The sequence below is a fragment of the Xenorhabdus siamensis genome (assembly GCF_037996745.1).
In the GTDB taxonomy this organism is placed as follows: Bacteria; Pseudomonadota; Gammaproteobacteria; order Enterobacterales; family Enterobacteriaceae; genus Xenorhabdus; species Xenorhabdus indica.
Window position 1 is genome coordinate 230686 of sequence record NZ_JBBMXE010000007.1, and the last position, 114466, is coordinate 345151.

General features: G+C 42.8%; 78 protein-coding genes, 2 tRNA genes and 7 pseudogenes (1 of these 87 cut by a window edge). 58 read left to right on the plus strand and 29 right to left on the minus strand.

The genetic code is table 11. The features are described from left to right. From AAC852_RS07825 to AAC852_RS19950, 6 genes and pseudogenes are all read left to right on the plus strand, one after another. Positions 1–4112: the 3' portion of an amino acid adenylation domain-containing protein gene (locus tag AAC852_RS07825; protein WP_340620553.1), read on the plus strand. It extends 2074 nt beyond the left edge of the window; only the last 4112 of its 6186 coding nucleotides appear in the window; its start codon lies beyond the left edge, outside the window; it ends in the stop codon at positions 4110–4112. After that, entirely contained in the window at positions 4109–15949 is an 11841-nt protein-coding gene (locus AAC852_RS07830; RefSeq protein ID WP_340620554.1) for a non-ribosomal peptide synthetase/type I polyketide synthase, read from the plus strand. Before AAC852_RS07825 ends, AAC852_RS07830 begins: the two co-directional genes overlap by 4 nt. After that, entirely contained in the window at positions 15946–17055 is a 1110-nt protein-coding gene (locus tag AAC852_RS07835; RefSeq protein ID WP_340620555.1) for a Gfo/Idh/MocA family oxidoreductase, read from the plus strand. The genes AAC852_RS07830 and AAC852_RS07835 overlap by 4 nt, the downstream gene beginning before the upstream one ends. Before the next feature lie 39 nt (positions 17056–17094). Next, complete coding sequence (locus tag AAC852_RS07840) at positions 17095–17871, plus strand: thioesterase II family protein (RefSeq protein ID WP_422824271.1); 777 nt, start codon at positions 17095–17097, stop codon at positions 17869–17871. Between the two features lie 35 nt (positions 17872–17906). Continuing rightward, positions 17907–19478, plus strand: a pseudogene (locus tag AAC852_RS19945) ((2,3-dihydroxybenzoyl)adenylate synthase); the annotation flags it as partial. Positions 19479–19577: 99 nt separating this feature from the next. After that, positions 19578–20852 (plus strand): annotated as a pseudogene (locus tag AAC852_RS19950) (salicylate synthase); the annotation flags it as partial. A 132-nt stretch (positions 20853–20984) separates the two neighbouring features. Here AAC852_RS19950 and AAC852_RS19955 read toward each other — a convergent pair. The 5 genes and pseudogenes from AAC852_RS19955 to anmK form a co-directional block, all read right to left on the minus strand. After that, a pseudogene (locus AAC852_RS19955) lies at positions 20985–21113 on the minus strand (IS5/IS1182 family transposase); the annotation flags it as partial. 14 nt (positions 21114–21127) lie between these two features. Beyond that, the gene (pdxY, locus tag AAC852_RS07850; RefSeq protein WP_340620557.1) at positions 21128–22006 is read right to left on the minus strand and encodes a pyridoxal kinase PdxY; all 879 of its coding nucleotides are present in this window, start codon (positions 22004–22006) and stop codon (positions 21128–21130) included. A gap of 125 nt (positions 22007–22131) precedes the next feature. Further along, positions 22132–23403, minus strand: coding sequence for a tyrosine--tRNA ligase (gene tyrS / locus AAC852_RS07855; protein ID WP_340620558.1), 1272 nt, complete (start codon positions 23401–23403; stop codon positions 22132–22134). 90 nt (positions 23404–23493) lie between these two features. After that, complete coding sequence (gene pdxH, locus AAC852_RS07860; protein ID WP_340620559.1) at positions 23494–24147, minus strand: pyridoxamine 5'-phosphate oxidase; 654 nt, start codon at positions 24145–24147, stop codon at positions 23494–23496. Positions 24148–24188: 41 nt separating this feature from the next. Next, positions 24189–25301 (minus strand): anhydro-N-acetylmuramic acid kinase, encoded by a 1113-nt coding sequence (anmK, locus tag AAC852_RS07865; protein WP_340620560.1) that lies wholly within the window; start codon positions 25299–25301, stop codon positions 24189–24191. 334 nt (positions 25302–25635) lie between these two features. Between anmK and AAC852_RS07870 the strand changes: the two genes are divergently transcribed. Further along, positions 25636–26109, plus strand: a complete 474-nt coding sequence (locus tag AAC852_RS07870; RefSeq protein ID WP_340620561.1) for an outer membrane lipoprotein — start codon at positions 25636–25638, stop codon at positions 26107–26109. A gap of 79 nt (positions 26110–26188) precedes the next feature. Here the strand turns inward: AAC852_RS07870 and slyA are convergent, their stop codons facing one another. Together slyA and AAC852_RS07880 are read right to left on the minus strand one after the other, a co-directional pair. Then, positions 26189–26626 carry a transcriptional regulator SlyA gene (slyA, locus tag AAC852_RS07875; RefSeq protein WP_038265702.1) on the minus strand — a complete coding sequence of 146 codons (438 nt, stop codon included), beginning with the start codon at positions 26624–26626 and terminating at the stop codon, positions 26189–26191. Between the two features lie 698 nt (positions 26627–27324). Next, positions 27325–27564, minus strand: a complete 240-nt coding sequence (locus AAC852_RS07880; RefSeq protein WP_340620562.1) for a DUF1289 domain-containing protein — start codon at positions 27562–27564, stop codon at positions 27325–27327. A 257-nt stretch (positions 27565–27821) separates the two neighbouring features. Between AAC852_RS07880 and gloA the strand changes: the two genes are divergently transcribed. Together gloA and rnt are read left to right on the plus strand one after the other, a co-directional pair. Next, a complete protein-coding gene (gloA, locus tag AAC852_RS07885; protein ID WP_340620563.1) occupies positions 27822–28229 on the plus strand; it encodes a lactoylglutathione lyase in 408 nt (135 codons plus the stop codon). Positions 28230–28354: 125 nt separating this feature from the next. Then, a complete protein-coding gene (rnt, locus tag AAC852_RS07890; RefSeq protein WP_340620564.1) occupies positions 28355–29011 on the plus strand; it encodes a ribonuclease T in 657 nt (218 codons plus the stop codon). Positions 29012–29185: 174 nt separating this feature from the next. Here rnt and AAC852_RS07895 read toward each other — a convergent pair whose 3' ends face one another. Next, entirely contained in the window at positions 29186–29527 is a 342-nt protein-coding gene (locus AAC852_RS07895; RefSeq protein WP_340620565.1) for a Grx4 family monothiol glutaredoxin, read from the minus strand. Between the two features lie 365 nt (positions 29528–29892). Here AAC852_RS07895 and sodB point away from each other — a divergent pair, with 365 nt between their 5' ends. Continuing rightward, entirely contained in the window at positions 29893–30471 is a 579-nt protein-coding gene (gene sodB / locus AAC852_RS07900; RefSeq protein WP_340620566.1) for a superoxide dismutase [Fe], read from the plus strand. A gap of 532 nt (positions 30472–31003) precedes the next feature. Next, the gene (gene purR / locus AAC852_RS07905) at positions 31004–32029 is read left to right on the plus strand and encodes an HTH-type transcriptional repressor PurR (protein WP_340620567.1); all 1026 of its coding nucleotides are present in this window, start codon (positions 31004–31006) and stop codon (positions 32027–32029) included. 3 nt (positions 32030–32032) lie between these two features. On the opposite strand, the gene punR is transcribed toward purR, so the two are convergent. Next, positions 32033–32941: a DNA-binding transcriptional activator PunR gene (punR, locus tag AAC852_RS07910; RefSeq protein ID WP_340620568.1), complete on the minus strand. Its 909-nt coding sequence runs from the start codon at positions 32939–32941 to the stop codon at positions 32033–32035. Between the two features lie 123 nt (positions 32942–33064). Here punR and punC point away from each other — a divergent pair, with 123 nt between their 5' ends. Together punC and cfa are read left to right on the plus strand one after the other, a co-directional pair. Next, a complete protein-coding gene (punC, locus tag AAC852_RS07915; protein WP_340620569.1) occupies positions 33065–34243 on the plus strand; it encodes a purine nucleoside transporter PunC in 1179 nt (392 codons plus the stop codon). Positions 34244–34561: 318 nt separating this feature from the next. Further along, positions 34562–35713, plus strand: coding sequence for a cyclopropane fatty acyl phospholipid synthase (gene cfa / locus AAC852_RS07920; protein WP_340620570.1), 1152 nt, complete (start codon positions 34562–34564; stop codon positions 35711–35713). 99 nt (positions 35714–35812) lie between these two features. Here cfa and AAC852_RS07925 read toward each other — a convergent pair whose 3' ends face one another. Further along, a complete protein-coding gene (locus AAC852_RS07925) occupies positions 35813–36454 on the minus strand; it encodes a riboflavin synthase subunit alpha (RefSeq protein ID WP_340620571.1) in 642 nt (213 codons plus the stop codon). Positions 36455–36694: 240 nt separating this feature from the next. Here AAC852_RS07925 and AAC852_RS07930 point away from each other — a divergent pair, with 240 nt between their 5' ends. The 5 genes from AAC852_RS07930 (at position 36695) to AAC852_RS07950 (ending at position 41084) form a co-directional block, all read left to right on the plus strand. Further along, on the plus strand, positions 36695–38068 hold the full coding sequence (locus AAC852_RS07930; protein WP_340620572.1) for an MATE family efflux transporter: 1374 nt from the start codon (positions 36695–36697) through the stop codon (positions 38066–38068). 160 nt (positions 38069–38228) lie between these two features. Further along, positions 38229–38305 (plus strand) — tRNA-Val (locus AAC852_RS07935). A gap of 33 nt (positions 38306–38338) precedes the next feature. Then, positions 38339–38415, plus strand: a tRNA-Val gene (locus AAC852_RS07940). A gap of 540 nt (positions 38416–38955) precedes the next feature. Beyond that, a complete protein-coding gene (pykF, locus tag AAC852_RS07945; RefSeq protein WP_340620573.1) occupies positions 38956–40365 on the plus strand; it encodes a pyruvate kinase PykF in 1410 nt (469 codons plus the stop codon). A gap of 482 nt (positions 40366–40847) precedes the next feature. Beyond that, entirely contained in the window at positions 40848–41084 is a 237-nt protein-coding gene (locus AAC852_RS07950; RefSeq protein ID WP_047680124.1) for a major outer membrane lipoprotein, read from the plus strand. Between the two features lie 73 nt (positions 41085–41157). Here AAC852_RS07950 and AAC852_RS07955 read toward each other — a convergent pair whose 3' ends face one another. The 3 genes from AAC852_RS07955 to ydiJ form a co-directional block, all read right to left on the minus strand. Further along, positions 41158–42222 carry a L,D-transpeptidase family protein gene (locus AAC852_RS07955; RefSeq protein ID WP_340620574.1) on the minus strand — a complete coding sequence of 355 codons (1065 nt, stop codon included), beginning with the start codon at positions 42220–42222 and terminating at the stop codon, positions 41158–41160. Positions 42223–42549: 327 nt separating this feature from the next. Then, positions 42550–42963 (minus strand): hotdog fold thioesterase, encoded by a 414-nt coding sequence (locus AAC852_RS07960; protein WP_340620575.1) that lies wholly within the window; start codon positions 42961–42963, stop codon positions 42550–42552. Further along, a complete protein-coding gene (gene ydiJ / locus AAC852_RS07965; protein WP_340620576.1) occupies positions 42960–46046 on the minus strand; it encodes a D-2-hydroxyglutarate dehydrogenase YdiJ in 3087 nt (1028 codons plus the stop codon). The genes AAC852_RS07960 and ydiJ overlap by 4 nt, the downstream gene beginning before the upstream one ends. Before the next feature lie 208 nt (positions 46047–46254). Here ydiJ and ydiK point away from each other — a divergent pair, with 208 nt between their 5' ends. After that, positions 46255–47361, plus strand: coding sequence for an AI-2E family transporter YdiK (gene ydiK, locus AAC852_RS07970; protein ID WP_340620577.1), 1107 nt, complete (start codon positions 46255–46257; stop codon positions 47359–47361). A gap of 469 nt (positions 47362–47830) precedes the next feature. Here ydiK and ppsA read toward each other — a convergent pair whose 3' ends face one another. After that, positions 47831–50209, minus strand: a complete 2379-nt coding sequence (gene ppsA / locus AAC852_RS07975; RefSeq protein WP_340620578.1) for a phosphoenolpyruvate synthase — start codon at positions 50207–50209, stop codon at positions 47831–47833. Between the two features lie 238 nt (positions 50210–50447). Here ppsA and ppsR point away from each other — a divergent pair, with 238 nt between their 5' ends. The 7 genes from ppsR (at position 50448) to AAC852_RS08010 (ending at position 58816) form a co-directional block, all read left to right on the plus strand. Then, positions 50448–51311, plus strand: a complete 864-nt coding sequence (gene ppsR, locus AAC852_RS07980; protein ID WP_340620579.1) for a posphoenolpyruvate synthetase regulatory kinase/phosphorylase PpsR — start codon at positions 50448–50450, stop codon at positions 51309–51311. A 162-nt stretch (positions 51312–51473) separates the two neighbouring features. Beyond that, positions 51474–52520: a 3-deoxy-7-phosphoheptulonate synthase gene (locus AAC852_RS07985; protein WP_340620580.1), complete on the plus strand. Its 1047-nt coding sequence runs from the start codon at positions 51474–51476 to the stop codon at positions 52518–52520. Positions 52521–52926: 406 nt separating this feature from the next. Further along, on the plus strand, positions 52927–55005 hold the full coding sequence (locus tag AAC852_RS07990; protein ID WP_340620581.1) for a TonB-dependent hemoglobin/transferrin/lactoferrin family receptor: 2079 nt from the start codon (positions 52927–52929) through the stop codon (positions 55003–55005). A 103-nt stretch (positions 55006–55108) separates the two neighbouring features. Beyond that, the gene (locus AAC852_RS07995; RefSeq protein WP_340620582.1) at positions 55109–56182 is read left to right on the plus strand and encodes a hemin-degrading factor; all 1074 of its coding nucleotides are present in this window, start codon (positions 55109–55111) and stop codon (positions 56180–56182) included. After that, the gene (locus AAC852_RS08000) at positions 56179–56997 is read left to right on the plus strand and encodes a heme/hemin ABC transporter substrate-binding protein (RefSeq protein ID WP_340620583.1); all 819 of its coding nucleotides are present in this window, start codon (positions 56179–56181) and stop codon (positions 56995–56997) included. The genes AAC852_RS07995 and AAC852_RS08000 overlap by 4 nt, the downstream gene beginning before the upstream one ends. Next, positions 56994–58022, plus strand: a complete 1029-nt coding sequence (locus tag AAC852_RS08005) for a FecCD family ABC transporter permease (protein WP_340620584.1) — start codon at positions 56994–56996, stop codon at positions 58020–58022. Before AAC852_RS08000 ends, AAC852_RS08005 begins: the two co-directional genes overlap by 4 nt. Before the next feature lie 8 nt (positions 58023–58030). After that, a complete protein-coding gene (locus AAC852_RS08010) occupies positions 58031–58816 on the plus strand; it encodes a heme ABC transporter ATP-binding protein (protein WP_422824272.1) in 786 nt (261 codons plus the stop codon). Positions 58817–59239: 423 nt separating this feature from the next. On the opposite strand, the gene AAC852_RS08015 is transcribed toward AAC852_RS08010, so the two are convergent. After that, positions 59240–59563, minus strand: a complete 324-nt coding sequence (locus AAC852_RS08015) for a phage holin, lambda family (RefSeq protein WP_340620586.1) — start codon at positions 59561–59563, stop codon at positions 59240–59242. 295 nt (positions 59564–59858) lie between these two features. Beyond that, on the minus strand, positions 59859–60176 hold the full coding sequence (locus AAC852_RS08020) for an EamA family transporter (RefSeq protein WP_340620587.1): 318 nt from the start codon (positions 60174–60176) through the stop codon (positions 59859–59861). A gap of 165 nt (positions 60177–60341) precedes the next feature. On the opposite strand from AAC852_RS08020, the gene AAC852_RS08025 reads away from it, so the two are divergent. Together AAC852_RS08025 and speD are read left to right on the plus strand one after the other, a co-directional pair. Then, positions 60342–60551 (plus strand): TetR/AcrR family transcriptional regulator, encoded by a 210-nt coding sequence (locus AAC852_RS08025; protein WP_340620588.1) that lies wholly within the window; start codon positions 60342–60344, stop codon positions 60549–60551. A 228-nt stretch (positions 60552–60779) separates the two neighbouring features. After that, positions 60780–62285: an adenosylmethionine decarboxylase gene (gene speD, locus AAC852_RS08030; RefSeq protein ID WP_340620589.1), complete on the plus strand. Its 1506-nt coding sequence runs from the start codon at positions 60780–60782 to the stop codon at positions 62283–62285. Between the two features lie 272 nt (positions 62286–62557). Here the strand turns inward: speD and cycA are convergent. Next, a pseudogene (gene cycA, locus AAC852_RS08035) lies at positions 62558–63942 on the minus strand (D-serine/D-alanine/glycine transporter). 488 nt (positions 63943–64430) lie between these two features. Here cycA and loiP point away from each other — a divergent pair. Beyond that, positions 64431–65183, plus strand: coding sequence for a metalloprotease LoiP (gene loiP, locus AAC852_RS08040; protein WP_340620590.1), 753 nt, complete (start codon positions 64431–64433; stop codon positions 65181–65183). A 561-nt stretch (positions 65184–65744) separates the two neighbouring features. After that, the gene (locus tag AAC852_RS08045) at positions 65745–66053 is read left to right on the plus strand and encodes a hypothetical protein (protein ID WP_340620591.1); all 309 of its coding nucleotides are present in this window, start codon (positions 65745–65747) and stop codon (positions 66051–66053) included. 237 nt (positions 66054–66290) lie between these two features. Here AAC852_RS08045 and putP read toward each other — a convergent pair whose 3' ends face one another. Beyond that, the gene (gene putP / locus AAC852_RS08050) at positions 66291–67775 is read right to left on the minus strand and encodes a sodium/proline symporter PutP (RefSeq protein ID WP_340620592.1); all 1485 of its coding nucleotides are present in this window, start codon (positions 67773–67775) and stop codon (positions 66291–66293) included. A 548-nt stretch (positions 67776–68323) separates the two neighbouring features. On the opposite strand from putP, the gene putA reads away from it, so the two are divergent. Beyond that, on the plus strand, positions 68324–72316 hold the full coding sequence (gene putA / locus AAC852_RS08055; protein ID WP_340620593.1) for a trifunctional transcriptional regulator/proline dehydrogenase/L-glutamate gamma-semialdehyde dehydrogenase: 3993 nt from the start codon (positions 68324–68326) through the stop codon (positions 72314–72316). A 93-nt stretch (positions 72317–72409) separates the two neighbouring features. Here the strand turns inward: putA and fliZ are convergent, their stop codons facing one another. The 3 genes from fliZ to AAC852_RS08070 form a co-directional block, all read right to left on the minus strand. Then, positions 72410–72925 carry a flagella biosynthesis regulatory protein FliZ gene (gene fliZ / locus AAC852_RS08060; protein ID WP_038259499.1) on the minus strand — a complete coding sequence of 172 codons (516 nt, stop codon included), beginning with the start codon at positions 72923–72925 and terminating at the stop codon, positions 72410–72412. A 51-nt stretch (positions 72926–72976) separates the two neighbouring features. Further along, the gene (locus tag AAC852_RS08065; protein ID WP_047680173.1) at positions 72977–73699 is read right to left on the minus strand and encodes an RNA polymerase sigma factor FliA; all 723 of its coding nucleotides are present in this window, start codon (positions 73697–73699) and stop codon (positions 72977–72979) included. Between the two features lie 292 nt (positions 73700–73991). Next, entirely contained in the window at positions 73992–75071 is a 1080-nt protein-coding gene (locus AAC852_RS08070; protein WP_340620594.1) for a FliC/FljB family flagellin, read from the minus strand. 276 nt (positions 75072–75347) lie between these two features. Here AAC852_RS08070 and fliD point away from each other — a divergent pair, with 276 nt between their 5' ends. The 4 genes from fliD (at position 75348) to AAC852_RS08090 (ending at position 78798) form a co-directional block, all read left to right on the plus strand. Continuing rightward, entirely contained in the window at positions 75348–76775 is a 1428-nt protein-coding gene (gene fliD / locus AAC852_RS08075) for a flagellar filament capping protein FliD (protein WP_340620595.1), read from the plus strand. A gap of 11 nt (positions 76776–76786) precedes the next feature. Next, positions 76787–77197 (plus strand): flagellar export chaperone FliS, encoded by a 411-nt coding sequence (gene fliS / locus AAC852_RS08080; protein ID WP_340620596.1) that lies wholly within the window; start codon positions 76787–76789, stop codon positions 77195–77197. Continuing rightward, positions 77197–77574, plus strand: a complete 378-nt coding sequence (fliT, locus tag AAC852_RS08085; protein WP_340620597.1) for a flagella biosynthesis regulatory protein FliT — start codon at positions 77197–77199, stop codon at positions 77572–77574. Before fliS ends, fliT begins: the two co-directional genes overlap by 1 nt. 486 nt (positions 77575–78060) lie before the next feature. After that, positions 78061–78798: a cyclase family protein gene (locus tag AAC852_RS08090; protein WP_340620630.1), complete on the plus strand. Its 738-nt coding sequence runs from the start codon at positions 78061–78063 to the stop codon at positions 78796–78798. A 155-nt stretch (positions 78799–78953) separates the two neighbouring features. On the opposite strand, the gene AAC852_RS08095 is transcribed toward AAC852_RS08090, so the two are convergent. Beyond that, the gene (locus AAC852_RS08095; protein WP_340620598.1) at positions 78954–79967 is read right to left on the minus strand and encodes a glycoside hydrolase family 113; all 1014 of its coding nucleotides are present in this window, start codon (positions 79965–79967) and stop codon (positions 78954–78956) included. Positions 79968–80221: 254 nt separating this feature from the next. Next, positions 80222–80533: a flagellar hook-basal body complex protein FliE gene (gene fliE / locus AAC852_RS08100; protein ID WP_340620599.1), complete on the minus strand. Its 312-nt coding sequence runs from the start codon at positions 80531–80533 to the stop codon at positions 80222–80224. Positions 80534–80937: 404 nt separating this feature from the next. Here fliE and fliF point away from each other — a divergent pair, with 404 nt between their 5' ends. From fliF to AAC852_RS20180, 15 genes are all read left to right on the plus strand, one after another. Beyond that, positions 80938–82644: a flagellar basal-body MS-ring/collar protein FliF gene (fliF, locus tag AAC852_RS08105; RefSeq protein WP_340620600.1), complete on the plus strand. Its 1707-nt coding sequence runs from the start codon at positions 80938–80940 to the stop codon at positions 82642–82644. Beyond that, positions 82641–83633, plus strand: coding sequence for a flagellar motor switch protein FliG (fliG, locus tag AAC852_RS08110; protein ID WP_047681188.1), 993 nt, complete (start codon positions 82641–82643; stop codon positions 83631–83633). The genes fliF and fliG overlap by 4 nt, the downstream gene beginning before the upstream one ends. Continuing rightward, a complete protein-coding gene (gene fliH, locus AAC852_RS08115; protein WP_340620601.1) occupies positions 83626–84330 on the plus strand; it encodes a flagellar assembly protein FliH in 705 nt (234 codons plus the stop codon). The genes fliG and fliH overlap by 8 nt, the downstream gene beginning before the upstream one ends. Further along, a complete protein-coding gene (gene fliI, locus AAC852_RS08120) occupies positions 84330–85694 on the plus strand; it encodes a flagellar protein export ATPase FliI (protein ID WP_340620602.1) in 1365 nt (454 codons plus the stop codon). Before fliH ends, fliI begins: the two co-directional genes overlap by 1 nt. A 16-nt stretch (positions 85695–85710) precedes the next feature. Beyond that, complete coding sequence (gene fliJ, locus AAC852_RS08125; RefSeq protein ID WP_340620603.1) at positions 85711–86157, plus strand: flagellar export protein FliJ; 447 nt, start codon at positions 85711–85713, stop codon at positions 86155–86157. After that, positions 86154–87560 (plus strand): flagellar hook-length control protein FliK, encoded by a 1407-nt coding sequence (locus tag AAC852_RS08130; RefSeq protein ID WP_340620604.1) that lies wholly within the window; start codon positions 86154–86156, stop codon positions 87558–87560. The genes fliJ and AAC852_RS08130 overlap by 4 nt, the downstream gene beginning before the upstream one ends. Before the next feature lie 215 nt (positions 87561–87775). Next, positions 87776–88258 carry a flagellar basal body-associated protein FliL gene (gene fliL / locus AAC852_RS08135; RefSeq protein ID WP_340620605.1) on the plus strand — a complete coding sequence of 161 codons (483 nt, stop codon included), beginning with the start codon at positions 87776–87778 and terminating at the stop codon, positions 88256–88258. A gap of 5 nt (positions 88259–88263) precedes the next feature. Continuing rightward, positions 88264–89274 (plus strand): flagellar motor switch protein FliM, encoded by a 1011-nt coding sequence (gene fliM, locus AAC852_RS08140; RefSeq protein ID WP_047681175.1) that lies wholly within the window; start codon positions 88264–88266, stop codon positions 89272–89274. Continuing rightward, entirely contained in the window at positions 89267–89674 is a 408-nt protein-coding gene (gene fliN / locus AAC852_RS08145; RefSeq protein WP_340620606.1) for a flagellar motor switch protein FliN, read from the plus strand. The genes fliM and fliN overlap by 8 nt, the downstream gene beginning before the upstream one ends. 116 nt (positions 89675–89790) lie before the next feature. After that, entirely contained in the window at positions 89791–90237 is a 447-nt protein-coding gene (gene fliO / locus AAC852_RS08150) for a flagellar biosynthetic protein FliO (protein ID WP_340620607.1), read from the plus strand. A gap of 109 nt (positions 90238–90346) precedes the next feature. Further along, a complete protein-coding gene (gene fliP / locus AAC852_RS08155) occupies positions 90347–91036 on the plus strand; it encodes a flagellar type III secretion system pore protein FliP (RefSeq protein ID WP_422824273.1) in 690 nt (229 codons plus the stop codon). Between the two features lie 90 nt (positions 91037–91126). After that, positions 91127–91396 (plus strand): flagellar biosynthesis protein FliQ, encoded by a 270-nt coding sequence (gene fliQ / locus AAC852_RS08160; protein WP_038262736.1) that lies wholly within the window; start codon positions 91127–91129, stop codon positions 91394–91396. Positions 91397–91398: 2 nt separating this feature from the next. Further along, complete coding sequence (gene fliR, locus AAC852_RS08165; protein WP_340620608.1) at positions 91399–92181, plus strand: flagellar biosynthetic protein FliR; 783 nt, start codon at positions 91399–91401, stop codon at positions 92179–92181. 365 nt (positions 92182–92546) lie between these two features. Then, positions 92547–98213, plus strand: coding sequence for an amino acid adenylation domain-containing protein (locus tag AAC852_RS20175; RefSeq protein WP_340620609.1), 5667 nt, complete (start codon positions 92547–92549; stop codon positions 98211–98213). Continuing rightward, positions 98201–104407: an amino acid adenylation domain-containing protein gene (locus AAC852_RS20180; RefSeq protein ID WP_479715107.1), complete on the plus strand. Its 6207-nt coding sequence runs from the start codon at positions 98201–98203 to the stop codon at positions 104405–104407. The genes AAC852_RS20175 and AAC852_RS20180 overlap by 13 nt, the downstream gene beginning before the upstream one ends. 78 nt (positions 104408–104485) lie before the next feature. On the opposite strand, the pseudogene budC reads toward AAC852_RS20180, so the two are convergent. After that, positions 104486–105243 (minus strand): annotated as a pseudogene (gene budC / locus AAC852_RS08180) (meso-2,3-butanediol dehydrogenase). 467 nt (positions 105244–105710) lie between these two features. Here budC and AAC852_RS08185 point away from each other — a divergent pair. Genes AAC852_RS08185 through AAC852_RS08195 form a run of 3 tightly spaced genes read left to right on the plus strand, consistent with a single transcriptional unit; the run spans position 105711 to position 106653 of the window. Continuing rightward, positions 105711–106220, plus strand: a complete 510-nt coding sequence (locus tag AAC852_RS08185) for a hypothetical protein (protein ID WP_340620633.1) — start codon at positions 105711–105713, stop codon at positions 106218–106220. Positions 106221–106231: 11 nt separating this feature from the next. Further along, positions 106232–106387: a hypothetical protein gene (locus tag AAC852_RS08190; RefSeq protein WP_340620610.1), complete on the plus strand. Its 156-nt coding sequence runs from the start codon at positions 106232–106234 to the stop codon at positions 106385–106387. A gap of 14 nt (positions 106388–106401) precedes the next feature. Continuing rightward, the gene (locus tag AAC852_RS08195; protein ID WP_340620611.1) at positions 106402–106653 is read left to right on the plus strand and encodes a DUF5384 family protein; all 252 of its coding nucleotides are present in this window, start codon (positions 106402–106404) and stop codon (positions 106651–106653) included. A 378-nt stretch (positions 106654–107031) separates the two neighbouring features. On the opposite strand, the gene AAC852_RS08200 is transcribed toward AAC852_RS08195, so the two are convergent. Next, on the minus strand, positions 107032–108069 hold the full coding sequence (locus tag AAC852_RS08200; RefSeq protein ID WP_340619667.1) for an IS630 family transposase: 1038 nt from the start codon (positions 108067–108069) through the stop codon (positions 107032–107034). Between the two features lie 52 nt (positions 108070–108121). Here AAC852_RS08200 and AAC852_RS08205 point away from each other — a divergent pair, with 52 nt between their 5' ends. From AAC852_RS08205 to AAC852_RS08215, 3 genes and pseudogenes are all read left to right on the plus strand, one after another. Continuing rightward, complete coding sequence (locus tag AAC852_RS08205; RefSeq protein WP_422824268.1) at positions 108122–109075, plus strand: IS481 family transposase; 954 nt, start codon at positions 108122–108124, stop codon at positions 109073–109075. A 106-nt stretch (positions 109076–109181) separates the two neighbouring features. Then, positions 109182–109697: pseudogene (locus AAC852_RS08210) on the plus strand (ISKra4 family transposase); the annotation flags it as partial. Between the two features lie 85 nt (positions 109698–109782). Then, positions 109783–110787, plus strand: a complete 1005-nt coding sequence (locus AAC852_RS08215) for an IS110 family RNA-guided transposase (RefSeq protein WP_262946804.1) — start codon at positions 109783–109785, stop codon at positions 110785–110787. 262 nt (positions 110788–111049) lie between these two features. Here the strand turns inward: AAC852_RS08215 and AAC852_RS08220 are convergent, their stop codons facing one another. Both AAC852_RS08220 and AAC852_RS08225 read right to left on the minus strand, forming a co-directional pair. After that, on the minus strand, positions 111050–111373 hold the full coding sequence (locus tag AAC852_RS08220; RefSeq protein WP_340620612.1) for a hypothetical protein: 324 nt from the start codon (positions 111371–111373) through the stop codon (positions 111050–111052). A 167-nt stretch (positions 111374–111540) separates the two neighbouring features. Then, the gene (locus AAC852_RS08225) at positions 111541–111741 is read right to left on the minus strand and encodes a hypothetical protein (protein ID WP_340620613.1); all 201 of its coding nucleotides are present in this window, start codon (positions 111739–111741) and stop codon (positions 111541–111543) included. 90 nt (positions 111742–111831) lie between these two features. On the opposite strand from AAC852_RS08225, the pseudogene AAC852_RS08230 reads away from it, so the two are divergent. Beyond that, positions 111832–111963 (plus strand): annotated as a pseudogene (locus tag AAC852_RS08230) (IS110 family transposase); the annotation flags it as partial. A 172-nt stretch (positions 111964–112135) separates the two neighbouring features. Next, positions 112136–112939 carry a hypothetical protein gene (locus AAC852_RS08240; protein ID WP_340620614.1) on the plus strand — a complete coding sequence of 268 codons (804 nt, stop codon included), beginning with the start codon at positions 112136–112138 and terminating at the stop codon, positions 112937–112939. Between the two features lie 36 nt (positions 112940–112975). Here the strand turns inward: AAC852_RS08240 and AAC852_RS08245 are convergent, their stop codons facing one another. Further along, positions 112976–113485 carry a DUF6622 family protein gene (locus AAC852_RS08245; protein ID WP_340620615.1) on the minus strand — a complete coding sequence of 170 codons (510 nt, stop codon included), beginning with the start codon at positions 113483–113485 and terminating at the stop codon, positions 112976–112978. Positions 113486–113751: 266 nt separating this feature from the next. Next, positions 113752–114466 (minus strand): IS630 family transposase (locus AAC852_RS08250; protein ID WP_340620616.1); only part of this gene is annotated, 715 nt, incomplete at its 5' end.

The following is a 114466-nucleotide window of genomic DNA, read 5'->3' on the forward strand; positions in this document are numbered from 1 at the left end:
ACTCATTATTACCATTAACTCACATGGCTAAACGTGCCGTAACTGATCCGGCCTATATCATTTATACCTCCGGTTCAACGGGTATGCCAAAAGGTGTCGTCATCAGTCATCAAAGTGCATTAAATACTTGTCTGGACATCAACCGCCGTCATCAAGTTCAAAATTGTGATCGATTGCTGGCACTCTCCGCACTGCATTTCGACCTCTCCGTTTACGATATTTTTGGCATTCTCAGTGCCGGAGGAGCTCTGGTACTCACTAATGAAGCACAACGCCGCGATCCATCAACTTGGGAGATGTTGATTGAGCAACACAATATTACGTTGTGGAATAGTGTACCGGCACTGTTTGATATGTTGCTGACCTATTGTGAAGGAATGGAAGTCGATGCACCGAAAATGCTTCGTACCGTGATGCTATCCGGAGATTGGATCGGCTTGTCACTGCCTGAACGTTACCGTGCATTCAATCCTGCTGGTGTACTTAGTGCCATGGGAGGTGCAACAGAAGCAGCTATCTGGTCAAATGAATATATCGTCAAAGAAGTTGATACACAGTGGTGTTCGATTCCTTATGGCTATCCCCTGGCTAACCAGCGTTACCGTGTCGTGGGTGAAGATGGCCGAGATTGTCCTGACTGGGTTGTCGGTGAACTTTGGATCGGTGGAGCCGGTGTCGCACTAGGCTATTTTAATGATAAAGAACGCACTACCGCTCAATTCGTCATCGATCAGGGAGAACGCTGGTATCGAACTGGTGATCTAGGTTGTTATCATCCTGAAGGCTGGCTGGAATTTATGGGACGCCGCGACAGCCAGGTCAAAATTGGGGGATATCGTATTGAGCTAGGAGAAGTTGATGCTGCACTCAATCAAGTAACCGGTATTCGTAAAGGCGTTGCTTTAACCAGTGGTGAAAAAGAAAAATCACTGGTGGCGTTCCTTGAATTGGAAGGCAATACCTTATACCAACGCATAAATCGTGCTTCACAGTTACCAACAACCTACCGTGATCTATTTCCTGCAATGCAGGCCATTATCGATAAAACAGATACAACTGATGACAACAATGAACCTCAAGTTGCAACATTTTTGCTTGAACATCTGTCTCGTTACGGTATTACGTTTACTTCTCCCAAATCTTTCGCCAATTGTCTGAAAGACTACCAGCCTCAATCAGAATATCATGACTGGTTTGCCCGCATGCTGGGGTATCTTTGCCAATGCAATCTATTGGTTGAATCTGCACATCACGTATATCAGACTAGATTATTATCCTCAAAATTCAATAACAAAGCTGAAACAGGATGTATCCCTGAGCGCTGGCATTCTACACTGCGTAGTATTCTGACCGGACAACAAACCGCAGTCACATTGCTTGATGATCCGCAGTTCTCACCGGAACAACAGCTCTTTGTATTGCCCGAAACTCAACAATGGTTGGCAGGTTTAAAACAGGTTATCGTTGCCCTTTCCCAACGGTTACAACGTCCCGTTACCGTGATGGAATTCGATGCCCGCAGTGGTCTCTGTGCCCAGTGGCTGGCAGAACAGATTACCGATCAACATCTGTCCTATATCGGCTTTGAACGTTCTCAGGCACTCATTAACCAGATGCAAACTCGGTTAAGTGCTCACACGCATGTATCAGTGAAACGCTGGCCTGAGCAAATTCCTGAGCCGTTACAGCATCAGGCGGATATTGTCTTGTTAAACAATATATTACATCGAGAAAAAGACCCGAAAAACTGTATCAAGGCGTTGATGCCTTTAGCACAACCCGGTGCATTGGTATTGGCAATAGAGTTGTACCATGCTTCATCTATCTCTCTGATTACCACTGAGTTGCTCTCACCTCACGGTATTCAGCTACGCTCTGCATCACAATGGTTATCTCTTCTGCCACTACAGACAGAAACACCAATTACCCTTGGCAACCTTAATGTGTTATTAATGCAAGCAAGTGACAACGTCTCCATACCTGATCGGGAAAAAATTAAGTCCGTATTGGCACAATATTTACCGGGATACATGATCCCACAACGCTTGCTTGTTATTCCTCATCTGCCTCTTACACCTAATGGTAAAATCGACCGTAAGGCTCTGGCACAAGGCTTACTGTCCACTACAAAAACCGAAACCGAGCCGCACCAGAATGACATGATTCTGTTGAACGCAGAGGAACAAACTGTTGCAGCCATTTGGCAACGTTTGTTGAATACTGAGCAGCCAGGTTGTAACAGCGATTTTTTCCAACTTGGCGGTGATAGCCTTTTGGGTACACGTCTGATCGGTGAACTGGCACAACAAGGCTTAAAAGGTGAACTAAGTCACCTTTTCCGTAACCCGCAATTAGCGGCATTTACCGCGACACTTTCTCCTCTACTGGCTCCTTTGTCTGACATTTCATCAGATACATATTCGATACCAAAAGAGCAAGATGAAGATAAATACCAACCTTTCCCACTGACCGAAGTTCAGCAGGCTTATCTGGTTGGTCGTCACCCTGGTTTTGCCCTGAGCGGTGTTGGCGCACATTTCTTTATCGAATACCGGATAGAACAACTAGATATTCAACGCCTGAACCGAATATTAAATCGCCTGATCCAGCGTCATCCGGTACTTAGAACAGTGGTTATTAACGGGCAACAACAAATATTGAAAGATGTTCCTTTCTTCTCAGTTAAACAGCACCAATTCACTGATATTACGGAAGCGGATTCATTACGCGAACGTTTATCACATCAGGTATTAGATGCCGGACACTGGCCAGTGTTCGATTTTCAACTTGCGCAAGACAACAGCCCTGTATCCCGATTATTTGTCAGTCTGGATAATTTGCTATTAGATGGATTAAGCATGCAGATATTGCTGGCTGAATTAGAACAGCTATATCTCAACGAACAACACGAATTGCCACCATTGAATATCACATTCCGAGATTGTGTGTTACGTCAGCAACAAACGCCAGTGCACCAAAGTTCACTGCAATATTGGCAAGAACAGGTGAAAACATTACCACCGGCGCCACAATTGCCATTGCGTATTGTACCGGAAAACGTGCAATCCCCACATTTTGTACGTTATAGCGATCGGTTATCTGCACATGAATGGAAGCAGTTGAAGCAATATGCTGCACCACATCAGATAACACCTTCTGCGCTCTTGATTGCAGCTTATGCTGCTGTTCTCTCTGCATTCAGCACCAGAGCAGCATTAACGCTTAATCTTACTCTGTTCGATCGTCCACACTGGCATGAGGACATTAATCGTATTCTGGGTGATTTTACTTCACTGTCACTTCTCGCCTGGTATCCAGAGAAAAACTGGTTATCAAGTGCACGGAGGTTACAACAACAGTTATGGCAGGATCTGGATCATCGCCATATTTCGGCGATCAGAGTGATGCGTGAGCTGGCACAAAATCGTGGCCCGGATGCAGCCACCATGCCTGTTGTTTTCACCAGTGCATTAGGAACTCATGAAGGGCAATTCCTTTCACGTTCATCATGGATGAAACCCGTTTGGGGCATCTCGCAAACGCCACAAATCTGGCTGGATCATCAGGTTTACGAATCTGACGATGAGCTTTGCCTGAACTGGGATGCGGTCGAAGCGTTATTTGAGCCACATCAGTTGCAAACCATGTTTAACAGCTATATGGCACTATTACGCACCCTCGCGGCACAACCAGAAAGCTGGCATTCAACGTTAGAACAACTGATGCCACGCCAGCAGTGCCTGATGGTTGAAGATAACGCATCCGTTGTTATTGCATCATCACGTTCAGAAGGATGCGATCCGCAGATATGCAATGAAATTCAACGCTTGTTCTTATCGGTAACCAATCACACCATCAACGTTCAACAGAACTTTTTTGATGCCGGAGCCAATTCGCTACAACTAATTCAATTGCACGGCAAGTTACAATATGCCGGTTTTCACCATCTTGCTGTTACTGATTTATTCGCTTATCCAACTCCAGAAGCGCTCAGCTTGCGTTGCCGAAAAGATACTCAAGACGGAAATCAATCGTCGATTACTCTTCGTCAGCGTCAACAACAAAAGCGTCTGCAACAACGGGAAAAACGTCATAAAGGAGCTGTACAATGACTGATTTAACGCCTCACTACGATAATTGTGATCCCATCGCAGTGATTGGCCTTGCCTGCCGCTTTCCACAAGCACCAGATAGCGATACTTTCTGGCATAACCTGCAACAAGGGATTGAGTGTACTACCATACTTTCCCGCCAAATATTATTGGATGCAGGCATTTCACCTGAAATCATTGATAGTGAAAACTTTGTCAATCAGGCAGCGATATTAGAGGATGCAGAACAATTTGACGCCACACTGTTTGGCTATTCGCGTCAGGAAGCTGAAATGCTCGATCCTCAACAACGCCTGTTTCTGCAAACAGCCTGGCATGCACTTGAACATGCTGGCTATTCACCACGTAATGTGCGCCTGAAAACAGGTGTTTTCGCCAGTAGCCGAGTCAGCACCTGGCCTTCATGGTCACAATTCACTATGACCGATATCGGCAAAGTGAAAGGGCTACAGGCACTAATGAGCAATGATAAAGATTATCTTGCGACGCGTACCGCCTATAAATTAAATCTGAAAGGCCCTGCACTGACAGTACAAACAGCCTGTTCAAGTTCACTAGTTGCCGTGCATATGGCTTGCGAAAACCTGCGTTCCGGTGAATGTGATATGGCGCTGGCCGGTGGTGTGGCGGTTTCTTTCCCACAAGAAAGCGGTTACTTGTATCAACCGGGAATGATCTTTTCACCTGATGGGCATTGCCGTCCCTTTGATAGTCAGGCAAACGGCACTTACGGCGGCAATGGTGTTGGTGTTGTTACGCTGAAACGTCTGAGTGATGCATTACGTGATAGCGATCCTATCATGGCGGTGTTACGTGGTAGTGCCATTAATAACGACGGCAATGAGAAAGTTGGTTTTACTGCCCCTTCGGTTAATGGTCAGCGCAACGTGATTGCCGAAGCTCTACAACTGGCAGATGTCAGCATTGATGATGTCGGAATGATTGAAGCACATGGCACAGGTACACCACTTGGCGATCCGATAGAAGTTGATGCATTACGCAGCATATTCTCCGAACGTAGTACGGCTGTACCGCCTTGTTACCTTGGTTCAGTGAAAAGCAACATAGGCCATCTCGATACTGCTGCGGGTATTGCCAGTTTGATTAAAACGGTTCTGTCAGTCTGGCATGGTTACATTCCGCCGACTATCAATGTACAACAACCCAATCCGGCATTGCGGTTGGAAGAAAGCCCATTTAGGCTAGCAATACAAGGGCAACATTGGACACAAGAATTACGTACTGCTGGCGTTTCTTCATTCGGTATTGGCGGCACCAACTGCCATATTGTGGTGCAATCATTGCCAGAAGAATTACAACGTCACCGTGTCAATGATTCGCAAGTTCATGCGCAAAACACACCTTTGTTGCTCTCCGCAGCTTCTGAATCTTCACTGCGTCAATTGGCACAACGTTACGCAACTGTGCTTACCTCAGAAAATCATGCTGATTTGGCCAGAACGGCCTTACAGGGACGCGATCTTTCATTCCCCTGGCGTTTAGCATTGACACTGACACCACAAAATACGGCCAAAAATGCTGTGAGCTTATCCACCTTTGCGAACCATAGTCCAACACCGGATATTCTTAGCGGGCACGCGAGGAGTGAAAATAAACAGCTGTGGCAATTCAGCGGTCAGGGATGTCAATGGCCTGGCATGGGGAAAACAATGTATGCCAGCTCTCCTGTTTTTTCCGCTATGTTAGACCGTTGTTGTGCCGCTTGTATCTCTGAGTTGGCACTGCCATTAAAAGCAGTGATGTTCGGAGAGCATGAAGCCGCATTAGCTACCACAGAATATGCACAGCCAGCAATTGTGGCACATCAGATTGCGCTGGCAGCACATTGGCGAGCACTTGGCTTAAAGCCGGATTACATATTGGGACACTCCGTTGGCGAATTCGCCGCTGTCGTTATTGCCGGGATTTTAACGCCAGAGCAAGTGATGCCGATGGTCACGGTACGGGGCAAATTGATGCAAAAATGTGCCCAAGGGGGCGCGATGTTGGCAGTTTTTGCCAACGAAGAAGATATTCTTCCTCTTACGCATTCACTGGCATTGGATTTAGCGGTTTGCAATGGCCCACAACACTGGATTTGGGCTGGCACAGAAACTGAAATTGATATACTGACACAACGTCTGGAACAACAACAGATCCGTTACCAGCGCCTTAACGTTGCCTGCGCAGCACATTCAGCCATGCTTGAACCAATTCTGGAAGAATTTTCTCAGCGTTTTTCCCTGTATGATAGCCAGCTCCAGCCAGTATCGGGCGAAATTCCATTAATTTCTACCCTGACAGCAGATATTGTAACTACCGAGCAACTAGGTTCACCAGACTACTGGTGTCACCATATGCGTCAAACGGTACGTTACCATCAAGCGATTGAGTTTGCCCGACAACAAGGTGTGGCATTATTCGTAGAATTTGGTGCTGATGCACAACTAACAGGGATAGGGCGACGTATCAGTTTGCCACATGAAACCTGGGTTGCCAGTACACATCGTCAAAGCACTCCAGAAATGGCTCAGCAAGCAGCACTTATGCAACTTTACTGTGCTGGCGCACATCTTGATTGGCCGCGTCTTTTCCCGGTTACCGGGGCAAAATGCCATGCTCCGCTCTATCCATTTGATAAACAGCATTATAGCTTCTCTGCCGCCAATGCTGGGCAATACCATCTTGTACAACATTCGGCCAATACTAATACTGGGCTTGATATCAATTTCCTGCTCGATCCTGCCATTGAGCAAAATACCGACGCAGCAATACTTCGAGCGCTGTATACCGATGCACTAATCTATCAATGTCATGGGCCCAAGACTGAACAAGGTTTCAGTGCCATTGACACGATTCGGGCTGGACGATTGCAACCTTGCTGGCGCCCTTTGCTGGAACAACTATTGAACCATTGTGTTCAGCAAGGCTATTACCAAAAAATTGTCGGGCCAACAATCAGTAAAATGTATCGCCCTCACCGTGCTCTGCCATATGCCAAACGCCGATTATTGGAGGCAAATTTACTCACAGATTTCCCTGCATTGATCTATGTTGGAGAACGTTTATTCGCATTAATGAGTGATCGGGCTGATCTACCTCGCCAATTGTCAACAACGCCAACAACGACAAAATCATGGCTTCTTACACCACAGCCATGTCCTGATACTCACTATGTTCTGCATTGGCGCACCATAACTACTGTAGATAAACCAAATACTGCGGGTAAACCAAGATTTTCAACGACGTATACACTTCGTTCTTCAACAGCGAGTGACACAATTGCTCAACATTGGCGTCAGGCAGGTATTAACTTACAGCCGAAAAGCGGAAATACACTATTACTGCTCCAGGGTGATGATGTTGTTGAATTGTGTGATCAGGTTATTAACGAATTAAGGCGTGATGAAACAACATCTTTAATCGTTGTAACTTGCTGCGCCCAACCTGAAAGCACCTTATCAAAAGAGGATATCAATCCCGCTCAATACGCTGTCTGGGCCCTGTTGCGGGTTGCGGTTGAAGAGTATCCCCATTGCCATATTCAGGCGATTGATATCGCTGATATCAATGATACCGATGCTTTGTTATTAGCACTCGGTTATCTGAATGAACAACATCGCTGGCTGAAAGTACGCGGAAATCAAATCTCTGTACCTGTTTTACAACGTCAGCCACTTGTGTTATCGCAGCAACCAATGTCAATTCCCCATCAGGGTTGGCACATCGTTACCGGCGGTATGGGTGGGATCGGGCAAATTTCTATCCGTTGGTTGCTGGCTCAAGGCGCTCGTAAGGTTGCTGTGTTTGCCCGCCGCAAACATGAGGACTGGGATGATTTTATCCAAGAGTTGTCACTGAGTGGCGAATGCGAAATACGCTGGATTAACGTTGATGTCACTGACACATCAACTTTGTTAAATACCGTGCAATCACTGGCACAAGAAGATGGTATTGCAGGCGCGATTCATGCCGCCGGTATTGCTGACCAAACTCCATTGGCAAAACTTGATCGTCAACATTTGTCGCAAATGTTATGCGTAAAAGCCCAGAGCGCGTCAACATTGCAAACGGTACTTCAGCAACAAAAGGCACAATACCTGTTGCTTCATTCTTCCGCTGCTTCAATGCTAGGTGCTCAAGGACAAAGCGCTTATGCCATTACCAACGCTTATCTGGAATCTTTAGCACTGACCGCAAACGATCCATTGATGACAAATACATTGATGGTAAAAACGTTAGTCTGGGGTGTTTGGGGGGGCATTGGCATGGCCAGCGATCGGCGATTAGTGGAAAAACTAGCGCAAGATGGCATGTTACCGTTCAATGCCAATGAGGGAATCTGGCATCTCAATCAATCCCTGCGTACCGCTTCTCCTTGCTATCTGGCAATGCGGTTAGATGAGCGTCATCCTGGCATTTTGCGGCGTTTGCAGGCTGACATCACCCATACCACTACAACGCCAATATCTGCACTCTCTACTGATAACGCACTCTATCAGGATAGTAAACAACGGCTTCATTGGCTACGTCAGCATGTTGCAACATTATTACGCTTAGAACAGCCTGAACGTCTAGAGCCACAGCAAGATCTATTACAATTTGGTTTGGATTCCTTATTGTTCCTTGAACTAAATACGATGATCCACCAGCAATTTGGTTTCAGATTAACTGCTGAATTGGCCTATCAGAATATGACGCTGAAGGGGCTTAATGCGCTTATTGGCGACGCATTGCCTGAACAAGCCTCTGTGCCCGCTCAACCTGAGATCGTTATTGACAGTGCCCAACACCATGAACCATTTCCTCTTACGCCAATTCAGCACGCTTACTGGGTTGGCCGTACTCAGGCCATTGATTTTGGTGGTGTGGCGTGTCACGTCCTGTTTGAATGGGATCTGACACTAAACAGCTTTGATATCCCACGTTTTGAAAAAGCATGGAATGCCTTAATTGAGCGTCATGGCATGTTGCGCATGATCGTTGATGAAGATGGCCAACAGAGAATTCTGTCTGAAACGCCCTGGTATGTTTTATCACAGGATGATTTGCGAACACTGAACGATACAACCTGTGAACAAGCTTTGGCTCAGCGTCGTCATACTCTTTCTTATCAAGTGCCACCTGCGGAACAGTGGCCACTGTTTGAAGTCTCTGTTTCCCTGCTGCCGAATGGGCGTTGCCGCTTACATATGAACCTGGATTTGTTGCAGTTTGATGTACAGAGTTTCCGGATCATGATGGACGATCTACAACGAGCTTATCACCAGCAACAACCACTAGCGCCACAAACATTTACTTTTCGCGACTATGTGATGGCAGAACAAGCACAACGTGAAAGTAAAGAGTGGCGCGCATCATGGGCATACTGGCAGGAACAATTGTTTTCATTGCCTCCAGCGCCAAGATTACCGTTGAACCCACAATTACCTCAGCGTAGCCAGCCACAATTCACGACTTATGAAGGTTGGCTGGCACAATCTGACTGGCAAGTACTTAAACAAAGCTGGAAAAAATGGGGAGTCACACCTTCCGCAGGTCTGCTCACACTGTTTGCCCATACGCTTGAATGGTACAGTCGTCATCCACTATTTACCCTCAACCTGACATTTTTTAACCGTCAGCCTTTCCATCCAGAGGTTCAAGAACTGATTGGTGATTTTACCTCCGTCATACTGATGGATTTTGATTTACGCAAAACTGCCTCCCTACGTGCTAGCATGGAAAAAACCCAGGCCTTGCTCTGGCAGCGACTGAGCCATAGTCATATCAATGGGGTTGAAGTACTGCGGGAATTGGGTCGGCAGCAATCTGGTGAAGCCCAAAACAGGCAGCCTCTGTCGCCGGTTGTTTTCACCAGCATGTTGGGAATGGCACAAGAAGGTGTTGCAATAAAACAATCCATCACTCAATTACTGGGTGATCCGGTCTTTGTGCTGAGCCAAACGCCACAAGTCTGGCTGGATCACCAGGTTATGGAAGTGGATGGTGATATGCTGTTTAACTGGTATTGCATGGACGATGTACTGGAAGCGGGGGTCATTGAAGCACTATTTGCTGCCTATAACGCGTTGTTAATACAAATTGTACAACTTTGCCGCCATCCTGAACGTCTGGAGCATTATGATCTTCATACACCACCTGCCGGTCATACTCGTTATGACTTCTGGTCACAACATCCTGCATTGCATCAGGCTGAACAATATCTGCGTGCTCAGCCTGAAATACGACTAGCAGAAATTCAACCGCGTCAGGACGATACCCAAGGTTACAATTTATGGCTAGTAGCAGAAGATAATTTATCATTATCGTTGCCAGAACCATTGTTTTCAGAACCATTGGTGATAAACACTGAAGTCTTACCACTGCCGACATTAGTAGAACAACAAGGATTTGAACGCTCTTGGCAACATATTGAGCAACAAGCGTTATTGGGTCTGGGCCAGACTTTACTGCGCCATAACCTGTTTACATCTTCACAACAATATCACTCTCGTGAAGAGATTGAACAACGCTTACAACTGGCACCACGGTATCAACGCTTGCTTACCCAATGGCTGGGATTATTAAGCAAGCAAGGATTTATAGAAAAAATCGCTGGTGGATACCGTTGTCTGCAACCGCTCAGCCAGATCCCTGCTCCTACCGCAAAATTGGATGATGCCGTATGGTGCCAAACCATCAGCCGTTATGTTGCAACCTGTATCGACCAACATGACACCCTGCTTGCTGGGCGTGGAAACGCATTAGAACTGCTGTTTGCCGATAAACAAACTACAGCCAGCCTTTACAGCGAAAACCCTGCGTTATGTTGCCTGAACCAGACTGCCGCTGAAATTGTCCGACAATTGAGCCAGACATCCGAACATTTCACTGTGCTGGAAGTCGGCGCAGGCACAGGTGCTACATCAAAAACAGTGCTTAAACAGAATGCTCAATCCATTGAAAGTTACCACTTTACTGACGTTTCACCGCTATTTTTGGATGATGCTCGCCAGTCACTTAATCACTATGGCGAAACCGTAAAATTTGCTCTATTCGACATTAATCAGCGTATTGATTTTAGCCAGCATCCTGAATCTGGTTATGACCTGATTATGGCAGTTAATGTCTTACATGATGCCATCCATCTAAAGAATACACTGAAGCGTCTGTCCCGATTACTAAAAGCCGGTGGGTGGCTGCTGATTATTGAATCCACTAAGCGCGAAAGTGCTATGCAACTCGCCAGTGTTGGATTTATTGAAGGTATTAATGCCTGGGCCGATGATCGCAGTGATGATCAAGGTAATAGCGCATTGCTGGAGCTTGCAGACTGGCGTAAGTGTCTGGAGAAATCCGGCTATCGGGTTTCACTGGAATGGCCAGGACAAGATGGGCCAGAACTGCATCAACAATTGATTCTGGCGCAATCCGAACAGCAGGCACGATTGAATGTTGGTGAAATCACGGTACAATTTTCTGCCTTGCCTTACTCATTGCATATTCAACAGCAAGAGCAGTTACCATTAGCAGCATTACCAACAATGACCGCGAAAGATAACATGGTACAGCCGGTCACTGTGGAAGCTGGACAACCAGAAACAGCAGATGATCAACTTCATGATATTGAACAGCACGTCATTGAGCTCTGGAATTCACTGCTTCCTCAGACAATTCAACGTTACAGCGACTTTTTCCAAAGTGGCGGCGATAGCTTGATTGCTACCCGCATGGTGGTGCAACTACGTCGCCAGGGTTACGAACAAGCCAATCTGCAACAACTGTTTGAACACCCTAAATTGAATGAATTTTGTCGTACCCTGCGGGTTATTGAGACAAATTCAACAACACTGGTTAAACCACATCAAACAGAACCAGCTTCAGAGCAAATTCTGCCACTCACCGCTCTGCAATATGCTTATTGGTTGGGAGAAAGCCAACTGTTTCAGTTTGGCAATGGTATTGCTCACTTCTATGCCGAGCTAACTATTGATGGGCTTGATCTGCCTCGTTTTACTGCCGCCTGGAACCGTGTGATAAACCATCATGGGCAATTACGCGGTTACGTAAAAGAAGGACAATATCATATTCTGCCAGAAGTGCCCTGCTATAATCCGACAGTTATTAATTATCGTGACATGACACAAGAAGAGCGCGAGACACAACTGAACAACGCCCGTAACACTTTGCGTACTCAAGGCGTTCCTAGCGACAACTGGCCGTTATTTGATTTAACGCTGTACCATACCGATGACCGAACACACTTATTACACCTGACTATTGACCTATTGGTAGCAGATGGCAAAAGTCTGACCTTAATCTTGCGTGATTTACACCATTGGTATCAGGAACCTGACTGGCAACCAGAACCATCGGCAACAACTATTACTGACTATATTCAGGCACTGGAGAATGAGAAAATCGGAGAAGCCTGGCAACAAAGCCGACAATATTGGCTTGATCGCTTACCTTCAATTCCTGATGCGCCAGTGTTACCACTGAAAGATCATCAGTCACAACAACTCGATCAACAGTGTCTGACAGGATATATCAGCGCCCAACAATGGCAGTGCTTGCAACAACGGGCGGCAGAACACCGGGTATCACCTTCACAAGTTATGCTCACGCTATTTGCCCACATTCTGTCGGTATGGAGCAACAGCGAACATTTCACTATCAATGTCCTGCATGGCAATCGCCTGTTAATGCCACAGCATTGCGATATGTTAGTCGGCAATCTATCTACCACATCACTTCTGGAAGTGGATTTACGCAATATCACAGGCTTCGGTGATGCAGTAAGCCGGATACAAAGACAATGGTTAGCTGATCTTCAACATGCGCTGTTTGACGGGCAATTGGTACTCAGGGAGAAAAATCAGCATCGCCATAACCTGAATGCCGGTATGCCAATCGTATTCAACGATACAACCAGTACTGCGGGCAAAGGGCCATCAGGATTAGGGACACTGAATCTCTTTGGTGCGCAAACACCACATGTTTATCTCGACTGCATGTTAATTTCTGGCGCAGAGGGTGGGGTCACCATACAGTGGGCAATCTTACCACAGCTGTTCCAGCCTCAAGTTGCAGAAAACATGTTTGACCATTATCAAGCCAGTATCGTTGCACTGCTCGAACCGGATTACCAATGGAGTGCCCCACTTCCTGACTGGCTTCCGGCAAGTGATCGCACTTTATGCCAGAACAGCAATGCGACAAAAAATGTTTTTCCGCCCCATACACTTTGCTCGTTGATTGAACAAGCAGTAAATTGTTATCCACAACATATAGCTGTTGTCGATGCTTGTTGTCAGTTAGACTATCGCACTTTGTGGTCACAAAGCCTGACACTGGCGGCTCATCTGCAAGCACAAGAAAATCAGACTTCACCTCTGGTTAGTGTGGTGATGGAAAAAGGTCGGGAACAGGTTATTGCAGTTATTGCAATTTTATTAGCAGGACGTGCTTATCTGCCTATTGATGCCAGCTATCCGCAACAACGAATTCATCAGCTATTAGAATTAGGAGAAGTTGATACCGTACTAACTCAACCTAAGTTAGCTCAACAATTGGACTGGCCCGACAATGTCCAGATCATCTCTCTGGATGAAACATTACTCAATAACTTGCCAACCACCAACAAACCGAGTTTATCAGTACGCCCTGAAGATCTGGCTTATGTCATCTTCACCTCAGGTTCTACTGGAACACCAAAAGGCGTAATGATTGATCATCAAAGCGTGGTCAATACTATTCTCGATATTAACCAGCGCATTGCACTCAATGAGCACGATAGCGTACTGGCAATCTCAGAATTAACCTTCGATCTCTCCGTTTATGACCTATTCGGCACATTAAGCTGTGGGGCAAAACTGGTAATGCCTGCTGCGGGTGACAATCGGCAGCCGGACAAGTTATTAACATGGTTACAACAAGAATCGGTGACTGTCTGGAACTCCGTTCCTGCATTTGTGCAATTGCTTGAGGAATATGCCCGTAGCTATCCCCATTCCCTACATAACCTGCGTTGGATATTGATGAGTGGTGACTGGATACCAACCAATTTGCCAGCCAAATTACATACGCTTCACCCTGAGTTAAACCTCCTTAGCTTAGGAGGTGCAACCGAAGCATCAATATGGTCTATTGCCTATCCTATCGTACAAGTCGAACCAAATTGGCGTAGCATTCCATATGGTAAACCTCTAGCTAATCAGACTTTTTATGTACTTAATACAGCACTTTCGCCTTGCCCTGTTTGGGTAACCGGTGAGCTATATATTGGTGGACAAGGACTAGCTCTGGGTTATTGGGCCGACACTGAAAAAACGAAACATGCCTTTATCACACATCCTCAAACAGGTGAGCAACTTTACCGTACAGGTGACTTAGGACGCTGGCTCCCAGATGGGAATATCGAATTTCTGGGGCGCAATGATCACCAGATTAAAATCCGTGGCTACCGAATTGAGTTAGGCGAAATTGAGCACCTTTTATGTGAACATCCTGCGATACAACAAGCGATAGTATTTGCTCATACAACGTCAACCGGCACATTGCAACTTGTTGCAGGCTTACGTTTAACTGACAACGCGCCGCTATCTAGCGAACTTTTACCAATATTGCCTCACTGGTTGCAACAAACCTTACCGATCTGGATGTGTCCGCAGCGATTTATCATTCTCGATACAATACCTGTATCCGACAATGGTAAAATCGACAGACGCACATTGGTCACTCTGATTGAAGAAACGCAAGAAGTTAATTCAATACCATCGGCGGTGACTCTTAACACAACAGGACAAGCGGTATTAAGCCTTTGGGAATCAGTATTAGAGCAACAAAATATCAACGTACATGAGAGTTTCTTTACTCTTGGAGGAGATTCTCTAGCAGCAGTACGGTTAATGGTGAAAATCAACCAGACATTCAATCGCCAGTATCCACTTAGCCTGCTGCAAACTTATGATACCGTGCATTCATTAGCTGAATTTATTGAACATCAACCGGAAAATACCTGCCAAGGGGTAATTTTAAACGAGGGAAGCACTGAAAAACCTGCTTTATTTATCGTCCATCCTATTGGTGGGCATCTGCTGGGATATCGTCATTTGGCAGCTAATTTCGGCGATCAGCGCCTGATTGGGTTAGCATTTGCTCCAGATAACTTGAATACCGATAGACCTGCTGTTGCAGCGTTGGCGGCTGACTATATCAACCAAATCCGTACCTTCCAGCCTCAAGGGCCTTATGCACTGGCAGGTTGGTCTTTTGGCGGATTGGTGGCCTATGAAATGGCGCATCAATTACGCGCTGCGGGTGAAAATGTTTCTCATTGCATCCTGATTGATAGTTTCGCACCAAACGTACGCCCTGATCTGATTTTGGATGATACATTTTGCCACCGTCATTTCCTGCTCGATTTGCAGGGGCAATTCCCAGATTTGGCGCTGGATAATCGCACAATTGCGGCCAATACCGAAACATTCCTGCAAACGCTGTATGAGGCCCTGCCACAATATGCACAGATTGACAGTTCGCTGACTGAGCTCTACACCGTATGGCGCCATAATCTGCGTGCATTGCTTGATTACTGTCCACCACGGACTTCACAGCCTTTCGTCCTTGTCCGGGCTGCACAGGCGTTACCTGATTTTATGGATTATCTCGATCCAACAACAATTACCTCAATGGAACTCGGCTGGCAAGTTTTCGGGCCTGTCAACGTGACACAACTTGATGGTAATCACTACAGCTTATTCCAGCACAAAAATGTCAACTCTCTGGTTATTTGTCTGAAAAACATCCTGAATTCAGCCCTAACTATTGAGCCTGTTAAGGAGAACATATGATAAAGCCACGGCGGGTTCTAATTGTCGGTGCTAAATTTGGCGAACTATACCTTAATGCATTCCTGCAACCTCGGCCAGATCTGGAGCTGGCCGGTATTCTGGCGCAAGGAAGTCCTCGCTCGCAACAACTGGCCCGTGATTTCAATGTGCCACTATTTCGTTCATTGGATGAATTGCCGGACGATATTGATATTGCCTGTGTGGTCATACGCGCAGAAGTCATTGGTGGCAAAGGTGATCAATTAACCCAAGCATTATTAGCACGGGGTATTTCTGTTATTCAGGAGCACCCCGTTGATGCAGAAGCCATTAAACGGCATCAATCAGCCGCTGAAAAACAAGGAGCTATATTTTGGGTAAATAGCTTTTACAGCCAATGCCATGCTGGCAGAAGTTGGTTACATGCGGCACATCAAATTAGCCACTTATCACAGCAACATCCGATAAATGGCTATCTGACAACCAGCCGTCAGTTACTGTTTTCCGCCCTTGACCTGTTGCTACAAGCCTGTCATTGCCCGGAACAAATCGAAATAGCTTATGTGGGACAACGGAGTAATGCATTTCATTGCTTTGAATTACGTTTGGCAGGGACAACCATCGCGTTAGACGTTCAATCCTATCTCGATCCGAAAGATCCCGATATGCACAACCTTGTCATGCACAAGATGACGCTGGTTTGGCCTGCGGGTTACCTGACGCAGGAAGCCAGTTATGGACCAGTGATCTGGTCACCAGTTCTTCATGCCCCAAACCATCTGAATAGTAATCAGAGTCTCTATCTGACTGCCAGTCAACCGGATGGTACTTATCAACACCAAACAACATCGCAAATTCTTTGTCCGGCAAGCAAAGACTGGATGACGGCATTTGAATGTGATGGTGCTGAAGGTGTGGCATTTTTACTCAATACATTAGGTTCTGTATTGAATGGTGCTCTCTGCCCTCCCGCCTTTAGTGACGACTATCAACGACGGTTGGCAAGCTTGTGGCAACAAATTCTGCGTATGATGGGAGAGCCAATTACCCAGGATTTACAACCTCCAATCTGGATTGATCCCGCTCAATTGATGCTGGCTACTGATGTTAATGATGATGTTAGTTAAGGAAGAATGCTGATGAAATGGGCACTCCCTGTACATCCAATGGTTCGCCCGTGCCTGACACCTCATGACGAACCCAAATACACTCTATTAATCTGCCCCTTTGCTGGGGGCAGCAGCAGTGCATTTCGCCAATGGTCTACGCTGGAAAATCAAGATATTGCCGTTTCGCTGGTGATTTATCCCGGACGTGACAGCCGTATGAATGAACGTGCAGTCACCAGCATCGCACCATTAGCGCAATCACTTTCTGATCTGCTCGTGTCACTCACACCTGCCCAGAGAGAAAACCTGATACTAGTCGGTCACAGCATGGGAGCTCAGGTCGCTTTTGAAACTTGCCAACGCCTTGAACGACATCATTGTTCTCCCAAGGCATTGGTACTTTCGGGGTGTCATGCCCCCCATCTTCAATCCCGCCGTCAATTGAGTGGATTACCTGATCATGAATTTATTGAGCAACTCATTGATATTGGTGGTTGCAGCCCGATGTTACGCGAAGATCCCGGATTGCTAGCGCTGTTCTTACCCATGCTACGTGCTGATTTCTGGGCTACGGAACATTATCATCAGGTTATTCCATCTGGCTCAGTGAAACTGCACACACCAACCTTGTTGCTTTATGGCAACGAAGACAAAGAGGCCTCTGCTTTGGAAGTTCAGCAGTGGCATCACTGGCTTGCCGGTGATAAGCAAAACCTTTCGTATTGCTATCAAGAGATTGTCGGCAACCATTTTTATATCACACAAAAACCTCAAAGTTTTATTCGTCACATTACACAATTTATGCAATATGTTTATCCACAGGAGTTCGTATAATGGCATCTTATTCAATCCCAGGAAGAAATTTTACTATGACGCCAGACTATCTTTGGAATGGCAAAACCATAGACCAACAGCTTACCGGATGGTCGAAAACCTGGGGGAATAAAACAGCGCTGATCTATCAAGAACAACATCTGACTTACCATGAACTCCATCAACTTGCGGAAAAGCTGGCAAGTGGATTATCTCAGCGGGGAATACGTCGTGGTGACAACGTCATGGTGCAATTGCCTAACTGCATCTCCTTTGTTGTAACCTGTTTTGCTCTGTTTAGATTAGGTGCTCATCCAGTATTATTAATGCCGACACAACGAGCCCATGATATTCATACACTTTGCCAGATTGCCCGTCCTGTGGCTTACATTATCCCTGATTGTATCCATGGTTTTGATTACCGAAAAATGGCACGGGAAGTGGCAGTGTCTTGTCCTGAGATGAAACATATTATTGTTGATGGGGAAGCAGAAGAATTTACTGCTTTATCCTCCATTGATGGTGAACCACTCGATATCTCTGTTTCTGGCCCATGTTACGGTGATATTGCCGTACTCCTACTTTCCGGAGGAACAACAGGCACACCGAAATTAATTCCACGCACTCACGATGCCTATACTTATGACTTTGTACTGTCAGCTCGCTTATGCTCAATTAATACCGAAAGTGTTTATTTAGCAGTACTGCCTGTTGCACATAATTTCACCTTAGGTAGCCCCGGTATTCTGGGCACACTTTCTCAAGGAGGATGTGTCCTCTTAAGTAATACCGCCAGTTGTGATGAAACCATGCCATTGATTAAACAACATAATGTAACACATACTGCGTTAGTTCCAGCGCTTGCCCGACTCTGGGAACAGGCTCGTGACTGGGAACAAAGCGATCTTTCCTCCCTGCGTTGTTTACAAGTCGGTGGAGGCAGACTTACACCAGAATTGGCAAAACAGTTGATGACTCGCCTTGGGCCTTTGCAACAGGTATTTGGCACCGCAGAAGGATTACTTTGCTATACCCGACTGGATGATCCTTATGAGGTCATTATTAACACCCAAGGTCGCCCACTATCAGAAGAAGATGAGATCAAAATTGTTGACGCCAATCTGCAATCTGTCCCCTCCGGTGAAGTAGGCGAATTGATTACACGAGGCCCTTACACCATTACGGGATACTACCGTGCTGAGCAACATAATGCCATCGCCTTCACCACTGACGGATTCTATCGTACCGGCGATTTAGTTCGTATGAGATCAGATGGCAACTTGATCGTTGAAGGACGTATTAAAGAGCAGATCAACCGCAGTGGCGAGAAAATTTCAACGCAAGAAATTGAAACATTACTGCTGCAACATCCAAATATTGATGACGTAGTTGTCATCGCTGTTCCTGATGAACTCTTGGGTGAACGAATTTGTGCTTGCATACTAAAGAATATTAACCAACCGGAACCTACACAGATACAGGCATTTTTACATCAGAAAGGCGTTCAGCGCCATAAGGTCCCTGATCAATGGTTGTTTGTGGCATATTGGCCATTAACCACAGTAGGGAAAATAGACAAACGTCAGTTGGTACATATGGCACAAACAGAACAAAAGAAACAAGCAGAAGGAAATAGCAACACAATGCAGCAATATCATGAACACACTATCGCTATTACCAGCACTCCATTAGATCTGGTCACTCATTTACTTGCAGATTTTACAGATAATAATACACAACCTTGTACACTCTACGAGATCAAAGGTGAATGGTCATTGGGAATTGGCTGTGCAGCCACTATAAGTGCAAATGCATCTGGACAACTAATTGATTCAAAAGGTAATCAACATCCATACGATATCAGTACGTTAAGCCAAAAACTTGAACAAGTTCTCAACGACCTTTCTATCAAAGACTGGCGTGCTTACGGCAGAACATTATTTGAGTTTTCTCATATGGCATATGGGATACCATTATCTTCATCATTAGAACAGCAAAATGAAGCATTAATAAAAATCACTGTTCCTCAGCATGAATTACGCATAACTCAAGGGCAAGTTCTGATACGAACACTTGAAGAAAACCAGCTCATTATATTGAGCGAAAAAATCAGACAAGCTGATCAAGTCGGTACTCCAACTTTCCCATATACAAAAGAGCTGGAAATTATCAACACAGCAGACGCAGAAAAAAATTATCAAGATAACGTAGCGAATGTGGTTAAAGATATTGTCACAGGCCATTACCAAAAAGTGATCCTCTCACGCAAAGTTCAGCTTGGTTCAAATGTTGACATGACACACAGTTACTGGTTGGGCCGTCAGGCTAACACCCCAGCCCGCTCTTTCTTCTTACGGGATGAAGAATTTTCTGCATACGGTTTCAGCCCAGAAACCGTGGTTGAGGCAGATGGTACTGGTTGGGTCAATAGCCAACCATTGGCGGGCACAAGAGCATTGACACATGACAAAGCTCAAGATCAAAAGCTGCGGGCAGATTTACTTTCTGATCCGAAAGAAATCGCTGAGCACGCGGTGTCAACCAAACTCGCATTAGAAGAATTGGCCCCGATTTGTCAGGCAGAGACGCTTTGTGTATCAGAATTTATGGCTATTCGTGAACGTGGTTCGGTACAACATTTAGCATCACGCGTAAAAGGATTACTACAAATAGGAAAAAATCGTTGGGATGCATTCATTGCCTTATTCCCAGCAGTAACTGCTTCAGGGATACCGAAAAAACCTTCTTTACAAGCTATTTCACATTTTGAAAGAGAACCTCGTCAGCTTTATAGTGGTTGTGTCATGTTATTGGATAGCTCAGGTAAATTAGACGCAGCACTGATATTACGTTCTCTTTATCAGCATAAAGAACACTGTTGGCTACAGGCTGGTGCTGGACTGGTTAGAGATTCAAAGCCAGAAAGAGAATGGCAAGAAACCTGCGAAAAACTTGAGGGCATTATTAAATATGTTCGCTCTTATTCCGACAAAAAAGACTAAGAGTCTATTGAATAAGCCATAATGCTCTAGTAACAATACCTCCGGGAAAGCCAGAGTTATATCTGGTTTTCCCAAGATCAATGCAGACCCTTCGGTAAGGAATGAATGACATCTGTGGCTCCTTGTTCTTCAATGCACAGGCAAACCGTAACTGTCTACAGCTAAATGAATTTTGGTTGAACATCCTTCCCTGACTCTTACCGATGGCTTCATTTTCCTTTGAAGCCCACCCAAACTATCTTGATGAGCACGAACAATACTGGCTGTTTTTATACTTAATCAATTTGCACAGCGCTGAATTTATGGGTCGGGGTTACCATCTTGTCCTGAGCAGCAACAAGCTGTAACTCAAACTCTCCTCTTTTTTGCGTTTCTAGCATGACTTCATAAACTCCTGCGGTAACATGTTCCAATGCAGCCTGCAATGCTGAATTTGTTAAAGACCGGCTTTTCAGTAGGTTAACGAGGAATAAGCCACTGGTTAAATCACCTATTCCGACAGGTTGACGTTCACCCGTATCGATCAATGGTCGGCTGATATGCCAGCTATTTTCTTTAGTTACCAGCAACATTTCGAAATTATCTTTTCGGTAGCCTGCACGACTGAGATGTTTAACTAAAACAATTTTAGGACCTTTTTCACACAGTAAACGGGCTGCGGATATTGCTTGTTCTACCTCTTTGATTTCCCGCATAGTGAGTGTTTCAAGTTCCAGTAAATTAGGGGCAATGATGTCACTGACAGGTAACGCCTTTTCAGTGAAGAATTCGGCCACTCCGGGAGCAACAATACACCCTTTTTCCGGATGTCCCATTACAGGATCACAGAAATACCATGCCTCAGGGTTAGCTTGTTTAACCTGTTGCACGATATCAAGGATATAGTTTCCCTGCTCCGCCGAACCAATATAACCACTCAGTACAGCATTACAGGATGCTAATTTATTAATTTCACCAATTCCCTGCACAATTTCAGCCAGATGCTCCGGCGGCATCACACACCCACGCCATTGTGGATATTGAGTATGGTTAGAAAATTGAACCGTATTTAATGGCCATACGTTCACTCCCATACGACACATCGGAAAAACAGATGCACTGTTTCCTGCGTGACCAAAAACAACATGAGACTGAATTGAAAGAATATTTTTCATGATAAGGCCTGGTTTATTATTTTAGGAGCGATGCTTAAAAACCATGTTTAAGAACCATAAATGGCTTAACAAGCTGATATTTTAAGGGCAACCGTAACGTTGCCCTTTAGTAACACTTTTATGGATTATTTCCAATTAATGAGGCAATAATGCTTTTTACCACGGCGCAGTAAAGTATAACGTCCAAACAGACGGTCATTATCGGTAAACACATACATAGGCTCAGACTGTTTTTCACCATTAACGGAAACCGCATTGGAGCTGATCATGGTCCGCGCCTGCCCACGGGAAGGAACAAATTCAGCGGTCACCAGAGCCTGTTGCAAATCAGCATCCTTCTCAAGTTCAATTACTGGCATACCATCCTGCGCTAATTGTGCAAAATCATCTGCGGTCAAATCAGCGACAGCGCCAGAGAACAAACTTTCAGTAATACGTTTCGCCGCAGTAAGACCCGCTTCACCATGTACCAGTCTGGTGACCTCTTCGGCCAGAACATACTGAGCACGCGGAGCTTTACCGCTGTTCTTATCTTCTTCTTCCAATGCATTGATTTTTTCAATGCTCATGAAAGTAAAGAATTTCAGGAAACGATACACATCAGCATCTGCTGTGTTAATCCAGAACTGATAAAATTTGTATGGGCTGGTTTTCTTAGGATCCAACCAAACTGCACCACCTTCTGTTTTACCGAATTTGGTGCCATCAGATTTAGTAATCAGAGGTACTGTCAAACCAAATACTTGTTTCTGATGTAAACGGCGTGTCAAATCGATACCTGAAGTAATATTGCCCCATTGGTCTGAACCACCGATCTGCAATTCAACACCGTATTTCCCATTCAGGTTAGCAAAATCATAAGATTGCAACAGGTTATAAGAAAACTCAGTGTATGAAATTCCAACATCATCACGGTTCAGGCGCTGCTTCACCGCTTCTTTATTGATCATCTGGTTAACGGAAAAGTGCTTGCCGATATCACGCAGGAAAGTCAGTACATCCATTTCGCCAAACCATTCATAATTGTTGGCTAATTCTGCACTATTCTCACCTTCAAAATCGAGGAATGGTGAAACTTGTTTACGAATTTTTTCAACCCACTCTTTGACAGTTTCTTCTGTATTTAATTTGCGTTCCACAGCTTTAAAACTCGGATCGCCAATCAGACCTGTCGCTCCACCTACCAATGCTATCGGCTTATGCCCTGCCAGTTGGAATCTTTTTAAACACAGCAAGGGAACCAGATGGCCCAAATGCAAGCTGTCAGCGGTAGGATCAAAGCCGCAATAGAGAGAGACCGGACCTTGCGCCAGTCTTTCCGCTAACGCCTCTTCATCCGTTACCTGGGCAATAAGGCCCCGCTCTTGCAGTTGTTTAATCAGGTTATTGCTAGACATCAATGACTCCATCGGTTTGTATTCTGTAGTTGCTATAGCATAAAACGCCAGTAATATAAGTACCAGTATTAAAAATGGTAATTGGTACAGTTAAGGCGCCAGACGATCAATATGCCACTCATTTCCTTCACGTTGGTACAGAAAACGATCATGAAGACGATTAGCTCCTCCCTGCCAAAACTCTACTGCATCAAACTCAACCCGGAATCCCCCCCAGAAACTGGGTAGCGGCACTTCACCATTCTGGAATTTCTGTTTCAGCTCTAGGAACTTACCTTCTAAAATACTTCTGGCAGAAATACGAGAAGATTGTTGTGAAGCCCAAGCCGCAATCTGACTATCTTTCGGACGGCTGTGAAAATATTTCACCACTTCAACAGGTGATAAACGCTCAGCTTTTCCCAGGAAACTAACCTGTCGCTCAAGCTGATACCACGGGAAATGGAGACTAATACGGTTATTTTGAGCTAAATGTTTCGCCTTCCGACTGCCAAGATTGGTATAAAACACCAGACTACGGGCATCAAAGTGTTTTAATAAGACAATACGCTGATAAGGCTGACCATGCTCATCAACCGTCGCAATACACATTGCCGTTGGATCGCTCAGTTTGGCTTCACAAGCCTGTTTGAACCATAGTTCGAACAACTCCATCGGCTCTTTAGTAAGATCTTTCCGCCGTAATCCACCACGCATATATTCGCGGCGCAATTCCGCTATATGAGTTTCATTATGCTCTGACATTTTTAGCTCTCGATTCCTGAATGAGTATCAGCATAACATTGTTATCTATCAACAACAGGATAAATTGCGCCTAAAATTGTTGCCCTGTCCGCACCAGTTACTGATGGCAAGTTACCCGGCAACCCAGACATTGTACGAAATGCCAGCCAGGCAAATGCTAATGCTTCCATATCATCACCACTCAATCCATATTTATCTGTTGTAGCAACTTCAGTGTCAGGCAACAAAGCCGATAATCGGTGCATGATGAGCGGATTTCTGGCACCACCACCGCAAACCAACAAACGTTCACAACCATCATTCAACAATACCTGCTCGGCAATACTAACTGCCGTCAGTTCAGCAAGAGTGGCTTGCACATCCTCTGGTTTGATATCAGGAAAATCAACTAATTGCTTTTCCAACCATGCCATATTGAAGTATTCGCGCCCCGTACTTTTCGGCGCAGTACGCGCGAAGTAAGGATCAGACAACATTTTCTGTAGTAAATCCTCATTGACGTTCCCTTCATCCGCCCATTGTGCATCTTTATCATAAGGCAGTTGTTTATGACGCCATGTCCAGGCATCCATCAGCATATTCCCCGGCCCGGTATCGTATCCTTTGACGGCAGAATTTGGCAGAAGCGCAGAGATATTGGCAATACCACCAATATTAAGAATCACACGCCTTTCTGTCGGATGCCCAAGTACCGCCATATGGAATGCAGGAACTAAAGGTGCTCCCTGACCACCATACGCCATATCGCGACGACGAAAATCGCCTACAGTTGTAATGCCCGTTAATGCTGCTACACGGTTATTATCACCAATTTGCATGGTAAAAGGTTTTTCGCCATCCGGTTCATGCCATACAGTCTGACCATGACACCCAATCGCTGTAATATCATTTGCAGTTAGCCCGGCTTTATCCAATAATCCTTTTACTGATTCAGCAAAAAGCGTCCCTAATTCATAATCAAGCTGCCCAACTATTGATAATGTTGTTTGCTGCCCCTGACAAATAGAAAGTAATTTTTGTTTAAGTTCCTGAGGAAATGGATGGCTATAACTTTCCTGCTGTGTAACCGCCTTATCACTAATCTCTGCTAAAATAACATCAACCCCATCCATGCTGGTGCCCGACATCACACCAATATAACGTCCTGACTTCATAAATATTCTCCTATTTAAAGAATGGATTACATTTGTAAATAAATTCCGTGTAACTATAAAACACATTGATTTGGACTATATATATTTAACAAGCAATATAAGAGATAAAATCTGAGTTTTGGAGGACTCTTCACAAAACATGCTAAACTTTTGGTCAGGAATTATTCCTATTGGAGTTCATCGAGAAATTTATTATATATTTAGAGATAAGCCATTAATGTATAGAATAAGTAACTCGCAGAATTATTATGCTTGTTACTGACCATAGTAGCTGAATGCTTGGTTGTAGGTTTATTATCAGTTTTCCCCCGTAGCATTAAAATTAGGAGTAACTATGTTCAAACGTTTCCTGGTTGGTGCAGTTGTAGTGACAACATTATCCGGATGTGCTGACATGGGAGCACTTTCCAGCGACACCTACTCGATTGGTCAAGCCAAACAAATTCAAAACGTTGCCTATGGCACTATTCTGTCCGTCCGTCCGGTGACTATTAAAGGTGGTCAGGCTGGTGACCCGAATGTGCTGGGTCTGATCGGTGGAGCTGTTTTAGGTGGATTGTTAGGAAATACCATTGGTGGTGGTTCTGGTCAAAAGCTTGCAACTGCCGCAGGTGCTATTGCTGGTGGAATGGCGGGGCAAGGAATTGAAGGTGTTCTCGATAAAACAAAAGGTGTTGAGTTGGAAATTCGTACTGATAGCGGAAGAAATATCGTTGTGGTACAGAAGCTGGATAAGGTTGTATTCAATAAAGGGCAACGAGTTAGAATCGTCGATAGTGGCGACTCGACAACGGTTTCACCTATTTAACATTGTTCAAGTATGTTTAAACAGAAAATCGCGGAACTAAATCTTGGTAATCCGTGATTTTCTGTTTATCGATTAATTTTTATATTACCTGTTTATGTAATTGGTTAATATTTTTTTCGATTTTTTTTATTACAGAAGCAAGCAGAATTAACTCATCATGAGTAATTCCCTCCAGAATTTCTTTCCTCGTCGAACCAATAACACTATCCACTTCTTTGATAAAATTTTCCGATTCTTCGGTTAATTTGATTCTCTTGGCACGCCTGTCATTAGCACATGTGTGCCTTGTAATGAGTTTTTTTTCTTCTAATTGATCTAAAGTTCTTACCAAGGACGGTTGTTCGATACCAATAGCTTTCGCAAGTTGTATCTGTGACTGCTCCGGTGGTAACAGACTAATATTATACAGAGTAACCCAGTGTGTTTGAGTTAATTTCAACGGCTTCAAACGATGATCAATTAAAGCGCGCCAAACACGAACTAAACGTGCCAGATCTGATCCCAATGTCAATTCCAATTACCCCTCCTTATAATTAGAGACTCATATAACATCAATGAATTATCCAATCAGTTTATTCATATGAATAATGGATACGCATCCTATATCACGCTCACATAAGTAGAGTCAGATATTTCACTAATTACTTAATGAGTGCCGCGTTGGCCTGTTACTTACATTTCACAAACAAAAATAAAGTTGACATCTTCGTTGCCCTAAAAAGCGAAGTTTTACGGCACATCGAATAAAATCGCGCATTAATCCACCAACGATATAAACTGTATAAAATAATCCTTCAGCTAAACTATTAAGATTTTAAATATCAACGAAACAAATACAAACTCTATAAAATAGATACAGTACCACTCGGCTAAAGTTCTATAAGAATAACCGCCATCCAAATACTAATCTATATATTTTTACATTAATATCATTTTTCTCTTACAGTTACAGCCAATAAAACGACAAAAATCATTAAAAACAATAAGATAAATAATTAGCATGATTATTGTTCAATAATTGATTATTTGATAAGAAAATTTTACCGAAAGACTTTAATTAGTCAACTATTGTAATATTTTTAAATGACCTATATCAAATAAAAGACATGTAATATGAATAAAATATCATTTTATCACAGTAAAACTTCCTAACCTTATGGAAAATATGAAATATTATTCATATAAACAATTTTCATTAACAGTTAAGACGAAAAATCAAAATAATCCAAGCTGTTCTGATGGTTCACCTTCATCATGTTCTTTATTTCTTCTCATTCGCAGATATCTATCACGACATAACCGCAATACTTCTCTTTTTTGTCCGTCTGATAATTTCATCCACATAAATCGCTCTTCCCTACTGCGATAACATCCTCGACAAAAACCACGAGTATCCGATTCACAAATCCCTTTGCAAGGGTTCGGAATAGCAAAAAACTCTAATTGCTCAGCCATGCCATCCTCCTGCTCTCAGAATTACCTAAACAATCTATGACAGAATTGCAACATTACCCAGATTAAATTCAAGCCAAATATTGAACTACAAAAATAGTCAGGATTAGAAACAAAATAGATGAAGGGACGAATTGAATTACTTTATCTTTACCATATATAGTTAATCAAACATATGCAGTCAGAGCGCGAAATTTCACCACTACGTTATTTCGCGATATCGCCATTTGATTATAAGACCATAAACTCAAGAGGTAATCATGCGTCTACTTCATACAATGATCCGTGTTGGCAACATGCAACGCTCGATTGATTTTTATACTAAAGTGATGGGTATGCGTCTACTTCGTACTAGTGAAAATCCAGAGTATAAATATTCCCTCGCTTTTGTAGGTTATACCGATGAAAATCAAGGTGCCGTCATCGAACTGACCTATAATTGGGGAGTTGAAAACTACGAAATGGGAACAGCATTCGGTCATATCGCCTTAGGCGTTGATGATGTTGCAGTAACTTGTGAACGTATCAAACTTGCTGGCGGAAAAATCACTCGCGAAGCAGGGCCAGTAAAAGGCGGAACAACTATTATTGCTTTTGTTGAAGATCCTGACGGCTATAAAATCGAATTAATCGAAAACAAAAGTGCCACTAGTGCATTAGGGCATTAATTATTCCTCTCTACAAAAGGGCATCCTGCATGCCCTTCATTTCTCAACTGGATAGATATTACCTCTGCAAGACACCGTAAATTTTGTCATAATATCCGCTATCCTGAAGTTAAGAACAAAATCAGATGTCTAATACAAAAGATCAAAACATACTAAGCGGACGTTTTCGTGGCTATTATCCCGTTGTCATTGATGTAGAAACTGCTGGTTTTAATGCACGGACAGATGCTTTACTCGAAATCGCTGCAATTACTTTGAAAATGGATGAAGAAGGTTGGCTGGCACCTGCTGATACACTACATTTCCACATTGAGCCCTTTGAAGGAGCCAACCTTGACCCAGCAGCTTTAGCATTTACAGGTATCGACCCTACCAATCCATTACGGGGAGCTGTCAGCGAATATACAGCGTTACATGCTATTTTCAAGATGACCCGTAAGGGCATGAAAGACAGTAATTGCAACCGCGCAATTATAGTTGCCCACAACGCCAGTTTTGATCACAATTTTGTCATGGCAGCAGCAGAACGCTCTGGATTAAAACGCAATCCATTTCACCCTTTTGCCACTTTTGATACTGCCGCATTAAGTGGATTAGTGCTAGGCCAGACAATTCTGGCTAAAGCTTGTATTACGGCAGAAATACCTTTTGACAGTAATCAGGCACATAGCGCTCTGTATGATACAGACCGGACTGCCCTGCTTTTCTGCGAATTGGTTAATCGCTGGAAACGGCTTGGTGGTTGGCCGTTGGCTGTGCCAGATCCCGATAATGAAACCTGATAAACTAAGAGCCTATCTCATTAGGCTCTCAGTTTATAACTCTATAACGATTATCACCCCATACCTGTTGCCACAACCTAACATTGCTATGAAATATTACCGTCAATAAATATGATTATTAATGCTAATTGTGTATGGGGCTTTGTTGATTTAAAACTTCACTGAGACAACAAACTACTTACTGTCTTCCTGCTCACGGTATTTATCCGCAGTCTCTTTGACCAGAGCCTGTAATTCACCGCGTTGATACATTTCAATCAGAATGTCACATCCCCCAATTAACTCACCTTCAACCCAAAGCTGAGGGAATGTTGGCCAGTTTGCATATTTAGGCAACTCTGCGCGGATATCAGGATTTTGCAGAATATCTACATAAGCAAAACGTTCACCACAAGCAGACAAAGCCTGCACTGCCTGAGCAGAAAAACCACAGCTTGGCAGTTTTGGCGAACCTTTCATGTACAGCAGGATTGGGTTTTCTTGAATCTGGCGTTCGATTTTCTCAATTGTCGTCATTTTTACTTCCTTAAACGGCAGGCGCTGTTTATCAGCATCAGAAAAGATTGATTCAGAATACCACTTTCTGATGCAGATTTGCTACCGTGAACACACGCCTGCAAATTTTTTGTTCTGAACAATAAGTTGTAATTAGTTGATATTTTCATCCTTAATAAATATTAAAGTCAGTAAAATTGAATGCTTCTACGTCAGAATGCCACTAAATAACATCATTTCCCCTGTTATTTAGCAGAAAAATTGTTAAGATAATGACCAAACAAAATAGCAACATGATAATAAGCTAAAATTTGCTCTATCCATGATTAGTACGCTACAAGTCATGGTTTATAAAGCCAAAAACCCGATATTAAAAGGAGTATGCAATGTCTTTTGAATTACCAGCATTACCTTATGCTAAAGATGCCTTAGAACCTCACATCTCAGCAGAAACTCTGGAATATCATTACGGCAAACACCACAACGCTTACGTTGTAAACCTGAATAATCTGATTAAAGATACTGAGTTTGCCGGAAAACCACTGGAAGAAATTATCAAATCCTCTGAAGGCGGTATCTTTAATAACGCAGCACAAGTCTGGAACCACACCTTCTATTGGCATAGCCTGTCACCAAATGGTGGTGGTGAACCAACTGGTAAAGTTGCAGAAGCTATCAATAATTCTTTCGGTTCTTTTGCTGAGTTTAAACAGCAACTTACTGATGCAGCACTGAAAAACTTCGGTTCTGGCTGGACATGGCTGGTTAAAAAAGCCGACGGCAGTCTGGCTATCGTCAATACCTCCAACGCAGCAACTCCATTGACTGGTGAAGATAAGCCAGTTCTGACTGTTGACGTATGGGAACATGCCTATTACATCGATTACCGCAATGCACGTCCTCAATATCTGGAGCATTTCTGGGCTCTGGTTAACTGGAAATTTGTGGAAGAAAATCTGGCTTAATTAACCCGCCAGTTAAAATGACAAGGGTAAGTTTTTCCGATCCAACACACTTAATTTCATTTAGTAAGTGCCCCTTGAATAGTGAAAAACTTACCTTTACTTGCCGCTAAAGTAAAACAGACAGCATTTCACCTTGATATGGTTTCCTGACCTTGATTAGATCAGGCAAAGTCCCCCCAGAAAAACAATCATGATTAATGCACTACAAGCGGTCAATAATCCCAATTTCAGATCTGTATCCATAAGCCATCCTCACCATGAAAATTAAGACTCCGCGACACCATAAATTTTGTTTGGCTATTTACCTCAGAGGTTAAAAAAAACCACACTGTGGTATTTAATGCATATACTTTATAGCATTGATTACTACTTTCACTTTTGCGCTAGATCAGACAAAATTCAGGGTTTATCACTAAATTAGTGTCAGTTATCTTCCTATATATAAATATAATACTGGCAAATGATTAACAAAGATCTATATCCAGATGAAGGGTATACAAATTTAGACCTAAGGTCAGGAGTCCTTTTTATCATGGCAACGATTAAAGATGTGGCCAAACGCGCTGGTGTTTCAACCACAACCGTATCCCATGTTATCAATAAAACCCGTTTCGTCGCCGAAGATACAAAGGCCACAGTGTGGGCTGCCATTAAAGAACTGAATTATTCTCCCAGTGCCGTTGCCCGTAGCTTGAAGGTTAATCACACCAAATCTATCGGACTACTGGCAACATCAAGTGAAGCACCTTATTTTGCTGAAATCATTGAGTCTGTCGAAAATAGTTGTTATAGCAAAGGTTATACTTTGATTTTATGTAATTCCCATAACAATCTCGACAAACAAAAAGCTTATCTTGCTATGCTGGCACAAAAACGCGTCGATGGTTTACTGGTTATGTGTTCTGAATATCCCCAACCATTATTGGGAATGCTGGAAGACTATCGCAACATTCCCATGGTAGTCATGGATTGGGGTGAGTCCAGAGGAGATTTCACTGACGCAATTATCGATAATGCCTTCCATGGTGGTTACTTGGCCGGTCGATATCTGATTGAACGTGGTCACCGTGATATTGCTGCTATTCCCGGATCATTGGCCAGAAATACCGGAGGCGGACGTCATCAAGGTTTCCTCAAGGCGTTGAAAGAAGCAAATATCACTATTCGGGAAGAATGGATTGTTCAGGGGGATTTTGAGCCTGAATCTGGTTATCAGGCGATGTATAAAATCTTAAGCCAAAAACACCGCCCTACGGCCGTGTTTTGTGGAGGAGATGTGATGGCGATGGGGGCTATCTGTGCGGCTGACGAGATGGGGTTACGTGTTCCACAAGATATCTCCGTTATTGGTTATGATAATATTCGCAATGCCCGTTATTTCACACCAGCGCTGACAACGATTCATCAGCCTAAAGAGCGTCTGGGGCAGATGGCTTTTTCCACGTTACTTGATAGGATCATTAATAAACGTGAAGATGCACAAACTATCGAAGTCCATCCGCGCCTTGTTGAGCGTCGCTCTGTTGCAGATGGCCCTTTCATTGATTATCGTCGTTAACAATTAATCCTCTTGTAGCCATTCAGCATTGAGTGTTGCACTATCTCCAAGATAATCAAGCAACCAGCTTAATGCAGGTGAATGGCTTTTTTGCGACCATGTCAGGCAACATGGGCTATCAGGTAATGGTTGTTCAAGTTCAAGCAAGCTGAGTTTTCCTCGACGAATAAGCGGCAAAGCACGATGTTTAGGCACCATTCCCACACACAGCCCATCCATCAGACAAGCCAACCCCGCATTCCAATCAGGGACAACTAACCGCCGTTGATTATCCAAAGCCCATGTATTACGCTTGGGCAAATTACGTGAAGTATCTTCAAGGCACAAGCTAGGATAAGCCCTCAATTGGTCATCATTTAATCTTTCTGTTATAGAAGTTAACTCATGCTCAGGGCTGACAACACATAGCCACGGCATAAATCCCATATCCCTGAAACTATATCGTTCCCCGACCGGAGAAGCGCGAGTGGCACCAATAGCAACATCAACGCGCCCATCCACCAGTGCATCCCATACCCCATTAAAAACCTCAGGATAAATAAATAACTCGATATCTGGAAAATGGCGGTAAAAATCCAGAATAAGCTGGCGTGTCCGTTCTGGTTTCACCACTTGATCAACAGCGATACTGAGCTGCCCACGCCAACCATTCGCCACTTGCTGACATTGATGACGAGTATGATACATTTTTTTGATAACAGAACGCGCTTCCTTTACAAAGATAACTCCTGCTCCAGTCAATTCCACATCGCGATGGCGGCGTTCAAATAAGGGCACTGCCAACCATTCTTCAAGTTGTTTTATTGTATAACTGATGGCAGAAGGTACGCGGTGAAGCTCTGATGCAGCTGCACTGAAACTTCCTGTTCTGGCTACAGCATCAACAACTTCCAGAGAATATTCAGACCACATATTTCTTCCTTTTAATTTTTTTCACAGCATTATGCAAATAATACCGTTTCACAAGCAAAAAATACGCCATATAAAATAAGCCATATATTTTCTTATCAATTATCACATCGATTTATTGACACAATGACTACAAATAAAAACCCTGTACCATTTATGTTTTATCTCGCTGGCCTAAGTATGCTTGGCTACTTAGCTATTGATATGTATCTGCCCGCTTTTGATGCCATGGCAAAAGACTTAGGTACATCAGAAGGAGCTATTAGTGCAAGCCTCAGCGTTTTTCTTGCTGGTTTTGCTGTTGCCCAGCTTTTATGGGGGCAATTATCTGATCGTCTGGGAAGAAAACCTGTTCTTCTTACCGGTTTGTCTCTGTTTTGTCTTAGCTGTTTAGGAATACTTTGGATAACAGATGCAACTCAATTACTTATTCTGAGATTTATTCAGGCTGTGGGTGTCTGTTCTGCTGCTGTTTCCTGGCAAGCTTTAGTCGTTGATAGGTATGACGCTGAACGCACAAAACGTGTTTTTGCCATGATTATGCCACTGGTCGCACTTTCCCCTGCCCTTGCCCCTTTACTCGGTGCTTGGTTATTGTCACATACAGGTTGGAGAACTATTTTTCTTGTTTTAATGGCTGTAACACTAGTTCTGCTTATACCAACATTTTTACTGGCAAGTAAACGCGCACCTATTGACACCAACATTAATGAAAATAAAGTTTCTTTCTTCACCTTATTGAAGTCTTCAACCTTCAGCGGAAATGTGTTGATTTATGCTTCCTGTAGTGCTGGTTTTTTTGCCTGGCTAACGGGTTCACCAACAATTTTGACCAATATGGGTTATGATGCCACAGATATTGGCTTAAGCTATATTCCACAAACTTTGGCATTTATGCTCGGTGGATATGGTTGCCGTATTTTATTGGAAAAAGTCAAAAGTGAAACCATATTTCCAATTTTGCTGATAGGCTATGCTGTCAGCATGGTAATCATCTATTTAATTGCCCGGATTTATCCTTCTTTCATGCTTATTCTTATTCCTTTCTGTGTTATGGCCGTCATGAATGGTGCTTCTTACCCTATTGCTGTAGCAAATGCACTTTCTGTTTATCCAAAAGATGGCGGTAAAGCGGCTGCATTACAAAATGCTTTACAATTGGGTCTTTGCTTTATTGCCAGCATGTTTGTTGCTATGTTTATGAAATACCCGCTTCTGTCTACCACGACAGTAATGGTTTCGACTATTATCCCAATGATAATAGGTTATTGTTTGCAAAAGGAAAAAATAAACGATGATCATTAGTTATATATTAAAAAATTACGCCTAAAGATAATAACTAAGAATATTCTCATCTAAAGGTCATACCATAATATGACCTTTAAATTATTGTTTAAATATTATTTCACTCATATACTCATACAGATTCTTTATTCTAAAAAACTCGGAATTTGAGGTTTCTAAAGGCAATGAAGCTCTCTTTAATTTCAGGATGAATCAGCATCTCTGCCTTTGAAACATTTTCTGCTTAATTTCAGGTCAATCCATTTTTGTTTTAGGATAATAAATAACCTATCACAAAGATATACCTCAAAATTCCATCAAACAAATGTTGGAGAGTCTATGAGTTCATCTTTCGTTGAAGGAAAAAAAACAATTACTGACCAGTGGCATAGGATCGCCAATGACTTGCTTCGAGAAGCGGATGTTGAAATCAACGGTAAGCGTCCTTTTGATATACAAGTCAAAAACCCTGATTTTTATAAAAGAGTGTTAAAACAAGGCTCTTTAGGATTGGGCGAAAGTTATATGGATGGTTGGTGGGATTGTGAACGTTTGGACATATTCTTTTATAAAGTCTTAAGAGCAGGCCTGGAACATAGAATCCCTAAAAATATCAAAGACATCCTGAAGATTATTACCTCCCGCGTATTTAATTTACAATCTCCCAAACGAGCTTGGATCGTGGGTGAAGAGCATTATGATTTAGGTAATGACCTATTCACGCTCATGCTTGATCCCGACATGCAATATTCCTGTGGTTACTGGAAAGATGCAAATACTTTGGAAGAAGCTCAATCTAATAAGCTCCGGTTAATTTGTGAAAAACTACAGTTATCACCAGGCATGACTCTTTTGGATATCGGATGTGGATGGGGTGGGCTGGCCGCCTATGCTGCCAAACACTATGATATCTCCGTTACCGGTGTTACCATTTCTGTAGAGCAACAAAAATACGCTCAAGATCGCTGTAAAGATCTGGATGCTAAAATCATTCTTGAAGATTATCGTGACCTGAATCTACAGTTTGACAGAATTGTTTCCGTTGGCATGTTTGAACACGTTGGCTATAAAAATTACGCCAATTATTTCGATATAGTACGTAAGAACCTGAAACCTGATGGACTTTTCTTACTTCATACTATTGGTTCCAATCAAGATAAAGTCAGTGTCGATGCATGGATCAGCAAATATATTTTCCCTAATGGCCACTTACCATCAATTGCAAAGATCGCCAAAGCCAGCACAGGAAAGTTCGTTATGGAAGATTGGCATAACTTTGGAGCTGATTATGATCGTACCCTGATGGCATGGTATGAGCGTTTTATCGCGAACTGGAGTAAGATAGAAAATAACTACAGCCCTCGCTTCAAACGAATGTTCAGCTATTATCTGAACGCCTGCGCTGGCGCATTCCGTGCCAGAGATATTCAACTATGGCAAATCATGTTCAGCCCGCATGGAATTGAAAATGGGCTGAGAGTTCCTCGATGATATTGTTTGCAACAGCTTTCTAAAGCTGTTGAAAAGCTACAGTGCACACCTCTGTAGCTTTTTTCATTAATATTTTTTCATTAATATAAGCAGCGTTAACTACTCTTCCAATTGGGATAATACTCTTTGCTGTTCTTTTTGCGCCATGAACCGTTCAACAGTATCTACAATTGCTTGTGTCTGTGGATCAATTTCAATATTTACTTTTTGTCCAATGCGTTTTTTGCCCAGTGTCGTACGTTCCAACGTTTCTGGAATCAAATGAACACAGAAACGATTATTTACGACATCTCCAATCGTTAGGCTGATCCCATCAATACCAATAAAACCTTTATGCAGGATATATTTCATTAACTGCTTATCATAAATACGGAACCATATTTCATGGTTATTTTCCGAAGTAAAAATTTTAGCAATTTCAGCCGTCGTAATGACATGACCGGACATCAAATGCCCACCAATTTCATCACCAAATTTTGCTGCCCTTTCTAAATTTACTAAATCGCCAACTTTAAGCTCACCGAGATTAGTCAAACGCAGTGTCTCTTTCATCAAATCGAAACTAATCAAGTCGCCATCTATTTTGGTGACAGTCAAACAACAGCCATTATGGGAAACGGAAGCTCCCGTTTCAATTTCGGGTAATAATTCAGCCGGAAATTTAACTACATGAGTCCGAAAGTGTGTTTTTTCTTCAATAGCAACTATAGGCGCTTTTCCCTGGACAATGCCTGTAAACATGGGAAACCTCTTTCATCGTTTTGCATGATAAGTTAGTGTAACGTACTCATCTCTTTTAGACACTATTTCGGTTGAGAGTTATCTTCGATTTGGTATAAATATCGTGCAATGATTGGCTTAATAAAATGAGTCCTATACAATACTTGAGTTAACAAGAGATTACTTTTCAAACAACTTCGTTTGCTCGCAGAAATGTTCCTTGTTCTTCTAATTAATTTTTAATCAAAAAAGGTGTAGTACGTGCAGAAATATTTAAATGAAGCGCGTAGTTTGCTCGCTCTGGGGATCCCCGTCATCATCGCTCAATTTTCACAAACTGCGATGGGTTTCGTAGATACAGTTATGGCTGGTAAAGCTGGCGCAGTCGAGATGTCAGCGGTTGCTATTGGAACATCAATCTGGCTGCCAGCGATTCTGTTTGGTCAAGGCTTGTTGATGGCCTTAACACCAATCGTTGCGCATATAAATGGCTCAGGCCAGAGAAAAAATGTCGCCAGTCAAATCCAACAAGGTTTTTGGCTGGCAACGTTTCTCGCTATTTTCATTATTACAATATTGTATAACTGCCGCTTCATTATAGAAGCACAACATAATGTGGATCCTATCCTGGCACAAAAAGCTGTAGGTTTTATTCACGCTATTATGTGGGGAGCGCCTGGTTGCCTGTACTACCAGGTTTTACGCAGTCAGTGTGAAGGGCTGTCAAAAACCAAACCAGCAATGGTTATTGGTATTTTAGGATTATTGGTTAATATCCCCGTCAACTACATTTTCATTTACGGTAAATTCGGTGCACCGGAACTTGGCGGTGTGGGTTGTGGTGTTGCAACAGCGGCCGTTTACTGGGTAATGTTCCTGTTACTACTTGCCTATGTCAAACACGCACCTTCTCAGAAAGATATCCATACGTTTGACAATTTTGCCCGTCCTAACTGGCAAGCACAAAAACGCATTACTCTGCTTGGCTTACCCATCGCTCTGGCTATGTTCTTTGAGGTTACGTTATTTGCTGTTGTATCCCTACTGATCTCCCCTCTCGGCGTAATTGCTGTTGCAGGGCATCAAATTTCTCTCAATTTCAGTTCATTGATGTTCATGTTTCCGTTGTCATTTGGTATAGCGGCAACTATCCGTGTAGGTTATAACCTTGGGCAGAAATCAACCGAAGGCGCTAAAATATCAGCTTATACCAGCCTTGTTGTTGGTTTGGTAATTGCCTGTATAACAGCAACCTTCACGATTCTATTCCGTGAACCAATAGCAATGATGTACAACAATAATTCTGAAGTTGTCACTTTGGCATCTCATTTGATGCTGTTTGCTGCTATCTATCAGCTTTCTGATTCCGTTCAGGTGATTGGTTCCGGGGTATTGCGCGGATATAAAGATACACGTTCCATTTTCTTTATTACTTTCATCGCATATTGGGGTTTCGGATTACCGAGTGGTTATATACTAGCATTAACCAACTATGTTACTGAACCGATGGGGCCACAAGGTTTCTGGATTGGATTTATTATCGGATTAACTGTAGCTGCAATCATGATGGGCAGCCGGATTTGGTGGTTACAAAAGCAGCCTGATCATACGGTTCTGGCATATTCTACTCGATAATTCAGTGTATTAGATTATCATCTCAAGGGGAAAAAGTTGTAAATTCACACTGATAGATGTAAATGCGAGCAATCGAACACGAATTTGCATTTTTCCCCTTGCCAGACAGCTCAGTGATCGTTAATATTCGTCCCCGTTGTCAGCCACGGAAATTTAGCTTGCGTCCGTAGCTCAGTTGGTTAGAGCACCACCTTGACATGGTGGGGGTCGGTGGTTCGAGTCCACTCGGACGCACCAAATATTCGGTTGACAAAAAATTCAGTTTTATGTGCGTCCGTAGCTCAGTTGGTTAGAGCACCACCTTGACATGGTGGGGGTCGGTGGTTCGAGTCCACTCGGACGCACCATCTCTTTATGGTTTTGCCTCGTTTCTTCGCTTTTAACTCTCTTCATTTGTAATCTGGTTTTCCCATTTATTAAATGTCATATAGTTGTCATAATCTGGTACTGGAAATCCCTACTTATTCTCACACCCAACTGAAATAACAACTATCCGATTCGATACTATTGCGCAACAACCTACTGATTTTCCTAACTTGTACGTGAGTATTTTTTGTTCTTTTAACATAAATCTTTTCGAGAACTCTTTTTTTAATTCATTTCACAGAAATTAGTCTCTATAATACGCATTATCATAAGTTGAATGGTTTCAGCCAATTGATTTACCGAACTCAGAAAAAGTGACAAATGATTAATCGTTCCAAGTCCACATGTCCATACATGCCTGGCTTCACAAAAAACAACCATTTGACATTTTCTGCCACCCGTTTTCTATTATGTTGCGCAACTAACAATGCCAAATTAACAAAGCCAAATGATACTGGCTATAATGTCAATGGTTGGTGATTCACTCTTTTTAATTCATAAAAACCAGTAGATAGATTGTCATGAAAAAAACCAAAATTGTTTGTACTATCGGACCAAAAACTGAATCCGAGGAAAAACTAACCGAACTGCTTAACTCAGGCATGAATGTTATGCGCCTGAATTTTTCTCACGGTGACTACGAAGAACATGGTCAACGCATTAAAAATCTTCGTGCGGTTACTGCAAAAACCGGCAAAAAAGCAGCTATCTTACTGGACACCAAAGGCCCTGAAATCCGAACCATGAAGCTGGAAGGTGGTAATGATGTTTCTCTAACGTCTGGTCAGACTTTCACCTTCACAACAGATCAATCCATCATCGGTAATAAAGAATGTGTTGCTGTAACCTATCCAGGTTTACCAGCGGATTTATCTGTGGGTAATACCGTATTGGTTGACGATGGCCTGATTGCTATGGCAGTAAAAGGTATCACCGAAACTGAAGTCATTTGTGAAGTGTTGAATAACGGTGACTTAGGTGAAAACAAAGGCGTCAATCTGCCAAATGTTTCTATCAACCTGCCTGCACTGGCAGAAAAAGACAAGCAAGACCTTATCTTTGGTTGTGAGCAAAGTGTTGATTTTATCGCAGCATCTTTCATTCGTAAGCGTTCTGATGTTCTGGAAATCCGCGAACACTTAAAAGCCCACGGCGGGGAACACATCCAAATCATTTCCAAAATTGAAAATCAGGAAGGTCTGAATAATTTTGATGAAATTCTGGAAGCTTCAGACGGTATCATGGTTGCCCGTGGTGATTTGGGTGTTGAGATCCCCGTAGAAGAAGTGATTTTCGCGCAGAAAATGATGATAGAAAAATGTAATTCTGCACGCAAAGTTGTCATCACTGCGACTCAAATGCTGGATTCCATGATCAAAAATCCACGCCCTACCCGTGCTGAAGCAGGCGACGTTGCCAATGCAATCTTAGATGGTACTGACGCAGTGATGCTTTCCGGCGAAAGTGCTAAAGGGAAATACCCTGTTGAAGCCGTCTCTATTATGGCAACCATCTGTGAACGTACAGATCGTGTTATGGGTAGCCGAATCGAAAATACCAAGACTCAGAAGTTACGTGTTACCGAAGCGGTTTGCCGTGGAGCGGTAGAAATTGCCGAAAAATTGGAATCACCTCTGATTGTTGTGGCGACTTATGGTGGTAAATCTGCAAGATCTATCCGTAAATACTTCCCTAATGCCCCTATTCTTGCACTGACTACCAATGAAATTACTGCTCGTCAGTTGTTACTAGTTAAAGGTGTCTTTACGCAAGTTGTCAAAGAAATTGCGTCTACTGATGATTTCTACCGTATTGGTAAAGAAGCTGCATTAGCCAGCGGTATGGCAAACAAAGGAGATATAGTTGTGTTGGTATCCGGTGCATTAGTACCAAGCGGTACAACAAATACATCTTCTGTTCATGTACTGTAATTATTTTTGAACACAAGACAAGCTGCCCAATTAATGAGCAGCTTGTCAAGCAAAAATAACTCTTGCCTTTTAGCCACACCTCAATAATAAACAAACGTTCACACTGAAATAATCCAATACATTGAGCATAAAAAACACTCCTTTTATTTTAAAACCATTTATACTAATATTTATCTTGTTTGCTTGGTTTACAGATATTGGAAGCTAATTTTTTGACAAAATAGGCAAAACGGATCTTTTTTTATTTATTACATCCAGGCAGTAAAAACTGGAAGATACATCACGTAATGTTTAAGATTTTTCTGATTTAATTATTCATCGTACTACCGTTTTATTGCGATTATCTAAAAATTATTAACTTTTTTTAGAATAAAAAACAGTAGAATTGGTTTCTTCAGACAAAAATTTATTCTCTTTCCAAAAAAGTTTGTGTAATAATTAGATAGCTACTTGGAGATTAACTTAATCTAGAGGGTATTGTGATGAATCGTACTAAAGTTGTACTTGGCACAGTAATTCTTGCTTCTATCATGTTAGCGGGTTGTACAAATCCACCTAAAGTTGATCAACTTTCCTCTCAGGTTCAAACTCTGGGTTCAAAAGTTGACCAACTGAGCAATGAGGTTAGCTCAATGCGTTCTGATGTACAAACAGCGAGAGACGAAGCCTCTCGTGCGAATCAACGTCTTGATAACCAGGTTCGTTCCTATAAAAAATAAGTTTGTAGCATATTCAAGAATGGCGTACTTTGGTAAGTACGCCATTTTTTATGTTCTCAATTCATTGTTTCGGTTAGGATTTAGTTTGATAGATTGGAGCAGGCTGGCTCAACGGTGGTAATTTAATGGGCTGAATATTGAGAGTCGCTTCTTCACGTTTTTCCATCAAACTTGAGGATTCTCTTTCCTTCTTACCGGATGAAATAGTTCCCTTGTTAACTACCACAGGCAGGCCAGAACGACGAATTATCGCTTGATCCACCAAGACAGCATTCGTATTACTGTTTGCAATAAACTTTAATAACCCTTCTGTACGCTTAATTGGTATTGTCTGGGGATCATCAGCATCTGTCTTTGAAAGTGGTTGATGAACCTCAACATAGCGTTTGCCATCTGGTTCTACCGCATATTTGATTGGTTCATTAATAATCTGAACACGGGTTCCCTTCGGAACATTGTAGAATAGTGCCTCAATATCATCAGGGCGCAAACGGATACACCCCGAACTGACTCGCATGCCAATACCAAAATTCGCATTAGTACCATGTATCAGATATTCTCCACGCCCTGCTGCCAAACGCAGAGCAAAATCACCCATCGGGTTATCCGGGCCTGCGGGTACTACCGCCGGCAAGATAATACCGCGACTTGCATAATCTTTACGGATATTAGCAGTAGGTGTCCATGTCGGATGTTTAATCAACTGGCTAACCGAGGTCGTCATTGTGGGTGTATTGCGCCCAAGTTGCCCAATTCCAATTGGGTAAACAATGACATGATCCTTTCCTTTTGGAAAATAATAGAGTCTCAGTTCAGCAAGATTAATGACAATCCCCTGACGAGGGACATTGGGAAGTAACATCTGTGACGGAATAATGAGTTTTGTACCGGGGTTGGGTAGATAAGGATCAACACCAGGATTGGCTTCCAACATAGCCAGCAAACCTATTTGGTATTTGGCAGCAATGGTTTCCAACGGGAGACCATCATCAGGTACAACATAGATGGCGTTCTCACCAATCAGGCGACTATTAGCAGGTGGCAATGGATACTCCACTGCATAAGCTAGATTAGCTGCCCCACAGAACGACAACATGCCGATCAAGAAAGTACTGATAAAAGTCAAAAATCGCTTCATACACACTTCCTCAATGTTATTTGAATGCCAGTGGTTAATTAATAGCCTATTCTGGGAGACTATTCTATTTCCTTTGCCACAATCAAAACTAAATTTGAACAGTGTTCAGGCTACAACGCATCTTACAACTGATGGCAACATAATTGCACCAGACTAACATATCAATAGTCAAAACCTGCCGTAAAACAGGCTATGTGTTATTTTCAGCCATATTCAGAATGAATTGGCTGAAATCAACCAACTAATCAGATAAACACCAAAAGTTCCTGCCAAACAAATATCAACAGGAACTTAAACTAATCAACTTACATTATAATATTTTGAATATTAAGATAAAATAGCCGTAGTCAGGCGGGATGTACAACATAATTGCTGTTGTCCATCATAGATATCAATTTGCCAGACTTGATGAGTACGCCCAAGATGGATTGGTTTGCAGATCCCTTTAACTATCCCCTTACGGACCGCTTTTATATGGTTGGCATTAATTTCTACCCCCACAACCTTTTGTTCACCTTCAGAACAAAGATAACCTGCAAGGGAGCCAAGTGTCTCAGCTAACACCACTGATGCTCCACCATGCAAGATACCAAATGGCTGTTTAGTTCGTTGGTCAACAGGCATTGTTCCCTCAATGAAATCATCTCCAAGCTGAGTAATTTCTATTCCAATATGATTCAAAATACAATCAATACCCAATTGATTTAACATGTTTATATCTGGATGACGTTTCCAAATCACTGCAATATCTCCAATAAAGCTTGTAATGGATGTTTGAGTACTTTTCCTTCCATGCGTTTCACCTGACTACGACATGAATATCCAGTACTGAGGCAATGTTCCAAAGCCAGATTATTCAGTACAGGCGCCCATGAAAGTCTGTAAATGCCAATCGAATTATCAAGGTTCTTTTTCTCATGACCATATGTGCCTGCCATACCACAACATCCCACATTGATGTTGTTTAACTTACAGCCAAAATAGTGAAAAATATCAATCCATTGTTTACCACTATTAGGTAACGCTGTCACTTCTGTACAATGCCCCAATAAATACCAATCATGACTGGATGTTACTTTGTCACGTTTTCCTTTTGAGATAATTTCCGGCAACACGTTCACCAGCCATTCATGAACCAATTGAACGTTAAAATTCCCTCTCTGTTCACCCAGAATATCTTTATATTCATCCCGGTAACACAGAACCAAAGCAGGATCAACACCCACCATAGGAATATCCAGTTGTGCTATCCGTTGCAGGAAATCAGCCGTTTTCCCGGCAGTTTTGGCAAATTTATTTAAAAATCCTTTAACATGCTGTGCTTTCCCATTCGGAGAAAATGGTAACAACACTGGCTGATATCCCAGCTTCTCGATCAGCCGTACAAAATCAGTGACAACTTTTGCATCGTGATAGCTGGTGAAAGGATCCTGGACGATAAGTACATGCTGCTTACGTTGGGTTGGAGATAATATTTCGAGCTGTTCTAATGTCGTCCGGGTTGCATAATGACTTGCGAGTTGCTGCTGTAATGTTGGATAGGAAAACTGCGGCAAATCAACCATACCAATAGTATGTTGACTGAGTTTTTGTACCCATGTCTGCCGCAAGAAGAAGTTAAATACTCGAGGAGCTTTTGCCATTAATGGGGTACTGCTTTCTACATTGGCAACAATATAATCACGCAACGGACGTAAATAACGGCTGTGATACAGAGCCAAAAACCGCGAACGAAATGATGGTACATCAATCTTAATGGGGCATTGTGTCGAACAAGCTTTACATGCCAAGCACCCCGACATGGCCTCTTTGACTTCATGGGAAAAATCATATTCTCCCCGCCATGCCTTCCAGCTATGACGCGTTTTCTCAATCAATCCACGCAAGCTTACTCCATGTAAACCGGATCGGTCCTGTTCAAATCCTTGTTCTAATAACTTAGGTTCAACGCCTTGCTCCGTCAGAAGCCGCAACCACTCCCTGACAAGGGTTGCTCTACCTTTAGGTGAATGAATGCGATGCTGGCTGATTTTCATTGAAGGGCACATCGGGCTTTTTACGTCAAAGTTGAAGCACAGACCATTACCATTACATTCCATTGCTCCACGGAATGTGTTTCTGACATTCACTGGAATAATTCTGTCATAAGTGCCACGCTTAGCGGCATCGACCTGCATCATCGGGGCGTCTATTCCCATTGGCGAACAGATTTTTCCCGGATTCAACCTGTTGAGTGGATCAAATGCTGCTTTAACCCGACGTAATTCATCGTACAGGATTTCACCAAAAAAAGCCTGACTGTATTCTGCCCGAAAACCTTTGCCATGTTCTCCCCATAACAACCCGCCATATTTAGCCGTCAAGCGGACTATCTCATCGGAAATCTGCTTCATAAGAATTTCCTGCTGAGGATCGCACATATCCAGTGCCGGCCGAACATGTAAAACGCCCGCATCCACATGACCAAACATACCATAATCAAGCTGATGGCTATCAAGAAGCTGACGAAATTCGACAATGTAATCAGCAAGATGTTCAGGTGGTACACAAGTATCTTCAACAAACGGAATAGGTTTAGCTGCACCTTTACTGTTACCCAACAATCCGACAGATTTTTTCCGCATGGCATAAATGCGTTCAATATCATCCAAACGGTGGCAAGTCTGGTAACCGATAACCCCTGCCTGATTGTTTGCCATTAATTCATCAAGGCGCCAACAGAGAGCGTTAACCTGCTGATCAATTTGCTGTTCATCGTCTCCGCTGAATTCAACGATATTTAAGCCTTGCATATCTCTGTCTGGAACATCAGCAATCAATTCTTTCACTGAATGCCAAATAATATCTTCACGTGCGAGGTTGAGAACTTTCGAGTCCACTGTTTCAACAGAAAGCGCTTTGGCTTCAACCATAAACGGAGCATTACGCAGGGCTGAATCGAAAGAATCATATTTTACATTCACGAGCCGTCTGACTTTCGGCAATGGTGTAATATCCAATGTTGCTTCGGTAATAAAGGCCAGAGTACCTTCAGATCCTGTTAATATGCGTGTCAGGTCAAATGATTGCATATCATCACTATAAACATGACGCAAATCATAACCTGTCAGAAATCGATTGAGTTTCGGGAACTTCTCAACAATTAATTCCCGTTGCTCACGACAGCGCTCAAGTACCGTTTTATAGACATGACCGATAACCGATTTCTCTTCCGCAATCGATTCTGCCAGTGTTGTGCTCACAGGGCGGGTATCAAGCATTTCTCCCCCCAGTAAAACAGCACGGACACCAAGTACATGATCTGACGTTTTACCATACACCAACGATCCTTGCCCGGATGCGTCAGTATTGATCATACCGCCTAACGTGGCGCGGTTACTGGTTGATAATTCAGGAGAGAAAAAATAACCGAAAGGTTTTAGGTATTGGTTGAGCTGATCCTTAATAACACCTGCTTCAACTTTAACCCAGCCTTGTTCTGGATTAATTTCCAGAATCCTTTTCATATACCGGGACATATCTACAACAATACCATTGTTAAGGGCCTGGCCATTCGTACCAGTTCCCCCGCCTCTGGGTGTGAATGTCAGAGAATGGAAGCGTTCTTCTCCTGCAATCCTCGCCAATAATGCAACATCGGCACTGGAACGCGGAAAGATAACCGCTTGTGGTAACAACTGATAAATACTATTATCTGTCGCCATAGTCAGTCTATCTGCGTAATTGCTGGCAGTATCACCTGTAAAACCAGTATCCTTCAATACAGTCAAATATTCCTCTACCAGTTCACTGACTTGGGGGGCTTGTGGTATACGTGGGATCATTGGCTCATTGCCCCTTTTTTCTAATAAGTGTCCACATTGCTTTATTTATATACTACCTTAACAGTCAATTCAGACAGGGATCTGAACAGATAGTTTTTCAACGATATCACAATATTTAACAATTTTGAGCAATCTGTGAAAATAACGTTATATTTATTTACCATTGTCGACTCTGACAATATTATCAATTGCTGAGAGAAATTATTTCATGGAAAAATCGCAACCACGTCACGATTTACCCAAGCTGTTATTTGTACTGTTCTTCATTTTACTGCTCATTACAACCAGCTTTTGGGTTTTGAGTCCATTTATTTTGGGATTTATCTGGTCAGGAATGGTGGTTATCGCAACTTGGCCACTAATGGAAAAAATACAACAACATTTATGGAGAAAACGCTGGATCGCGGTTTCCATTATGACATTAATATTGATTTTATTATTTGTTATTCCTATTGCTTTACTGGTTGGCAGCCTGCTGGAAAACAGCGCACCACTGATTGCATGGGCAAAATCTCCATCCAATATACACCTGCCTCAATTGGAATGGCTCAATAAAATCCCGGTCATTGGCAATGACTTATATATTAAATGGCAAGACACTGTTGCTGAAGGCAGTAACATGCTTCTGGCCAAAATTCCGCCTTATATTGGTAAAGCAGCCACATGGTTTTTTGCTCAAGCTGCCAATGCAGGCCGTTTTCTGTTCCACCTAGCGCTGATGGTACTGTTCAGTGTCCTGCTTTATTGGAAAGGTGAACACGTTATGCTGGGTATTCGCCATTTCGCTATCCGGCTGGCAGGTAAACGTGGTGATGCTGTTGTACTACTGGCTGCTCGCTCCATTCGTGCTGTTGCTTTAGGTGTGGTCGTTACAGCACTCGTACAGGCTATCGCTGGTGGAATTGGGTTAGCTATCGCAGGTATTCCTTATGCCATGATCCTAACAGTCATAATGTTTGTACTCTGTGTTGCTCAATTAGGCCCTTTACTCGTCCTGATTCCATCCATTGTTTGGCTTTATTGGACAGGAGAAACAACCTGGGGAACTATTTTAGTTGTCTGGAGTTTAATTCTGGTCACAATGGATGGGGTTCGTCCTTTCCTTATTCGCCTTGGTGCCGATTTACCTATGGTTTTAATTCTCACTGGTGTTATCGGAGGTATACTTTCACTGGGTGTGATTGGATTATTTATCGGCCCGGTGGTATTAGCTGTTTCTTATAGCTTGTTGCTGGCCTGGATGGATGAAGTTCCTAAACCTGAAAATAAAATAGAACATATAGAACAATATTTCAAAAAAGACCCTATACAATAATAAATGATAGCGCGGAATATGATTTTTCCGCGCAATTATCATTAATGTAAATAGATAATCTCGTTTATATAGAAAATAAAAATTCATCCCACCTGTAAATAAATTCTTCAAAAACTTGTTAAAAGAAAGTTATTTTTTTAATTTTGTTTTTTAATTCTGATTTATTAAGAGAATTCTTAATGAATAAACTCACTTATTAAATTAGTATTCTTTTCATCGAAACAATGTTTCCCATGAATTGCTGTCTTAGTTTGTAAACGCCACAAACTGGGATAAGTGAAGTAATATATATTGCTGTGTGTAGTCTTTGCCTGTCAGCCCATGATAGGCTTTTTTTTTGGGTTTAGGAAAAATTTTCATTGGTTCTATATAATAGATCGCCAATGTTAAAAAAGATTATGTTATAAAAAACAAAAAGCCTGAGAATATTTTTAACAGGCTTTTTAGTTCACGTCTGAATAAGCTGTTATTAATTATTTCTCGCTAGAGAAATCCAAGTTTTAACAACGGTATCAGGGTTCAATGATAAACTGTCAATCCCTTCTTTCATTAGCCACTCAGCGAAATCTTCATGATCAGAAGGCCCCTGACCACAAATACCGACATATTTACCTTGTCGCTTAGCTGCGCGAATTGCCATAGAAAGTAATTGTTTCACTGCATCATTACGCTCATCAAATAATTCAGATACAACACCCGAATCACGATCCAACCCTAATGCTAATTGAGTCATATCATTTGAACCGATAGAAAAACCATCAAAATACTCAAGGAATTGTTCCGCTAATAATGCATTTGATGGAATTTCACACATCATGATGACTTTCAACTCATTCTCACCACGTTTCAAACCCTGTAATGCCAATTCTGAAATTACAGCTTCGGCCTGTGCTACTGTACGTACAAATGGGATCATCACTTCGACGTTAGTTAACCCCATAACATTACGCACTCGTTTGACCGCCTCACATTCCAAAGCAAAGCATTGACGGAAACTGTCAGAAACATAGCGACCAGCACCACGGAAACCAAGCATCGGGTTTTCTTCGTGTGGTTCGTACAAGTCACCGCCAACTAAGTTCGCATATTCATTAGATTTGAAGTCAGATAAACGTACAATAACGCGCTTAGGCCAAAATGCGGCCGCCAACGTCGCAATACCTTCCGTCAGACGTCCGACATAAAACTCAACAGGATCATCATAACCTACCATTAATGATTTAATCTGTTCCTGTAGTTCAGGGGATTGTTCAGAAAACTCAATCAGGGCACGCGGATGAACACCAATCATGCGGTTTATAATGAATTCCAAACGGGCCAGACCTACACCTTCATTCGGCAGACAGGCAAAGTCAAACGCCCGATCCGGGTTGCCTACATTCATCATGATCTTAACATCCAACTTTGGCAGCTCATCAACCTGAGAACTTTGGATGCTGAAATCCAGTTGATTCTGATAAACGAAACCGGTATCCCCTTCAGAGCAAGAAACTGTCACTTGCTCACCTTCTTTTAAACGTTCTGTCGCGTCACCACAACCTACTACCGCAGGAATACCCAATTCACGAGCAATAATAGCAGCATGACAAGTACGGCCTCCACGATTGGTAACAATCGCCGCCGCTTTTTTCATGATGGGTTCCCAATCTGGATCGGTCATGTCTGTTACCAACACATCCCCTGCTTGGATACGATCCATTTCGCTGAGATTGTGGATAACTTTAACCGTACCAACACCGATTTTGTGCCCGATCGCACGGCCTTCCACCAGCACACGGCCCTGTTCATTCAGTTGATAACGCTCCATCACCTGCTGATTTGAGCGGACTGTCTCAGGACGTGCCTGTACAATATATAGCTTGCCATTGTGCCCGTCTTTCGCCCACTCAATATCCATCGGACGGCCATAATGTTCTTCAATCAGTAAGGCTTGTCCTGCCAGTGCTTCAACTTCACTGTCAGTAAGAGAGAAACGATTACGTAGCGCCTCAGAGACATCTTCTGTACGTACCTGCTGACCATGCTCTTTGCTGTCTGCATAGACCATACGTATTTTTTTAGAGCCCAAATTACGACGGACGATCGCAGGGCGGTTATTTTTTAATGTAGGTTTATGGACATAAAACTCATCAGGGTTTACTGCTCCCTGAACAACCATTTCACCCAAACCATAGGCAGATGTAATAAACACGACTTGATCAAAACCAGACTCCGTATCAATCGTAAACATCACACCCGATGATGCTAGATCTGAACGTACCATACGCTGTACCCCGGCTGATAATGCAACACCACGGTGGTCATAGCCCTGATGGACACGGTAGGAGATAGCACGGTCGTTGAAGAGAGATGCAAAAACATGCTTAATGGCAATCATCACAGCATCAATGCCCTGCACATTTAAAAAAGTCTCTTGCTGTCCGGCAAAAGAAGCATCCGGCATATCTTCAGCAGTTGCAGAGGAGCGGACAGCGAAAGAAGCATCCGATTCACCTTCAGACAATTGCAAATAAGCATCGCGAATATCTTTTTCTAGTTGTGCCGTAAATGGTGTATCAATCACCCACTGGCGGATCTGTACGCCAGCCTTAGCTAATTGATTAACATCATCAACATTAATTTCATCCAGTAATTGATAAATACGCTGGTTAACACCGCTTTGTTCCAGAAAATCATTAAATGCCTGTGCAGTCGTAGCGAAACCATTGGGGACAGATACACCAAGGTCAGCCAGATTAGTGATCATTTCGCCAAGAGAGGCGTTTTTACCACCGACCCGACTAACATCATTCATGCCTAATTGGTTATACCAAAGCACATTACATGGGGTAAGGCCGTTATTGGACATTGAAACTATCCTTTTTACATTCAGAGGTACAACTCGGAAAATTAAAGCTGTTTTTACAGCAGGAAATAGCCTAGCACAATGTCTTGCTATATATGGAAAGGTGAATCGATCAACCCAGCAATATTATTTTTTTACACGTATAATCTGGAACGTTATCTATGGCTGTAATTTGTAATAAAAACGATTCAGCTAATATTTTGATAATTCCTTATAAATTCAACAATAAAAGAAAAGCACAATGATAGAAATCCAACTCCCTCAGACTCAGGACAATGAAATTCTGGAACGCAGTGTATTTTTCATTTCCGATGGTACAGCAATTACGGCAGAAGTTTTGGGTCATGCTGTATTGTCTCAATTCCCGATTAATATCACGTCTTATACCTTACCCTTTGTCACCAACAAAATGAGAGCAGAAGAAATCAGGAACCAGATAAATACTATCTATCAAGCAACACAAATCAGGCCACTGGTTTTTTATTCCATCATTTCCAGTGAAGTTAAAAATATTATCACCAGCAGTAAAGGTTTTTGCCTGGATATTGTCCAGACTCTCGTCGCACCATTGCAGCAAGAGATCGGGCTGGAACCTAAACCTGAATTACACCGTACCCACGGTTTATCTGAAAAAAATCTGAGTCAATATGATGCCCGTATCGCAGCCATTGATTACGCCCTCGCACATGACGATGGTGTTTCATTACGTAATCTCGATCAGGCTCAAGTAATTATTCTGGGTGTTTCCCGCTGTGGAAAAACCCCCACCAGCCTCTATCTTGCCATGCAATTCGGCATTCAAGCTGCAAACTATCCTTTCACTGCGGATGATATGGATAATCTGCAATTGCCTGCCGATCTAAAACCTTTCCAGCAGAAACTGTTCGGATTGACAATAAGCCCGGAAAGACTGGCCGCTATCCGGGAAGAACGGAGAGAAAATAGTCGTTATGCTTCATTACGGCAATGTCGAATCGAAATTACTGAGGTTGAAGCCTTATTCCGCAAAAACAAAATTAATTACTTAAATACTACCAATTATTCTGTCGAGGAGATTTCAACCAAAATTATTGACAGTATGGGATTGAAACGGCGCATGTTCTGATCCTGGAAATATCAGTACATCTCAAAATACCGTTACAATCTTATACTCGCAATTTCTCATGTAATTGTAATTATTGACTATTGAATTTGTTGGAGGTTGAGTTATTGTAATTTCAATTACGCCAGACTGCATTCCAAGATGAAGTAGAATTCGAGAAAGTATATGCACAAAACAGATGAATTAAGAACCTACCCAATTGACAGATTAATAACACCTAAAACACTTTCTGAACAATATCCCATATCAGAAAGAACATTGCAAAATGTGACGGCATCACGCAGACGTATTGAAGCTATTCTTACGGGCAACGACCAACGTTTGCTGGTTATCATTGGGCCCTGCTCTATTCATGATGTTGACGCCGCCCTTGATTATGCCTCACGTCTGCACGTATTGCGTAAAAAATATCAGCACAGTCTGGAAATCGTAATGCGAACCTACTTCGAAAAACCTCGTACTGTTGTTGGCTGGAAGGGATTGATTTCAGACCCTATGTTGGATGGTTCCTGTCAGGTCAATAAAGGGATATCACTCGCCCGTAAGTTATTAATTGATATTAATGAGTTGGGAATGCCCACTGCCACAGAATTTTTAGACATGGTCATTGGGCAATATATTGCGGATTTAATTAGCTGGGGAGCAATCGGTGCAAGAACAACAGAAAGCCAAATCCACCGGGAAATGGCCTCGGCATTGTCATGTCCAGTCGGATTTAAAAATGGTACTGACGGTAATATTGATATTGCTATTGATGCGATACGAGCATCACGTGCCGGACATATGTTCTTGTCACCAGATAAAGATGGACAGATGACCATCTATCAGACCAGTGGAAATCCTTATGGACATATCATTATGCGCGGTGGAAAAAAACCGAATTACAGTGCTGAAGATATTACAGCAGTTTGTCAGAAATTACGTGAATTCAACCTACCAGAACGCTTGATCGTCGATTGCAGTCATGGTAACTGTCAAAAAGTTCACCGCCGACAACTGGATATAGCCAGAAATATCAGCCAACAGATCCAGTCTGGTTCAACGGCTATTGCGGGTATCATGGCAGAAAGTTTTTTAGTGGAAGGTTCTCAAAAAATCATGCAGGGAGAACCCCTGACCTACGGACAATCTATTACTGACCCATGCCTTAGCTGGCAAGACACCGAACAATTCCTTAGTATTCTGGCCGAAGCAATTGAAAGCCGGTTCTGAATATCGTTTTTATTGGCTTCTGTTCACGTGAGAGCAGGAGCCATCCCCCATTTGAAAAATCATACAAAACCAATCTATTGAGTCAGTTATATCCACATAAAAAAATAGCTTGAAGTTAACCAAGACAGAAACGATAATTATTCTCAGTATTAGAATAATTATTGTTCATGTTCATATTGGGTTATGAAAAAATTAACTGATTGCCTGTGCTACTACATCAATCCTTTGCAACAACAGATCCTTCTTGTGTTACATCGTGATTCGACACAAACCGATAACTTTACTCTGACGTAATAACAATTCAGAGAATTCACCGTGATGCATCTCAATGGTTCTTAAAACAATATATATGTTTCAAAACCATTCGTATGCTTTAAAACACAGCAAAATTATGGAGATAACCTATATGACCCGAATTCAACCACCAAACCTGAAATTGTCTGCACTAAGTATTGTCATTCTGACAGGGTTGTCTTCTGCTCACGCAGCAACCATCCCAGATGAAAAAACAGCTTTAGCAGAGAATAATAAACATCATAAAGATACGCTGACGGTTTATGCCACAGGGAATCAGCGCGACAGTTTTGAAGCACCTATGATGGTAACAGTTGTTGAAGGTAACTCAGCCAGCAGTAAAGTTGCAGGCAATGCAAATGACTTGCTGCGCAAGATCCCTGGGATTAATACTGCGGATTATGGGCGCGCTAATGGGCAAGATATCAACCTGCGTGGTTACTCTCAAAAAGGCGTTTTAATGCTGGTTGATGGCGTTCGTCAGGGTACTGATACCGGGCATATTAATGGCATATTCCTTGATCCCTCACTGATTAAACAAGTCGAAGTTGTCCGTGGTCCATCTGCCCTGCTCTATGGCAGTGGTGCATTAGGTGGGGTTATTGCCTACCAGACGGTTGATGCCGCAGATCTCTTACAGGCGGGGCAAGATACTGGTTTTCGTGTTTTTAGTCGTGCCGCAACTGGGGATCACAGTTGGGGATTCGGCGGAGCCGCATTTGGTAGAACCGATAATCTTGATGGTCTATTTAGTTTCAGTACCCGTGATGTTGGCAATATTCGTTATGGCGGCGGGGTAAAAGGCCAAAATGATGAGATTATCGGCAATGTACTGACTAAAGGGACATGGAAAATTGATGACAGCCAATCAATCGGTGGCGAACTTCGTTATTACCGTAATAAGGCTAATGAACCACTGAACCCACAATCTGTCAAAACAGCAGATAAAACAGCACAGACTGATCGCACCACAACACAACGTGACGCGCAACTGACTTATAAGTTAAATCCGGCAGAATATAACTGGTTAAATTTCAGAACAGATATTTACTATTCCAACATTAGCATTAATGCTAAAAGTAAAAAAAATGGTTTTGAAGGCCGTAAACAGGAAACTTACGGTATAAAACTGGAAAACCGTTCTCACTTGAGTGCCAACTCCTTCGCTGCACATCAATTTACTTATGGTGGCGAACTATATAAACAGAAACAAAAACCAAGCAGCAATGGTATAAATGGATTCCCGCATGCAGACATCCGTTTTGCATCCGGTTGGATTCAAGATGAGATAACCATTCGTGACTTGCCAGTTTCATTTATCGTCGGTACACGTTATGACAATTACAAGGCATCAAATGATAAATATAAAGATATCAATGCCGACAAATGGTCATCAAAAGGTGCTATCAGTATCACCCCAACAGATTGGTCGATGCTGTTTGCTTCTTACTCTCAGGCATTCCGTTCGCCGACAATGGGGGAGATGTATAATGATTCCAAACACTTCTCTATGGATAGAAAAACAAAAAAAGGCCTCATCACTTTCACCAATTACTGGAAGCCGAATCCTAACTTACGCCCTGAAAGCAATGAAACTCAGGAATATGGCTTTGGGCTCCGTTTCGATGATCTCTTTACCAGCAATGATGGTCTAAAATTCAAAGCCAGCTATTTTGATACCAAAGCAAAAGACTATATCGCCACTTCCGTAGAGTCTAGGAAAGGATTTACGACTTCCTTGAATATCCCCAAAGCAAAAATTTGGGGCTGGGATGCATCAATGACCTATGATTCCGATTACTTCTCATGGGATCTGGCTTACAACCGTACAACTGGCAAAGACGAACAGACTGGCGAGACTATCAAAAGCCTCAGTCCTGATACGGTGACCAGCACACTAGATATTCCTCTTTCCAGTAGCGGTTTTTCTATTGGTTGGATCGGTAAATTTACTCAACGTACCCAGTTCAGAGGCATTAATGGTGACAAAAATGAACGTGGACAAAAAGTTACCCAGTATGCAGGCTATGGCGTCAATGACTTCTACATCAGTTACCACGGTGAAGACCGGCTAAAAGGTGTAACGACCTCCATCGTACTCGGCAACGCTTTCGACAAGCAATATTACTCATCACTGGGTGCACCGCAGAGTGGCCGCAATGCCAAACTGTTTGTCAGCTATCAATGGTAAAGACTATGGTAGTAAAGACTATCGGTAGTAAAGACTACCGATAGTAAAGAATAGCAGCACTAATTTTTAACCTTTAACGTAGTTTTTTAAGGAGCTAGTATCTGTGAATCAGTCACTTTATGAACGTTACCTACAGGCAAAAGCGGATAATAAAGCTAAATATGCACGCGACTTAGCCGCTTATCTTAATGTCAGCGAAGGAGAATTACTGCACAGTCGTGTCGGTATCGACGCAAAACGTCTGAACGTTGATGCTCCTACCCTGTTGCAAGAACTAGCAACAGTCGGTGAAACCAAGGCCATTACCCGCAATGATTTTGCTGTCCACGAACAGGTTGGCCGTTACGAAAACACGAAGTTCAGCCAGCATGTTGGTCTGATCCTCAATCCGCGTGAACTGGATTTACGTATGTTCTTTGAACATTGGAGCTGTGTTTTCTCTCTGGTAGAACCTACGAAAAATGGTATACGTCACAGTATCCAGTTCTTTGATCGCCAGGGTGATGCTCTGCACAAAGTGTATACAACAGAACATACTGATATGGCTGCATGGGAAGCCCTGATTGAGAAATATCAGACAGATAAAAACCCGGCACTGGAAGTGAAACCTGAAAAAGCCCCTGAATATGCAGAAGTGACTGAAGAGCTGAAAACACAATTGGATGAAGAATGGCGTGCAATGACCGACGTTCACCAGTTCTTCATCATGATGAAACGTCATAATCTGAATCGCCAGCAGATTTTCAATGCTGTCAAAGATGATTTGGCTTACCGTGTAGAGAATTCCGCCCTGACTCAGATCCTTGAAGTTGCACACAAAGATCAAAATGAAATTATGATCTTTGTTGGAAATCGCGGTTGTATCCAGATCTTTACTGGTAAACTTGAGCGTCTGATGCCGTATCAGGAAGAAAACTCTTCTCAGAAATGGGCTAATATTTTTAATCATAATTTCACGTTGCACCTGATTGAAAGTGCTATTGCTGAAAGCTGGATCACACGCAAGCCAACAACAGATGGTTTCGTCACCAGCCTTGAGTTGTTCGATGTGAATGGTAACCAAATCGCCCAACTGTATGGTCAGCGTACCGAAGGTACTCCTGAGCAGACACAGTGGCGCGAACAAATTGCCGCACTACCTAAACTGCAACCAGAAAAGGAAACTTGTGTAGCATGAAAAAGTGGCTTCTAACATTTATGCTTGCCATCTCCTCCAGTGCGTTCTCCGCTGAACGTATTGTCGCAATTGGCGGTGATGTGTCTGAAATTGTTTTTGCACTTGGCGAGGGACGGCATGTTGTTGCCAGGGATAGTACCAGTCAAAACCCTAAGGAAATACTCTCATTGCCAGATGTGGGGTATATGCGAATGCTGAATTCAGAAGGAATTTTGTCTATGCGCCCGTCACTGGTGATCACTAGTGAATTGGCCCAACCTTCTCTGGCACTCAAGCAAATCGAAGATTCCGGTGTGAAAGTTATTAAAGTGACCAGCAAAGCCTCGTTAGAAGCCGTTCCTGAAAAAATCAAGACCGTCGCCAAGACGGTCAACCAGGAAAAACGTGGTGAAGAGCTAATCACTCAATATCAACAACAATTGGCTGCAATCACCACGTCAAACATCCCCACAAAAGTGATGTTTGTTATGAGTCACGGAGGGATTATGCCAATGGCAGCCGGCCAACAAACCGCGGCGGATAAGATTATTCATGCCATTGGTGCCAAAAATGCCATGCAGGGATTCAAAGGATATCGCCCTTTATCTCAGGAAGGTGTTATCGCCAGCCAGCCTGACTTACTGCTGGTCAGCACCGAAGGACTGAAAACGCTAGGTGGTATGGATAAACTGTGGCAACTTCCGGGCCTGAACTTTACTCCGGCAGGAAAGAAAAAACAGGTTGTCGTTGTGGATGAAATGAGCTTACTCGGATTCGGTATCCACACTCCAAAAGTGATGAAACAAGTCCGTGAAGCTGCGGAGAAAGTGCAATGAGTCGTACCCAATCCCCCAGTTTTGGTTTGATGTTACTGGGCGTATTGCTATTTATTCTGGCAATCAGTTCAGCCAATATGGGGGCATTGCCTCTTTCTTTTAAAACTCTGTGGGAATCCTCTTTGGATGACCCACAGTGGCAAATCTGGTTAAATATCAGGCTACCACGCATTCTATTGGCGATTCTGATTGGCGGTGCGCTGGCTGTTTCCGGTGCCATAATGCAGGGTTTATTTCGTAATCCTCTTGCTGATCCCGGATTATTGGGGATCAGCAGTGGTGCTGCGCTGACTGTAGCAATCATCATTGTTGTGCCTGCCTTTTTGCCTTTCTCTTTACCAAACAACATATTATCTGAAAATATTGCGTTGTATGGTCATGTTATTGCAGCTTTTGGCGGTAGTTTATTAGTCTCATTACTGATCTTTTCATTAAATAAATATAGCCACGGTAATTTATCGAAATTACTGCTTGCAGGTATCGCCATCAATGCACTGTGCATGTCATTTATCGGTGTATTGAGTTATATCAGTAATGACCAGCAATTACGTCAATTTACCATTTGGATGATGGGTTCACTGAGCCAGATTGAATGGCCGACACTGATTATTGCCGCTTCTATTATTATTCCTGTCAGCTTGTTAGCATTCAGTCAATCTCGAAAACTCAATCTACTGCAATTAGGCGATGAAGAAGCTCACTATTTAGGCATTAATGTCCAACAAACTAAGTTTCAATTACTACTACTTAGTGCCTTACTGATTGGCTGTGCGGTCGCGTTGAGTGGCGTTATCAGCTTCATTGGTTTGGTTATTCCCCACCTTGCCAGATTGCGGTTTGGTGGTGATCATTCCTGGTTACTACCAATATCAGCGCTAGGTGGTGCATGTCTTTTGTTAACTGCGGATACATTAGCCAGAACGTTAGTTGCTCCCGCCGAAATGCCGGTTGGTCTTATTACCGGTTTAATTGGTGCCCCTTATTTCTTAGGGTTAATCCTTAAACCATCAAAAGGCCGTTTGTAATGGAGCCGATAATGACAAAAAGTTTACTTGAAGCCAAAAATCTGAACTACTTCATTGGGCAGCGCCAAATCATCAAAGCGATTTCGCTCTCTATCCATCAAGGAGAAGTGGTTGCAATTATTGGTCCCAATGGTGCAGGTAAATCCACGCTATTACGGCTGTTAACCGGTTATGTTTCACCAAACAGTGGCGAATGCCTGTTACAAGGAATTCCCCTGCCCCAATGGCCAACCCAAAAACTTGCACGGATCCGTGCAGTAATGCGGCAATACAGTTCACTTTCTTTTCCTTTCAGTGTGGAAGAAATTATTGCAATGGGACGAGTCCCTCATGAAAACGCTCATAAACAAATCGCTATTGACGATGCAATTGCATTAACAGAGTGTGAAGAACTGAGGCATCGGAATTATCAGCAACTCTCTGGTGGAGAACAGCAACGTGTTCAATTGGCAAGGACTCTGGCTCAACTCTGGCATCCAGAGCCAACAGAGTCCTGTCTGTTTTTGGATGAACCAACCTCAGCATTGGATCTTTACCACCAACAGCATACATTGCGACTTGTTCATAATCTGACTCGTCAACACCCTCTTGCGGTCTGCTGCGTATTGCATGATCTCAATCTGGCCGCACTCTATGCGGATAAAATTATCCTATTACATCAAGGAAAGTTAGTTGCATCCGGCACACCACAGGATGTCCTGCGTGATGATACCCTTAAACAATGGTATCGGGCTGATTTAGGCGTAACCCAGCATCCTGAAACTTCCCAGCCGCAAGTTTACCTTCGGCAATAATGACATGTCAGAATACCTCGGAAGCTGATTGGCCTGGCATATGTAAATTACCCTAGTGAAACGCAGCTTGTACATCATAAAGGAAGGATTGTTAATCGTGAGGTAAAATTTTCTACTGTTGTAAGGCTTCTTTCAGGATTTGAACTTTTTCTGTACCCAAGATCAATTCAACTAAAGTAATTGTAGAGATAGCTATCTGGCTCGTATGTTGATTAAACTTTGGCAGGTAAATACCAAGTGTAACAATCTCAGGATGGCCACGTCTTTTCTGACGGGCCTTATACCTGCCCGCCAGTGACCGATGACCATCCCATTATCGGCCATCAAATCTCCTTCACGGCTGCTGGACTGGATAATATGTGCCATTAAGTCGGCCGGCTTTTTGCAAGATAGCCTGTTCAACTCTCCACATTAGTCTTTTCTTTAATCATGTGATTTTTCATCCAAGCGCTTATCAATGATACGGATCGCAATTTCGCGCAATTTTTCTACACCAATAAAGCCCACAGCACCACCAAGCGCAGGTGACATGCTGCTGGGAATACCAATCAGTTCCAGCGCACTTGAGAATCCCCATGATAGCGCCCCACATAAAAAAGGTTCAACCCAGCGTTTTTTTCGTTCTACACCGTCATAAATCAGACGTCCATAACAGATCATAATAGCCAGCAAGGAACCGGATATCTGTGGCCTGGCATTTCTCAGGCTATCCATAAATTCAATCCATAAATCAGGGTGTTCTTTCATCATTAGTCCCATAATTGAATAATTGACGTCACAGATATAAAGCTATTTCTGGCGGTTCAATCACAGTTCCAGCCTAATATTTCTCAAATCAGAATCGGTTAGACGGGGATTGATCCAGTACTGAGTGACGTTTTGTATATATCCATATTAACGTCAGCATAAAGCAACCACACTGTCATATACTTGTGCTCTGCTCAGTACTAAATCACACCGCCAAATGTTGCTCAAAATGTGCCATAGCTCATTAATTAGTTTCATCGCATTCATTTTTTCGTTGGTTATCACAATGCCAATATCACGGCAGCATTCTTCGGAATATTTTGATAGTACCTTGCCCCAACAGTACGCCTATAATAGTAATAGTACTGCCAATAAACTGAATTAAGCTGAACCTGTTCTCTACAATTATCTGTATCGTCAATACAGAAATAGGTACAAAATTAAAAAATATTGCTGTCTTACCTGCCCCACGAATAGCAATGCCTATATTCCAGAAAAGATAAGCAAGAAAAGAACCTGCAATACCCATATAAATACTCGCCAAATGGCTCTCAGATGATGCTAATAATAATGCAGGCACAGGAGATTCAACAGAAATTGCAATTATTACCAATATAATTATGATTTGTTAATCCTACCGTTATAATAAAATTTATAATAATAACTATGCAAAAATAATTTTATACTTATTTGTGGTCAATATTCTTATTGCAAAAGCAATATATTTAACATAGATTACTTCGAAAGTGACATTGATGTCGTTTTCAAAGGTAATGAAATGAAAGCACAGAAAAATCATCAATATATTTTAGAACAAGCATACAAAGTCTTTATTAAAAAAGGATATAGCCAGGTTACAATGACTGATATTATCACTGAATGTGGAATCAGTCGTGGTGGAGTTTATCGCTATTTACGATCCACTAAAGATATTTTTATCGCGCTTGTTCGGCAAAAACTATTCGAGTTGCCGGATATGAATTTATGATCCAGGAATCAAAGACAGACAACAGTAACATTGCACGTGAATCATATTAATCCAATGTAAAAATAATTCTTAGATTAACTAATTTTGAACAAAAAAAGCAGAATAAACTTTCCTTATTTTAGAGGGATTGACTGTAATGGCGTTGACAGGAATTTTAACAACTGAATTAATAAAAAACCACTTCGATTATATCATCGATATGGCTAGGAAAATATAAAAGAGATTACAATGAATATACTCTATACTATAAAAAACAATATGAATTTATCTCAACCGATTGAAGTACTGGAGAAATTACTTGTACACTTATATTTGGAAGAGCGCACTTCAAATAAAGATCTCTCATTAAAAACAGGGTTACCTATTCCTATAGTATCTGCTTTTAAAAAAGAGTTAATAAAATCAAACTACGCTGATAACAAAGGCATTTTTAAACTAACTCCATTAGGTATCCAGTTTGTACAAGATCAACTTAATTATAAATTGGTTGATACTGAATTATATAGGTCATTATTTATAAAAGAAAAAAACAGGAAGTTTAGAGATGAATTAGTCAATTTACTTTCACCTATCTATGCTAAACGTCCACGCGTCAATGTACTGTTAGACCAAGCCCATGCGACTTTGGATACATCAATACACAGGATAATGTTACTACTGAATAATCCAATAGTATTTAAACAAAAAATTCTCTTTTTGGGGGATGATGATTTAACATCTTTAGCTTTAATGATGGCATTTAAAAAACTAGGTCATTATTGTAAAGATAATATTTATGTCAAAGATATAGATAAAAAACTATTGGAGTTTATTAAAGAGGTATCAAAAGAAAATAATTTCATCATTAATACTGAATACGTAGATCTGAAACACTCAGATAAGTATACCAAATACTTCGACGTTATCTTGACAGATCCACCATATACTTTTAGTGGGTTAAAGTTATTCTTATCACGGGCAATCAGTTTTGCTAAAAATGACGGCAGTGAAATATTATTATCATTTGGACAAAAAAAACCTAAAGAAAACCAAGAAGTACAAAAGCTGTTTAGCGATCAAAATCTTTTTATCAAAAACATTTATCCACAATTCAATCAATATCATGGTGGAAGTATTATTGGTAATGTCAGTGATTTATACATTCTCTCTGTTACACAAAGTTCATATTCTATGATTTCAGAAGATAGCTTTTACTCCAACAAAATATATACCGGAGAAATTAACCCTCGTGTAAAATTTTATCAATGCAAATCATGTGATAATCAACTTACTATTGGATATGGAAAGAGCATATTAACAATAGAACAACTTATCGAGACAGGTTGCAATAGATGTAAAGGGACTAAGTTTCAATACCAGGGACAAGAAAAAATCACTCTCTCCACAGGCACAAAACGGCTTGGTACTCACCTTGTCATAGAGATGAAAAATTGTGAAACAGATAAATTAAAGTCTGTATCAGCTATCGAAACCATAATGATTGATATTGCTGCTAAGTGTAATTTCAATATTATCAACTGCCATTTTCATCAATCCAAATTCAGAGGAGTTAGCGGAGCTGTGATATTAGCAGAGTCACATTTTACTATACATACCTGGCCTGAATATAACTATGCAGCACTTGATTTACTGATATGTAGTGATTTTAAGCATCATGAGACGCTGATGAAACAGCTACAAAGCCAATTAAATTCACAAGAGTATGAGTATAAAATACTACAACGAGGTTTTTAATCATCTGATAACTTTAACATCCACTGATTCTTACTTATCAATCTTATGAAAAGAATAAGTCAGGACATCCATATAACAAAGTCCTACGTTCATCCATTTGTCCGTTATCAGCATCTGGTACATGGCAACTAAGATTCCATCAAGGGACAAAAATGGCAGACTGACTATACAAACTATCTTTCACAAAGCTGTAGTAAAAAGCAGGCAATTTAGGGCAGCAAAGAAATGGCCCCGATACGGGGCCACTAATTATACGGATGATCATTCTGTGACTAAAGACGGGCTCTGCGCCTTTTCACAATCTGAAACCCAATCATTAAAATAATAAACCAGACTGGTGTAACATATCAGGCTGCAACGACAACAATACTAAAACAAAAGCAAAGAAAGCTAAACACACCCATGACATAACAATACCGAATGGCATTTTATAAACAGATGCCTTATGCAACTCAGCGCGACGTTTCCGATAGGCCAAATAGGAACATAAAATCATACTCCAGATAAACATAAACAGAATGGCAGATACTGTCGTTACCAACGTAAAGACACGCATTACATCGGGGATAAAGTAGATCAAAATGACGCCACAGGAGAGGCATAAACACGTAAATATCAGACCTGATGCAGGAACCGATCGTCGGGAAAGACGGCTGAACTGTTTTGGTGCATCCCCCTCTTTTGCCAAACCAAATAACATCCGGCTTGTGGAGAAAACCCCACTGTTTGCTGAGGAAGCAGCAGAAGTCAGAACCACAAAATTCACAATACTGGCTGCTGCCGGTAATCCAATCAGGACAAACAATTCCACAAATGGGCTTTTATCTGCCACAATCGCACGCCACGGAGTAACCGACATAATAACAATCAAAGCTAACACGTAAAATGTGATAATTCGGATCGGAATAGCATTAATTGCTTTCGGCAGTGATTTCATTGGATTTTTGGTTTCCGCAGCAGCAGTTCCTACCAATTCAATTCCAACAAAAGCAAATATAGCGATTTGAAATCCCGCAAAGAAGCCACTCAGCCCCATTGGAAACATACCCCCGTCATTCCAAACGTTGGTAAGGGAGGCAGTATGCCCCTCTGGTGACTGGAAATGAATGCCAATCAGCACTCCTCCTATCACAATCAGGGCAATAATGGCAACAATCTTAATCATTGCAAACCAGAACTCCAATTCTCCGAACAATTTTACTGTCGCGAGATTCAGAGTCAGCAATACCAAAACACATAGAAGTGAGGTAGCCCATTCAGGAAAATCAGGTGTCCAATATCCAACATAAGAGGTAATAGCGACAACATCGGCGATACCAGTAATCACCCAGCAGAACCAATAAGTCCAGCCCACAAAAAAACCAGCCCATGGCCCAAGTAGATCTGCGGCAAAGTCACTGAATGACTTATAATGCAGGTTGGAAAGTAATAACTCTCCCATTGCACGCATCACAAAAAATAGCATCAATCCAATGATCATATAGACAAAAATGATCGATGGCCCTGCCAGAGAGATAGTTTTACCTGATCCCATAAACAGACCAGTTCCGATAGCCCCTCCAATAGCGATAAGCTGTATATGTCGGTTAGTGAGACTTCGCTGAAGGTGCAAACCCTCAGTTTTAGGTGGGTGTGTAGGTTGTATTTTTTCTTCCATAGTTGTATCCAGTTTATTCTCACAGCATGACCTCAATAGCAGCAAGCTGTGTTTAAGGAGCCATTGTGACATAGACAACTACAGTATTAACAGAACGAATTTACACGAAAAACCAACAGGTTGTATTTTGCGCTACTCACAAAATTAGATACTGTATTTATTTTATTCAATTATTGAAAGCGTATAAATGCCTTTCCATAATAGCGACACGTTTAGCGCCCAAAGCCCCTTACTCCTCGCGATATGAGGAGTAAGAAAATGATCTTACATTTTGAGAATTCATATTAAATAGACGAAAAGGCATTTTGTTAAAAAAATTAAACTAAATTACTCTACTTAATATTTTGATTATTTTTTAAAAATGTTACCAAATTCACATAATCATAACTATTTGAGTTTATTTCTATTGTTATTTTTATCAAAATTCATAATCTTTTAATGCTCTTAAAAGACTATAGTTGCATGTATTGCAAAGGAAAAACAACATTATGAAAATTAAAGCTATTGTTGCAGTAGCTGTTTCTACTGTAATTCTAACTGGTTGTAAGAATTTTGATCAGGGAATGCTGGCTCACTCCGGAATGCAACTATTCCAGGCGGCGACATTAAGTGATTCTGATGTCAAACACATATCTAACCAAACATGTAATGATATGGATGTACAGAATAAAATTGCACCGGCATCCAGCCAATACACTAAGCGTTTGAACAAAATCGCCAAAGCATTAGGTAACGAAGTTAACGGTACACCAGTTAACTATAAAGTTTATCTGACTGATGATGTGAACGCATGGGCAATGGCTAACGGTTGTGTGCGTGTATACAGCGGCCTGATGGACATGATGAACGACAATGAAGTCGAAGGCGTTCTAGGCCACGAAATCGGTCACGTTGCACTGGGCCACACCCGTAAAGCAATGCAAGTTGCTTATGCTACAGTTGCTGCACGTACCGCGGCTGCATCAGCCGGTGGTGTAGCTGCACAACTGAGTGATTCTCAGCTTGCAGCACTGGGGGAAAAACTGATCAACTCGCAGTTCTCGCAGCATCAGGAAAGTCAATCTGATGACTTCTCTTATGATCTGCTGAAAAAACGCAATATCAACACTGTGGGTTTAGCCACCAGCTTCGAGAAACTGGCTAAACTGGGCAGTGGTGAAACCAGTATGTTTGATTCACACCCGCCTTCACAAGAGCGTGCTCAACACGTACGTGATCGTATCGCGGCAGAAAAGAAATAATTAACCCACATTCGGGGTAAAAAATTGCACTCATAGCCTGTTCCAAGATTAGAATTTTAGACGAATAAAAAACCGATCTAAAAAGGAACAGGCTATTGTCAAGTTAGCTGAAATTTTCTGTGATCTCGATGATTTTTGCTGTTTTTTCATGCCTAGCAGACACAATAAGCAGTTTCCGTATTTAAAAAAAGAACGTTCATTCCCTTATTTCCGTTTTTCCCATCACGCAAAATTAAAATAGCATGGATTGCTTTCATTATAAGTTCCTTTTATTTACTCATTTTCTCAAAGTTATTTTATTTCTTAACCTTATAATTAAATATTCATTTTTCAGAATACTAAAAACCGCAAAGAATATTATTTTCTTTTCCTATACTTTGTTATTTCCACTTACATGACTATTTCCTCAAATAACTGTGAATTATTGATATGGCAAGACACCATTAATACCTGTTAAATTCACCGGCACACCAGCCTCAGAAAGAGATTGGATGTAGTTATAACATTCTGTGGTCAAAAAATAGATAACTGATATTTTCTTAAATAAAAGAGAGGCGATATATGGCTAATTATCTGATCTGCGTTGAAATTTTTGGTGCAGGCCCAAAAGAGCATAATGCTCTTAATGAATCCATGAAAATAATTAATTTTCATAGAACAGCCAGATACCACAGCGGCGAAATTATGACGTTACCTGCCGGAACTTATATTGGAAACTCGCTAAATTCTGCTACTGAGTTAAGAGATAAAGTTTTTAATTTAGCTAATCCATTATCATCAAAATCGGCTTCTATATTTGTTTGTCAGTATAGTGAATGGGCTGCTTATCTTTATCCTGCTTCCATGACTGGATCTGCATCAGAGTCCTAATTAAATTTAGGCAAGCTGGTTCTCCAATAAATTTTTGGAGACCAGCTTTGTTTGATATAAGAAAAATATATTCTCACTGATGTCTGCTACATATATATAAAATATATGGATATGAAGGGATTAATTGATAATAACCCCTCTACCTTTCAAGCTGCATTCAACAAAACTGTAATTTAAAAGATACAGGGGATAACTAATAAATAAACCTCCAATATATCAGAGGTTTTTTAGTAGAATTTATTTAGTCTTATACTGAACTTCTGCCTCAATAAAACGCTGCTGGATGGCCTGGTTTGGAGCCTTACCCAACAAACTTACGACCACAATCGCAAGAGAAGCAAAAATAAATCCTGGGATGATTTCATACAAACCAAGCCATTGATATTCCATCCACACCAGTACCGTGATTGCACCCACCACCATGCCAGCCAATGCCCCATCACGTGTCATCCGTTTCCAGAGCACTGAAATTAATACTACCGGTCCAAATGCAGCACCAAAGCCAGCCCAGGCATTACTGACCAAAGCCAATACTTTGTTGTTCGGGTTGGTTGCTATCGCTATCGCAATAGCTGCGACCACCAGAACCATCAAACGACCAATCCATACCAATTCCTTCTGACTTGCTTTAGTCCGTATAAATGCTTTATAGAGATCTTCTGTCAATGCGCTGGAACAAACCAGCAATTGACAACTCAAGGTACTCATAATCGCAGCCAGAACAGCAGACAATAATATTCCAGTAATCCACGGATTGAATAAAATGACTCCCAACTCCATGAAAATACGCTCACTATTTTGCATAACATTCCCTGCTTGCGCTGGATTTTGCTCAAAATAGGCAATACCGAAGAAGCCAACAGCAACTGTTCCTGCGAGACATAGAAACATCCATGTCATACTGATACGACGAGCTTTATGAATAGTCTGATGAGAATCAGCCGCCATAAAACGAGCCAGAATATGTGGTTGACCAAAATAACCGAATCCCCACCCTAATAAGGAGATAATAGTGATGGTCTGTAAACCCTGAAACATATCCAGATAAGCAGGATCTTTTGCTTTGATAATATCAATAGCTGATTCAAATCCACCAAGTTTAAAAAGGATCAAAACAGGCACCAGAATCAAAGCAAAAATCATTAAAGATGCCTGAACTGTATCGGTCCAGCTTACAGCCAGAAAACCACCGAGAAAGGTATAGGCGATAGTAGCTAATGCACCAAGCCAAATTGCTTTTTCATAACTCATACCAAATGAGTTTTCGAACAATAATCCACCAGCCACAACAGCAGATGCACAATAAATTGTGAAGAAAATTAAAATGACTAACGCGGAAATAATGCGCAGAAGTTTACTTTTATCTTCAAAGCGATTGGTAAAATAGTCCGGTAATGTTAAAGCGTTATTATTAGCTTCAGTATGTACACGTAATCTCCCTGCAACCCATCGCCAGTTCAGGTATGCACCAAGCAGACAGCCTAACGCAATCCAGGCCTTGGAAATACCCGCTAAAAAAATCGCCCCCGGTAGCCCCATTAATAACCAGCCACTCATATCAGAAGCGCCAGCAGATAATGCAGTTACCACACTGCCTAATCGCCGTCCACCTAGAATGTAATCATCGAAATTCTTGGTGGCGCGGTAAGCTATGAAGCCTATCAGCAGCATCGCGGCAATATAGACAATAAAGGTAATTAGCATTGGTGAATTTACTGTCATGCAGGTTCTTCTCCATAGTATTTTTTTGCAAATCCTGTTTATTCAGTCGGTCTGATTTGCGTCAATGATGTTATCTGTACTTAAAATTTCCCCCTTCAGCACAATATATCTTCAAAGCAAGTATTCACCTGTTCGGTTATACCAGAGTTGTACCCGAAGATCATTTCACTGAAGGTGACGTTGTTCCGATATGTATAGTTTATATTTGTAATTGTTTTTAAATCACTCTCTATCCTAGATTAGCTAAAACATTTTTAACAACTGATTAACGGCATTTTTTACAAGAAACGCTCGCCAAGTCACATTTATGTTCCAGAAGTTGCACCTTTTATAAAACGATCGATTATGATTTGACTCAGAAATATAATAGCAAGCTCTTATATATCATATAGATAATTCATTAATAATCATAAGATCACCAACTACACCATCAAAACCAGATTAATTTCACAAATTCCAAACAACAGCTTTTAACAGAGTTGCACAAAGTTGCAACATGGAAGATATTGTTCTGTAACTTGATTAGTCTTACCTATTAAGGAGTGAGAATGGGTAGTACCACTATGGGCGTGAAGCTCGATGAAGCAACGCGTGATCGTATTAAAGCTGCTGCACAACGAATTGAACGCACACCACACTGGCTGATTAAGCAAGCCATCTTTAATTATCTTGAACGTCTGGAAAATGAGGAAAAGATCCCAGAAATATCAGCCGCTCAGAATAACAAAGAAGAAAAGATTTCCGAAGAAGAATCACAGATTGAGGTCCCTTATCAACCATTTCTGGATTTTGCCGAACATATTTTACCCCAATCGGTGAAACGTTCCGCAATTACTGCTGCGTATCGTCTGCCTGAAACGCAAGCAGTTCCTATGTTGCTGCAACGGGCTCAATTATCAGAAGAACAAGCTAAGGCAACCCATAAACTTGCTTATTCTATCGCAGAGAAATTACGCCAACAGAAACATGGTATTGGTCGTTCCGGTCTGGTTCAGGGGTTATTGCAAGAATTCTCACTTTCTTCACAGGAAGGTGTTGCATTAATGTGCCTTGCCGAGGCACTTTTACGCATTCCCGATAAAGCAACCCGTGACGCCCTGATCCGTGACAAGATCAGTAACGGCAATTGGTATTCACATCTTGGTCAAAGCCCGTCCATGTTCGTCAATGCTGCTACATGGGGATTGTTGTTTACAGGTAAATTGGTCTCTACCCACAATGAAGCCAAACTCTCCAAATCCTTAAATCGGATCATCAGCAAAAGCGGTGAACCATTAGTACGCAAAGGTGTGGATATGGCAATGCGCCTGATGGGCGAGCAGTTTGTGACAGGGGAAACTATTGCTCAGGCGCTCGCCAATGCGCGCAAGCTGGAAGAAAAAGGGTTCCGCTATTCTTATGACATGCTTGGCGAAGCCGCCCTGACTGAAGAAGATGCACAGGCTTATATGATTTCTTATCAACAAGCTATCCATGCGATTGGTAAGGCATCAAACGGGCGTGGCATTTATGAAGGGCCGGGAATTTCCATCAAACTCTCTGCCCTGCATCCCCGTTATAGCCGTGCCCAGTATGAGCGTGTTATGGGTGAACTCTATCCGCGCTTACTTGCACTAACCTTACAAGCCCGCCAGTATGATATTGGTATCAATATCGACGCAGAAGAGGCTGATCGTCTGGAAATTTCTCTCGATTTGCTGGAAAAGCTCTGTTTTGAACCACAACTGGAAGGCTGGAACGGAATTGGTTTTGTGATTCAGGCTTACCAAAAACGCTGTCCTTTCGTGATCGACAGTATTATCGATTTGGCTCAACGTAGCCGTCATAGGTTAATGATCCGTTTAGTAAAAGGTGCATATTGGGACAGCGAAATCAAACGCGCCCAAGTCGATGGACTGGAAGGATACCCGGTCTATACCCGCAAAGTGTATACCGATATTTCTTACCTTGCCTGCGCCCGCAAATTACTATCCGTTCCCAATCTTATTTACCCACAATTTGCTACTCATAATGCCCATACTTTGTCTGCTATTTATCATCTTGCGGGGCAAAATTACTATCCGGGTCAATATGAATTCCAGTGCCTGCATGGTATGGGTGAACCACTTTATGAACAGGTGGTTGGCAAAATTGCTGATGGCAAGCTCAATCGACCATGCCGCATCTATGCGCCAGTCGGAACACATGAGACGCTATTAGCCTATCTGGTGCGCCGCTTGCTGGAAAATGGGGCGAATACATCGTTTGTCAACCGCATAGCAGATGCCTCCCTGCCGATTAATGAACTGGTTGCCGATCCGGTGAAAGTCGTACAAGAGTTGGCTAAATCCGAAGGACAAATCGGCCTGCCGCATCCGAAAATCCCATTGCCAATTGATTTGTACGGTAAAAACCGCGTCAATTCATCGGGGCTTGATCTTTCCAATGAACACCGCCTGGCTTCACTTTCCAGCGCCCTGCTGAGTTCTTCAATGGAAACATGGAACAGCGAACCACTATTGGGTGGTGATTACGCTCATACCGGAGAGTTACCTGTAGCCAAGCCCGTCAATAATCCGGCCAAATCTTCTGATACTGTTGGTTATGTTCGTGAAACCACTGAACAGGAAGTCAACCATGCGCTGGAAGTCTCCACTAATGCAGGAGCAATCTGGTTTGCAACACCACCATCAGAGCGGGCGGCTATCTTAGTGCGTGCTGCGGAGTTGATGGAAAACAACCTGCAATCCCTGCTCGGCATTTTGGTGCGTGAAGCGGGTAAAACTTTTAACAATGCTATCGCAGAAGTCCGTGAAGCAGTAGATTTTCTCTATTATTATGCGGATCAGGTTCGTCAGGATTTCGCCAATGACACGCATCGCCCGTTGGGACCTGTGGTTTGTATCAGCCCGTGGAACTTCCCTCTGGCAATTTTCACCGGTCAGATTGCCGCCGCATTAGCCGCGGGTAACAGTGTATTGGCAAAACCGGCAGAGCAAACACCGTTGATTGCTGCGGTTGCCGTTAAAATGCTGCATCAGGCAGGCATTCCCCGCGACGTACTGCAATTACTGCCGGGGCAAGGGGAAACCGTCGGCGCAATGCTGGTAGGTGATGAGCGGGTACGTGGTGTGATGTTCACTGGCTCTACTGAAGTTGCCAGCCTGTTACAACGTATTATAGCCGGTCGCCTTGACGCACAAGGGCGTCCAACGCCATTGATTGCAGAAACAGGCGGTATGAATGCGATGATTGTCGATTCTTCTGCCCTGACAGAGCAAGTTGTTACCGATGTTATTGCGTCTGCCTTTGACAGTGCGGGTCAACGCTGCTCTGCCCTGCGCATTCTCTGTGTACAGGATGACGTAGCCGACAGAACGCTCACTATGTTGAAAGGTGCGATGGCTGAATGCCGAATGGGTAATCCTGAACACTTGGCCATAGACATCGGCCCGGTGATTGATGCTGAAGCGAAAGCAAATATCGAACGCCATATTCAAACCATGCGCACCAAAGGCAGAACAATTTATCAGGCTGTACATGAAAATACAGCAGACAGCCAGGAATGGTCACAAGGTACGTTCATCAAACCAACACTTATTGAACTGGACAGCTTTGATGAATTGAAAAAAGAGATTTTTGGACCAGTTCTGCATGTTGTGCGCTTCAAGCGGGATGAATTGGATAAATTACTGGATCAGATTAACGCCTCCGGCTACGGTTTAACATTGGGTGTTCACACACGCATTGATGAAATTATCGCTCAAGTCACCAGTAAAGCGAAAGTCGGGAATTTATATGTCAACCGCAATATGGTCGGTGCTATCGTCGGTGTACAACCATTTGGTGGTGAAGGATTATCGGGAACAGGGCCAAAAGCAGGTGGGCCACTCTATCTTTATCGCTTATTATCCCAACGTCCAGTCAACGCCGCGATGCAAACACTGGCGCGACAAGATGAAGAGTATTCACTGGATGCCAAAGCCCGTACTGCCCTGCATTCATCTTTCAACAAATTGGCTGAGTGGGCAATTGCACATAATCATTCAGCGTTGAACAAGGTTATTCAAGAATATAGCTTACTGGCTCAGGGAGGAACAACACGCGTATTACCGGGACCTACGGGAGAACGTAATACCTATACGCTGTTACCACGTGGTCAAGTTCTTTGCCTCGCGGATAATGAGCAGGATGCGCTGACCCAATTGGCAGCGGTGCTTTCTGTTGGTTGTCAGGCTGTTTGGGAAAAAGATGATCTGCACCAACAATTGTTGCAACAGTTACCGGACGAAATTCGTCATTCCATTCATTTGGTCAATGACTGGCAGAATGAAGACACGACAGAAGATACAGCAATGGCAGCGGTCATTTATCATGGTGATTGTGATCAACTTCGCTATGTTTGTGAAACTGTCGCACAACGTAAAGGACCGATTATTTCTGTACAGGGCTTTGCTCGTGGTGAAACTAATCTGCTACTGGAGCGTTTATTGCACGAACGTTGTTTAAGCATTAATACTGCGGCGGCAGGTGGTAATGCCAGCTTAATGACTATTGGTTAAAAAACGAGTTAAAAAAAGAAGAGAGGGGGATGCGATAATAACGCATCCCCTTCTAAAATTGTTCAGCCCGACAGACATTATGCCTCTGTCTAATTAACAATGTCCGTTCTGTTGCCAGCTCAGATATTGTTCATATTTACGCAACGCGATATTGTAGTTACTGAAAGCGGATTGAGACAATTTCTCACTCAATTTTTCCTGAATTTTTTCTGGTGTAAACTCTTCTTCAGGATAATTACTTGATGTCAGTAATTCATCCAGTCTCCGCAAACGAACCACATATTCACGTACTGTGCTATGGCTCATCTCTGTTTGTTCAAACAGATACTGTTTAAATGACATTATGTCGAAATAATCAGTCTGGCTGTTGCAATAAATTTCACTACAGAAGCGACACAGTGCTACAAATTTGCCCTGTAACTCACTCCATGTTTTGTCATCCACCAGTTCAGTCATCTCAGAAATTGCTTCTTTATTGATGACCTGACCGTTAAAAACAAGGGAAATACGGTCAAGCGTCTTATGACAATGTAAACAATGAGTCTGACTATGTTTATAGTCCTTAATATAACGGCTGAGAGGCCGTTTCTTTTGTGTTGTAACAGACATAAGAGATAAAGCCCTGTGTGTAGTCTTAACAAAAAACAAATAAGCAAAAAGTTACTTCTCTGGATTCAAACGCGCCCGCAGCCTTTTTATTGCCTGGCTGTGGAGCTGACTCACGCGAGATTCCCCCACATTAAGCACCGCGCCAATCTCTTTAAGATTAAGTTCTTCCTGATAATACAGCGTCAGAACCATTTTTTCCCTTTCAGGCAACGACTCAATGACATCAATAACCCGTTGACGGAGGTCACCTTCCAGTAATTGTTGCAGAGGGTTTGTCTCATGCTCTTCCTCAATTACTGGTTCACAGCTTTCACCATGAATTTCGTGCCATTCGTCATAAGAAAATAGTTGACTGTTATTGGTTTCTAACAGTATTTGCCGATATTCTATCAGATTAATCTTTAATTCTTTAGCAACTTCCTGCTCACTGGCTGGACGGCCTAACTCTTGCTCAAGTTTACGGATGGTTTGCGTGACTTCCCGTGCATTGCGTCGCACACTACGCGGTGCCCAATCACGGCTCCTCAACTCATCCAGCATTGCACCTCTGATGCGCTGCACCGCATAGGTGGTAAACGCCGTTCCCTGTAAGGAATCATAACGTTCCACCGCATTCAGCAACCCTATGCCACCGGCCTGAAGCAGGTCATCAAGCTCTACACTGGCAGGCAATCTTACCTGTAGCCTCAGTGCTTCATGGCGAACCAGTGGTACATAGCGCTTCCAGAGGCTATTTTTGTCCATCACGCCTTCGGCGGTATACAAATCGCTCACAACAACAGACACCTTTGGATAAGAGACTGGATACCATTATCCAATCACCTAATCGGTACAATCGTTTGAACAATGAAGTAAAAGCGCTTCTTTTTCACCTATGCGAAATTTTTGTTGTCCGCCCGAATGCGTCGCAAGTTTCAGGCTGTCCCTGACGAACATTAAAACCGTTTTTAGCAAACAGTTTCTGTAAAGCAGAGGCTAAAAAATAAGGATCGGCAAGCCGATCCTTATTTTATAAGCGGGAGCTATGCAGGTTGCCCTGCATAAATCCTTAGCTGGAAAATAAAAATTAACGCAGCAAAGACATAACAGTTTGTGGAATCTGGTTCGCCTGAGCCAGAACAGAAGTACCCGCCTGTTGCAGGATGCTGCCACGGCTCATATTAGAAACTTCAGTTGCGTAGTCTGCGTCTTCGATACGGCTACGAGCAGCGCTCAGGTTGTTAACTGTGTTGTTCAGGTTGTTAACCGTGGATTCCAGACGGTTTTGAACTGCACCCAGAGAGCTACGCAGGCCGTCAACTTGTGCCAGAGCGCTGTCCAGAGCATCCAGAGGGCGATCGTTTACAGTTGGAGTATAGTCAGCACCTTTTTCAACTTTACCAGATTTGTCATCAATTTTCGCCGTAGCATATTTGACTTCACCCTTATCATCTTTATAAGACATCAGGTATTCAGGTTTAGCAGGAGTACTTCCTTCTTTTTCAAAAACCTTAACATCAGTCATCCCTTTCAGACCTGAAAGGTCCAGAGCTTTTTCTTCTTTTTTTTCAGGCGCTGTAGTTGTTGCAGCAGTAGTAACCACAATGGATTTTTTCTCTGCGCCAAAAGCAGACCCTTTAGTGGCATCAAACTCATTTAGTTTCAAAACGGTACTGTCGATTTTTTTCAGATCGATGGTGATAGTTTCATTATCGTTCGCACCAACCTGAACAGTCATTTTGCTATCTTTGCTCAGTACCTTCACGCCGTTAAACTGAGTTTGTTCAGAGATACGGTCAATTTCGTCTAGACGCTGTTTAACTTCGTCTTGAATTGATTTGGTATCGCTCTTAGAGTTGCTGCCATTTTGTGCCTGAACGGTCAACTCACGGATACGTTGCAGGTTGTTATTGATTTCGTTCAGCGCACCTTCAGTAGTTTGGGCAATGGAAATACCGTCGTTTGCGTTACGCGCAGCCTGAGTCAGACCTTTAACGTTAGCAGTAAAACGGTTAGCGATCGCTTGACCAGCAGCGTCATCCTTCGCGCTGTTAATACGTAAACCAGAAGACAGACGTTCAATAGCAGTACCCAGAGTACCTTTAGATCTTGTCAGATTATTTTGCGCCAGCAGAGATGAGTAGTTAGTATTAATGACTGATGCCATAGTAGAGTTCCTTTTAAAATCAAGTCGATATAATTAGTTTGAGCCTGTTTGCTCACGGTGTTCATCACCGCCAACAGTTTTATCGGCCCCTTAAAAAGAACCTTTAATATTTCTTGAAAAAACTTTTTTATTTTTTTCTCCCTTTTCCCCGATAACCCAAACAGCGCCTGTTCTCATCAATTATTCTGTCCATCAAAAAAATCATTTTGTCAGTAAACTTTTCACAAATTAATCCGATAACAAGTCCAGTGATACTTTTTATTAAAAGGAGTCAATATGGCTGGCATTTCCTCAGTGGGATTCGGATCTGGGATGGTGGATCAAAACTTACTGGATAAACTTGAAGCAAATGAAAGAAAACGTTTACAACCATTAACACAGCAACAAAGCAGCTATAAAGCTAAGCTAACCGGTTTTGGCACATTAAAAGGCAGCTTGGAAAAGTTAAAGAGTGCATCCGAAGAACTCAAAAAATTCGATAAGCTCAATACGACCAAAACCAGCGAAGATCATAAATCATTTACACCCAGTACGGATTCCAAAGCCAGTCCGGGTGACTATGTTATTGAAGTCAAACAACTCGCAAAGGCTCAGTCTCTACGCTCTACAAAAGTTGCTAATGAAGAAGCCCTGCAAGGAGAACAAGGTAAAGGCACCCGAACCATTATTATCAATCAGCCAGGTGAAAAAGAGCCAATGCGCATTTCCCTGAAAGATAATGAAACTTCTCTGATTGAAATCTGTGATGCTATCAATAAAAAAGAGGGCAACGTTAGTGCCAGCATCATGAAAGGAAAAGATGATAATGAAAACTATCTGTTCCTGACTTCGAAAAAGGCTGGCACAAAATCCGTCATGACTATCAAAGTTGAAGGTGATGATCAGTTGGGTAAACTACTGAACTATACATCTGACGGTAAAGGTGGTGGCACTGGTACAATGATACAAACAGCAGAAGCGACCAATGCGAAATTAACAGTTAGTGGCATTGAAATTGAACGCCAAACTAATGAGATAAAAGATGCTCCGAAAGGCATTACCCTAAACCTGAAAAAAGTCTCAGAAAAAGAAGCTGATGGAAAAACGCTAAAATCAGAAACTTTGGTTATATCCCGTGATATCGAACCAATGAAAGAGGCAATCAAAAAGTGGGTTGATGCTTATAATGAAGTACAAACCACTTTTGATTCACTGACCAAATTTAAAAAGGTTGGGAAAGGTGAAGCGGCTTCGAAAGACAATGGTCCCTTACTGGGCGACGGTACTTTAAAAGGTATTCAAAGCCAACTAAGGCAACAATTGTTTGCAACACAAAAAGTCGTTGATATTGCTACCCTAAATAAATTGGGCATCAAACAGAAATTGGATGGTACGTTGGAAATCAGCAACGAAAAACTGGAAAAAAACCTGAAAGAAAAACCTGCCAACGTTAAAGCATTCTTTATGGGGGATGGAGAAAAAACTGGTTTTGCAACCCAGACCTATAATTTATTGAAAAAAACGTTGGATAGCCATGAAGGAACTATCGCAACAGTAACCGAAGGTATCAATAAAAGTCTGAAAACACTGGAAAGGCAAGTAGAACAGACCAACAGAAACATTGATGCTACGGTGGCACGCTATAAGAAACAATTTACAGCACTGGATAAACTTGTCAGTTCAATGAGCCAATCAAGCTTATCCTTGGCCCAGCTTTTAAAATAATAAAGGATATTATGTATCAACGTTCGGCAAGCCAGTTATACGCTCAGGTAGATCTTGAGAGCGAAATTATGAATGCCTCTCCTTACCAGTTGATTCAGATATTGTTCAATGGGGCGCTCAGCGCCCTGCGTCGTGCAATTATTCTGATTCAGCAGGGGAATATTCCGGAAAAAGGTTTAGCTATTTCAAAGGCGATAAATATCATTGATAATGGTCTCAAAGATGCATTAGATTTCGAGAAAGGCGGAGAAATTGCCCAGAATCTTTTTGCTTTATATGATTATATGGGTCGCCGTTTACTCCATGCCAATTTACGCAATGATGAGAAGGCTATTACCGAAGTGATTGATTTACTTACCGAGATTTCAGATTCTTGGCGGCAAATAGGTCCTCATTACAACGCCAGTCAGGATATTGTTTGATGAAAAATGATCTGGATCTTTTGTCAGCTTACCAGCAGATCCTTAATTTAAGTGAGCAAATGCTTAATTTAGCTAGAAATGAAAAGTGGGATGTACTTGTTGATATGGAAATCACCTACCTGAAAGCAGTAGAAGTGGTTACTCTATTATCAGAAGATTCAGATGCCCCTATTTCATTGCAGCAGAAATTAACCAAAATTTTGCAAACTGTCTTAGATAATGAAAAAGAAACCAGGAGGTTATTGCAAAAACGATTAGATGAACTTAGCGACCTGATTAAACAGGAAAGCTGTAAGCAATTATTACATGATACTTATGGGCAATTCCCTATCAGTGATTATGAAATGGAGCTAACATCTACAACAGAGAAGACATAAATATAACAACGGCACCATGAGGTTTTATTAATATAATATTAATTAGTCGTATCGTTTATTGATATTCATTTCAGGTGGTGTCATTTAGTCACCATCCGTTTTTCGGGTAGTCTAATTCGGCATTATATTTTATGCATAACTTGCAAACGATCAATATAAAAACACATACATTTTCAAAACAAAAAATTAACGCATGGATGATGATAATAGATTTCTCAGACAATAAGCAGTCGGAAGAATAATCAAAATTTATTATTCATTAAAAATTAGATATTCAATGGAATGATATGAAAAATTTTTTTAATATACCCTATGGATTTTAAGATGTAACTTGAAAGACAACGGATATATTGATATCACTCTTGGAAGTTATTAATATTCACAAACAGACAGATCTTGGTGACTGCTTTAAGTAGTCACCTGCAATTGAAAATGTATCCTGTCTTTCTCAAAAATTCCCCTACCATTAAACAAGATGAGGCTGTTATGACAAATGATATCTTACAGGCACTCACTTTATTAAAATCTAAAAAATGGATCGATTTGACGCATAGTTTTGATCAAGACTCACCCCATTTTTTTATGTTTGACCCTGCTCAAATTAAGACACTGTTTAGTTATCCAGATGGATTCTTCGCCCAACAATTTACTTTTGTTGGTCAATATGGCACTCACATTGATGCCCCTTGCCATTTTATACCTGATGCTCGTTTCCTCAACGAATTGGAATTAAAAGAGCTGGTGTTACCATTAATTGTCATTGACCAGTCAGAACGGGCAAAACAAGAACCTAATTTCTCACTGTCTAAAGATGATATTCTCCAGTTTGAAGCTAAACATGGTATTATTGAAGCGGGTACTTTTGTCGCACTAAGAACAGACTGGAGTAAACGCTGGCCATCTCAGGAAAAAATGAATAATAAAGATATCAACGGAAATAACCAGACACCCGGCTGGGGATTAGATGCCCTTAAGTTTCTCTTTGAAGAAAGAAAAATAAAAGCCATCGGGCACGAGACTTTTGATACCGATTCGGCCAAAGACTCCATAAAGAATAGTGCGCTACTTAGCGAGAATTATGTATTGGCACAAGATACTTACCAAATAGAAGTGATGACCAATTTAGATCAAGTGCCAACTCGTGGGGCGGTTATTTTTAATATTGTCGCTAAGCCAGAAAAGGCTGCGGGATTTCCGGTACGTTCGTTTGCAATAATTCCATAATCCTCAATCCTATAATGTAGTTCAAGCTCTTTCTGGTAATAATTGACAGAAGAAAATAGCAAGCTTGAACTACTTATATTTCTTAAACTACGCTCATATTTCTTAAACTAAGATATTTTCTTAAACCACGATATTTGAATATCGAATAACAAAAACTATTCCTTGTACCATTCATTAATAATCATTTCTGCTTCTTTACTTTGGATCTGATATGGATGTTTTTTATCATAAGATCCAATAAACCATATAGAGAAACCTTTAAAATAGGATTTTAACTCCATCGTTTCTCTATAAGCACGCCATCCATTAATTTGTATTTCTGCTGAGAATATATCTGATGTATGAGGGTTCCACGGAGTTCGCAGTCCATATTCACATGCAGGAATATTAAACCCACCAAAATATACCGGTTTTTTAGTTGAACGATGTAACCGTTCAATTTGGTAGATAACTTCTTGATCACGATTATAAATAGTCGTTGAAAACAGACATTTCATTACTTCGTCATAAGATGGAACTTTCTTATCTGAAAGTTCAAACCAGCAGTCGATGCCGACAAAATCCACTTTCTTTAAATAAGGCCGATTTATCCTCTGTATAAATTTAGCTTCATAAGAAGGATCCCAAACCGCCGTTATCCACGAATTCATCTGATATATGATGTTACCATCATATTGCTTACGAACAAAACAGATAACATCATCCCAATACCCTTCTGCATACTCCATATGAATAAAATTAGAAGCAATTTTTAATCCATAAATATTATATTTATGAGTTATTGAATCAAAAATATCTTGTAATACCATTGTTTTCCAATTCCAGAAAAATTCATTAATATCGTTTGGGTTCCACTCCGTTTCACCAATGGAACCTTGCTGAATGAACGGGAACGGCTCAACGATAATTTTTATATCATGCTTTAGTAGTTCTTTAATCAGATTAATAGCATTCTGTTTTTGATATTGATTCACAGTAAACTTAGAAGATGTTACCTCTGGAATATCGATTTCAACAGGTACATTTACGGTGTTTAAATTAAATCGCCTTACATCTTCTAAGATTTTATCTATATTAATGACATCCTCTACCTGTATATTCCCTGATTTTATTTTATCTTTTTTGATATAATTTCTCTGCATTAATTCCTGAGAAGAAATATTTTCCATAATCACCTCGGATATTTAGCCAATTTATTTAATTGTCAATTATGTACTTTATCCTTTTTGAAGCAGAAATGATGATATAAGTTTTCTTGAGGTGAAATTTTTTATGAAATAACTTTTGCTAGTAGTTAAGATTATCCCGATGGGATCTTATTTTAAGCAATAAGATGGCTGTTCAAACAACCATCCTTACTTGAGTATCGATAACTCATTGTAAAATTTTAATTATTAATGTTAATAGAATGTAATTGGGATTCTTAAACCTGCATATTCATCACTTCACGATACGCACTATCCAGCTTATTCTTGACCTGAATACCCAATTGCAACGAGATACTCGCTTTCTGCATATTGACCATCACATCATTCAATTCCACACCTGGTACACCTAGAGTGAAATCTTGTGCCTGTTTAGCCGCATTCACGCGGTTTTGGTTTATTTTTTCTACCGCGGCGGTAAGATGACTGGCAAATCCTTCCCTTACAGGCATAGGCTTAGCGATATTGGCTGCTTGTAATGCCTGCACCTGCATTTGTTGTAGTACACCTTCAATTGCCTGAATTGACATAAAAACCTCGTGTTAAATCACCCTATTGATTATGTGATTAAATGCCATATTAGCCGTGGGCTGGTTGGCAGTTTTTCCAGGCAGCCACCGTAACATAGCCCTTTCAATCTAAAGCGGGTAATTGAAGTAAAAATTCGAAGCTTATTGTGCCATTAAAAGGTGTGTGAACAGCGAATAATGACGAGACTAATTATATCAATCGTTTTCAAGTTGCTTCGCAACGGCAAGTGGACGAGTTTTCGGCGGCATAATCAACCATGTCACTGGAGCAAACACCGCCAATCAAAAGGCAGCTTGAAAGACGACGGGTATACAAGAAGAGTTTTTTCGCTTGCGTATGGGGAGTCTGTTTTGTTACGCCACGCTTTTAGTATTCATGTTGACCAGCAAGGCAAGGATCGTCTATGAGTGCAGCAACAACCGACGCTGAGAATCCACAAAAGGGTTTCAGCGCTATCATCAGTAGGATAAAAGCTGATCCAAAAGTTCCATTATTAGTTGCTGGCTCTGCTGCCATCGCTATTATCGTCGCCCTTTTTCTCTGGTTGCGCAGCCCTGATTATCGGGTGCTTTACAGCAATCTGAGTGATAAAGATGGCGGTGAGATCGTTACACAATTAACTCAAATGAATGTCCCTTACCGTTTTGCCGAAAACGGTTCTGCCATCATGATACCCACTGATAAGGTTCATGAAATCAGGCTGAAGCTGGCACAACAAGGGTTACCGAAAGGGGGGGCCACAGGCTTTGAGTTATTGGATAAAGAGAAGTTCGGCATCAGCCAGTTTAGTGAACAAGTTAATTATCAACGTGCACTGGAAGGAGAATTAGCACGTACCATTGAATCACTCGGCCCTGTCCAGAGTGCCCGTGTCCATCTGGCATTACCAAAGCCTTCCCTGTTTGTGCGTGAGCAAAAATCACCCTCTGCTTCCGTGACAGTAGGGTTACTGCAAGGCCGTATTCTGGATGAAGGACAAATCAATGCCATTGTCCATATGGTTTCAAGCAGTGTTGCTGGTTTACCGCCAGGAAATGTCACCATTGTGGATCAAGCCGGGCGTCTGCTGACACAATCCGATGCTAACGGGCGTGATCTGAACACGACCCAATTGAAGTACATACAGGAAGTCGAGAATCGCTTCCAGCATCGCATTGAAACTATTCTGGCACCTGTCGTTGGTCGCAGTAATGTACATGCTCAAGTGACAGCGCAAATTGATTTTTCTCGCCGTGAAGAAACCGCAGAAGAGTATAAACCTAACCAGCCACCTAATCAGGCAGCCGTTCGTTCAAAACAGACCAGTTCAAGCGAACAAAGTGGTGGACCTCTGGTTGGTGGTGTTCCGGGAGCTTTGTCAAATCAACCGAGTGCGGCACCAAGTGCGCCGATTGAGAAGCCCAAAACGAACACTAAAGGTGACGAAAAATCTGATCAAGGACGCAACAATAATAGTAGTAATAACCGCTATGAGCGTATGATTAGTAACAATCGCAATAACCGTCATGACGAAACTATTAATTATGAAGTGGATCGCACCATTCGCCATACCCAGTTACAGGCTGGCGGTGTGGAGCGTCTCTCCGTTGCAGTTGTGGTTAATTACACTACCGTTCAGGGAGAGAATGGCCCGGAAACTCAGGCTCTGACTTCAGAACAATTATCCCAGATTGAGGCATTGACCCGTGAAGCAATGGGTTTCTCTGCCGAACGCGGCGATAGTCTGAACGTCGTTAACACACCGTTCAATGACACATCCGAAGTGATAGAAACGCTGCCATTCTGGCAACACCCAGTCCTGTGGGAGAAATCATTAGAGTTGGGTCGTTGGTTACTGTTAGCGTTGGTTGCATGGTTGCTATGGCGCAAGATGATCGTGCCGCAAATTGCTAAGAAACGTGCAATGGAAAAAGCAGCACTGGAAGTGCAGAAAAAACAGAGTAAGCAAAAAACTGAATCTAATGCTGAACTGGATGAAAAAATGCGCCGCCAACTAGCTCGCCAACGTGTTAGTGCTGAGATCCAAAGCCAGCGTATCCGTGAACTTGCAGAAAAAGATCCTCGCGTAGTTGCGCTGGTGATCCGTCAATGGATGAGTAACGAACAATGAGTCTGACCGGAACAGAAAAAAGCGCCATCATGTTAATGACCCTGGGAGAAGATCAAGCAGCCGAGGTGTTTAAGCACCTGAACTCCCGGGAAGTTCAGCAATTAAGTATTGCGATGGCGGGGATGAGACAAATCTCCAATCAACAACTGGCAGAAGTACTGGCGGAATTTGAGGAAGATGCCGGACAATTCGCTGCTCTCAGTATCAATGCCAACGATTACCTGCGCAGCGTGTTGGTGAAAGCATTGGGTGAAGAGCGTGCTTCCAGCCTGCTTGAGGATATTCTTGAGTCCCGCGATACCACAACGGGTATCGAAACCCTCAACTTTATGGAACCTCAGACAGCAGCCGATATGATCCGTGATGAACATCCGCAGATCATTGCTACTATTCTGGTTCACCTGAACCGTGGTCAGGCAGCAGATATTCTCGCCATGTTTGATGATCGTCTGCGTAATGACGTCATGCTGCGAATTGCTACCTTTGGTGGTGTCCAGCCAGCCGCATTGGCTGAATTGACCGAAGTACTGAATAATCTGTTGGATGGCCAGAACCTGAAACGCAGCAAAATGGGTGGTATTCGTACTGCGGCTGAAATCATCAACCTGATGAAAAGTCAACAGGAAGAAAGTGTTATCGAAGCTGTTCGTACCTATGACGGTGAACTTGCACAGAAAATCATTGATGAAATGTTCCTGTTCGAAAACCTCATTGGTGTGGACGATCGCAGCATCCAGCGTCTATTGCAGGAAATTACAACCGATTCGTTGTTAATTGCCTTGAAAGGCTGCGATCAAGCACTACGCGATCACTTCCTCAACAATATGTCGCAGCGTGCTGCTGAAATTATGCGTGATGATTTGGCAACCCGTGGCCCGGTTCGCATGTCTCAAGTGGAAGCTGAACAGAAAGCCATTCTGCTTGTGGTTCGTCGTCTGGCAGAAAGCGGGGAAATGATCCTAAATGGCGGTGACGATACCTATGTCTGATAATTCGAATAATGGAAACTGGCAGCCCTGGCTGCCAGGTGAATTGACTCAGTGGGAAACATTACAGGCAAAACTGGAGCAGGTAAAACTGGAATCACTGGACGATGAACAGGAGCGGCTGCAAGAACAGGCCAGAATACTGGATGAGTTGAAAGAACAAGCGCGTCAGGCCGGCCATGAGCAAGGTTTTGCTGAAGGGCAATCCCGTGGATACGAACAAGGGATTGAGGAAGGACGACAAGCCGGGTTTGAACAGGGATTACAGGAAGCCAGAGAGCAACAACAGGCAGTCATTGGACAGTGGAAAGCACTATTAACTGATTTTAACCATTCGCTGGATGGATTGGATACTGTGATTGCTTCACGTCTGATGCAGCTTTCCCTGACTGCTGCTCAGCACATTCTTGGGCAACCAGCAGTTTGTGATGGCACAGCCTTGTTGAATCAGATCCGTGAATTTATCCAGCAAGAGCCACTACTCAGTGGCAAACCACAATTACGTGTTCATCCACAAAATATCCCATTGGTTGAACAACAGTTGGGTGAGATCCTGAAACTGCATGGCTGGCGCTTGATTGCTGATAACAAACTGCATCCGGGAGGTTGTAAAGTCAACGCTGATAATGGCGATCTGGATGCCAGTCTGGCGACACGCTGGCATGAAATGTGCCGTCTGGCAGTATCAGGAGAATTGTGATGACGGCAAGACTTGGGCGCTGGCTGACCACATTAGATGCAATGGAAAAACGTCTGGAGAAGACACCCAAAGTACGTCGTTATGGGCGATTGACCCGTGCCACGGGTTTGGTACTCGAAGCAACAGGTTTACATCTGCCTCTGGGGGCAACCTGTCTTATCGAACGGCAAAATGGCAACACCATTGAAGAAGTTGAAAGTGAAGTCGTCGGCTTTAATGGCGAAAAATTGTTACTGATGCCTTTGGAAGAGTTAGAAGGTATTGTCCCTGGCGCCCGTGTTTATGCCCGTTCTTACGGAACAGATGCTGGTAGTGGACGCCGTTTGCCATTAGGGCCGGAGTTACTTGGCAGAGTGTTGGATGGTGCAGGCCGTCCCCTTGATGGACTCCCTGCCCCTGATACAAATTACCGCGCTTCTCTGACTACGCCACCACTCAATCCTCTGCAACGCACTCCTATCAGTGACGTACTGGATGTTGGTGTTCGTGCTATCAACGCCTTACTAACCGTTGGTCGTGGACAGCGCATGGGATTGTTTGCTGGTTCAGGCGTCGGTAAAAGTGTGCTGCTTGGCATGATGGCTCGTTACACCCAGGCTGATGTTATCGTTGTTGGTCTGATTGGTGAACGTGGCCGGGAAGTTAAAGATTTCATCGAGAATATTTTGGGTGAAGAAGGGTTAGCCCGTTCAGTCGTTGTCGCGGCACCTGCTGATATCTCTCCGTTACTGCGCATGCAAGGAGCTTCCTATGCTACTCGCATTGCTGAAGATTTTCGCGATCGCGGCAAACACGTTTTATTGATTATGGATTCCCTTACCCGTTACAGCATGGCGCAACGTGAAATTGCCCTGGCTATCGGTGAGCCTCCGGCAACCAAAGGCTACCCCCCTTCTGTGTTTGCCAAATTACCGGCACTGGTAGAGCGAGCGGGTAATGGCGTCAGTGATGGTGGCTCAATTACGGCCTTTTATACCGTTCTGACAGAGGGTGATGACCAACAAGATCCGATTGCCGATTCTGCTCGTGCCATTCTGGACGGCCATATTGTACTGTCGCGAACATTGGCAGAATCCGGGCATTACCCTGCCATTGATATTGAAGCATCAATCAGCCGTGCCATGACTGCACTGATTGATAATACCCATTATCGGCGGGTACAACAGTTCAAACAGCTACTTTCCAGCTACCAGCGTAACCGGGATCTTATTAATGTCGGTGCTTACGCTGCCGGTAGTGATCCTTTGTTGGACAGGGCAATTGAACTGTATCCGCATATGGCTCAGTTCCTGCGTCAAGACATTGAGGAACGTAGTGAATACGATGCAGCATGTACCCAACTGCAACAGTTATTACCGATCTAAGATGCTGAGGAAATAAATGCAACAACACTCCCCTCTTATGACTTTGCGTGACCTTGCTCAGGACGCAGCAAAAAAAGCCGCAATACAGCTTGCACAGGTGCGGCAGAGTCATCAGCAAATGGAGCAGCAACTCGCAGCGTTAATGGATTATCAGGATGAATACCGCACACGTTTAAACACTACACTCACCGGAGGCATGTCCAGCTCAACATGGCAAAACTATCAGCAGTTCATGAAAACGCTGGAAATGGCAATTGAACAACACAAATTACAGCTCAACCAATGGAAAAAACGACTTGAGCAAGCCATGTCACAATGGCAGGAAAAACAGCAGCGTCTGAATGCTTTCGATACTCTGCAACAGCGGGCAGAACATAATTTGAAGTTACACCAAAATCGCATGGAGCAAAAACAAATGGACGAGTACGCACAACGTGGTGCACAACGGAGAATGAAACAATGAATCTCACTCTTTCGCCTACTGATTTAACATCGACGGAAAAAGCGACAGGAAAAAATCAACAGCTCCTGTTGGACGGTAACGTGCCTAAAGACAAGGTCCCGGAATTTGGGCAGCTTCTCAATAAAGAGACGGACACTTTACAGAAAGCCTCTGTTCAGACCCGTTCTGCTAAAACCAATTCTGGTCAAAGCAATAAAGTCCATGGAAATAGTGAGAATGGTGAGAAACGTTCCACTGATAACAAAATAGAAGGTGAATTAATCCCCTCATTAGTTGTAACTGACCACACAAGCATACAGGATAAATTTTCGGCATTACTTTTAACATCAGCTTCAACATCAGCGTCAATATCAGACAGTGATGCAGCACTTACCTTGCAGGACGATGAAGACCCTTTGTCTGCTGAAACGTTGATCAACGCTATGCCTATTCAGCTAGCCGGATTAATCAGTCGCCAATCAACCGGAGACAGTACAGAAAATCCAGATGATTTGTCAGACGTTGACAACAGCATTGATGGCACGTTAACTGATAAACTTGGCAAAAAAGCCAAAGGAGATATGATGCTGACGACAACAGATCCGGCAGAGCATACCGAAGATAAGGGTTTGGATAACGATATCCGCTCTTTTATCAGGCAAGATACTACCCCGATCAGCAATGGACAAACTTCTGTCAAAAACCGATCCGTATGGGCATCAACTACCGGAAAAGTGAAATCAACGGCTAACAATTCTGACCAAAATTCGATTCCATTAGCGAGTGGAAAAGAGAATGGCGGGAAAGAGTTCACGCTCATGCAAGGGACATCAACATTAGCAACGGCTTCTACGGAGACTTTCTCTTCTGGAGCACTACATACCCTATTTGCTTCTCCCCAAGTTTCCGCGAGCCATCAAACCAACGGACAATTTCAGTTAAATGGTACACCTGCGCCTTTACTGAACGCCCATCTTGGCAGTGAAGAATGGCAGCAGCAGCTAAACCAACACGTGTTGTTTTTTAACCGGAATGGATTACAACAAGCTGAATTACGCTTACACCCGCAAGAATTGGGGGCACTGCATATCCGCATGAATGTTGAAGACAATCAGGCTCAATTACATTTTGTCTCTGCCCATCAACATGTCCGTGCCGCTTTGGAAGCAGCCCTGCCTAATCTTCGTCATGCGCTGGCAGAAAATGGCATCCAACTGGCTCAAAGCAGTGTAGGTAGTGATACACCGGGGAATTGGCAACAGGAACAGTCAGCAAATCCACAGCAACAGGCCAATACCCGAACCCATGCTGAAAGTAATGGAACACTAGCAGCAACACCCGTGCCAACAACTCATGAATCAACGATCCGAATGACGCCTCAACAACTCGCTTCAAGTCGGGGGGGCGTTGATATTTTCGCCTGATTATCTGCCTGATTTCATAATTTACAGCAATCAACTGTAAAAAAATGAAACAAGGCCGATAACAAACGCGTGAGTTAATGGTTTTTTCCACGTTTTTTCCTGCTATTGCCGGAACAAAGACGCGGGATAATTGATATTGAATTTGATGAATAAGAAGCTCCGCCACGGAATGCGCGGCATCTTATTCGTTACAGAAAACAGGAATTCGTCTGTCCATGTCTGATTATAGCTACGAACGTAAACGCACAAATCCAATTTGGATGATACTGTTAATACTGATTGCTGTTCTTAGTACCGCCATCGGGGGATATAGCTGGTGGACCATGAAGCAATCCAGCAATAGCAATAATAGTTCAGAAAAAGCCAAAGTCATTCATACTCCGGTATTCATGGCATTGGAGCCTTTCACCGTCAATCTGATCGACAACGAAGATCATTTTGATCGTGTTTTGTATGTCGGGGTGACATTACGTCTGCCCGATGGAACAACTCGTCAGCGCTTCCATGATTATCTGCCAGAAGTTCGTAGCCGTATGCTGCTGTTACTATCGCGCCAGAAATCGACCGATCTGGCGAAAGATGACGGCAAAGTACGTTTAGTGGAAGACATTAAACAGACACTGAGCCCGACACTGATACCCGGTGAACCTGATCAGGTGATCACCGATGTATTGTTTACTACGTTTATTCTGCGATAATCACGATGAGTGACAATATTCTTTCACAGGCAGAGATCGATGCTCTGCTCAATGGTGACAGTGCTGCTGCGGATGACGTAGAACAAATCGCGTCATCAGTGGAGAGTGAGGTTCGCCCTTACGATCCCAATACACAACGCCGTGTTGTACGTGAGCGTTTGCAGTCACTGGAAATCATCAATGCACGCTTTGCCCGCCAATTCAGGATGGGGTTGTTTAACATGCTGCGCCGCAGTCCGGATATTACTGTCGGTGCCATTAAGATCCAACCTTATCTTGAGTTTGCCCGCAATTTGGCCGTGCCGACTAACCTCAATCTGGTTCACCTGAAACCATTGAGAGGAACTGCACTGTTCGCTTTTGAACCTAATTTGGTTTATATCGCGGTTGATAACCTGTTTGGTGGTGATGGCCGTTTCCCGACTAAAGTGGAAGGCCGTGAATTCACCTATACCGAGCAGCGTATTATCAACCGGATGCTGAAACTGGCGTTGGATGCCTATCGCGACGCATGGGATTCTATTTTTAAACTTGAAGTGGAATACGTGCGTTCCGAGATGCAGGTGAAATTCACCAATATCACAACTTCACCCAACGATATCGTGGTAACCACGCCGTTCCAGGTAGAGATTGGCGACCTGTGCGGAGAATTCAACATCTGTATTCCATTCGCCATGATCGAACCTCTGCGTGAACTCCTGACCAATCCTCCAGTAGAAAATGTGCGTCAGGAAGATGGGCAGTGGCGTGAAAGTCTGGTGAAACAAGTTCAGAACTCAGAGCTAGAACTGGTGGCGAATTTTGTTGATATCCCCCTGCGGCTGTCAAAAATCCTCCAACTGAAAAGTGGCGATGTTTTACCGATTGAAAAACCTGAACGTCTCATCGTTCACGTTGATGGTGTGCCAGTGCTCACCAGCCAATATGGAACACTTAACGGGCAGTATGCCCTGCGTGTTGAACACCTGATTAACCCTGTTTTAAATGCTCTGGATGAGGAAAAGCCCAATGAGTGATGCTAAACAACCCGCAGATACCAGATCAACTGAAGACTTGTGGGCAGAAGCGCTGGAACAACAGGCCGCACAGCAGACCTCTGACAGCGGCGCGTCAATCTTTGAGAACCTTGAGCCGCAGGATGCGCTCTCTCAGATCTCCGATATTGACCTGATTATGGATATTCCCGTTAAGCTCTCCGTTGAGCTAGGTCGCACTAAAATGACCATCAAACAATTGCTGAAACTATCTCAGGGTTCAGTGGTGTCACTTGATGGCCTTGCTGGTGAACCGCTGGATATCCTGATCAACGGCTATTTAATTGCACAAGGAGAAGTGGTCGTCGTATCTGACAAATACGGTATCCGTATTACAGATATCATCACGCCTTCTGAACGTATGCGTCGCTTGAGTCGTTAAGCATGATGGCGCATCAACCTGCCTTTCATGCTTCTTTTCAAAATGGTGCGGCACCTGATGCCGCACCGACTGTTCCAATAACTTATTTCAATGACTAATGCAAAGACGCCGATGCTATGATGACCAGCACAACAACAGCCAATACGCCAATAACCAATACATCAATAGCAAGCACAGCAACAAATGTCCCTTCCCTTTCGGCTGGTCAGACATTTATGCAAATCAGCAGTGCACTGGGTGGGATCTTATTGTTGATTTTTTTCATGGCATGGTTGATCCGTCGTCTGGGGCTTTCGCCTGCTAAGAACAAAAATCACCGATTGCTTAATGTCAAAGCAAGCTGTTCACTTGGACCAAAAGAACGGGTTGTGGTGGTTGAAATCGAAGATAGCTGGCTGGTTTTGGGGGTAACATCCCAACAAATCAATGTATTACATCAGCTCCCTGTATCTTCCGATAACAAGGAAAGGGAAACCGAACTTAAGACACTTCCTTTCGGTCAGTTATTAAAAAATACGCTCCAGCGAAAAAGTAAAAATGGCAAGGATGGCGATGAAAAATAGAGTTTTTTTTATGACAGGCAATCAAAAAACAGGCCGAAAATTTATCTCTCACATTCATCTGGTGCGTCTGGCAACTGTATTTATAGCATTTTTGCTACCATTGTTTTCCATGAATGCTGCTGCGGAACTACCCGGTATCATTAGCCAGCCACTGACCAATGGTGGACAAAGTTGGTCACTGCCGGTTCAGACCCTGATTTTCATCACCGCATTGGGGTTTATTCCCGCGGCCTTACTGATGATGACCAGCTTTACCCGCATCATTATTGTGCTGGGTTTGCTGCGTAACGCACTGGGAACACCTTCTGCCCCACCAAATCAGGTCATGTTGGGATTAGCATTGTTTATGACCTTTTTCATCATGGCCCCAGTATTTGATAAAGTTTATCAGGATGCTTATCTGCCTTTTAGCGAAGATAAAATCACGCTGGAAGCTGCACTGGATAAAGGCTCTCAACCTGTACGCCAATTTATGCTGCGTCAGACACGGGAAAATGATTTGGCACTGTTTGCCCGCCTTGCCGATCAAAAAGCATTTGAAACGGCAGATTCTGTCCCAATGCGTGTTCTGGTGCCAGCCTTCATAACCAGCGAATTGAAAACTGCGTTCCAGATTGGTTTTACGCTTTTTATCCCTTTCCTGATCATCGATTTGGTTGTAGCCAGCGTCCTGATGGCTTTGGGTATGATGATGGTTCCACCTGCCACGATATCACTACCATTCAAACTAATGTTGTTTGTTCTGGTAGATGGCTGGCAATTATTGCTTGGCTCGTTAGCTCAAAGTTTTTATGTCTGATTCGTTTTTCTATCTGAATTTGCTGAACGTGTCAGACAAAAATATTTGGCGTTAAATCTTATTGAAAAAGCTCAAACGGTTTGAAAAATTATGACTCCTGAATCGGTAATGGCTCTTGGTGTTGAAGCAATGAAAGTCGCATTGGCGCTGGCTGCCCCGCTGCTCTTATCAGCGTTAATATGTGGTTTAGTGATCAGCTTGTTACAGGCGGCAACACAGGTAAACGAAATGACCTTATCGTTTATCCCTAAAATTCTGGCTGTTGTTGTCACTATTATTATTGCCGGGCCGTGGATGCTGAATCTGCTGTTGGATTACATGCGTACACTTTTTAGCAGTATTCCAGCCATTATTGGTTAATCATGATCCCGTTTGATAGCGAAACACTTTCCCGCCTCGTCAGTGATTTTTTCTGGCCAATGGTGCGTCTTTTGGCATTGTTCAGTATTGCCCCGATTTTCAGTGAAAAACAGATGCCGATAAAAGTCAGAATTGGCCTGGCATTAGTGATCACGGCCTTATTGGTTCCAAATATTCCTTCTCCCCAAATCCCGATTTTTTCCGTTGCCGGGATTTGGGTTTTGGTACAGCAGATGCTGATTGGCGTTGCTCTGGGATTAACCATACAGATTGCGTTTGCGGTGGTGCGTCATACAGGTGAAGTACTTGGTTTACAAATGGGACTCTCTTTCGCCATATTTTTTGACCCTACTGGTGGCCCGAATATGCCAATTCTGGCACGTATTCTGAATATGCTGATGATACTGTTGTTTCTGGCTTTCGATGGTCATTTATGGATATTGTCTATTCTGGCAGATACCTTTTATTCCATCCCGATTCAATCTACCCAATTGAACCCCAGAGGTTTTTTATTGCTAGCACAAAGTGCCAGTCTGATATTTATCAATGGCATGATGCTGGCAATGCCGATGATTACTCTGCTTCTGGTATTGAACTTTTCTTTAGGCATGCTGAACCGCATGACACCTCAACTTTCTGTATTTGTGGTCGGTTTTCCCCTGACTCTGACAGTTGGTATTTTCACACTTTCCCTGTTGTTCCCGATGCTGGTGCCATTTACTGAGCGGTTATTTGGTGAGATGTTCGATCGTCTGGCATTAATCATTAATAATATGGTGCTGTAGATATTATTTGTCTGATAAGCCCGTCATTCGGCGGGATAATTTTTTCATATTCTCCATTCCTTAATGTCCCGATAAATAGCACAGTCACCCACTTTGCCCTGTATTTTCTTCATCCAGACACCATCCAGACATCGTAGTATCCGCATTCACGATTAATATTCACATCACAAAACTATCGACATACGGTATTTATTTCAGTTAACTTAATTCCATATCGTTATAATCATGTATGTATTTAATGTGGGGATTTCCCCACCAACCATATCTAGCTCATTTTTATCAAAGGGAAATTTAAAGAAATATTTAATTTATTTTCAAGTGGATGAAACAAACCAAAACCGAACTCTTATCAAGGAGAAATGAGAATGTTACATAATAACTCTTCACAAACTTCCTCAGCAGTTCGTAATAATAATTCCCTCCCCTCGCATACATACCCACTTAGTTCTCCTCAGCAAGCCGTCTGGTTTGATCAGGCCATTCACCCCGATTCTTCCCACTACAATCTCAGCCTTTTTATCTGTATCGAAGGAGAGCTGAATGAAGAATTATTTGCCCGTGCCTTTGAAAATGTTGTTTATAGTCATGACACTCTACGTTTACGATTTATCAACACCCACGCTTTGCCCACCCAGAAGATGATTCATTCTCTTCCTACGACTATGGATATACTCGATTTTTCATCGTATTCAGATGCTGAAATCAGAGTACAACAATACATGGATACCGAGTTTATACGTCCATTTCAACTGAATGATGCATTGTGGCGTTCTAAGTTATTGCGAGTCAGTAATACCTGTCGGTATTGGCAGTTTTGCAGTCATCATTTGATCATTGATGGGACTGGCCTGTGCATACTACTTGACAAGGTTATTGATAACTATAACCGTTTGATGAAAGGAGAAGCATTGAGCAACTCAGTTTACTCTTATCTGGATTTTATTACAGACAACCTCAATTACCTTGCTTCTGAACATTACTCACAGGATATGCAATTTTGGTTGAAGCGTTATGAAAACCTGCCTCCTCCTTTACTCCAGCACTCTAATTTCAATAACACTGATGCCAATAATATCAAGAGCCACAAACAAGCTAAGCCTATTGTTTCTAAGCCTGTTGTCTGGTCAGTTGACCAGACACTTTTTAAACGGATTAAAAAGTCCGTCGGCAAACAGGGATTTCCCCTTCTGCATTTCATGTATGCCCTTCTGGCCTGCTACTTCACTCGAACAGCAGATGTGGATGAAATTGTTATCGGTATTCCCTTACACAATCGCAAAAATGTAAAACAGAAGCACACGATAGGAATGTTCGCCTCCGTACTCCCCATTCGTATCACCCTTTCACCAGAGGATACATTTCGTGATGTTATACACAAAGCCGCAACCGAAATGAATCTTTGCTATAAGCACCGAAGCTTTCCCATCGTAGAGTTAAACCGCCAAATACATACCCGGCAAAAAGTCTCATCTCCTCAATTATTTGATGTGACATTATCTCTCGAACCGTTCAGCGCTAATCTGCATATGGAAGGAGAAAGTACTAACGTCAAACTCTTCGACCTACATTCTGGTGCCCCTTATCCTCTCGCTATCAGAATCAAACAATACACAAACACCGCCCATCATGAAGATACTGATTCCCCACTTTCTATTGAGTTCTATTTTTCTCCTGATTACCTGAGTACGACGGAAGTTATCACACTTCAGTCCCGCCTTGCCGTTTTGCTTGACGCCGCTCTCACTTCTCTGGAAATACCATCCCTTACCAATACGAAAATAGTCAATCTGCCTATCCTGCCCGACATTGAGCGCCAACAAGTTATAGTGGATTTCAACACCACCCGAACTGAATTTCCACAGGAGGCGCTGATTCATCAACTGTTCGAGGCACAAGTGCAGCGCACACCAGATGCCACAGCCGTGCTATTTGAAGAGCAATCATTGAGCTACGAAGAGCTGAATAAACGAGCCAATCGTCTGGCACATCATCTGATTTCGCTCGGCGTGCGTCCTGACGATCGGGTGGCGATTTGTGTTGAACGCAGCCTGGAAATGGTGGTTGGTTTATTAGGTATTCTCAAGGCGGGGGGCGCCTTTGTACCACTTGATCCGACTTATCCAGCCAAGCGACTGGCATATATGTTCAATGATTCAGACCCCGTGGCGCTGGTTACTCAGAAAGCCTTTATCCAGACAACATTTATTCAGGAAATAATGGCAGAAACGTGGAACAGTAACCTGCCAACTATATTGCTTGATACACCAGAATATTCTGTTTTGGATGAAAGATCAGAAGAAAACCCAGAAGCTCGCTCACTGGGACTGACTTCCCGCCATCTGGCTTATGTCATCTATACCTCCGGCTCTACAGGGCAACCCAAAGGAGTCATGATAGAACATCGTAGTTTGTGTAATTATATTGTCACCCGGAAAGACGTACTAACCATCACACCAGATCATCGAATCCTGCAATTTGCCTCAAACAGTTTCGATGCCTGTATGTGGGAATGTTTTATGACACTCTTGGCAGGCGCTCGCCTTTATCTTGCCAAACGAGATAACCTTCTGCCGGGTAAAACGCTGTCTGACTATTTAGAGACACATGCTATTACTCTCGCCATCTTATCCCCCACGGTTCTGGCAACAATGAACACCATCCCGGCAACACTGCAAACGTTAATCCTGGGAGGGGAAGCATGTCCGCCTACGCTGGTCAAACGCTGGGCGCGAGGGCGACGGATGCTCAATGTATATGGCCCGACGGAAACGACCATTTGTGCTACTTTTTACCAATGTGACAGTCAGGAAGACAAAGCGCCACCGATTGGTTATCCCATTGCGAATACCCAAATTTATATCCTTGATACTTACGGTCAACCCGTTCCGTTAGGGGTTGCAGGAGAGATTCATATCGCTGGTATCGGCGTTGCCCGCGGCTATCTGAACCGTCCCGAACTCACTGTTGAACGTTTCCTCACTAATCCGTTCTCTTCTGAGCCAGACGCACGTATGTACAAAACCGGCGATCTGGGACGTTGGCTACCCGATGGCAAAATTGAATATCTAGGTCGCAATGATTTTCAAATCAAACTACGTGGCTTACGCATTGAACTGGGAGAGATCGAAGCAAGATTACGGCAATGCCACGGTGTACATGAAGCTGTAGTGCTACCTTATGAAGATTTTTCCCATGAGGATCTTTCTCATCAAAATACGCCTGATGAGAATAGGCCATCTTCAAAACATCTGGTCGCTTACTTACTACCTGAGGCAGATGTTGAATTAGAACCCATGGCATTGCGGCAACAACTCTCACAACATCTTGCTGAATACATGATACCCAGTGCCTTTGTAACGCTCGATGCCTTTCCTCTGACCCCCAATGGCAAACTCAACCGTCAGGCTCTTCCGAAACCAGATCACACCGCAATCGTCACTCGCAGTTACCAAGCGCCTATAGGAGAAATCGAAACGACCCTGAGCCAAATTTGGCAAACATTGCTCGGAGTGAAACATGTCAGCCGCTACGATCACTTTTTTGAGCTTGGCGGCCACTCTTTGATAGCCGTTAGTCTGATAGAACAACTGCGCAATCTGGGATGGGTTCTTGATATCCAGATCATATTTACCAGACCAATATTGCACGAGATGGCAAACGCAATACTGTCGGCTCAGCAAGAGACAATTCAGGGAAACATAGAGCAGGGAAATATAGAGCAAGAAAATGCGGCTGCATTCACCGTTCCGCCTAATCTCATCCCTGACGGCTGTACTACCATTACACCCGACATGCTAACTTTAGTTTCCCTTTCTCAACATGAAATTGATGCCATCACCGCAGCTATTCCCGCAGGGGCTGCCAATATTCAAGATATCTATCCACTCACACCACTACAGGAAGGCATTTTTTTCTATTATCTGTTGCAGAAACAGGGGGATATTTATCTGTTACGCAATTTACTGTCCTTTAACACCCGCGAACGGCTTGATGCCTTTCTGGCAGCCTTGCAACTGGTCATTAACCGTCACGATATTCTGCGCACTTCCATTTATTGGCAGGAATTAGCGCAGCCAGTGCAAGTCGTTTGGCGGCAGGCCTCTTTGCACATTAATACGTTTTTAGCAAATAGCGAACAAGCGATCTCTTCTCAATTACTGGCATACTCAGATCCTCACCAGCACCGTTTTGATATAAGTCAGGCTCCGTTAGTCTCCGCCGACATTGCCTATGATCCAGCTCAGAATACGTGGTTACTGGCTCTGTGTATCCATCATTTAGTCTGTGACCATATAACACTGGAGCGTATTGTTGATGAAATCGGTGTATTATTACGTGGTCATTCCGAATTGCACAATCACGCCGAAAGTGGATATCTTGACAGCCGTCATTCTGAAACATTGCCACCAGCATTACCTTATCGTAACTTTGTTGCGCAATCCCTGCATGTATCGACTTCAACTCACGAAGCCTATTTCCACAAAGTACTTTCTGATGTAGATGCACCAACAGCCTCTTTCGAAATACTGGATCTTCATAGTAGTGAGCAACAAAATAGTAGTGAGCAACAAAATAGCAGTGAGCAGCAAATATCGGAAACCAAGCAATCACTTGACACTGCACTGTCCAGAGCTATTCGCACACAAGCCCGACGTCAGGGTGTTAGTCCCAGTATCTTGTTTCATGTTGCCTTAGCTTTGGTGCTGGCAAAAACCAGCGGACGTGATGATGTGGTCTTTGGCACGGTATTATTGGGGCGTATGCAAGGCAGTTCCGGCATCGATCAAGTTATGGGATTACTTATTAATACCTTACCCATTCGGATTAGGCTTACGGAGAATAGTGTACAAACAACCATTCAAGAGACCTACCTCAACCTGATGAGATTGTTAGAACACGAACAGGCAACACTGACACTGGCCCAACGCTGTAGCGGCGTCATACCACCTTTACCACTTTTCAACACCCTGCTTAACTATCGTCATAGTCAATCGAATGCCACCTTTGCTAAATTAGAAGGCACACGTCTGTTGATGCAAGAAGAGAGAATTAATTATCCCATCGGTTTGTTTGTCGATGATTGGGGTGATGAGTTTAGCCTGGTTGCCCAAACTGTATCGAGCATCGATTCGGTTCGTCTGATTGGCTATATGACCACAGCCCTGACAGGTTTGGTCAAAGCACTGGAAACCTCACCCCACCAACCAATTTTGGAAATTTCGATTTTGCCTGCTCGCGAGCGTCAACAGTTGCTGGTGGATTTCAACACAGTTCAATCCCGTCAAGACTTTTCATTTTCTCAAGATACAGCGGCAGATTTCCCACAACATGATGCATTTATTCACGAATTATTTGAAAAACAGGTACAGCGCAATCCTGATGCAATTGCTGTTATTTTTGAAGAACAGTCGTTAAGTTATGCTGAATTGAACCGTCAGGCCAATCGCTTAGCTCATCATCTGATTGCCTCAGGTGTCCGCCCTGATGATCGGGTGGCAATTTGTGTTGAACGCAGTCTGGAAATGATAGTGGGATTACTCGCTATCCTTAAAGCTGGTGGTGCCTATGTTCCGCTCGATCCAAGCTATCCTGCCGAAAGACTGACCTATATACTTGAGGATGCGGCTCCTGTTGCCTTACTCACCCAAACACCATTAATTAACCGGCTGGTCAGCACCGTACCTATTGTCGATCTCTGCAATCTTGCATACCTCATTATGGACATGCCAGTCAGTAACCCTGATCCTCTGCTCCTTGGTCTAACCTCACACCATCTGGCTTATGTAATTTATACCTCTGGTTCGACAGGCTTGCCAAAAGGGGTAATGAATGAGCATCGCGGTGTTGTGAATTGTTTACTCTGGGCACAAGAAACTTACCAATTCACCTCGCAGGATCGTGTCTTGCAGAAAACACCATTCAGTTTTGATGTTTCTGTTTGGGAGTTATTTCCGCCTCTGATGTTTGGTGCCCAATTAATCCTGGCACGTCCTGAGGTCATAAAGATCCGCTCTATTTATTGTCTGAAATAGAAAGGAACAGGATTACTATCATCCACTTTGTGCCTGCCATGCTACAGCAATTTCTCTATGCTATTCCTACCGGGCGTTGTCTTTCTTTGCGTCACATTTTTTGTAGTGGTGAAGCGTTTCCTTATACCTTGCAACAGAAATGTTTGTCTCACTTTACCCATTGTCAATTACATAACTTATATGGCCCCACCGAAGCTGCGATTCATGTCACCGCCTGGCAGTGTGTGCCAGATCGTTATGTCGGACGAGTCCCCATTGGGCAGCCTATTACCAATATCCAAATCTATCTTCTTGATCGTCATGGGGAGCCGGTTCCTATTGGTGTTACCGGTGAAATTTATATCGGTGGAGTCGGTGTTGCCCGCGGTTATCTGAACCGCCCAAAATTGACAACCGAACACTTTATTGCTGATCCTTTTTCTTCAGCCCCTGATGCCCGCCTATACAAAAGTGGCGATCTGGCTCGCTGGTTACCTGACGGTAATATTGAATACCTTGGCCGGAACGATTTTCAGGTTAAAATACGCGGTTTCCGTGTCGAACTTGGCGAGATTGAGGCCAGACTGGTGCAATGTCACAATGTGCACGAAGCAGTTGTACTTGCTCAAGAAGATACTTCTTATGAAAAAACAGGGAGTGAAAAACGTCTGGTTGCTTATCTACTCGCTAAACCAAATGCGATACTGGTGCCGGCAGAACTACGCCAGCAACTTGCACAACACCTTGCCGAGTATATGCTACCCAGCGCTTTTGTGACGCTTGATGCCTTTCCGTTGACACCTAATGGCAAACTCAATCGTCAGGCACTGCCAGTACCAACGCAGACGGCACTGGTGACCCGCAATTATGCAGCGCCTATCGGAAGCCTGGAAACGGAATTGGCTGAAATTTGGCAAGAACTGCTGAAATTAGAGAAAGTTAGTCGTCATGACCATTTCTTTGAACTCGGCGGTCACTCCCTGCTGGCTATCCAACTTGCTGCACGAATACGCCAGAAACTGGCGCGGGAATTGCATTTACAACACCTCTTTTCCCACCCGATCCTGGCCGATTTAGCAACCGTGCTTATCGATACCCCTGTGACAAACCGAGTCATTATTCCTGTGACTGATCGCAGCCAACCCTTACCGCTCTCTTTCTCTCAACAACGCTTGTGGTTCATCACTCATCTCAATACCAAAACCAATCTGGCCTATCATATCCCGCTGGCCCTGCATCTCAGCGGACATCTCGATCATGCTGCGCTTACGACTGCGCTTGATCACCTCGTCAGCCGACATGAAAGTTTACGTACCCGTTTTGTCCTGATTGATGAACAGCCTTACCAATATATTGATAGCGCAGATACTGGCTTTTCTCTGGTCTATCAAGATCTACGCAGTTTAGACGAAACATCTCGCATGATCCGTATTAACGAATTGGCAGAACTCGAAACACAAACGCCATTTGACTTTGCTAATGAGCCAATGATCCGAGGCCAATTACTGCAACTATCTGAAGAAGAACATGTATTGCTCCTGACCCAACATCACATCATTACCGATGGCTGGTCGGTGGGAATACTGCTTCGGGAACTCAGTGCGCTTTACCGTACCGCACTGGGAAAATATAACACTCCTTTACCTCACCTCCCCATCCAGTACCCAGACTATGCCGTCTGGCAACAGAAATGGTTACAAGATGGGGTTTTCACTACACAACGGGATTTCTGGCAAAAACAACTTCAGGGTGCACCGACATTACTTGATCTTCCTACAGATTATCCACGCCCGCCGGAACAACGATACACTGGCAATCACGTCCCTGTTCATCTGAATGCTGACTTACTGTCTGCTCTCAAAGCGCTCGGACAGCGTCAAAACACGACGTTATTTATGACTCTGCTTGCAGCCTGGGGGATCGTACTTGCCCGTTTAAGCGGACAGGATGATATTGTCATCGGCACACCTGTCGCTAACCGTTCACAGAGTGAACTTGAAGGATTAATTGGCTTTTTCGTCAATACGCTGCCTTTGCGCGTTAAATTGGAATCGTGCGATTCTGTGGCAAATCTGCTCACCCACGTCCGTGAAGGTGCACTGGCAGCTTATGCACATCAAGACCTTCCTTTTGAACAATTAGTGGAAATTCTGCAACCTGAACGCAGCCTGAGCTACAACCCAATTTTTCAAGTTATGCTGGCCCTAAACAACACTTCCACTCAGTCCCTTGAATTGCCAGGTTTATCTGTCTCACCGATAGAGCAGCCACATCGCAGTGCGTACTTTGACCTGACATTGTCACTGTCCGAAACGTTGGATGGCCTCAGTGGTTATCTGGAATACGCTTCGGATCTGTTTGAGCATACGACCGTTGAACGTATTGTCAGTTATCTCATCAATGTGCTAACGGCTATGGCAAGCGATGAAACACAAGCGATTGCCCGCCTGCCGATGTTATCTGCTGAGGAGCGCCAACAATTACTGGTGGATTTCAATACCTCTCAATCCTGTCAAAATACCGGAGTCAACTTGCCGGATAATACGTTGATTCATCAACTATTCGAAGCGCAAGTTCAACGCACACCAAACGCAACAGCAGTGATCTTCGAAGGCCAATCTTTGAGTTATCACGAACTGAACTGCCGCGCCAATCAACTGGCACATGGACTGATTGCCTTTGGTGTTCGCCCTGATGATCGTGTCGCTATTCATGTTGAACGGGGTTTAGACATGATTATCGGCCTATTCGGGATCTTAAAAGCCGGTGCCGGTTATATTCCACTTGATCCAGAATACCCCACCGAACGGCTGGTTTATCAGTTATCGGACTGCAAGCCGGTAATATTGTTGACCCAGAAACAATTACAGACACGTTTACCAATACAGGATATTCCCATCTGGCTGCTGGACGACGAAATTCACCAAAGTAACATGCAAAAACTGCCTGCCTATGATCCTGATAGCCAGCAAATGGGGATCAAGCCGTACCACTTGGCTTATATCATTTACACCTCTGGTTCAACCGGAAATCCAAAAGGCGTTATGCTGGAACATCACAATGTCGTTAGCCTTATTCATGCTCAATGTCAGGTGAGTGAGCCTCACTTGGGCGATCGGGTTTTGCAGTTTGTGACCTTTGCATTTGACATTTCCGTGTCAGATATTTTTCCTACTTTGGCCTCAGGTGCCACACTGGTTCTGCGCCCACCCTATATCAAAATACCGGATGCCACCTTTGTCGATTTCTTGCGTGAACAGAAAATAACCATCATCAATATACCGACCGCCTTCTGGCACCATTGGGTACAAGAAATGATAGTCAGACGCGGTAGTTTCAGCCCCTACCTGCGTATCATTATTGTTGGTGGTGACAAAGTAGAACACCGCTATTTAATGGACTGGCTATCGTACCCGGAAACACAATCCTGCCGTTGGATCAATGCCTATGGACCCACCGAGATAACCGTTACTGCAACGACTATGCCGATAAACAAAGATATGACAGCAGACAAAGAAACAGTGTCAGATAATAAAAATACGCCCTCTATTACCAACAACGTTATTACCAACAACATTCCGATTGGGCGCCCATTGTCTAATACCCGTGTCTATATTCTGGACGCACTTGGTCAGCCGGTTCCTATCGGCGTAAGTGGAGAAATTTATATCGGAGGCATGGGAGTCGCCCGTGGTTACTCAAATCAACCAGAGCTGACAGCAGAGAAATTTGTTGTCGACCCTTTTAGCGAGTACCCCAACGCACGCATGTATAAAACAGGTGATCTGGCTCGCTGGCGATCTGACGGCAATATCGAGTACCTCGGTCGCAATGATTTTCAGGTCAAGATCCGCGGATTCCGTATTGAACTGGGAGAAATCGAAACCAGATTGCTACAATTCCAAGGCGTGCGGGAAGCTATTGTGCTTGCTCGCGAAGATATTTCTTATGCAAAAACAGGTGATGATAAACGCCTTGTTGCTTATCTGACCGCCGAACCCAATACAAAACTTGTGCCCGCAGAACTACGTCAACAACTGGCACAATACCTTGCTGACTATATGCTGCCCAGTGCATTTGTGATACTGGATGCTTTTCCATTGGCTCCCAATGGCAAACTCAACCGCCAGGCCCTGCCGATGCCGGATCAGTCATCAATTGTGACTCACGCTTATGAAACACCGCTCGGTGAAAAAGAAAGAGTTCTGGTGGAGATCTGGCAAACTTTATTAGGGGTGGAAAAAGTTGGCCGTTATGACCATTTCTTTGAACTGGGCGGTCATTCTTTGATGATTATCAATCTGATTGAACGATTGCGCAACCGGGGTTGGAGCCTTGATATGCGCACTGTGTTTATCACTCCGATATTGGCTGAAATGGCAAAAGTCATGCAGGATATTGAAGATAACACAGCCGCATCCACTATACCCGCTATACCGCCTAATCTGATCCCTGATAACTGCACCGCCATTACTCCTGATATGCTGCCACTGGTTTCGCTGACACAACCCGAAATTGATACTATCGCCGCCACCATTCCCGATGGCATCACCAATATTCAGGATATCTACCCGCTCGCACCATTACAGGAAGGTATGTTGTTCCACCATCTGATGCAAACACAAGGAGACGTTTATCTGTTACAGACTTTGTTTGCGTTCGACACCCGCGAACGTCTTGATGCTTTTCTGGCGGCTTTGCAACAGCTCATTAACCGCCACGATATTCTGCGCACAGCTATCTGTTGGGAGGGTTTAACACAACCCGTGCAAGTTGTCTGGCGTCAGGCTTCCCTGCATATCAACACTTTTGTACCGGACGGTGATAAAAATATTTCTTCCCAGTTGCTGACGCATACCGCCCCATGCCAGCGCCGTCTTGATATAAGTCAGGCACCGCTCTTCTCTGCCGATATTGTCTATGATCCACATCAAGGTGAATGGTTGCTGGCTTTCTGCTGCCACCATATACTTAATGATCATATGTCGCTGGATATTATCATCGCTGAAATCAAAGAATTTCTGCATCCGCGTACCAAATTGTTACCTCCTGCACTGCCTTATCGTCACTTTATCGCTCAGTCTTTATGCGTACCGATATCAGATCACGAAACCTTTTTCCGTGAAATGCTCGCCGATGTGGATGCACCCACCGCACCTTTCGGAATAGTGGATATCTACCGTGAAAATAGGCAGATAACCGAAATCATCAAGCCACTTAACGCTGCCCTATCCAGAGCTATCCGCAAACAGGCGCGTCGTCAGGGAGTCAGTCCCGGAGTCTTGTTCCATGTTGCGCTAGCACAAGTTCTGGCAAAAATAAGCGGACAAGATGATGTCATCTTCGGGACAGTCTTACTCGGACGCATGCAAGGAAATGCTGATATTGATCAGATTCTGGGGCTGTTTATCAATACCCTGCCTGTGCGCATCCGGCTTGCAGGCAACAACACACAGGAAACTGTGCAAGCGGCTTACCGCAGTCTGACGCAGTTACTTGAACACGAACAAGCACCACTGGCGCTGGCTCAGCGCTGTAGTAGTGTAACACCACCTCTGCCACTGTTTAATACACTGCTTAACTATCGCCATAGCCAATCAAACGTTACCAACACCCTATGGGAAGGCATACGTCTGGTGACAGGGCAGGAAAGAACCCATTACCCTCTCTATTTAGCAATAGATGATTTGGGTAGAAGTTTCCTGTTGACAGCCCAGACTATATCGGGAATCGATCCAGCGTATCTGATTTCCTGCATGACAACGGCCCTAACAGATCTGGTAAAAGCATTGGAAGACGAACCTCATAAACCAATCATGAATATTTCTACTTTGCTTAGTAAAGAACGCCAACAATTACTGGCAGATTTTAATACTGTTCAGGCTAGCTTAGCGCGAGATTTATTGATACCAGACCAATCCGCCGTTATAACTTCCAGCCATTCCGACTATAAAGCGCCACTCGGTGAGGTAGAAATTGCACTGGCTAAAATATGGCAAAAATTGCTGAAACTGGAACAGGTAGGCCGCCATGATAATTTCTTTCTGTTGGGAGGTCACTCATTGATAGCGATACAATTGTTAGCCCGTATGCGTGAACAAAACATGGAGATCCCATTAGCAATGTTGTTTACTCATCCCACATTATGTGAACTGGCTAAGGCCATAAATCAAAATCATTCAACCGAATTTCATCGTTCAAACTGTAATTATTAACTGAAATAAAAATTAATTGGCTCCACAATCTATCTGTAGACTGTGGAGCCACTTCTCAATTCGTTATCTAAAGCGACCTTAATTAAAATTAGGTTGACCATTGGATGCTGTTACGCCACCATCCACGGGCAAATTCACACCATTTATGAAACTGGCATCTTCACTCGCCAAAAATGCAATGGCGGCGGCCACTTCATGCGGCTGCCCTGGCCGTTTCAACGAAATACGGCTATCGAAAGACTTAAGAGTTTCCTCGTCAAGACACTCAACCATTGGGGTTATTACCAAACCTGGGCAAACAGCATTAACCCGAACACCTTGTGAACCGTAATCCAGCGCCATAGCACGGGTGAGATTAACGACAGCGCCTTTTGACGCACAATAGTGAACGCTCCCCAATCACCTCCTAAGCCAGATATGGAGGCATTATTAACAATACATCCTTTACTTTTCAGCAAATGAGGTAAAGCAAAATAGCTACAATTAAGCACACCATTAAAATTCGTCGCTAATACCGCATTACCCTCTTCTTCTGAGAGACTCAATAAATCGCCAATTGCATACAACCCTGCATTGTTCACCAGAATATCGATCCGGCCAAAATGCCTGACCGTTTCATCAACCATATTTTTGACTGATTCCCGATCTGTAACATCAGTCTGGATCACCAACGCTTTTTTTGATGATAGTTCACTGAAGACACGATGAAGCTTATCAGTATCCCGTCCGGCTAATACAACAATGGCCCCCTCTTGCGAAAAACGTTTCGCTGTAGCCTCCCCCATACCACTTCCTGCGCCAGTAATAATGACAACCTTATCTTCAAACCGAATCATGTTATTACCCTCATTGATGTAATTTCAATGCTTGTTATAAATCCAGAGATAGCAATATTTTTGATCCCATTCTTCCTGACTGGAATTTATGTGTCAGTGAGCACTGCGTATTTCAGATATTGATTGAGATATGGAAACTGATTTATTCAAGATAGATATTATCTTATCGCCAGAAAATGTATTTTAAAATTTATAAAAAACAAGAGATGATTAACTATCATATCCTCCAGAATATAATTTGTTAATTATCTTGCTATTTCCTTTTTTATGCCTGATTGACTGTTAATTATTCAATAAAAGATTCATCAATATTTTTTCAGTGAAATTGGAGAACGGTACTACAAGCATCATTCTTCCCACAACTAAATCTGATCTAATTTAATACAAGTCATATATGATCTTGTTTTTTATCACAAAATAATGCATTATCCTGATTTTTGCAGTTTAGCAGGTAATAAAAAGTGAAAATGAAATCATTATGCTTCTCCGCAATTGCGGCCTTTGCAATTATCATCAGTGGATGCCAATCCAATGCGGATTCATTTGCAGCAGATGTTTATGACACAACTCAGTTAAACGAAAAACAGGAAACAAAGACAATCAATATCATTTCTGTTCTTCCTGCCAAAATCGTTGTAGAAAACAACACGAATAAACAAGCAGCCCAAACATTTGGTGCCATTCTTGGAGCTGTGGCTGGCGGTGTTGTGGGTTATAACGCAGGTCCCGGTTCCAGAGCAGGTATTGCGGCAGGTGCAATCGGTGGTGGTGCGCTTGGTGCAGCAGCAGGATCAATGGTAGATGATAAAGTCATCGTTGAAGGTATCTCTCTTACCTATAAAGAAAACACTAAAATTTACACCTCAACTCAAGTTGGGCGTACATGCCAATTCACTCCAGGGTTAGCCGTAGTTATTTCAACCAAAACAAATGAAACACGCGTTCAGCCTAATGCTACGTGCCAAGATAAAAAATAAGCAGGTAAATCATGGTTAAAAAAATTTTTATTGCATCTTTACTGATCACACTATCCACTCCTGTACTTGCTTCATCTCTTCAAAGCCAGCTTTCTGCCATTGCTCAAGCAGAAAGTGAAGGTAAAGCAGAAGAGCAAAAACAGCAGGCCGAAAAAAAGCTCAATTAGAAAGAGCAGCCAGAGTGGAAAGAGAAAGAAAACAAAGAGAAGCTGCTGTCAGAGCAGAGAAAATCAGAAAGCAAGAAGCTACCCGCGAAGCTGAAAAACAAAGAGTTCTGGCTGAAGCAGCAGCAGATAAGAAACGGGAGCAGGCTTATGAAGATGAGCTGCGCAAACTTGATATAGAGATGAGAAAACTTGAACTAGAGAAACGTTCAGCCAGAGCGAAGCGTGAAAATGAGTTCATTGATCACAAACAAATCAATAAATTATAATATATTGATAACTGAACAACCTCAGCACACCTACCTACCCGAACGCTTCCAGGAGGAATACCATTCAATACAACGCATAGCAATGGACTTTATGCTCGTTAGATAGGTAAAGTTTAGGGTCACGAGTAAGGATAAAAAGAAACGACTATCACCATAGGGCAGAAATCTGCCCTTTTAATATACGGGATTATCTCGAACCCAAAATCTGCGCTATACAGGAAATTAGGCATAACAATAGAAATTTAAGACTTAGAAATAATTTGTATTAGTCGCGACTTGGTCTGACAATTCAACTTGAAAAGTTGAGAGTTACCGGTTTTGATAGAGATGTCCAAATCTTAAACAAAACACGAGGTAACTCTCATGCTATATACCAATCTAACTTGAAGATGCCGGTTTCAAAATCTGGAAATTATCATTCAATCGACAAGCGAGTCCACCCGCTTTTTCCCGGAGTGTGACACGAAAAAAGGAGTGAATTGCCTCGCGAAACACTTTCGGTGTGGCGAAGTAGACATTGTTACGCACCTGCTCGTTCATATATTTCCATAATCGCTCTATGGGATTGAGATTAGGACTGTAAGGTGGCAAGTAATGCAACTCAATGTTGAGGATCTCGGCGATATCTTTCACCAAATCGGTACGGTGATAACCCGCCCCATCCAAGATGAGATGAATTTTCTGCGAAAGCGGATAGGTTTCTCGAATGGCACCGAAAAAATACGCCACATTTTCCGCGTTAATGCTCGGATATTCACGAATAATAGTCTCTTCAATACACTGTAAATTAAGGGCGCCCATGATGTTGAGTCGGGTACGGCTGCCTGTAGTTTCAATCATTTTGACGTGCTTTACCCCTGATTTTATCCAGCCATAGCTTAATTTTGTAGACTGTGAGGGATGCACAGCATCAATAAACAGAATCGGCTCATTCTGACCGAATTCGTCTTTCAGGGCGTGGTAGGCCTCAATAAATTGTTGCTGTTTATCCGCATCAAATTTATGAGGAACCCCTTTCGGCTTCTTGTAACTGAACCCTTGACGGTGAAGCCATTTGGTCATCCCGGCCACGGTGAACGAAACCTGCCAGCGTGCCTGGACATAGGCCACAATGTGTGCGGTAGTATGCATCAGATTCACCGTCAAATAATCCACCAGTTCAGCGGTTTGCCGGGCAGACAGATGGCTTTCAGAACCGCCATTTTCAGGGGCGAGTTTTTCCTGACTGAAATAATCTTTCAGATGACGACTGACAGTGCTTTCATGAATACGTAAGGCCTGAGCAATCATCTGAGCAGTCCAGCCCTCGGAAGCCAAAAGAACCGCTTTGATGCGGTCGCGAACGCGTCCATCACGCGTTGTATCATGCATCAGTTCGAGGGCGTGTTTTTGGTCTGGTGTCAGATGAATTTTCATGGTTGCAAGCATGATCTGATTCGGATAAGAAATCAAGCATCTTCAATGATGATTGGTATATACTAACAATCCTATTATTAAACACAAAGTCGGTTTACTTAATTTAGCGGAAGAACTCGGCAACGTTTCTAAAGCTTGCAAAGTGATGGGCGTATCACGCGATACGTTTTATCGTTACAACCAAAGCCGTCATGTTCCTAATTTTAAAAATAGCGCGGATGAGGCGACTGAGCGTGCCGTTGTTGAACATGCGGTAGAGTTCCCTGCTCACGGGCAACATCGAACCAGTAATGAGTTACGACAAAAAGGCATTTTCATCTCAGGAAGTGGTGTACGCTCTATCTGGCTCAGGAACAACCTTGAGAACTTTGTAAAACGGCTCAAAGCCCTTGAAGCTAAAGTTGCTGAAGAAGGTATTACGCTCAATGACGCTCAAATCACCGCCCTTGAGAAGAAAGCCTATGATGACGAGGCTTGTGGTGAAATCGAAACAGCTCATCCTGGCTATTTAGGCTCACAAGATACTTTCTACGTGGGTAATCTGAAAGGGGTTGGGCGTATTTATCAGCAAACATTCATCGATACGTATTCGAAAGTTGCGCATTGTAAGCTGTACACGAGCAAAACACCGATTACGGCAGCAGACTTGTTAAATGACCGTGTATTACCGTTCTATCAATCTCACCAGCTGCCAATGCTAAGAATACTGACGGATAGAGGAACTGAGTTCTGTGGTCGAGTTGAACATCATGATTATCAATTTTATTTAGCGATTAATGATATCGACCATACCAAAACGAAGGCGATGTCTCCGCAAACTAATGGTATCTGTGAACGGTTCCATAAAACGATTTTACAAGAGTTTTACCAAATCACGTTCCGCAAAAAGCTGTATGGTGATCTGGAAAGTCTGCAATCGGATCTGGACAACGGGTTATGGCACTACAATAATGAAAGAACACATCAAGGTAAAATGTGTTGTGGTCGAACACCAATGGAAACATGACTAGATGGAAAACGACTCTGGGCAGAAAAAAATCTGAACTAGATTTAACCTGACAGACACCTGTATAAATAACCGGTAACTGTCAGGTCAAGTCTGAGCTAATACACGCCTGACCGTCTTAAAACAATATGCCAAAGGGGTATCAAAAAACGCCCCTGAACTCGGTGCAGAATTATTAGACGTTTTAACCAGCACAAAATGGTATATCTGGCATGGGAATGTCAATAAGGCATTAGAATATTTGGATCATTTTGCCTTGATATGTGATGACGATACATTGCATTATGAAAACCATAAATCGCTGTTAAAACATCTTGATGAAATGTATACCTATATTGAAAATAACCGCATGATGATCCCGAATTATGGTGAAATGTACCGATATGGTGAACCGATCTCCTCGTCATTTGTTGAATCGGCAATCAATGAAGTTATCGCTAAACGGATGGTGAAAAAGCAGCAAATGCAATGGAGCCAACAAGGCGCACATTATTTACTCCAGACACGCACAGCGGTACTTAATAATGATTTAAAAGCCCGATTTGAGTATTGGTATCCGGGAATAAAGTTAGGTGAAGAAATGGAGCGCTATTTGACAGAAGCTGAAGCTATTGCGGCATAAGTGCCCCACACTAATGAGATGGCCGCCCTCACCCTGTTAGCGATATATTGACAGCGTGTGATTTATTTTTTAAGAGGCTACCATCATGAACACTATCGCACTGATTGGCATCGATCTCGGCAAACATTCCTTTCATGTCCATTGTCAGGATCAATCGGGGAAAGCCTTACTGCGTAAAAAATTCACCCGAACTAAATTGATGGAATTCTTAGCTGACTGCTTTCCGGCAACGGTGGTGATGGAAGCCTGTGCTGGCGCACATTTCATGGCAAGGCGGATCGCTGATTTGGGGCATGAGGCCAAGCTGATTTCACCGCAGTTTGTGCGTCCCTTCGTTAAAAGTAACAAGAATGATTTTATTGATGCTGAAGCTATCTGTGAAGCCGCTTCACGTCCTTCAATGCGGTTTGTTCAGCCCAGAACGGAAGCCCAACAAGCCATGCGAGCGTTGCATCGTGTCCGGGAATCACTGGTCCGGGATAAAGTCAAAACGACCAACCAGATGCAGGCTTTCCTGCTTGAGTTTGGCATCAGTATGCCCAAAGGGATTGCTGTGATAAAACGACTCTCCACTGTGTTGGTTGAACATGAACTTCCCCCTTATCTGGTACAGGTATTACTGCGGTTACAGGCGCATTATCACTATTTGGTTGAACAAATCACCGAGATTGAAACTGCCCTGTCACAGGAGATTGCTCAGGATGATACCGGACAACGGCTGATGACGATCCCCGGCATTGGCCCCATCACGGCGAGTGTGCTTTCCTCACAACTGGGCGATGGGAAGCAATACGCACACAGCCGGGATTTTGCAGCCTCGACGGGATTGGTTCCCCGCCAATACAGTACCGGGGGAAAGACAACCTTATTAGGGATCAGTAAACGGGGTAATAAGACACTCCGGCAACTGTTGGTGCTATGTGCCCGAACGTTCATAATGCATATTGAGCATAGAAAGGGCAAACTGGCTGACTGGGTTAAACGGCAACTTGAACGAAAGCATTCTAATATTGTGGCCTGTGCGTTAGCGAATAAACTCGCCCGGATAGCGTGGGCTATGACGACACAACACACGGTATTTGAAGCCTAAATCAAGCCTGTTGTGAACAAATTTGAAACGAGACCCCACTGGTTTTGCGAAGACTGATAATTGATGACATGAACGGCCTACCGGCCTGATGAGAAACCTAGCATAAAAATTGGCTCCTTGAAGCCGGCACACTTTTAAGGTTCATCAGGCGCGGAACTCATCGAGGCGCAGGCTCCTTGCCTATAATGACGCCGGATAGATTTAAGCAAGCCCAAAATTCATCAAAATGAGTGTTGCAAAAACGAGGGCGACCATAGAATTTTTATGGTCTCAGTGGTATTTCGACAGGTTCATCATCTATGTTTTTAGCTTCAACAATCAGACTGGCGTAAATAAAACCATTATCAAAAACAACATTCGTTTTGAGGAGTTTATTCTCCATGACAAGTTTAAAAAAACGAACGTAGCTAACCCACACATAATATGCGGCCACGATAATTGCCATTAAAACAGTAATGGCCCAGTGTATGTAACCGCGAAAGGAAAGGTAAAACGCATAAATCACCAGCAGATCGACGGACATGACAAGCAGCCGATTATGATAGACACGACCGGAAGAAAACATTTTTGGTAAAAAACGTAGCATAAAACAATCCTCGTAAAAGAGATGGTTTACAGGATACATAGGAGGCAAAAAAAAACGCGTTTTTTTCTACCTCGTTTTGTGGTCAAAAGTGAATTTTTCTCTCTGGATTTTTCCGATATAGGGAATGGAAGTAAATCCCACAAAAGGGAATTTTAATTTCTTTTGGTTTAATTCCCCGTCGTTCCGGGAGTAGCCGTTTTTCTTTGATGCGCCGTGACAGGCGCTATTGACTTTCTGTAGTGGTGAATCAATGATTTGGAGGTAAAATCGGAAGGAAGCTGGAAGCAAAATGCTGGCCTGACGAACAGGGAAACTATCTTAAACGTATCGGTAAAAAATAATTGGATCAATACCAGTAAAATAGCCATTTCCTCTCTTTTGGACTAGATCTTAAATAGAGACTTTATAGTGCCTAAAAGCGGGAGCCTGTTGCTCCCTAATGACTGGAGGAACCACTCATGAAATATACTCCTTTTGGGGTCGATATTGCAAAACATCTGATGCAAATTCATTTTGTTGATGAATACACCGGTGAAGTCATTGATAAACAGCTGCGGCGAAATGATTTCTTAACGTTCTTCAGTAACCGAGCTGAAAAAAAGACTCCCGCTTTGTGTAGCGATTGTGGGCATGTCCAATAAGCTGGCTCGTACCGTTTGGGCGCTGGTAGCCCATCAGCGGAAATACCAAAAAGATTACGTCAGTGTCAGGCCTTATTAAGGTGTTTCACTGGTCAACTTTAACTTTTAACGACAAGGATGAATGCAGAAAGATTGCTGGGACAATGATAATGATGACAAAGACAGGTCAGCTGATTACATCGAGGCCCGCAGCTTCGGCTGTAATAAGGCGGATATAGAGCCGCAATCTATTGTCGATGTCAACGCTATTTTTGTTTTGCAAACGGGATGTGTTCATATAGCATTTATGACTCAACAACAACCTATGTCTATCTGGAATTACTTATTATCTCGTGATGCGCTAATGACCATTATTATACCGATTGTACTCTATAACCTTGTATTTCATTTAGGTGGTGTCGGGGCCGCCTTGCTACTGACAACACTATATTCAATTCTTCTAAAATTTATTAGTAAAACCAAAGGTATTTGGGTGGTTATTGTACTGATGTTAGTATCAGGTATTAACCATTTTCTTTATATTCATGGATACACACTATTTGATATCAAACAAGAGGAAGTATTCCGTTCTGTTAGTAGTGCTGCTTCTTTGGTTTCCGTGTTTTGTTTTTACTCATTGATAGGAAAGCCTGCTGCTCGAACGATGGCTGAACAAGCTATGCCCCGGTTAAAAATGTCTACTGTCTATGGTACTCCATTGTATGTTAGAGTATGGCATGAAGTTTCTATTGCTTGGATTTTTGTATATTCATTAAAAACGGTAGGTCTCTATTTCTTTTCGAATAGGAAGGGTTTTCCCATTGATGACTTCATTTTTTTCTGTGGACATCCATTGACGTTGTTGATGATAATATTCAGTTACTATTGGCCTAAATATCGTTGGAAAAAAGCTAAAAGAAAGTCCGAATCTATTGATTGTAAATGAGTAAAAACACTGTAAATAAATACTATGGTGATCTTGTTATATTTTTTTATTCTTATACCATGAAATAAAAAGATTCATAGCTCCCCCCCAAAAAATACCATCAAGAAGACCACTTACTAGGCCGAATAGTAAGTTATAATATAATGAATGTAGAAACATTGGAGAGATGCTTAATAAAGTTGTCATAATAAATTTACTTACAAAAGTAATTGATATCATTATTAGTGTCAAAGGTGTACCAGGACGAATAATTAAGGTACTTTCGGGTTTTTCTCTTAATCGTGGCTGTGATCTCCATAGTATCCAACCAATAGTAATACCGGAAACTAGACCTGTTATCATCATTATGAATGATAAATATGAAAAGTAGGTTTCAGTGAGAACACTATGTGATCCCCAAAATAAAAATACGGTAGGTAGTAAAAATATACGTTCTATACTCATTTCACGGTCAGAGAGAGCGTTAATGCCTCTCATGATAAGAAATATAAGCAAAATCCAAACCCATATAGGTGTGTCTTTTATAATAATGATGTATTGTGGCATGTTGTTACTCGCTAGTCTTTTTCGTATGAAAAATTTATCATTCAGGTGATTTGAAATTCTTCTGTAAGCTAGTGGGTCTTGATTCCACACGAAGCGAGGAATCAAGAGATCTTCTGCCATTTTGAAAATATATTTAGAATGTACCTTTAATACTAAAATATAACCTATTATCCATTTTTTACAAAAGAAAAAATCCAGATTAGTGTGTCATATATTCAAAGTTTTTTGAGATTCCAAAAAATTAGGTAGATAACATATATACCAATCTAACTTGAAGATGCCGGTTTCAAAATCTGGAAATTATCATTCAATCGACAAGCGAGTCCACCCGCTTTTTCCCGGAGTGTGACACGAAAAAAGGAGTGAATTGCCTCGCGAAACACTTTCGGTGTGGCGAAGTAGACATTGTTACGCACCTGCTCGTTCATATATTTCCATAATCGCTCTATGGGATTGAGATTAGGACTGTAAGGTGGCAAGTAATGCAACTCAATGTTGAGGATCTCGGCGATATCTTTCACCAAATCGGTACGGTGATAACCCGCCCCATCCAAGATGAGATGAATTTTCTGCGAAAGCGGATAGGTTTCTCGAATGGCACCGAAAAAATACGCCACATTTTCCGCGTTAATGCTCGGATATTCACGAATAATAGTCTCTTCAATACACTGTAAATTAAGGGCGCCCATGATGTTGAGTCGGGTACGGCTGCCTGTAGTTTCAATCATTTTGACGTGCTTTACCCCTGATTTTATCCAGCCATAGCTTAATTTTGTAGACTGTGAGGGATGCACAGCATCAATAAACAGAATCGGCTCATTCTGACCGAATTCGTCTTTCAGGGCGTGGTAGGCCTCAATAAATTGTTGCTGTTTATCCGCATCAAATTTATGAGGAACCCCTTTCGGCTTCTTGTAACTGAACCCTTGACGGTGAAGCCATTTGGTCATCCCGGCCACGGTGAACGAAACCTGCCAGCGT

Coding starts and splice junctions, on each gene's coding strand:
- AAC852_RS07830 (WP_340620554.1), top strand. CDS start 4,109: ATGACTGATTTAACGCCTCACTACGATAATTGTGATCCCATCGCAGTG.
- AAC852_RS07835 (WP_340620555.1), top strand. CDS start 15,946: ATGATAAAGCCACGGCGGGTTCTAATTGTCGGTGCTAAATTTGGCGAA.
- AAC852_RS07840 (WP_422824271.1), top strand. CDS start 17,095: ATGGTTCGCCCGTGCCTGACACCTCATGACGAACCCAAATACACTCTA.
- pdxY (WP_340620557.1), bottom strand. CDS start 22,006: ATGAAAAATATTCTTTCAATTCAGTCTCATGTTGTTTTTGGTCACGCA.
- tyrS (WP_340620558.1), bottom strand. CDS start 23,403: ATGTCTAGCAATAACCTGATTAAACAACTGCAAGAGCGGGGCCTTATT.
- pdxH (WP_340620559.1), bottom strand. CDS start 24,147: ATGTCAGAGCATAATGAAACTCATATAGCGGAATTGCGCCGCGAATAT.
- anmK (WP_340620560.1), bottom strand. CDS start 25,301: ATGAAGTCAGGACGTTATATTGGTGTGATGTCGGGCACCAGCATGGAT.
- AAC852_RS07870 (WP_340620561.1), top strand. CDS start 25,636: ATGTTCAAACGTTTCCTGGTTGGTGCAGTTGTAGTGACAACATTATCC.
- AAC852_RS07880 (WP_340620562.1), bottom strand. CDS start 27,564: ATGGCTGAGCAATTAGAGTTTTTTGCTATTCCGAACCCTTGCAAAGGG.
- gloA (WP_340620563.1), top strand. CDS start 27,822: ATGCGTCTACTTCATACAATGATCCGTGTTGGCAACATGCAACGCTCG.
- rnt (WP_340620564.1), top strand. CDS start 28,355: ATGTCTAATACAAAAGATCAAAACATACTAAGCGGACGTTTTCGTGGC.
- AAC852_RS07895 (WP_340620565.1), bottom strand. CDS start 29,527: ATGACGACAATTGAGAAAATCGAACGCCAGATTCAAGAAAACCCAATC.
- sodB (WP_340620566.1), top strand. CDS start 29,893: ATGTCTTTTGAATTACCAGCATTACCTTATGCTAAAGATGCCTTAGAA.
- purR (WP_340620567.1), top strand. CDS start 31,004: ATGGCAACGATTAAAGATGTGGCCAAACGCGCTGGTGTTTCAACCACA.
- punR (WP_340620568.1), bottom strand. CDS start 32,941: ATGTGGTCTGAATATTCTCTGGAAGTTGTTGATGCTGTAGCCAGAACA.
- punC (WP_340620569.1), top strand. CDS start 33,065: ATGACTACAAATAAAAACCCTGTACCATTTATGTTTTATCTCGCTGGC.
- cfa (WP_340620570.1), top strand. CDS start 34,562: ATGAGTTCATCTTTCGTTGAAGGAAAAAAAACAATTACTGACCAGTGG.
- AAC852_RS07925 (WP_340620571.1), bottom strand. CDS start 36,454: ATGTTTACAGGCATTGTCCAGGGAAAAGCGCCTATAGTTGCTATTGAA.
- pykF (WP_340620573.1), top strand. CDS start 38,956: ATGAAAAAAACCAAAATTGTTTGTACTATCGGACCAAAAACTGAATCC.
- AAC852_RS07950 (WP_047680124.1), top strand. CDS start 40,848: ATGAATCGTACTAAAGTTGTACTTGGCACAGTAATTCTTGCTTCTATC.
- AAC852_RS07955 (WP_340620574.1), bottom strand. CDS start 42,222: ATGAAGCGATTTTTGACTTTTATCAGTACTTTCTTGATCGGCATGTTG.
- ydiJ (WP_340620576.1), bottom strand. CDS start 46,046: ATGATCCCACGTATACCACAAGCCCCCCAAGTCAGTGAACTGGTAGAG.
- ydiK (WP_340620577.1), top strand. CDS start 46,255: ATGGAAAAATCGCAACCACGTCACGATTTACCCAAGCTGTTATTTGTA.
- ppsA (WP_340620578.1), bottom strand. CDS start 50,209: ATGTCCAATAACGGCCTTACCCCATGTAATGTGCTTTGGTATAACCAA.
- ppsR (WP_340620579.1), top strand. CDS start 50,448: ATGATAGAAATCCAACTCCCTCAGACTCAGGACAATGAAATTCTGGAA.
- AAC852_RS07985 (WP_340620580.1), top strand. CDS start 51,474: ATGCACAAAACAGATGAATTAAGAACCTACCCAATTGACAGATTAATA.
- AAC852_RS07990 (WP_340620581.1), top strand. CDS start 52,927: ATGACCCGAATTCAACCACCAAACCTGAAATTGTCTGCACTAAGTATT.
- AAC852_RS08000 (WP_340620583.1), top strand. CDS start 56,179: ATGAAAAAGTGGCTTCTAACATTTATGCTTGCCATCTCCTCCAGTGCG.
- AAC852_RS08005 (WP_340620584.1), top strand. CDS start 56,994: ATGAGTCGTACCCAATCCCCCAGTTTTGGTTTGATGTTACTGGGCGTA.
- AAC852_RS08015 (WP_340620586.1), bottom strand. CDS start 59,563: ATGAAAGAACACCCTGATTTATGGATTGAATTTATGGATAGCCTGAGA.
- AAC852_RS08025 (WP_340620588.1), top strand. CDS start 60,342: ATGAAAGCACAGAAAAATCATCAATATATTTTAGAACAAGCATACAAA.
- speD (WP_340620589.1), top strand. CDS start 60,780: ATGAATATACTCTATACTATAAAAAACAATATGAATTTATCTCAACCG.
- loiP (WP_340620590.1), top strand. CDS start 64,431: ATGAAAATTAAAGCTATTGTTGCAGTAGCTGTTTCTACTGTAATTCTA.
- AAC852_RS08045 (WP_340620591.1), top strand. CDS start 65,745: ATGGCTAATTATCTGATCTGCGTTGAAATTTTTGGTGCAGGCCCAAAA.
- putP (WP_340620592.1), bottom strand. CDS start 67,775: ATGACAGTAAATTCACCAATGCTAATTACCTTTATTGTCTATATTGCC.
- putA (WP_340620593.1), top strand. CDS start 68,324: ATGGGTAGTACCACTATGGGCGTGAAGCTCGATGAAGCAACGCGTGAT.
- fliZ (WP_038259499.1), bottom strand. CDS start 72,925: ATGTCTGTTACAACACAAAAGAAACGGCCTCTCAGCCGTTATATTAAG.
- AAC852_RS08070 (WP_340620594.1), bottom strand. CDS start 75,071: ATGGCATCAGTCATTAATACTAACTACTCATCTCTGCTGGCGCAAAAT.
- fliD (WP_340620595.1), top strand. CDS start 75,348: ATGGCTGGCATTTCCTCAGTGGGATTCGGATCTGGGATGGTGGATCAA.
- fliS (WP_340620596.1), top strand. CDS start 76,787: ATGTATCAACGTTCGGCAAGCCAGTTATACGCTCAGGTAGATCTTGAG.
- fliT (WP_340620597.1), top strand. CDS start 77,197: ATGAAAAATGATCTGGATCTTTTGTCAGCTTACCAGCAGATCCTTAAT.
- AAC852_RS08090 (WP_340620630.1), top strand. CDS start 78,061: ATGACAAATGATATCTTACAGGCACTCACTTTATTAAAATCTAAAAAA.
- AAC852_RS08095 (WP_340620598.1), bottom strand. CDS start 79,967: ATGGAAAATATTTCTTCTCAGGAATTAATGCAGAGAAATTATATCAAA.
- fliE (WP_340620599.1), bottom strand. CDS start 80,533: ATGTCAATTCAGGCAATTGAAGGTGTACTACAACAAATGCAGGTGCAG.
- fliF (WP_340620600.1), top strand. CDS start 80,938: ATGAGTGCAGCAACAACCGACGCTGAGAATCCACAAAAGGGTTTCAGC.
- fliG (WP_047681188.1), top strand. CDS start 82,641: ATGAGTCTGACCGGAACAGAAAAAAGCGCCATCATGTTAATGACCCTG.
- fliH (WP_340620601.1), top strand. CDS start 83,626: ATGTCTGATAATTCGAATAATGGAAACTGGCAGCCCTGGCTGCCAGGT.
- fliI (WP_340620602.1), top strand. CDS start 84,330: ATGACGGCAAGACTTGGGCGCTGGCTGACCACATTAGATGCAATGGAA.
- fliJ (WP_340620603.1), top strand. CDS start 85,711: ATGCAACAACACTCCCCTCTTATGACTTTGCGTGACCTTGCTCAGGAC.
- AAC852_RS08130 (WP_340620604.1), top strand. CDS start 86,154: ATGAATCTCACTCTTTCGCCTACTGATTTAACATCGACGGAAAAAGCG.
- fliL (WP_340620605.1), top strand. CDS start 87,776: ATGTCTGATTATAGCTACGAACGTAAACGCACAAATCCAATTTGGATG.
- fliM (WP_047681175.1), top strand. CDS start 88,264: ATGAGTGACAATATTCTTTCACAGGCAGAGATCGATGCTCTGCTCAAT.
- fliN (WP_340620606.1), top strand. CDS start 89,267: ATGAGTGATGCTAAACAACCCGCAGATACCAGATCAACTGAAGACTTG.
- fliO (WP_340620607.1), top strand. CDS start 89,791: ATGATGACCAGCACAACAACAGCCAATACGCCAATAACCAATACATCA.
- fliP (WP_422824273.1), top strand. CDS start 90,347: ATGAATGCTGCTGCGGAACTACCCGGTATCATTAGCCAGCCACTGACC.
- fliQ (WP_038262736.1), top strand. CDS start 91,127: ATGACTCCTGAATCGGTAATGGCTCTTGGTGTTGAAGCAATGAAAGTC.
- fliR (WP_340620608.1), top strand. CDS start 91,399: ATGATCCCGTTTGATAGCGAAACACTTTCCCGCCTCGTCAGTGATTTT.
- AAC852_RS20175 (WP_340620609.1), top strand. CDS start 92,547: ATGTTACATAATAACTCTTCACAAACTTCCTCAGCAGTTCGTAATAAT.
- AAC852_RS08185 (WP_340620633.1), top strand. CDS start 105,711: ATGAAATCATTATGCTTCTCCGCAATTGCGGCCTTTGCAATTATCATC.
- AAC852_RS08190 (WP_340620610.1), top strand. CDS start 106,232: ATGGTTAAAAAAATTTTTATTGCATCTTTACTGATCACACTATCCACT.
- AAC852_RS08200 (WP_340619667.1), bottom strand. CDS start 108,069: ATGAAAATTCATCTGACACCAGACCAAAAACACGCCCTCGAACTGATG.
- AAC852_RS08215 (WP_262946804.1), top strand. CDS start 109,783: ATGAACACTATCGCACTGATTGGCATCGATCTCGGCAAACATTCCTTT.
- AAC852_RS08220 (WP_340620612.1), bottom strand. CDS start 111,373: ATGCTACGTTTTTTACCAAAAATGTTTTCTTCCGGTCGTGTCTATCAT.
- AAC852_RS08225 (WP_340620613.1), bottom strand. CDS start 111,741: ATGGCTATTTTACTGGTATTGATCCAATTATTTTTTACCGATACGTTT.
- AAC852_RS08240 (WP_340620614.1), top strand. CDS start 112,136: ATGCAGAAAGATTGCTGGGACAATGATAATGATGACAAAGACAGGTCA.
- AAC852_RS08245 (WP_340620615.1), bottom strand. CDS start 113,485: ATGCCACAATACATCATTATTATAAAAGACACACCTATATGGGTTTGG.